The organism is Micromonospora tulbaghiae, from assembly GCF_900091605.1.
Taxonomy (GTDB): Bacteria; Actinomycetota; Actinomycetes; order Mycobacteriales; family Micromonosporaceae; genus Micromonospora; species Micromonospora tulbaghiae.
Genome location: NZ_FMCQ01000004.1, coordinates 1 through 113,366 on the forward strand (window position 1 = coordinate 1; position 113,366 = coordinate 113,366).

At 72.6% G+C, this 113,366-nt stretch carries 102 protein-coding genes and 1 pseudogene (1 of these 103 running past the window's edge); 39 read left to right on the forward strand and 64 right to left on the reverse strand.

The annotated features are described in order from the left end of the window. Positions 1–342 (forward strand): annotated as a pseudogene (locus GA0070562_RS12770) (hypothetical protein); the annotation flags it as partial. 71 nt (positions 343–413) lie between these two features. Here the strand turns inward: GA0070562_RS12770 and pulA are convergent. Both pulA and GA0070562_RS12780 read right to left on the reverse strand, forming a co-directional pair. Next, complete coding sequence (gene pulA, locus GA0070562_RS12775; RefSeq protein WP_091420293.1) at positions 414–5,909, reverse strand: pullulanase-type alpha-1,6-glucosidase; 5,496 nt, start codon at positions 5,907–5,909, stop codon at positions 414–416. 142 nt (positions 5,910–6,051) lie between these two features. Continuing rightward, positions 6,052–6,738, reverse strand: a complete 687-nt coding sequence (locus GA0070562_RS12780) for a cellulose binding domain-containing protein (RefSeq protein ID WP_091420295.1) — start codon at positions 6,736–6,738, stop codon at positions 6,052–6,054. A gap of 154 nt (positions 6,739–6,892) precedes the next feature. Here GA0070562_RS12780 and GA0070562_RS12785 point away from each other — a divergent pair, with 154 nt between their 5' ends. Further along, a complete protein-coding gene (locus GA0070562_RS12785) occupies positions 6,893–7,492 on the forward strand; it encodes a GNAT family N-acetyltransferase (protein WP_091420297.1) in 600 nt (199 codons plus the stop codon). A 39-nt stretch (positions 7,493–7,531) separates the two neighbouring features. Here GA0070562_RS12785 and GA0070562_RS12790 read toward each other — a convergent pair whose 3' ends face one another. Continuing rightward, positions 7,532–8,185, reverse strand: a complete 654-nt coding sequence (locus GA0070562_RS12790) for a GOLPH3/VPS74 family protein (protein WP_091420300.1) — start codon at positions 8,183–8,185, stop codon at positions 7,532–7,534. Positions 8,186–8,384: 199 nt separating this feature from the next. Between GA0070562_RS12790 and GA0070562_RS12795 the strand changes: the two genes are divergently transcribed. Continuing rightward, a complete protein-coding gene (locus GA0070562_RS12795) occupies positions 8,385–9,896 on the forward strand; it encodes an APC family permease (protein WP_091420302.1) in 1,512 nt (503 codons plus the stop codon). Positions 9,897–9,948: 52 nt separating this feature from the next. On the opposite strand, the gene GA0070562_RS12800 is transcribed toward GA0070562_RS12795, so the two are convergent. Together GA0070562_RS12800 and GA0070562_RS12805 are read right to left on the reverse strand one after the other, a co-directional pair. Then, on the reverse strand, positions 9,949–10,338 hold the full coding sequence (locus GA0070562_RS12800) for a hypothetical protein (protein WP_030274248.1): 390 nt from the start codon (positions 10,336–10,338) through the stop codon (positions 9,949–9,951). 41 nt (positions 10,339–10,379) lie between these two features. Continuing rightward, complete coding sequence (locus GA0070562_RS12805) at positions 10,380–11,132, reverse strand: hypothetical protein (RefSeq protein WP_091420304.1); 753 nt, start codon at positions 11,130–11,132, stop codon at positions 10,380–10,382. Between GA0070562_RS12805 and GA0070562_RS29930 the strand changes: the two genes are divergently transcribed. Both GA0070562_RS29930 and GA0070562_RS30655 read left to right on the forward strand, forming a co-directional pair. After that, on the forward strand, positions 11,131–11,322 hold the full coding sequence (locus tag GA0070562_RS29930) for a hypothetical protein (protein WP_139135452.1): 192 nt from the start codon (positions 11,131–11,133) through the stop codon (positions 11,320–11,322). The genes GA0070562_RS12805 and GA0070562_RS29930 overlap by 2 nt on opposite strands. 41 nt (positions 11,323–11,363) lie before the next feature. Beyond that, positions 11,364–12,260 (forward strand): hypothetical protein, encoded by an 897-nt coding sequence (locus GA0070562_RS30655; protein ID WP_254663788.1) that lies wholly within the window; start codon positions 11,364–11,366, stop codon positions 12,258–12,260. A 638-nt stretch (positions 12,261–12,898) separates the two neighbouring features. Here GA0070562_RS30655 and GA0070562_RS12820 read toward each other — a convergent pair. Then, the gene (locus tag GA0070562_RS12820) at positions 12,899–13,552 is read right to left on the reverse strand and encodes a DedA family protein (RefSeq protein WP_091420307.1); all 654 of its coding nucleotides are present in this window, start codon (positions 13,550–13,552) and stop codon (positions 12,899–12,901) included. 23 nt (positions 13,553–13,575) lie between these two features. After that, positions 13,576–13,932, reverse strand: a complete 357-nt coding sequence (locus GA0070562_RS12825; RefSeq protein WP_091420309.1) for a VOC family protein — start codon at positions 13,930–13,932, stop codon at positions 13,576–13,578. A gap of 155 nt (positions 13,933–14,087) precedes the next feature. Here GA0070562_RS12825 and GA0070562_RS12830 point away from each other — a divergent pair, with 155 nt between their 5' ends. The 3 genes from GA0070562_RS12830 (at position 14,088) to GA0070562_RS12840 (ending at position 18,513) form a co-directional block, all read left to right on the forward strand. Beyond that, the gene (locus tag GA0070562_RS12830) at positions 14,088–16,943 is read left to right on the forward strand and encodes an aconitate hydratase (protein WP_091420312.1); all 2,856 of its coding nucleotides are present in this window, start codon (positions 14,088–14,090) and stop codon (positions 16,941–16,943) included. A 326-nt stretch (positions 16,944–17,269) separates the two neighbouring features. Next, positions 17,270–18,235, forward strand: a complete 966-nt coding sequence (locus GA0070562_RS12835) for a trypsin-like serine peptidase (RefSeq protein ID WP_091420314.1) — start codon at positions 17,270–17,272, stop codon at positions 18,233–18,235. 74 nt (positions 18,236–18,309) lie between these two features. Then, positions 18,310–18,513 carry a hypothetical protein gene (locus GA0070562_RS12840; RefSeq protein WP_091420317.1) on the forward strand — a complete coding sequence of 68 codons (204 nt, stop codon included), beginning with the start codon at positions 18,310–18,312 and terminating at the stop codon, positions 18,511–18,513. A gap of 141 nt (positions 18,514–18,654) precedes the next feature. Here the strand turns inward: GA0070562_RS12840 and GA0070562_RS12845 are convergent, their stop codons facing one another. Next, positions 18,655–18,885, reverse strand: a complete 231-nt coding sequence (locus tag GA0070562_RS12845) for a hypothetical protein (protein ID WP_091420319.1) — start codon at positions 18,883–18,885, stop codon at positions 18,655–18,657. 96 nt (positions 18,886–18,981) lie between these two features. Here GA0070562_RS12845 and GA0070562_RS12850 point away from each other — a divergent pair, with 96 nt between their 5' ends. Then, the gene (locus tag GA0070562_RS12850) at positions 18,982–19,683 is read left to right on the forward strand and encodes a TetR/AcrR family transcriptional regulator (protein WP_091420322.1); all 702 of its coding nucleotides are present in this window, start codon (positions 18,982–18,984) and stop codon (positions 19,681–19,683) included. Positions 19,684–19,696: 13 nt separating this feature from the next. On the opposite strand, the gene GA0070562_RS12855 is transcribed toward GA0070562_RS12850, so the two are convergent. Continuing rightward, the gene (locus GA0070562_RS12855) at positions 19,697–20,101 is read right to left on the reverse strand and encodes an SRPBCC family protein (protein ID WP_091420324.1); all 405 of its coding nucleotides are present in this window, start codon (positions 20,099–20,101) and stop codon (positions 19,697–19,699) included. An 85-nt stretch (positions 20,102–20,186) separates the two neighbouring features. On the opposite strand from GA0070562_RS12855, the gene GA0070562_RS12860 reads away from it, so the two are divergent. Together GA0070562_RS12860 and GA0070562_RS12865 are read left to right on the forward strand one after the other, a co-directional pair. Next, positions 20,187–20,657 (forward strand): YfbM family protein, encoded by a 471-nt coding sequence (locus tag GA0070562_RS12860; protein WP_225853318.1) that lies wholly within the window; start codon positions 20,187–20,189, stop codon positions 20,655–20,657. Between the two features lie 65 nt (positions 20,658–20,722). Further along, positions 20,723–21,499: a hypothetical protein gene (locus GA0070562_RS12865; RefSeq protein WP_091420329.1), complete on the forward strand. Its 777-nt coding sequence runs from the start codon at positions 20,723–20,725 to the stop codon at positions 21,497–21,499. A 10-nt stretch (positions 21,500–21,509) separates the two neighbouring features. On the opposite strand, the gene GA0070562_RS12870 is transcribed toward GA0070562_RS12865, so the two are convergent. Next, a complete protein-coding gene (locus GA0070562_RS12870) occupies positions 21,510–22,241 on the reverse strand; it encodes an SDR family oxidoreductase (protein ID WP_091420331.1) in 732 nt (243 codons plus the stop codon). Positions 22,242–22,336: 95 nt separating this feature from the next. Between GA0070562_RS12870 and GA0070562_RS12875 the strand changes: the two genes are divergently transcribed. Continuing rightward, on the forward strand, positions 22,337–23,185 hold the full coding sequence (locus GA0070562_RS12875; protein ID WP_091420334.1) for a LysR family transcriptional regulator: 849 nt from the start codon (positions 22,337–22,339) through the stop codon (positions 23,183–23,185). A gap of 7 nt (positions 23,186–23,192) precedes the next feature. Here the strand turns inward: GA0070562_RS12875 and GA0070562_RS12880 are convergent, their stop codons facing one another. The 8 genes from GA0070562_RS12880 to GA0070562_RS12915 form a co-directional block, all read right to left on the reverse strand. Further along, positions 23,193–23,672, reverse strand: a complete 480-nt coding sequence (locus GA0070562_RS12880; RefSeq protein ID WP_091420336.1) for a GNAT family N-acetyltransferase — start codon at positions 23,670–23,672, stop codon at positions 23,193–23,195. 57 nt (positions 23,673–23,729) lie between these two features. Continuing rightward, positions 23,730–24,338: a GTP-binding protein gene (locus GA0070562_RS12885; protein WP_091420339.1), complete on the reverse strand. Its 609-nt coding sequence runs from the start codon at positions 24,336–24,338 to the stop codon at positions 23,730–23,732. After that, positions 24,319–24,708, reverse strand: a complete 390-nt coding sequence (locus tag GA0070562_RS12890) for a DUF742 domain-containing protein (RefSeq protein ID WP_013287416.1) — start codon at positions 24,706–24,708, stop codon at positions 24,319–24,321. The genes GA0070562_RS12885 and GA0070562_RS12890 overlap by 20 nt, the downstream gene beginning before the upstream one ends. Beyond that, complete coding sequence (locus GA0070562_RS12895) at positions 24,705–25,130, reverse strand: roadblock/LC7 domain-containing protein (RefSeq protein WP_091420341.1); 426 nt, start codon at positions 25,128–25,130, stop codon at positions 24,705–24,707. Before GA0070562_RS12895 ends, GA0070562_RS12890 begins: the two co-directional genes overlap by 4 nt. A gap of 66 nt (positions 25,131–25,196) precedes the next feature. Continuing rightward, a complete protein-coding gene (locus tag GA0070562_RS12900) occupies positions 25,197–27,659 on the reverse strand; it encodes a sensor histidine kinase (RefSeq protein ID WP_091420343.1) in 2,463 nt (820 codons plus the stop codon). A gap of 80 nt (positions 27,660–27,739) precedes the next feature. Next, positions 27,740–29,299 carry a prenyltransferase/squalene oxidase repeat-containing protein gene (locus GA0070562_RS12905; RefSeq protein ID WP_091420345.1) on the reverse strand — a complete coding sequence of 520 codons (1,560 nt, stop codon included), beginning with the start codon at positions 29,297–29,299 and terminating at the stop codon, positions 27,740–27,742. Then, the gene (locus GA0070562_RS12910; RefSeq protein ID WP_091420347.1) at positions 29,296–30,171 is read right to left on the reverse strand and encodes a terpene synthase family protein; all 876 of its coding nucleotides are present in this window, start codon (positions 30,169–30,171) and stop codon (positions 29,296–29,298) included. The genes GA0070562_RS12905 and GA0070562_RS12910 overlap by 4 nt, the downstream gene beginning before the upstream one ends. Next, positions 30,168–31,508, reverse strand: coding sequence for a cytochrome P450 (locus GA0070562_RS12915; RefSeq protein WP_175438747.1), 1,341 nt, complete (start codon positions 31,506–31,508; stop codon positions 30,168–30,170). Before GA0070562_RS12915 ends, GA0070562_RS12910 begins: the two co-directional genes overlap by 4 nt. Positions 31,509–31,820: 312 nt before the next feature. On the opposite strand from GA0070562_RS12915, the gene GA0070562_RS12920 reads away from it, so the two are divergent. After that, positions 31,821–32,069 carry a DUF2630 family protein gene (locus tag GA0070562_RS12920; RefSeq protein WP_091420352.1) on the forward strand — a complete coding sequence of 83 codons (249 nt, stop codon included), beginning with the start codon at positions 31,821–31,823 and terminating at the stop codon, positions 32,067–32,069. A gap of 51 nt (positions 32,070–32,120) precedes the next feature. On the opposite strand, the gene GA0070562_RS12925 is transcribed toward GA0070562_RS12920, so the two are convergent. The 3 genes from GA0070562_RS12925 to GA0070562_RS12935 all read right to left on the reverse strand — a co-directional run bounded on the left by GA0070562_RS12925 (position 32,121) and on the right by GA0070562_RS12935 (position 34,806). Then, a complete protein-coding gene (locus GA0070562_RS12925) occupies positions 32,121–33,050 on the reverse strand; it encodes a serine protein kinase RIO (RefSeq protein ID WP_091420355.1) in 930 nt (309 codons plus the stop codon). Positions 33,051–33,256: 206 nt separating this feature from the next. Next, the gene (locus GA0070562_RS12930) at positions 33,257–33,901 is read right to left on the reverse strand and encodes an HAD family hydrolase (RefSeq protein WP_091420357.1); all 645 of its coding nucleotides are present in this window, start codon (positions 33,899–33,901) and stop codon (positions 33,257–33,259) included. 59 nt (positions 33,902–33,960) lie between these two features. Next, complete coding sequence (locus GA0070562_RS12935) at positions 33,961–34,806, reverse strand: carbon-nitrogen hydrolase family protein (RefSeq protein ID WP_091420360.1); 846 nt, start codon at positions 34,804–34,806, stop codon at positions 33,961–33,963. A 104-nt stretch (positions 34,807–34,910) separates the two neighbouring features. Between GA0070562_RS12935 and GA0070562_RS12940 the strand changes: the two genes are divergently transcribed. The 6 genes from GA0070562_RS12940 to mug all read left to right on the forward strand — a co-directional run bounded on the left by GA0070562_RS12940 (position 34,911) and on the right by mug (position 39,340). Beyond that, on the forward strand, positions 34,911–35,483 hold the full coding sequence (locus GA0070562_RS12940) for a TetR/AcrR family transcriptional regulator (RefSeq protein WP_013287426.1): 573 nt from the start codon (positions 34,911–34,913) through the stop codon (positions 35,481–35,483). Between the two features lie 104 nt (positions 35,484–35,587). Next, on the forward strand, positions 35,588–36,505 hold the full coding sequence (locus GA0070562_RS12945; protein ID WP_091420363.1) for a TIGR04222 domain-containing membrane protein: 918 nt from the start codon (positions 35,588–35,590) through the stop codon (positions 36,503–36,505). Further along, a complete protein-coding gene (locus GA0070562_RS12950) occupies positions 36,502–37,320 on the forward strand; it encodes an MbnB/TglH/ChrH family RiPP precursor modification enzyme (RefSeq protein WP_091421911.1) in 819 nt (272 codons plus the stop codon). Before GA0070562_RS12945 ends, GA0070562_RS12950 begins: the two co-directional genes overlap by 4 nt. Then, entirely contained in the window at positions 37,317–37,763 is a 447-nt protein-coding gene (locus tag GA0070562_RS12955; RefSeq protein ID WP_091420366.1) for an SCO6045 C-terminal-like domain-containing protein, read from the forward strand. The genes GA0070562_RS12950 and GA0070562_RS12955 overlap by 4 nt, the downstream gene beginning before the upstream one ends. Before the next feature lie 31 nt (positions 37,764–37,794). Continuing rightward, positions 37,795–38,556 (forward strand): SDR family oxidoreductase, encoded by a 762-nt coding sequence (locus tag GA0070562_RS12960; RefSeq protein ID WP_091420369.1) that lies wholly within the window; start codon positions 37,795–37,797, stop codon positions 38,554–38,556. A 163-nt stretch (positions 38,557–38,719) separates the two neighbouring features. Further along, complete coding sequence (mug, locus tag GA0070562_RS12965; RefSeq protein WP_091420372.1) at positions 38,720–39,340, forward strand: G/U mismatch-specific DNA glycosylase; 621 nt, start codon at positions 38,720–38,722, stop codon at positions 39,338–39,340. A 123-nt stretch (positions 39,341–39,463) separates the two neighbouring features. On the opposite strand, the gene GA0070562_RS12970 is transcribed toward mug, so the two are convergent. From GA0070562_RS12970 to GA0070562_RS12980, 3 genes are all read right to left on the reverse strand, one after another. Continuing rightward, the gene (locus GA0070562_RS12970) at positions 39,464–41,446 is read right to left on the reverse strand and encodes an ABC transporter ATP-binding protein (protein WP_091420374.1); all 1,983 of its coding nucleotides are present in this window, start codon (positions 41,444–41,446) and stop codon (positions 39,464–39,466) included. A gap of 132 nt (positions 41,447–41,578) precedes the next feature. Next, entirely contained in the window at positions 41,579–42,346 is a 768-nt protein-coding gene (locus GA0070562_RS12975; protein ID WP_091420376.1) for an enoyl-CoA hydratase/isomerase family protein, read from the reverse strand. A gap of 43 nt (positions 42,347–42,389) precedes the next feature. Then, a complete protein-coding gene (locus GA0070562_RS12980) occupies positions 42,390–42,617 on the reverse strand; it encodes a helix-turn-helix domain-containing protein (protein ID WP_007072022.1) in 228 nt (75 codons plus the stop codon). A gap of 181 nt (positions 42,618–42,798) precedes the next feature. On the opposite strand from GA0070562_RS12980, the gene GA0070562_RS12985 reads away from it, so the two are divergent. After that, positions 42,799–43,401, forward strand: coding sequence for a cadmium resistance transporter (locus GA0070562_RS12985; RefSeq protein WP_091420379.1), 603 nt, complete (start codon positions 42,799–42,801; stop codon positions 43,399–43,401). A 135-nt stretch (positions 43,402–43,536) separates the two neighbouring features. Here GA0070562_RS12985 and GA0070562_RS12990 read toward each other — a convergent pair whose 3' ends face one another. Further along, the gene (locus tag GA0070562_RS12990) at positions 43,537–45,144 is read right to left on the reverse strand and encodes an ABC-F family ATP-binding cassette domain-containing protein (protein WP_091420381.1); all 1,608 of its coding nucleotides are present in this window, start codon (positions 45,142–45,144) and stop codon (positions 43,537–43,539) included. A gap of 247 nt (positions 45,145–45,391) precedes the next feature. On the opposite strand from GA0070562_RS12990, the gene ypfJ reads away from it, so the two are divergent. Continuing rightward, on the forward strand, positions 45,392–46,306 hold the full coding sequence (ypfJ, locus tag GA0070562_RS12995) for a KPN_02809 family neutral zinc metallopeptidase (RefSeq protein WP_091421915.1): 915 nt from the start codon (positions 45,392–45,394) through the stop codon (positions 46,304–46,306). Positions 46,307–46,376: 70 nt separating this feature from the next. Here ypfJ and GA0070562_RS13000 read toward each other — a convergent pair whose 3' ends face one another. Continuing rightward, entirely contained in the window at positions 46,377–47,594 is a 1,218-nt protein-coding gene (locus GA0070562_RS13000) for an RCC1 domain-containing protein (protein ID WP_091420384.1), read from the reverse strand. 165 nt (positions 47,595–47,759) lie between these two features. Then, positions 47,760–48,398, reverse strand: a complete 639-nt coding sequence (locus GA0070562_RS13005) for an acVLRF1 family peptidyl-tRNA hydrolase (RefSeq protein WP_091420387.1) — start codon at positions 48,396–48,398, stop codon at positions 47,760–47,762. 174 nt (positions 48,399–48,572) lie between these two features. On the opposite strand from GA0070562_RS13005, the gene GA0070562_RS29935 reads away from it, so the two are divergent. After that, the gene (locus GA0070562_RS29935; RefSeq protein ID WP_139135453.1) at positions 48,573–48,968 is read left to right on the forward strand and encodes a hypothetical protein; all 396 of its coding nucleotides are present in this window, start codon (positions 48,573–48,575) and stop codon (positions 48,966–48,968) included. Positions 48,969–49,086: 118 nt separating this feature from the next. Here the strand turns inward: GA0070562_RS29935 and GA0070562_RS13010 are convergent, their stop codons facing one another. From GA0070562_RS13010 to GA0070562_RS13055, 10 genes are all read right to left on the reverse strand, one after another. Beyond that, the gene (locus tag GA0070562_RS13010; RefSeq protein WP_254663789.1) at positions 49,087–52,791 is read right to left on the reverse strand and encodes a reprolysin-like metallopeptidase; all 3,705 of its coding nucleotides are present in this window, start codon (positions 52,789–52,791) and stop codon (positions 49,087–49,089) included. A 354-nt stretch (positions 52,792–53,145) separates the two neighbouring features. Next, complete coding sequence (locus tag GA0070562_RS13015) at positions 53,146–53,826, reverse strand: LysE family transporter (protein WP_091420391.1); 681 nt, start codon at positions 53,824–53,826, stop codon at positions 53,146–53,148. Positions 53,827–54,375: 549 nt separating this feature from the next. Further along, positions 54,376–54,813, reverse strand: coding sequence for a metal-sulfur cluster assembly factor (locus tag GA0070562_RS13020; RefSeq protein WP_172967963.1), 438 nt, complete (start codon positions 54,811–54,813; stop codon positions 54,376–54,378). Beyond that, positions 54,810–55,283 (reverse strand): Fe-S cluster assembly sulfur transfer protein SufU, encoded by a 474-nt coding sequence (sufU, locus tag GA0070562_RS13025; RefSeq protein ID WP_091420393.1) that lies wholly within the window; start codon positions 55,281–55,283, stop codon positions 54,810–54,812. The genes GA0070562_RS13020 and sufU overlap by 4 nt, the downstream gene beginning before the upstream one ends. 42 nt (positions 55,284–55,325) lie before the next feature. Beyond that, the gene (locus GA0070562_RS13030) at positions 55,326–56,630 is read right to left on the reverse strand and encodes a cysteine desulfurase (RefSeq protein ID WP_091420395.1); all 1,305 of its coding nucleotides are present in this window, start codon (positions 56,628–56,630) and stop codon (positions 55,326–55,328) included. A gap of 8 nt (positions 56,631–56,638) precedes the next feature. After that, positions 56,639–57,412 (reverse strand): Fe-S cluster assembly ATPase SufC, encoded by a 774-nt coding sequence (gene sufC / locus GA0070562_RS13035; protein WP_013287444.1) that lies wholly within the window; start codon positions 57,410–57,412, stop codon positions 56,639–56,641. Next, complete coding sequence (locus GA0070562_RS13040) at positions 57,412–57,756, reverse strand: non-heme iron oxygenase ferredoxin subunit (RefSeq protein ID WP_091420398.1); 345 nt, start codon at positions 57,754–57,756, stop codon at positions 57,412–57,414. Before GA0070562_RS13040 ends, sufC begins: the two co-directional genes overlap by 1 nt. Next, a complete protein-coding gene (sufD, locus tag GA0070562_RS13045) occupies positions 57,756–58,898 on the reverse strand; it encodes a Fe-S cluster assembly protein SufD (RefSeq protein WP_091420400.1) in 1,143 nt (380 codons plus the stop codon). Before sufD ends, GA0070562_RS13040 begins: the two co-directional genes overlap by 1 nt. 58 nt (positions 58,899–58,956) lie before the next feature. Further along, positions 58,957–60,387: a Fe-S cluster assembly protein SufB gene (gene sufB / locus GA0070562_RS13050; protein WP_073831403.1), complete on the reverse strand. Its 1,431-nt coding sequence runs from the start codon at positions 60,385–60,387 to the stop codon at positions 58,957–58,959. Further along, a complete protein-coding gene (locus GA0070562_RS13055; RefSeq protein WP_091420402.1) occupies positions 60,384–61,160 on the reverse strand; it encodes a helix-turn-helix transcriptional regulator in 777 nt (258 codons plus the stop codon). Before GA0070562_RS13055 ends, sufB begins: the two co-directional genes overlap by 4 nt. A 98-nt stretch (positions 61,161–61,258) precedes the next feature. Between GA0070562_RS13055 and GA0070562_RS13060 the strand changes: the two genes are divergently transcribed. Together GA0070562_RS13060 and GA0070562_RS13065 are read left to right on the forward strand one after the other, a co-directional pair. Beyond that, complete coding sequence (locus tag GA0070562_RS13060; protein ID WP_175438731.1) at positions 61,259–62,221, forward strand: COX15/CtaA family protein; 963 nt, start codon at positions 61,259–61,261, stop codon at positions 62,219–62,221. Positions 62,222–62,294: 73 nt separating this feature from the next. Beyond that, the gene (locus tag GA0070562_RS13065) at positions 62,295–63,962 is read left to right on the forward strand and encodes a right-handed parallel beta-helix repeat-containing protein (RefSeq protein ID WP_091420407.1); all 1,668 of its coding nucleotides are present in this window, start codon (positions 62,295–62,297) and stop codon (positions 63,960–63,962) included. Between the two features lie 53 nt (positions 63,963–64,015). Here the strand turns inward: GA0070562_RS13065 and GA0070562_RS13070 are convergent, their stop codons facing one another. The 3 genes from GA0070562_RS13070 to GA0070562_RS13080 all read right to left on the reverse strand — a co-directional run bounded on the left by GA0070562_RS13070 (position 64,016) and on the right by GA0070562_RS13080 (position 66,451). Next, a complete protein-coding gene (locus GA0070562_RS13070; RefSeq protein ID WP_091420409.1) occupies positions 64,016–64,930 on the reverse strand; it encodes an ATP-grasp domain-containing protein in 915 nt (304 codons plus the stop codon). Between the two features lie 10 nt (positions 64,931–64,940). Continuing rightward, on the reverse strand, positions 64,941–65,273 hold the full coding sequence (locus GA0070562_RS13075) for a hypothetical protein (protein ID WP_013287454.1): 333 nt from the start codon (positions 65,271–65,273) through the stop codon (positions 64,941–64,943). 218 nt (positions 65,274–65,491) lie between these two features. Continuing rightward, the gene (locus GA0070562_RS13080) at positions 65,492–66,451 is read right to left on the reverse strand and encodes a heme o synthase (protein WP_091420411.1); all 960 of its coding nucleotides are present in this window, start codon (positions 66,449–66,451) and stop codon (positions 65,492–65,494) included. 263 nt (positions 66,452–66,714) lie between these two features. Here GA0070562_RS13080 and tkt point away from each other — a divergent pair, with 263 nt between their 5' ends. The 6 genes from tkt to pgl all read left to right on the forward strand — a co-directional run bounded on the left by tkt (position 66,715) and on the right by pgl (position 75,124). Beyond that, a complete protein-coding gene (gene tkt / locus GA0070562_RS13085) occupies positions 66,715–68,853 on the forward strand; it encodes a transketolase (protein WP_091420413.1) in 2,139 nt (712 codons plus the stop codon). Positions 68,854–68,869: 16 nt separating this feature from the next. After that, the gene (tal, locus tag GA0070562_RS13090; RefSeq protein WP_091421924.1) at positions 68,870–70,048 is read left to right on the forward strand and encodes a transaldolase; all 1,179 of its coding nucleotides are present in this window, start codon (positions 68,870–68,872) and stop codon (positions 70,046–70,048) included. A gap of 86 nt (positions 70,049–70,134) precedes the next feature. Continuing rightward, entirely contained in the window at positions 70,135–71,706 is a 1,572-nt protein-coding gene (locus tag GA0070562_RS13095) for a glucose-6-phosphate isomerase (protein WP_091420415.1), read from the forward strand. Positions 71,707–71,708: 2 nt separating this feature from the next. After that, positions 71,709–73,271 carry a glucose-6-phosphate dehydrogenase gene (zwf, locus tag GA0070562_RS13100; RefSeq protein WP_091420418.1) on the forward strand — a complete coding sequence of 521 codons (1,563 nt, stop codon included), beginning with the start codon at positions 71,709–71,711 and terminating at the stop codon, positions 73,269–73,271. Further along, positions 73,268–74,284 (forward strand): glucose-6-phosphate dehydrogenase assembly protein OpcA, encoded by a 1,017-nt coding sequence (locus tag GA0070562_RS13105; protein WP_091420420.1) that lies wholly within the window; start codon positions 73,268–73,270, stop codon positions 74,282–74,284. The genes zwf and GA0070562_RS13105 overlap by 4 nt, the downstream gene beginning before the upstream one ends. A gap of 69 nt (positions 74,285–74,353) precedes the next feature. Next, the gene (pgl, locus tag GA0070562_RS13110; RefSeq protein ID WP_091420423.1) at positions 74,354–75,124 is read left to right on the forward strand and encodes a 6-phosphogluconolactonase; all 771 of its coding nucleotides are present in this window, start codon (positions 74,354–74,356) and stop codon (positions 75,122–75,124) included. A 40-nt stretch (positions 75,125–75,164) separates the two neighbouring features. On the opposite strand, the gene GA0070562_RS13115 is transcribed toward pgl, so the two are convergent. From GA0070562_RS13115 to rapZ, 8 genes are all read right to left on the reverse strand, one after another. Beyond that, positions 75,165–75,509 (reverse strand): RNA polymerase-binding protein RbpA, encoded by a 345-nt coding sequence (locus GA0070562_RS13115; RefSeq protein ID WP_091420426.1) that lies wholly within the window; start codon positions 75,507–75,509, stop codon positions 75,165–75,167. A gap of 130 nt (positions 75,510–75,639) precedes the next feature. Then, positions 75,640–75,900, reverse strand: a complete 261-nt coding sequence (gene secG / locus GA0070562_RS13120) for a preprotein translocase subunit SecG (protein ID WP_091420428.1) — start codon at positions 75,898–75,900, stop codon at positions 75,640–75,642. 95 nt (positions 75,901–75,995) lie between these two features. Next, positions 75,996–76,787, reverse strand: a complete 792-nt coding sequence (gene tpiA, locus GA0070562_RS13125) for a triose-phosphate isomerase (protein ID WP_091420430.1) — start codon at positions 76,785–76,787, stop codon at positions 75,996–75,998. Next, positions 76,788–77,987 carry a phosphoglycerate kinase gene (locus tag GA0070562_RS13130; RefSeq protein ID WP_091420433.1) on the reverse strand — a complete coding sequence of 400 codons (1,200 nt, stop codon included), beginning with the start codon at positions 77,985–77,987 and terminating at the stop codon, positions 76,788–76,790. 52 nt (positions 77,988–78,039) lie between these two features. Next, on the reverse strand, positions 78,040–79,044 hold the full coding sequence (gap, locus tag GA0070562_RS13135; RefSeq protein ID WP_091420436.1) for a type I glyceraldehyde-3-phosphate dehydrogenase: 1,005 nt from the start codon (positions 79,042–79,044) through the stop codon (positions 78,040–78,042). 265 nt (positions 79,045–79,309) lie between these two features. After that, on the reverse strand, positions 79,310–80,290 hold the full coding sequence (whiA, locus tag GA0070562_RS13140; protein WP_018788213.1) for a DNA-binding protein WhiA: 981 nt from the start codon (positions 80,288–80,290) through the stop codon (positions 79,310–79,312). Positions 80,291–80,344: 54 nt separating this feature from the next. Then, positions 80,345–81,349: a gluconeogenesis factor YvcK family protein gene (locus GA0070562_RS13145; protein WP_091420438.1), complete on the reverse strand. Its 1,005-nt coding sequence runs from the start codon at positions 81,347–81,349 to the stop codon at positions 80,345–80,347. Then, positions 81,346–82,269 (reverse strand): RNase adapter RapZ, encoded by a 924-nt coding sequence (gene rapZ, locus GA0070562_RS13150; protein ID WP_372443347.1) that lies wholly within the window; start codon positions 82,267–82,269, stop codon positions 81,346–81,348. The genes GA0070562_RS13145 and rapZ overlap by 4 nt, the downstream gene beginning before the upstream one ends. Positions 82,270–82,441: 172 nt before the next feature. Here rapZ and recQ point away from each other — a divergent pair, with 172 nt between their 5' ends. Beyond that, positions 82,442–84,295, forward strand: a complete 1,854-nt coding sequence (gene recQ / locus GA0070562_RS13155) for a DNA helicase RecQ (RefSeq protein WP_091420440.1) — start codon at positions 82,442–82,444, stop codon at positions 84,293–84,295. Positions 84,296–84,388: 93 nt separating this feature from the next. Here the strand turns inward: recQ and GA0070562_RS13160 are convergent, their stop codons facing one another. From GA0070562_RS13160 to rsgA, 5 genes are all read right to left on the reverse strand, one after another. Further along, positions 84,389–85,048 (reverse strand): C39 family peptidase, encoded by a 660-nt coding sequence (locus tag GA0070562_RS13160; protein WP_091420442.1) that lies wholly within the window; start codon positions 85,046–85,048, stop codon positions 84,389–84,391. A gap of 1,083 nt (positions 85,049–86,131) precedes the next feature. After that, positions 86,132–88,075 carry an excinuclease ABC subunit UvrC gene (gene uvrC, locus GA0070562_RS13165; protein ID WP_091420445.1) on the reverse strand — a complete coding sequence of 648 codons (1,944 nt, stop codon included), beginning with the start codon at positions 88,073–88,075 and terminating at the stop codon, positions 86,132–86,134. A gap of 83 nt (positions 88,076–88,158) precedes the next feature. Continuing rightward, positions 88,159–88,647, reverse strand: a complete 489-nt coding sequence (locus tag GA0070562_RS13170) for a Rieske (2Fe-2S) protein (RefSeq protein ID WP_091420448.1) — start codon at positions 88,645–88,647, stop codon at positions 88,159–88,161. Between the two features lie 118 nt (positions 88,648–88,765). After that, entirely contained in the window at positions 88,766–91,711 is a 2,946-nt protein-coding gene (gene uvrA, locus GA0070562_RS13175) for an excinuclease ABC subunit UvrA (RefSeq protein WP_091420451.1), read from the reverse strand. Between the two features lie 208 nt (positions 91,712–91,919). Then, positions 91,920–92,999: a ribosome small subunit-dependent GTPase A gene (gene rsgA, locus GA0070562_RS13180; protein ID WP_091420453.1), complete on the reverse strand. Its 1,080-nt coding sequence runs from the start codon at positions 92,997–92,999 to the stop codon at positions 91,920–91,922. Between the two features lie 239 nt (positions 93,000–93,238). Between rsgA and GA0070562_RS13185 the strand changes: the two genes are divergently transcribed. Continuing rightward, the gene (locus GA0070562_RS13185; protein WP_091420456.1) at positions 93,239–93,955 is read left to right on the forward strand and encodes a maleylpyruvate isomerase family mycothiol-dependent enzyme; all 717 of its coding nucleotides are present in this window, start codon (positions 93,239–93,241) and stop codon (positions 93,953–93,955) included. 8 nt (positions 93,956–93,963) lie between these two features. Then, positions 93,964–94,617 carry an MBL fold metallo-hydrolase gene (locus GA0070562_RS13190; RefSeq protein WP_091421932.1) on the forward strand — a complete coding sequence of 218 codons (654 nt, stop codon included), beginning with the start codon at positions 93,964–93,966 and terminating at the stop codon, positions 94,615–94,617. Between the two features lie 45 nt (positions 94,618–94,662). On the opposite strand, the gene GA0070562_RS13195 is transcribed toward GA0070562_RS13190, so the two are convergent. After that, positions 94,663–95,271: a DedA family protein gene (locus tag GA0070562_RS13195; protein ID WP_091421937.1), complete on the reverse strand. Its 609-nt coding sequence runs from the start codon at positions 95,269–95,271 to the stop codon at positions 94,663–94,665. Between the two features lie 98 nt (positions 95,272–95,369). After that, the gene (locus tag GA0070562_RS13200) at positions 95,370–96,044 is read right to left on the reverse strand and encodes a class I SAM-dependent methyltransferase (RefSeq protein ID WP_091420459.1); all 675 of its coding nucleotides are present in this window, start codon (positions 96,042–96,044) and stop codon (positions 95,370–95,372) included. Positions 96,045–96,226: 182 nt separating this feature from the next. Between GA0070562_RS13200 and GA0070562_RS13205 the strand changes: the two genes are divergently transcribed. After that, positions 96,227–96,430, forward strand: a complete 204-nt coding sequence (locus GA0070562_RS13205) for a cold-shock protein (RefSeq protein ID WP_091059998.1) — start codon at positions 96,227–96,229, stop codon at positions 96,428–96,430. A 49-nt stretch (positions 96,431–96,479) separates the two neighbouring features. Here GA0070562_RS13205 and GA0070562_RS13210 read toward each other — a convergent pair whose 3' ends face one another. From GA0070562_RS13210 to GA0070562_RS13230, 5 genes are all read right to left on the reverse strand, one after another. Next, positions 96,480–97,754, reverse strand: coding sequence for an MFS transporter (locus GA0070562_RS13210; RefSeq protein WP_091420462.1), 1,275 nt, complete (start codon positions 97,752–97,754; stop codon positions 96,480–96,482). Between the two features lie 52 nt (positions 97,755–97,806). Next, the gene (locus tag GA0070562_RS13215; protein ID WP_091420464.1) at positions 97,807–98,382 is read right to left on the reverse strand and encodes an ArsR/SmtB family transcription factor; all 576 of its coding nucleotides are present in this window, start codon (positions 98,380–98,382) and stop codon (positions 97,807–97,809) included. 96 nt (positions 98,383–98,478) lie between these two features. Beyond that, a complete protein-coding gene (locus tag GA0070562_RS13220) occupies positions 98,479–99,387 on the reverse strand; it encodes a hypothetical protein (protein WP_091420467.1) in 909 nt (302 codons plus the stop codon). Positions 99,388–99,557: 170 nt separating this feature from the next. Then, complete coding sequence (locus GA0070562_RS13225) at positions 99,558–101,207, reverse strand: CocE/NonD family hydrolase (protein ID WP_091420469.1); 1,650 nt, start codon at positions 101,205–101,207, stop codon at positions 99,558–99,560. 2 nt (positions 101,208–101,209) lie between these two features. Beyond that, on the reverse strand, positions 101,210–101,728 hold the full coding sequence (locus tag GA0070562_RS13230) for a MarR family winged helix-turn-helix transcriptional regulator (RefSeq protein WP_091420471.1): 519 nt from the start codon (positions 101,726–101,728) through the stop codon (positions 101,210–101,212). Between the two features lie 136 nt (positions 101,729–101,864). Here GA0070562_RS13230 and GA0070562_RS13235 point away from each other — a divergent pair, with 136 nt between their 5' ends. Further along, positions 101,865–103,991, forward strand: coding sequence for an MMPL family transporter (locus tag GA0070562_RS13235; protein WP_091420473.1), 2,127 nt, complete (start codon positions 101,865–101,867; stop codon positions 103,989–103,991). 54 nt (positions 103,992–104,045) lie between these two features. On the opposite strand, the gene GA0070562_RS13240 is transcribed toward GA0070562_RS13235, so the two are convergent. Both GA0070562_RS13240 and GA0070562_RS13245 read right to left on the reverse strand, forming a co-directional pair. After that, complete coding sequence (locus GA0070562_RS13240) at positions 104,046–104,915, reverse strand: lytic transglycosylase domain-containing protein (protein WP_091420475.1); 870 nt, start codon at positions 104,913–104,915, stop codon at positions 104,046–104,048. Positions 104,916–104,947: 32 nt separating this feature from the next. Continuing rightward, positions 104,948–106,420, reverse strand: a complete 1,473-nt coding sequence (locus tag GA0070562_RS13245; RefSeq protein ID WP_091420478.1) for a DedA family protein — start codon at positions 106,418–106,420, stop codon at positions 104,948–104,950. A gap of 131 nt (positions 106,421–106,551) precedes the next feature. Here GA0070562_RS13245 and typA point away from each other — a divergent pair, with 131 nt between their 5' ends. Next, the gene (typA, locus tag GA0070562_RS13250; RefSeq protein ID WP_091420480.1) at positions 106,552–108,420 is read left to right on the forward strand and encodes a translational GTPase TypA; all 1,869 of its coding nucleotides are present in this window, start codon (positions 106,552–106,554) and stop codon (positions 108,418–108,420) included. A 613-nt stretch (positions 108,421–109,033) separates the two neighbouring features. Here typA and GA0070562_RS13255 read toward each other — a convergent pair. Next, entirely contained in the window at positions 109,034–109,699 is a 666-nt protein-coding gene (locus GA0070562_RS13255; RefSeq protein ID WP_091420483.1) for a class I SAM-dependent methyltransferase, read from the reverse strand. A gap of 61 nt (positions 109,700–109,760) precedes the next feature. On the opposite strand from GA0070562_RS13255, the gene GA0070562_RS13260 reads away from it, so the two are divergent. Then, positions 109,761–110,627 (forward strand): serine hydrolase, encoded by an 867-nt coding sequence (locus GA0070562_RS13260; RefSeq protein WP_091420486.1) that lies wholly within the window; start codon positions 109,761–109,763, stop codon positions 110,625–110,627. 5 nt (positions 110,628–110,632) lie between these two features. Here the strand turns inward: GA0070562_RS13260 and GA0070562_RS13265 are convergent, their stop codons facing one another. Further along, positions 110,633–111,430, reverse strand: coding sequence for a tyrosine-protein phosphatase (locus tag GA0070562_RS13265; protein ID WP_091420488.1), 798 nt, complete (start codon positions 111,428–111,430; stop codon positions 110,633–110,635). 44 nt (positions 111,431–111,474) lie between these two features. On the opposite strand from GA0070562_RS13265, the gene GA0070562_RS13270 reads away from it, so the two are divergent. Continuing rightward, positions 111,475–112,572 carry a mandelate racemase/muconate lactonizing enzyme family protein gene (locus GA0070562_RS13270; RefSeq protein WP_091420490.1) on the forward strand — a complete coding sequence of 366 codons (1,098 nt, stop codon included), beginning with the start codon at positions 111,475–111,477 and terminating at the stop codon, positions 112,570–112,572. Between the two features lie 57 nt (positions 112,573–112,629). Then, on the forward strand, positions 112,630–113,366 hold the 5' portion of the coding sequence (locus tag GA0070562_RS13275; protein WP_091420492.1) for a C40 family peptidase. The gene runs 334 nt beyond the window's last position; 737 of the gene's 1,071 nt are visible here — the first part of the coding sequence; the start codon lies at positions 112,630–112,632; its stop codon lies beyond the right edge, outside the window.

Sequence of the window (113,366 nt, forward strand, 5' to 3'; positions counted from 1 at the left end):
TTCGGCGGCGGCATCTACAACGGCGAGTGGCTCATCAAGATCGAGGACGGCTTCCTCGCCCGCGACCACGACAAGGACGACAACGCCACCCTCACCATCCGCGACACCGACATCAAGGGCAACACCGCCCTCAACGGCGGCGGCATCTTCAACAACAAGGCGAAGATCACCCTGACCAAGACCCACGTCACCAAGAACACCGCCACCGACTCCAGCAAGCTCCACCGGGTCGCCGGCGGCGTCCTCAACAACGAAGGACGCGTCAAGCTCGACGACAAGTCCCTCATCAGCAACAACGACCCCACCAACTGCGCCAACACCGTCGAGGACTGCTTCAACTGACCTGACGGTCCGCCGGTACGCGACCGGCCCCCTGCCACGTGACGTGGCAGGGGGCCGGTCGGCCGTGTCGGTCAGCTCTGGACGAACACCGCCACGCTGCGCGCGGGCACGGTGAACGTGCCGGCGCTGCGGTCGAACGACGCGGTACGCAGCGCCGGGTCGGCCGAGTTCCGCAGCACCGGATGCAGCGTCACGTCCGCGCCGCGCAGCTCGGTGACGGTCTGCTCCGCCGTCTCCGGCGTGGCGTTGAAGACGACGGTCACCGACTTCCACTTCCCGTCCAGCCCTCGCGCGTCGAGGGTCATGGTGAGCACGCCCGGGGTCTCCTTCGTCCCGGACAGCGGGAACGCCACCCGCTCCTGCACCTGCTCGGCGGTGTCGAGCCCGAACACCGGCGAGGACCGGCGGACACGCAGCAGCTCCGCGTACCGGGCGTCGGCCAACTCGATCGCCGCGCAGTCCGGCACCAGCGACGGATCGGCCAGCAGCGGCTTCGCGTACGACCACTTGTCCTTGTTGTCGGCCTCCGGCGGCAGGCCGGCGCCGAACCCGTTGCCCTGGGCGCAGTCCCACCGGATCTGGTTGAACCAGTCACCGGAGTTGTACGAGTTGCGGTCCAGCGACTTCGAGCGCAGCCGCTCCGAGCCGGTGGTGACGAACCCGGCGCCCTGACCGAGCGCCGTGGTCGCCAGCGCGAGCACCTGCATCCGGGCCCGGTCCTGCGCCGAGGTCCCCTGCGGCAGCTTGTACGCCAGCGCGTCGTACAGGATCTCGTTGTCGTGCGCGTCGACGTAGGTGACCGCCTCGCCCGGCGCGGCGGTGTACCCGGCCGGCGCGCCGTTGTAGTCGACCTGGGCCCCGGTGACCCGCTTGCCGGTGGAGTCGGTGAACCGGTAGCCGCGCAGGTTCCCGGTCAGGCCCACCTTGATCAGGTCGTGCTGGTGCAGCAGCCGGGCCCGCTGCTCGGCAGCCGAGCCGTTCACCTCGTCGCCGTTGGGGTCGGTGTAGAGGCCGGAGGCGAAGCCCTGCACCCGCGGGTTGGCGTCGAACGGACCGCCGCCGCGCACCGCGTCCCGGAGCCGGTCGTTGAACGTGCCGATGCCGGTGCCGGCCATGTTGGCCTGGGTGGCCTGCGTGAACCGGGCGTCGTCGGCGACCTCGCCGAAGTTCCAGCCCTCGCCGTAGAGCAGGATCTTCCGGCCGTCCACGCCGTCGCGGGCGAGCGTGAGCTTGTCCAGCGCGGCCCGTACGGCCAGGATGTTCGCCTTCGGGTGGTGGCCCATCAGGTCGAACCGGAAACCGTCGACCTTGTACGCCTTGGCCCAGGTGACGAGCGAGTCCACCACGAGCTTGCCCATCATGGCGTGCTCCGGGGCGGTGTTGGCGCAGCAGGTCGAGTTGGCCACGGAACCGTCGTCCAGGAGTCGGTGGTAGTAGCCCGGCACCACCTGGTCGAGCACCGACTTCGGGTCCGTGCCGGCGGCCGAGGTGTGGTTGTAGACCACGTCCATGACCACCCGCAGGCCGGCCTTGTTCACCCCGGCGACCATCTGCCGGAACTCGGTGGTGCGCTTCGCGCCGTTCGAGTCGGTGGCGTACCCACCCTCCGGCACGGTGTAGTGCAGCGGGTCGTACCCCCAGTTGTAGCCGTCGGTGTCGGCGACCGCCGCGACGCACTTCTGCTGCTGGTCGGAGTCCGGCGGCAGCGCGGCCAGGTCGCAGGCCGGCCGGGCCTGGTCGGCCCGCTTCTCCGGGATGGTGGCGAAGTCGAAGGCCGGCAGCAGGTGCAGGTGGTTGACCCCGGCGTCGCCGAGCGCCCGCAGGTGCTTCATGCCGGCCGTGTTCGGATCGGTGAACGCCAGGTAGGTACCCCGCCGTTCGGCCGGAACCGTGGTGTCGGCGACGGAGAAGTCCCGTACCGACAGCTCGGAGATCTGGACCTTCGACGCCGGCGGGGCGGCCGGCTTGCGCAGGTTCGCCCAGCCGGCCGGCGCGAGCGCCGGGTCGGTCAGGTCGACGATCTGGCTGTGCGTGGAGTTCGGCGCGAGCGCCACCGAGTACGGGTCGGTCACCGACGCGGTGACCATCTTCTGCGCGGCCGGCTGCCACGCCTGCACCTGGTAGCGGTAGTAGCGGCCGGTCCACGCCTTCGTGCCGCGTACCGACCAGACGCCGGTGCGGTCGTCGCGGCGCATCGCCACAGTGGTCGGCTGGGCCGTGGGCGAGTCGAACAGCTCCAGCGAGACGGTCCGCGCGGTCGGCGCCCACACCGCCAGGGTGGGCACCCGGCCGGCGAACGTCGGGCCGAGCTTCGCGCCGGTCGCGGCCGCGTAGACGTCGTCGAGCACGCCGGGGATCTGCACGCCGGTGGCGGCGAGCAGGGTGCCCTCGGCGTCCCGCTCGGTCACCACGAGCTGGCCGCGCAGCGCCGCCGGCACCTTGGCCAGGTCGCCGCGCGCGAGCGTGAAGGCGTGCGAGGCCCAGAGATGGGGGTACGCCTGCCGTTGCGCCTCGGTCAGCCCGTTGCGCTGCGCCCGCAGCGGAATGGTGGTGTACGTGCCGGTCAGCTCACCGTCGGCGAGGCCGATCCCACCGGCCGGGGCGACGGCCAGCGCGTACCGCCTGCCGTCGGTCGGCCCGGTCGCCCAGGCCACTGTCGACCTGTCGATCCACTGCGCCTTCTGCTTGGTCAGGTCGAGATCCTTCGCGGCGCCGGAGGTGGTGGTCGGCAGCAACCGGCCCTTGACGCCGGCGAGCAGCCACACCTCCCGCCCGGCGGAGGCGAAGTCGAGCCGCTGGTCCTCGGGCTGATCCTTCTCGTCGCCCGAGTGAATGATGTAGCTCAGCCCGCTCGCCCCGGCCGCGAGCGGAACCCGGAACACCGCGCCGTACGCGTCGATCTTCTCCGGCTTGAGCGGGGTGGCCCAGTCGGTCGGGTTCGCCGCGCCGTCCCACAGGTGCAGGCCCCAGCCGTCGTAGTTCCCGTCGGCCTTGCGCCAGTGGATCAGCGCCGTGTTCTGGTCCACCGGTGGGTCGGGTTCGCCGGTGGCGGCCTGCCGCGTCGGGTGGACCGCCGGGTCGCCCTGCTTGACCCAGACCTCGCCGGTGGCCGTCACGTCGATGGTGCGGTCGTTCGCCACGTCCTTGTTGCCGTCGCCGTCGATCACGAGGAAGCCGACCGTCTTCGCGCCGGGCTTGAGCTTGACCCAGGCGAACCGGCCGTACGAGTCCTCACCGGCGAACGGCTGCCCGGCGGGCCATTCGGTCACGTACGCCGGGTCGATGTCGCCCCAGGCGTACAGCCGCCAGTCGTCGTACCCGCCGGCCGGGCGCTGGTAGTGCACGATCGCCCAGTCGCGCGACGCGCCCTGCGCGGGGGTGCCGACGGTGCCGGTGGCGCGGGCGGTGGCGGTGCGGCCCTTGCCGTCGCGAACCACCGCCTTGTACTCCACGCGGGTCCCGCCGGGCAGGCCGGTCAGGTCGTGGTGCACGGTGTACGGCGCGCGCTGCGCGCTGCCCAGCAGCGTCCACTTGCCACCTGCGACCCGGGCGGCGAACGTGACGGTGGCGAGCGGGTCGCCGGTCACCTGGGCGGTGACGGCGGCCCTGCCGGGGACCGGGGTGTCGCCCGGCTCGGTGATCGTGATCTTCGGTGCCCCGGCCTGCGGGATCGCCCGGTCGGCCTTCAGCACCAGCGCCGACATCGCCGGCACCGTGACGCTCAGCTTGCCGTCCGCACCGGCGGTCGCGCCGATGGCGCCGCCGTACACGCCGGTGAAGCGGGCGCCGGCCGACCAGGTGTCCACACTGACAGTCTGCGGCGTCGCGGCGTTGTTCACCGCCGCCACGTACTCGATCCGCTCGGACGGCAGGACGCGGGAGAACGCGAAGACGCCCGGCCCGTCGGCCGCGTGCCGGGTCACCTGCACGCCGTCGCGCAGCGCCGGGTGCGCCGACCGCAGCTCGCCCAGCCCGGCGATGGTCCGGTAGAGCGGGTGGCGGGTGTCGTACTGGTCCGCGGCGTGGGTACGGGTGGTGCCGATCAGGTCGTCGTCGAGGTAGTCGGCGGTCCGGGAGGCGAACATGTCCTGCCGGGCGTCCTTGTCGCCGCCCGGGCCGGTGAAGCCCTGCTCGTCGCCGGAGTAGACGACCGGCTGGCCCCGGGTGAGGAACATGAGCTGGTGGGCGAGCCGGCTGCGGTTCAGCTGGGTGGTGTCGTCACCACCGGCGGCGGCGACGAACGAGCCGATCCGGCCCATGTCGTGGTTGCCCAGGAACGTGGTGAGCCGGTTGGCGTCGGTGTCCCGCGCCGAGTACAGGTCGTCCTTGGCGTAGACGTCGGCGAGCGCCTTGGCCGAGCCGTCGGCGGCGGCGTAACCGCGTGCCGCCTCCTGGAACGAGAAGTCGAGCGTCGCGGGCAGCCCGCCCTGCCGCACGTAGGTGGACTGGATCTCCTGCTCGGCGCTGTAGACCTCGCCGAACATGAAGAAGTCCTTCTTGCCGGCCTTGGCCGCGGCGGCCTCGACGCCCCGGGCGAACTGCGGCCAGAAGTCGAGGTTCGTGTGCTTGACGGTGTCGAGGCGGAACCCGTCCACACCGGCCTTGCCGATCCACTGGGCGTAGATGTCGGTCATGCCGCGAACCACCTCGGGACGCTCGGTCCACAGGTCGTCGAGGCCGAAGAAGTCGCCGTACTCGCTGTTCTCCCCGGCGAAGGTGGAGTCACCGCGGTTGTGGTACATGGTCGGGTCGTTCAGCCACGCCGGGACCTTGACCTTCGCGTCGGCAGGGGTGGCGAACACCGGTGTGTACGGGAACGACTTCTCGTTCACCGCCGGGAACTTCCGGGTGCCGTCGGCGTAGTTGCGGTCCTCGAAGGGGCGTCCCTGCGCGTCGCGGTAGGGGGCGGTCTTCTTGTCCACGTAGCCGTACTTGTCCTCGGCGTACCGGATGACGTCGGCGGTGTGGTTGACGATGATGTCGAGGTAGACCTTGATGCCCCGCCGGTGGGCCAGGTCGACCAGCTTCTTCAGCTCGGCGTTGGTGCCGAAGTGCGGATCGACCTGGGTGAAGTCGGTGATCCAGTAGCCGTGGTAGCCGGCCGAGACGTCCGCGCCGGTGCCCTGCACCGGACGGTTCTTGAAGATCGGCGCGAGCCAGATGGCTGTGGTGCCGAGGCCCTGGATGTAGTCCATCCGGTCGATCAGGCCCTTGAGGTCGCCACCGTGGTAGAAGCCCTTGTCCGTCGGGTCGAGGCCGGTGGTGAGCCGGCCGCCGGTCAGGCCGCCGGTGTCGTTGCGCTTGTCGCCGTTGGCGAACCGGTCCGGCAGGACGAAGTAGAACTGCTCCGCCTTCTTGGTGTTGGTGGCGGCCTTGAGCAGCGCGTCGGGGGACGGCTCGCGGTTCCACTGCGGAGCGTTGCCGGCGGCCAGGACGTCGGGGGTGGCGGCCGGACGGGTGGCGTCGGCGCCGAGCTGGTGGAGGGCCACCGGCACGCCGACGAGAGTGAGTACGAGGGAGGTGACCAGGGCGAGCAGCGCCTTGGGGGATATCGGCGGCGGTTTCATCGACGGCCTTTCTCTGGTCGCTGATTCGCCCGCACGCTAGCCCTTGCCGAAACATTCTGCAATACCTTGCAAACACTGCCGCAACAAAGCAGTCACCTTGCAAGAGGAGGCATCCAACGCCGGCCCTACCGGGCCGCGCGACCTACCGTTCGGCGCAGGGCGTGCCGTCGACGGTGCAGCTCACCGGCCGGGTGCCGGCCCGCTCGATGTGGAACCGCACCGGCAGCGACTGCCCCGGGGCCAGGTCGAACCCGCTGCGATAGGTGAACACGCCGTCGTCGAAGCGGAACACTCCCTGCTCGGCGCCCTCGACCCAGGCGGTGACCAGCCGGCCAGCCGGGAACACCGCGCGCAGCGTCCAGCCCCGCGCCGTACGCGCGGTGTTGACCAGCAGCACCTCACCGATGAAGCCGCCGTCGAAGACGCTCGGCACGCTGTACCGGCCGGTCACCGCCGACGGCGGCGTCGGAGGAGGATTCGGAGGCAGCACCGGCCGGGCCACACCCCGGGGGCTGGGAGTCGGCGCGGCCGGAGTCGGCCGGGCGGGCAGCACCGTGGACCGGGGAGACAGGCCCGGCACCACCGCAGCGGTGGCGGAGACCGGCGACGGGCCGGTGGGGGTGACCGCCGTGGGCGTCAGCGGAACGTGCGGCAACGACATCACCGGATCCGCCGGACCGGCCGCCGGGAACGTACTGCGGCCCCGCACCGAACCGAGCGCCACCACCAGCAGGACCACCATCACGACCACGCCCGCGGCGACGAGGATCCAGGGGGACGAGGCCATGGCGGCCCCGGGCTGCCGGCCGGGACGACGCGTGCGGGACATGGTCCTCCTGTCGGGGTCCGGGCCAGAGTAGCCACCCGGACCGGGTCGCGGCGAGCATTGCGCCCGAGCCCTGCCGTCCGGCGCCTCGCACCTGATACCTTGCACGCCGATCAATGACCACAATGGCTCGTCGAGCCGGTAGGACGGATAGCCAGTGACTGAGTGGCAGAACAGTATCCGGCGGGCGTCCGCGACGGACGCCGCCGTCGTGACGGCGATTCTCGCCGAGGCTTTCATGCGGGATCCGGTGAGCGGCTGGGTCTTCCCCGACGACGACCATCGTGCGCGGGTCCACCGCGCCTTCTTCGCACCGTTCGTCGCGTTCGCGCTGCGCACCGGTGAGGTGCACATCGCCGGCGACGGGCTGGGCGCCACGCTGTGGCTGCCCACCGGCGAGGGCCACGACGCCGAGGACGGCGACGAGTTCGACGAGATGGAGGCCGCGATCGGCGCGGAGGCCATGAAGCGATTCGCCGTGCTGGACCAGATGATGAGCGCGCGGCACCCGGGTGAGCCGCACTTGTACCTGCCCTTCATCGGGGTGCACCCGGACCATCACGGCAAGGGCGTCGGGTCGGCGCTGCTGCGTAACAAGCTGGCCGAGCTGGATCAGGCCGGCACCGCTGCGTACCTGGAGGCCAGTTCGCCGCGCAACGCCGCGCTCTACGAGCGGCTCGGATTCCGGCGCCGTCCGGTCACGCTGGACCTGCCGGAGGGCCCCAGCCTCTACCCGATGTGGCGCGACCCGGCCTGACCGGTGCCGTCCCGCCCCGGCTCGGCCCGGGGCGGGACGTCATCGCCGTACCGTCGTGGTGGTGACGTCGAGCGCGCCCACGACGGCGGCGAGCAGCCCTTCGAGCTGAGCCGGCAGGAACCGGCGGCAGTCGCGCATCCGCGCGGCCACCTGCGGGTCGAAGATGTGCGCGGCCAGCCCGACCGCCTCGGCGAGCGTCGCCAGCAGCAGCGTCCCCGGGTCCAGCTCGGACGGGGACGAGTGCATCAGCATCGCGGTCAGCCGCACCCGAGGCGAGGCCGCCTGGTTCGGGTCGATGGCCGGCCAGCGCACCGCCCGGCCGATCAGCTTGCCCTGCTCGCGGCGGAGCACGCCGGCGGTGACCAGCCGGGTGCCCACCCGCTCGTTGATGTTGAGCTGGGTCCGCAGGTAGCGGATCCACAGCCGGGCCGGATGCGCCCCCTCGCGGCGCAGGATCTCGGTGATCAGCAGGTCGGTGAGCGGCTCCTGCCACAGCCGCGGATCGACAGCGGCGATCCCCCCTCCGTCGAGGGCGATCCGGCCCTCGAACATCAGCTCGGCGAGCGCGGCGCCGGCCAGCCCGCACTCCAGCCGGTCAACAGCGACGTGCGGCTTGCCGGTGAACTCGTCGTGTCCGATAAGGAACAGCGCATCCGCAAGCCGGTAAGTGGCCTGCGCCCCGGGGTAGGTCATGGTCCATCCTCGAACGGTGGCCGTGATCGTCGACACGGGACGGTACGGCATGACCACGCACAGCTCAATTCCGGCCGTTCAGGCCGCACCCCAATCGATATCGAAGCGGGGTTGTCACGATACGTGATCACCAATACCCTGCTTCAGGTTGTTCCGAAGTAGACACCTCAATCCCCTCACCCCCTCCCCTGGAGAAGCCTTGTCCTCCGATCCGTTCTTCTCCGACGGTGGGCTGCGCCGCGGTCGTCTCGGCACCGCTCACCTCGTCTTCTTCACCGTCGCCGCGTCCGCCCCGCTGACCGTTCTCGGCGGCGGCGTCACCACCATGTACGCGGTCAGCGGCAACATCGGCGCCGCGCTCGGATACGTGCTCCTCGCAGCCGTGCTCGCCGTCTTCGCCACCGGCTACGCCGCGATGAGCCGATACGTCGCCAACGCGGGCGCGTTCTACGCGTACATCGCCAACGGCCTCGGCCGGGCCGGCGGGGTGGCCGGCTCGGCGGTCGCGCTCGCGGCGTACAACGCGATCCAGATCGGTCTGTACGGCCTGCTCGGCGCGATCCTGGGCGACTTCATGGACGCCAAGACCGGGATCACGCTCGACTGGTGGGTCTGGGCGCTGCTGGCGTGGGTCTTCATCGGCGCGCTCGGCGTCCTGCGCATCGACCTCAACGCCACTGTGCTCGCGGTGCTGCTCATCCTCGAGTGCGTGGCCGTGCTGATCTTCGACCTCGTCGCCTTCGCCAACCCCGACGGCGGCACCGTCACCACCGCCGGCATCAGCCCCGGCCACCTGTTCGGCGCCGGCTTCGGCGCGGTGCTCGCGTTCACCATCGCCTCCTTCACCGGCTTCGAGAGCGGCGCCATCTACAGCGAGGAGGTCAAGGACCCGCGGCGCACCGTGGCCCGGGCCACCTACATCGCTGTGGCGTTCACCGGCCTGTTCTACGCCTTCTCGGCCTGGGCGCTGACCGTGCTCACCGGTCCGGAGAACGCCCCGGCGGCCAGTGCCGAGGCGGGGCCCGGCATCATCTTCGGCGCGCTCGACCAGTACACCGGCGCCGTCGTCGCCGACATCGCCAACGTCCTGTTCATCACCAGCGTCCTGGCCGCCCTGCTGTCGTTCCACAACGGCGTGGCGCGTTACCTGTTCGCGCTGGGCCGGGAGCGGGTGCTGCCGGGCTTCCTCGGCGTCACCTCCAGCCGCAGCGGCGCGCCGGTCGCGGGCTCGCTGGTGCAGAGCATCCTCGCCGTGGTGGTGTTCCTGGCGTTCGCGATGACCGGCCGTGACCCGGTCATCGACCTGTTCACCTGGCTGTCCGGCGCGGCCGCGGTCGGCGTCGTGCTGCTGATGACGCTCACCTCGGCCTCCGTGGTGGGCTTCTTCCGGGGCCGTCAGGGTCCGGAGAGCGCGTGGCAGCGGGCGATCGCCCCGGCGCTCGGCACGATCCTGCTCACCGCCGTGCTGCTGGTGCTGCTGTTCAACTTCGACGCGCTGCTCGCCCCCGACACCGCGAGCTACCTGAAGTGGCTGCTGCCGGCGATCCCGGTGGCGGCGGGCGTGGTCGGCCTGATCTGGGGCGCGATCCTGCGTACCAGCCGGCCGGAGACGTACCGCCGGATCGGCCAGGTCACCGAGGAGGGCCTGCACGAGCCCGGCCTGCACCCGGCCCCCGAGGCCGACCGCTGGGCCGGCGCCCACCACCGCTGACGCCCGTCGGCGCGGCGGCCGGCCCGCGTGGCCGGCCGCCGCGCCAGCACGATCAGGCGGTACGGATGACTGTGCAGATCACCGGGCCGTCCTCGGTGGTACGCAGCAGATAGCGGTAGCGCTCGCCGGGCACCGCGCCGCCCTGGCTGTCCAGGAACTCCCAGCGCACCGCCACCTCGGTGAGCAGCGCCGAGATCTGCTGCACGTCCTCGATCTGCGCGTTCGCGGCGACGAGTTCCCGCTCCTGGTAGTCCGGCGCGGCGCCGACGAAGCTGAGCGCCACCGCCGCGGGCGAGGTGAACGAGAAGCTGTAGGTGTCGGCGACCACCAGCCCGGGCAGGGCGTAGCAGCCGGCGATGGCCGGCACGTCGGCAGTGGTCAGCGCCACGCCGTACCGGTCGAAGAAGTCGGTGAGCGTGTCGAGGTCGGTGGAAGCCGTCACGACGCTCCTCATTACCGGCCCGCCCCGGCGGCAAACCTTCCTCAGCGCGGCGGGATCCGCACCTCGATCTCGGCGCCGAGGCGCGCGCCGCCGCTGAGGGCCAGGTCGTCGCCGCTCCAGAACCGCCCGGGGTCGTACCAGTTGGGCCGTCGCCCTTCGGGTAGCAGGCCCATCGCCTCATAGGTCACCGCCACCACCTCGGCGCAGTACGCCGTCTCCAGCGCCGCGGCGTTCTCGCTGCTCGCGCCGCCGGTCCTGCTCGTGTCGCCGCTGTCGCCGGTCTTGTCCTGGTTGCCGATCGCACCCCTGTCGCCGGTCCCGCCCCGGTTGCCGATCTCGCCCAGGAGGCCGCCGAGGCTCAGGCGGCGCGGGTGCGGCAGCCGGCCCCGCGCCCACCGCCAGGCCAGCTGCGCGGTGGACGGGAACGGCGTCCCGTCCAGGCGAGCCACGGTACGCAGGACCGCCTCCTCCATCGCCGTGTCGGCCGACGGTTCGAGCTGGCGCAGCCAGCCCCGCTGGCCGTACCGGTTCGCCCAGACGCAGACCGCGTCCCGCAGGTCGTGCAACTGCACGCCACGCTGGTGGGTGCCGGTCCACATGTCCGGCAGCGAACGCCCCAGTTCGGCGTGCCACATCAGCGGCGGCATGTCGTCGAGCACCACGGCCATGCCGACGTGGTTCACCGGGCTGTTCGTGGTGAGCTGGATGGCCCGGTCGGGCACACTGCGGCCGCGGAACACCCACAGATCGCCGGTGCGGGTCAGCTCCACGGCCTCGTCCAGGCTGATGCTCATGGAGGACTACCCTATGCGGATGCGGCAACGAATGCGGTGGTGGAAGGTACTCGGTCTCGCGGGTCTCGCCGGCGTCGCGGCGACCGGAGTAGTGGTGGCCCGGGCCGAACGGCGGCGCCGGGCGTACACCCCGGAGGAGATCCGGGACCGGCTGCGCGAGCGGCACGCCAAGGCCTCGTCGTCGTCCTGACCGGACAGCCGGGGGCGGCGGATTCTCCTACCATCGCAACGATGGGAACCGTTTTCTGGGAGAGCCCGTTCGTCCTCGATCCCCCGCCGGCCGCCGTGGAGCGGCACGGCGACGTCGACCTGCACGTGCCCACCGGTGACGGCCGGCATCCCGCGGTCGTCGTCGTGCACGGCGTACCGGGGCCGCCCGAGGCTCCCGACGCGCGGGACTGGCCGCTCTACCAGGGCTACGGCGCGCTGCTCGCCGAGGCGGGCGTGCTGGCCGCGATCCCCCGGCTCACCGTGGCGAGCCCGGACGACCTGTACACAGTCGCCGCCCGGGTGAACGCCGCCGCCGAACTGCTCCGCGCCGACCCGCGCGTCGACCCCGACCGGCTCGGCCTCTGGTTCTTCTCCGGCGCCGGCCTGCTGCTCGGCGACTGGCTCCGCGACCCGCCCGCTTGGCTGCGCGGCGTGGCCGCAACCTATCCGCTGCTTGCCCCGCTGCCCGGATGGCCCCCGGTGGACCCGCGTTTCCGCCCGATGGACGCCCTCGACCTGCCCACGGAACAGGAGGCCACCACTGCCTCGGGCACGGCCTCCCCCGACGACGCCGGTGTCGACGTCCCGCGCCCGGAGGCGGCATCTGCCGACAGCGAGCGCGTCAACGCCCCGCAGCCGGACGCGACCTCTCCCGACGGCGCGAACGTCGACGGCGCGCAGGCGGAGGGCGCGGCGGGGCCGACGCTCGTGCTGACCCGGGCGGGACGGGAACGGCCCGACGTCGCCCCCACCATCGAGGCGTTCACGGTGGTCGCGCGGCGGCGCGGCATCCCGCTGCGCGTGGTGGACGTGCCGAACGGGCAGCACGGATTCGACGCGCTGGACCACAGCGAGGAGTCCCGGGCCGCGGTCCGCACCGCCCGCGACGCATTGGTCAACCTGCTCACCGCCCCCTGACCCCTGCCGCCGGCCCCGCCGAGATCCCGACGCATCCCACCCGCGCCGCCCACTTCCCAGGATCGCCGTCCCGCAGATCTTGGTAGGAAACGGCCCTCAGAGCGGCCTTCTCCTACCAAGATCTCGACCAACCCAGGGGTGACCGCGAGCAAGGCGTCCCAGAACCACCACAGCACCCAACCCACCGCCCCCACCGCGCGCCGATCATGAAGTTGGCGGCGACAAACCGGGCAACAACCACCGCCAACTTCATGATCAACGGGGAGGGTGGCCCTCGTTCACTCGGCTCAGCTGGCCCAGCGGTCCACCGCGCCCTGCCCCCGCGGTCGGCCGCCCGCCCGCGGCCCCAGTCCGCCCGAAATGCCCAGCCTGCCGGCCTACTCCGGTCCGCCATGCCCCACCCCGCCGACCTGGCCCACTCCGGTCCGCCACGCCCGGCCCGCCCCGATCCGCGCCGATGATCAAGGAGTTTGTGCCACTGCGGGAGCCCTCACAGCACACAAACTCCTTGATCATCGGACTGCGGGGAGCCCGGGGGGGCGGGCCGGGGCGGGAGGCAGGCGCTGTGTGCCCTGGACGGTGAGGCCCGGGAGGCGCTGGATCCGGCCGTCCGCCCTCAGTCGCGTACGGGGAAGCCGTCAGCGGTCGGCTGCGGGAACCGGGTCGGGCTGGTCGGAGGGCTCGGACACGTGCAGGCGCTTGGCACGGCGGCGCAGCCACGCGGTGCTGACCACGCCGGCCAGCACGGCCAGCACGAGCCCGGCCCAGGAGATGTCCTTGAGCCAGTGCTCGGCGGCCTGCCCGAGATAGAACAGCAGGTAGGTGGTGCCGAACGCCCACACCAGCCCGCCTGCGGCGTTCGCGACCAGGAACCGGCGGTACGGCACGCGCAGCGCCCCGGCCAGCGGCCCGGCGAGGATGCGCAGCAGCGCGACGAACCGCCCGAAGAACACCGCCCACACGCCGTGCCGGGCGAAGCTCAGCTCGGCGCGGGCCAGGTGTGCCGGGCCGAGGTGTTTCGGGAAGCGCCGGCCGAGCCGTTCCAGCAGGGGGCGGCCACCACGGCGGCCCACGGCGTACCCGATGGAGTCCCCGACGATGGCTCCGGTCGCCGCGGCGGCGGCCACCCATTCGGGCCCGACGGCGCCGGTGGCGGCGAGCAGCGCGGCGCTGACCAGCACGATCTCGCCGGGCAGCGGGATGCCCATGCTCTCCACACCGATCACCCCGCCCACGAGCAGGCAGATCAGGGCCGGCGGGAGCGCGGCGAGCCAGTGCTGTACGTCGACCACCCGCCGACCCTACCCGCGCCCGGTCACCCGGCGGGGGCCAAGAACTCCAGGCGGTTGCCGTGCGGGTCGTACGTGTGGAACCGCCGCATGCCGGGAATCTCGTCGTCGCCCCAGGTCACGGCGTGTCCGGCGGCGTCCAGGCGGGCGGCCAGCTCGTCCAGGTCGGGGCGCAGCAGTGCCGGGTGGGCCTTGCGAGCCGGGCGGAAGTCGTCCTCGACGCCCAGGTGCAGTTCCGCGTCGTACCCGGTGAACCAGCAACCACCGCGGGCGGCGAGGGCCGGGGGTTTGGGCTTCTCGGTGAGGCCGAGCAGGCCGGCGTAGAAGGAGCGGGACGCGTCCTCGGAGCCGCGGGGGCAGGCGAGCAGGACGTGATGGATCATGTGGCACCTCCTCGTCCCGCAGCGTGGCACGAGGTTGCACGAATAGCAAGACGGACGTACGGTTTTGTAGGGACCGACGCAGGTAAGTGTTGCCTAAGCACGGCAGCGCCCCGGTCGGTGCGACAAACTGCTCAGGACTACTCACGGTCGCTGGTGTGAAGGAGTACGACGTGGCGAGCCTCGACACCTTCGGTGCGAAGACCCAGCTACGCGTCGGAGACGCGAGCTACGAGATTTTCAGGATCGACAAGGTGGAGGGCCACGAGCGGCTGCCCTACAGCTTGAAGATCCTGCTGGAGAACCTGCTGCGGACCGAGGACGGCGCGAACATCACCGCCGACCACATCCAGCAGCTCGGCGCGTGGGACGCCACCGCCGACCCGAGCGTGGAGATCCAGTTCACCCCGGCCCGGGTGCTGATGCAGGACTTCACCGGCGTGCCCTGCGTGGTCGACCTGGCCACCATGCGCGAGGCCGTCCGTGACCTCGGCGGCGACGCCACCAAGGTCAACCCGCTGGCCCCGGCCGAGCTGGTCATCGACCACTCGGTCATCGCCGACCTGTTCGGCCGCGAGGACGCGTTCGAGCGCAACGTCGAGCTGGAGTACGAGCGCAACAAGGAGCGCTACCAGTTCCTGCGCTGGGGCCAGACCGCGTTCAACGAGTTCAAGGTCGTCCCGCCGGGCACCGGCATCGTGCACCAGGTCAACATCGAATACCTGGCTCGCACGATCATGGAGCGCAACGGCCAGGCGTACCCGGACACCGTCGTCGGCACCGACTCGCACACCACCATGGTCAACGGCCTGGGCGTGCTGGGCTGGGGCGTCGGCGGCATCGAGGCCGAGGCCGCGATGCTCGGCCAGCCGGTCAGCATGCTGATCCCCCGCGTGGTCGGCTTCAAGCTCTCCGGCGAGATGCCGGCCGGCACCACCGCCACCGACCTGGTGCTGACCATCACCGAGATGCTGCGCAAGCACGGCGTGGTCGGCAAGTTCGTCGAGTTCTACGGCCCCGGCGTCAGCGCGGTGCCGCTGGCCAACCGCGCCACCATCGGCAACATGTCGCCGGAGTACGGCTCGACCGTGGCGATCTTCCCGATCGACGCCGAGACCGTCCGCTACCTGGAGCTGACCGGCCGCGACGCGTCTCAGGTGGCGCTGGTCGAGGCGTACGCCAAGGAGCAGGGCCTCTGGCACGACCCGGAGCGCGAGCCGGAGTACTCCGAGCGCCTGGAGCTGGATCTCAGCACCATCGAGCCGTCGCTGGCCGGCCCGAAGCGCCCGCAGGACCGGGTGCCGCTCGGTAGCGCCAAGACGCTGTTCCGCTCCGCGCTCAGCGACTACGTGGCCGCCGACGAGACCGGTGGCGACCCGGGCCGCAAGCCGGGCGTGCCGCAGCAGGAGAAGCCGTTCGGCGCCGACGGCCCGGCCGACGAGGCGTCCGCCGAGTCCTTCCCGGCCAGCGACTCCCCCGCCAACGGCGTGAACGACCCGGCCGACGCGCCGCGCGACCTGGAGACCGCCGCGGTGGGCGCGGGCGGCCGGGCCAGCAATCCGGTACGCGTGACCGGCGCCGACGGCGTCGAGTACGAGCTGGACCACGGCGCCGTGGTGATCGCCGCGATCACCTCCTGCACCAACACCTCGAACCCGCAGGTGATGATCGGCGCCGCGCTGCTGGCCCGCAACGCGGTGGAGAAGGGCCTGGCCCGCAAGCCGTGGGTGAAGACCACCCTCGCACCGGGCTCCAAGGTCGTCATGGACTACTACGACCGCGCCGGCCTGACCCCGTACCTGGACAAGCTCGGCTTCAACCTGGTCGGCTACGGCTGCACCACCTGCATCGGCAACTCCGGCCCGCTGCCGGAGGAGGTCTCGGCCGCCGTCAACGACGGTGACCTGGCTGTCGTGTCGGTGCTGTCCGGCAACCGCAACTTCGAGGGCCGGATCAACCCGGACGTCAAGATGAACTACCTGGCGTCCCCGCCGCTGGTGGTCGCGTACGCGCTCGCCGGCACCATGGACATCGACCTGGCCAACGAGCCGATCGGCGAGGACGCCCAGGGCAACCCGGTGTACCTGCGGGAGATCTGGCCGAACAGCGCCGAGATCCAGGACGTCATCGCCTCCGCGATCGGCGCGACCGGCTTCAGCGCCGCGTACGCCGACGTGTTCGCCGGTGACGAGCGCTGGCAGTCGCTGCCGACCCCGACCGGTGACACGTTCTCCTGGGACGGCGAGTCGACCTACGTGCGCAAGCCCCCGTACTTCGAGGGCATGCAGCAGGAGCCGACCCCGGTGCAGGACATCGCCGACGCGCGGGTGCTGGCCAAGCTGGGCGACTCGGTGACCACCGACCACATCTCCCCGGCCGGCTCGATCAAGGCGGACTCCCCCGCCGGCAAGTACCTGGCCGAGCACGGCGTGGCCCGGCACGAGTTCAACTCGTACGGCTCCCGCCGGGGCAACCACGAGGTGATGATCCGGGGCACGTTCGCCAACATCCGGCTGCGCAACCAGCTCGTCCCGGGCGTGGAGGGCGGTTTCACCGTCAACCACCTGACCGGCGAGCAGTCCTCGATCTACGACGCCTCGATGGCCTACCAGGAGGCGGGCGTCCCGCTGGTCATCCTGGCCGGCAAGGAGTACGGCTCCGGCTCGTCGCGTGACTGGGCGGCAAAGGGCACCATGCTGCTCGGGGTCAAGGCGGTCATCGCCGAGTCGTACGAGCGGATCCACCGCTCGAACCTGATCGGCATGGGCGTGCTGCCGCTGCAGTTCCCGGGCGGCGAGACCGCCGAGTCGCTGGGCCTGACCGGCACCGAGACGTTCTCGATCAGCGGCGTCACCGCGCTCAACGACGGCGACACCCCGCGCACGGTGAAGGTCACCACCGACACCGGCGTGGAGTTCGACGCCGTGGTCCGCATCGACACCCCGGGTGAGGCGGACTACTACCGGCACGGCGGCATCCTGCAGTACGTGCTGCGCCGCATGATCGCGAGCTGATTCGCGTACGGCTGACACAGGGCCGCTTCCCGCTCCGGCGGGGAGCGGCCCTCGCCGTACCGTGGTCGTGCGGCCCGTTCGGTCATCGTCGCACTGCGAGGGCGTGTCGTCGGGCTGAAAGGGCCGCCCTTTCGCCCGTCCCACGCATTGAGAAAATTGCTATTCGATGAATTCCATCGCCCCCGATCGCACATCCGACACTGCAAACAATCGACGTCCATGATTCGTTGACACGCTCCGAACGCCGTCGATACGTTGCCGATATCGCGATGAACAACGGGGGCGCTCCAGTTTCGATCCGGGAATCGAACACTGGGAAGGATTTCATGAAGACGACGATCAGACTTCTGGCCCTGCCGGCCCTGATCCTGCCGGCGATCCTCGCCGGCACTCCGGCACTGGCCGACAACGGCACCACCGCAGGCACTGCTGCTCCGGCCGCGGTGACCTCGATCGAGCGCAAGGCGGGGTCGTCCTCGCAGGCCAGGGCCTACTGGACGGCCGAGCGCATGGCGGCGGCCACCCCGGCCGACGAGGTGGAGAAGTCCGCCGGCCCGGTCACCCAGAGCCCCACGGCGGAGCGGGTGCGACGCTTCGCCGAGGCGGTGGCGCCGAAGGACGGCAGCGGCTTCGGCACCCAGCTGAACGAGTCGATCACGGTCGGGAAGATCTTCTACACCAGTTCGACCGACGGCCTGGGCCACTACTGCTCCGCGAGCGTGGTGAACAGCCCGGCACGCAACATGGTCTTCACGGCCGCGCACTGCGTGCACGACGGGCCGGGCCGGGACTGGCACACCGCGAACTGGATGTTCGTGCCGTCGTACCGCAACGGCGCGCAGCCGTACGGCACCTGGGACTGGTCCACGCTCGCGGTGCCGAGCGGCTGGATCAGCACCCGCGAGCGGCAGTACGACGTGGCGGTCGCGCTCGTCTACGGCAGCCGGTCGATCGTGGACGCGGTCGGCGCCAACGGGCTGCTCACCGGTGGTGGGCGCGCGTACCACTACGACATCTTCGGCTACCCGAGCAACAAGGACAGCGGTGAGATCCAGTGGGTCTGCTCGGGCACGTCGCGGGACGCGGGCAGCAACCGGATCGAGATGAACTGCGGCTTCGGGGGCGGTTCGAGCGGCGGTCCGTGGTACTACAGCTACGACAACACCACCAGGCGTGGTGACGTGCACGGGGTGATGAGTTACTCGAGCGGCTCGAACACGAACGGCTCGCCGTACTTCTCCGCCGCGGTGGTGGGGACGCTCTACAACACGTACGCGAACGACACCTGGTGAACGACGGTCCGCCTGGTGTGCCACCCGGCGCACCAGGCGGACCGGCACCGGCCCCACGGCCCGGAGGAGGCGACATGTCACACCGTGTGCTGCTCGGCGCGGCCGCCGTCGCGGCGCTCGCCGTGGCCGCGGCCGTCGTGGTCGTCGCGACCCGCGACGGCGGCTCGGCGCGGCCCGCGCCCGGCCCGGTGGTCGCGACGCACAACCCGAGCCCCGGCGCCACCGATCCGTCCGAATACTGGACGAGGGAACGAATGCGGGACGCGATCGGCGACTGAATCACCGAATTGCGTTCGCCGGATTGCGTTGCCTGGAATCGAACGCTCGCGCACAGGTGCGCCGAATTCCTTCCGCTCACGACCACCGGCCGGGCTCGGGCGCAATTCCCATTCCCGTGGGGCGCGAGCGCCGGCGAGTGCTCACGGAACGGTGTCGGAGTAGACCTCGACGTCGTAGAGCAGTTGCACGTTGCGGCGGCCGTCGGTGATGCCGACGAAGACCGGGTCACCGGCCGGAGTGCGACCCTGGCGCCACACCTGTTCCCGGGCCGCTTCCCGCGACTCGTGATGGACACCGCCCTCGCGATGCGTCTGCAGGACGCGGCGGGCGGTGGTGGGGTCGCTGTCGAGGTGGATCCGCAGCAGGGGCACGGCGCGTCCTCCTTGCCCACTGTCGAGACCGGACTTTGGTCTGTTCAATCAGCTTACCGTTGTTAAGCTACCTGTCCAGTGAACTAGAGTGGCTCCATGACCACGACCGAGCCCGGTGCGGCGACGACACCGGTGTGGCTGCGGGCAGAGCCGCCGCGGGCGCGGCGCAAGCCGCCACTGACCCTCGGACGCATCGTGGAACTCGCGGTGACAGCGCTGGACGAGCACGGCGTCGAGGGCCTGACGATGCGCCTCCTCGCCCAGCGGCTCGACGTGACAGCCACCGCGCTCTACTGGCACGTGAAGACGAAGGACGACGTCCTGGATCTGGCCGTCGACCGCATCTTCGGCGACGTGCCGATTCCGGACGCCGGCGACGACTGGATGGAGGACATCCGCGTCCTCGTCCGGGCATGGCGCGACGCGATGCTGCGCCATCCCTGGGCACCCGGGCTCATCGGTCGTCCGATGCTCGGGCCCAACGTCCTGGCCCGTACCGAGTTCCTGCAGTCGGCGCTCGTGCGGGGCGGCTGCCGCGGTCTGCACCTCGCGGTCGCCACGAGAATGCTGGCCAACTACGTCATCGGGGCCTCGCTCACGGAGGCCACGTGGCGCCGGACCGCGGACCCGGGCGCGAGAGCCGCAGCCCGCGACCACATCGCCGCGAGCGCCGACACCTACCCGACCCTCAGCGCCTCCGGCCATCTCGACGACACCCGATGGGACGACGACCTGCTGTTCGAGGAGGGCCTCGACGCCGTTGTCCGGGCGGCAGCACAGACGGGGACGCCGGACTGAGCACGGGTATCGGTCAACCGGCGGCGCTCTCCAACACGGCCTTGAGCCGGGCCAGATCCGCCTCCACGAGCACGGTGTCCCGGTCGAAGTCCGCGTCGCTCATGCCCGGCATCCGCCGCAGGCTGAACACCACCTCGGTGGCGTCGCCGTCGGCGATCGCGCGCAGCGGCACGTACACCGTCTCGCCCGACGGCGTCAGCACCTCGTGGTCGAGCACGCCGTACTCGTTGGCCGGGGCGAAGGTCAGCCGCGCCCGCCCTTCGGGTGTGTCCACGAACCACTGGCCGTCGACCCGGGCCACCGAGCCGCCGAGGCCCGGCGCCCAGCGGGACAGGTTCCCCGGATCGGCGGCGAAGGCGTAGACCTCCGACACCGGCCGGTCGATGTGGACAGCGAGGTGCCGGGTGTCAGTGGCCATGCGCCGATGGTGCCATGCCTGTCGCACGCGCACGCTACGCTGCCGCCGATTCCGCCAGGCACCCCCGAGAGGCAACCCCATGGGCATGATCTTCAACGCACGCCGGCTGTCCGCCGAGGATCTGGCGGCGGTCCTCACCGACCCGGAGAAGGTCGGCACCCTGTTCCAGGGTGGCCCGGACGAGCTCGACCTCGACAAGGCGTGGCACGGGCTGCACTACCTGCTGAACGGCACCACGTACGAGGTCCGGGGCGACGCCGGCCCGGCGATCATCGGGGGCGACCCGATCGGGCCGGACCTCGGCATGGGCCCGGCCCGGCTGCTCATGCCCGACGCCGTGCGCGCCGTGGCCACCGGGCTCGACGCGGTGGACGAGACGACGCTGCGGGCCCGCTTCGACCCGGCGGCCATGTCGGAGGCCGAGATCTACCCGCACATCTGGGACGACGGCGACGACGAGTTCGACAACTACCTGCTGCCGAACTTCACCGCCCTGCGCGACTTCTACCGCGCCGCGGCCGAGCACGGGGACGGCGTGCTGCTCGCCATCACCTGAGCCGCCGGCAACGAGCCGCCGGAAACGGGTGCGCGCCGACGGCCGGGCGCCGGTAGCGTGCCGGCGTGGGACTCGACGCGTTCGTGTACTGCCGGTGCTGGCAGGACGGCCTCACCACGCCCTGCCCGGTCGAACCGGTCGGCATCGACGAGGAGGGCTGTCTCGCGCTGTTGCGGCCGTGGGAGGGCAACAAGGCCGCGCACCGCATGTTCGACGCCTGGCAGGCGGAGGCGTGCCCGCACAAGGCCATGGAGCAGGCGAGCGAGCACGTGTCCAACTGGGCCGGTGTGCGGCTGTTCCAGCAGGCGCTACGCGCCGCCGGCCCGGAGCGCTTCCCGACGCTCGCCACCGCGCTGCCGAACCTCAACGGCGGCTCGCTGCCGGCCGACCGGGCGGCGGTGGCGCTCGCCGAGCTGGACGCGTTCGTGCGCACCGACCGGATCAGCGACGAGGTCGAACTGATCGACGAGGCGACCGGCCGGGTGCTGATGCAGTACGTCGAGAGCTACCACGGGGTGTTCATGTTCGGCCCGGACTTCCAGGCCGGGGTCGATCCGAACGGCTTCTTCGTCCTCGACCGCGCCGACCCGCCCGCCACTCTGTTCCGGGCCGTCCGGTTCGGCCAGCGGCCGCTGCCCGGTGACCGGGTGGAGCTCACCGTCGGCGGGACGCGGACGGTGGTGACGATGCGGCCGGTGGGCGAGCACGGCGAGCCGCCGCCCGAACGGCTCGCGGTACGGACCCGGAGCCGGTCGGGCGAGGACTTCGCCTACATGGTGGAGCCGCTGCGCCGGCTGTGCGCGGCGTCGGTGGCGACCGGCAACCCGGTCATGTGGTGCTGACGAGCGGCGCTCACCACGGGATCACGCCGGCGTCCTCGAAGTAGCCGCCGGTCGGCCCGTCGTCCGGCAGCGTCGCCAGCCGGATTCCGATCGCCGCGCCCTGCTGCGGGGTTCGCACGCCCCGGAAGCCGTTCAGGTCGGTCGCGGTGAAGCCGGGGCAGCCGGCGTTGATCAGGATGTTCGTGCCTGCGAGCGCCCGCGCGTACTGGATCGTCACCGCGTTGAGCATGGTCTTCGACGGCGAGTACGCCACCGACAGCGGGCCGGTCTGGTCCTCGCCGGTTGACGCGCTCTGCCGGGTCAGCGAGCCGACGCCACTGGACATGTTGACGATCCGCGGCGAGGCTGAGCGGCGCAGCAACGGCAGCATCGCCTCGGTCACCCGGACCACCCCGATCACGTTCACCTCGACCGCGGTCCGGATGGTCGCGAGGTCGACGTCACCCGGGTGCTGGGGCATGCCACCGGTCACGCCCGCGTTGTTGACGAGCACGTCGAGGCCGCCGGCCTCCGTCTCCACCAGCCGGGCGGCGGCGGTCACGCTCGCGTCGTCGGTCACGTCCAGCGGTACGCCGAACGCGTCCACGCCACCCGCGCGCAGCTTCGCGACCGCTTCCGCGAGCCGTTGCTCGTCCCGGGCGCCGACGCCCACCCGCCAGCCCAGCGCGCCCAGGCCCGCCGCGATCTCGTACCCGATTCCCTTGTTCGCGCCCGTCACCAGCGCGATCGTCCGTTCGCTCATGCTCTCGATCCTGTCCGCGCGGCGCGCGGGCCTCCAACACCAGCTCGGTAGCGGGCGATACCCGACGGGTATCGATCCGGCGGTACGGTGGCGGGATGGAGACGCGGGAGCTTCGCTACTTCGTCGCGGTCGCCGAGGAACTGCACTTCGGTCGCGCCGCGCGCCGTCTGGGCATCGCCCAGCCGCCGCTGTCGCGCGCGATCCGGCAACTCGAACGGCGTCTCGGCGTGACCCTGCTGGAACGGGACAGCCGCAGCGTCGCGCTCACCGCGGCCGGGTCGGTGCTGCTACGGGAGGGCCGGGCCGCCCTGGACGCCGTGGATGCCGCCGACCGCCGTACCCGCCGCGCCGGTCAGGCCGTGAACGGCGGCCCCGGGCTGGTGCTGGCGACGAAGGCGGGCGCGTCGAGCGAGCTGCTGCCGAAACTGCTCGACGCGTACGCGGCCGAGCCGGACGCGGTCCCCGTCGAGGTGCTGTTGTGCGGCATCGGCGAACAGGAACGGCTGCTGCGCGACGGGCGGGCCGACGTGGCGCTGCTGCACCTGCCGTTCGACTCGACCACCGGCCTGGACACCGAGGAACTGGTCACCGAGCAGCAGGTGGCGGTCCTGCCGGCCGGCCATCCCCTGGCCCGGCGGCCGCACCTGCTGATGGCCGAGGTGGAGACGCTGTCCGGCCTGCCGATGCCGCGCTGGCCCCGGGCCGACGGGTCGTATCCGGAGGGCCTGGGCCCCGAGGTCCGCGACCACGCCCAGTTGTTCCAGCTCATCGCGCTCGGCCGTACCGCTGTGGTGCTGCCGGAGTCGGTGCGGACGCTGCTGCTCGCCGACCTGGCCGCCGTGCCGGTGCCGGACGCGCCGGCGGTGACCACCGTGATCGCCTGGCCGCCGCACAGCCGGTCCCGGCCCCTCGCCGCCCTGATCCGGACCGCCACCCGCCTGTAGGACGGCCCTACGACAGGTCCTTGCGCATCTGCTGGGTGACCACCCGGTAGCCGGAGGTCTCGTACAGCTTGCGCGCCGTCTCGTTGGCGCCGAAGACGTTCAGCTCGAGCGCCTGGGCGCCGTGCTCCCGGGCCGCCCGCTCCCCCGCCGCGAGCAGCGCCCGCCCCAGGCCCCGGCCCCGGTGCCCGGCGGCCACCTCGATGTCGTAGAGGAACGCGCAGCCGGCGAGCCCACGCGGATGGGTGAGGCCGATCCACAGGCGCCCTACCGGCGAGCCGTCGGCCAGCACGCCGAGCAGGAAGAGCATGCCGGGCGTCGCCATGCCCTCCGGCAGGAAGGCGGCACTTTCCTGCCGGGCCCGGTCGAGCGCCTCCTCCGGAGTCCAGTTGCCGGCGGCCACGTGCTCCTGCGCGTAGCCGGCGGCGAGTTCGTCCTGCCAGCGATCGAACTCCTCCGCCGACATCGCCCGCGCGCTCACCTCGGTCATGGCGCCCAGACTGCCATGGTCGACCGGCTCGCGCCGCCCCGCCGACGGCGCCGCGGATCAGTCCTCGGCGGCGCGGCGGCGCGCCTCCCGCAGCTTCATGGCGTGCTCCAGCAGCGTGATCAGCACCTCCTTGGCCGACTCCCGCTCGCGCGCGTCGCACAGCACCACGGGTACGTCCGGGTCCAGGTCGAGCGCGGCCTGCACCTCGTCGAGGCGGAACTGCTTGGCGCCCTCGAAGCAGTTCACCGCCACCACGAAGGGCGTGCCGCGTCCCTCGAAGTAGTCGATCGACGGGAAGCAGTCGGCGAGCCGGCGGGTGTCCGCGAGCACCACCGCACCGAGCGCGCCCAGCGCCAGCTCGTCCCAGACGAACCAGAACCGGTCCTGCCCGGGGGTGCCGAACAGGTAGAGCACCAGGTCGTCGCTGATGGTGATGCGGCCGAAGTCCATCGCCACCGTGGTGGTCGACTTCTCCTCGATGCCGGACAGGTCGTCGATGCCGATCCCGGTCTCGGTCAGCACCTCCTCGGTGCGCAGCGGCCGGGTCTCGCTGACCGCGCCGACCATCGTGGTCTTGCCGACGCCGAACCCGCCCGCGATCAGGATCTTGATCGCGGTGGGCAGCGGTGCGGCGCCCGCCGGCCGCTCAGAGCGCCCGTAGTCCATTGATTACCGCCTCGAAAACGTGCTCGTCGGGAAGGCCGGCGGTGGTCGCGCGCGGCTCGCGTACCTGTACCAGGCTGCGGGCGGCCAGGTCTCCGAGGAGTACCCGGACCGTGCCCACCGGCAGGTCGAGATGGGCGGCGATCTCGGCCACGGAGAGGATCCGCTGGCAGAGGCCGACGATCGCCACGTGCTCCGGGCCGAGCCCGGACTCCGACCCGACATCCGTGCGGGTCGAGGTGACCAGCGAGATCAGGTCGAACGTACCGGTGACCGGGCGTGCCCGGCCTCCGGTCACCGCGTACGGGCGCACCACCGGGCCGGCGTGGTCGTCCACCCACTCCTGCTCCGCGGAGTCCCCCCGGCCGGTCATCGTGCCGTGTTCTCGCCGAGGGGCTGTTCCCGGGTCGGTGACGCGACGAACCGGCCGACCCGGGTGACGAGCATGGCCATCTCGTACGCGATCAGGCCGACGTCCGCGTCCTCCGAGGCCAGCACCGCCAGGCAGGCGTTACGCCCGGCCGCGGTGACGAACAGGAAGGAGGACTGCATCTCGATGATGGTCTGCTGTACGTGTCCGCCACCGAACCGCTTGCCCGCGCCGCGGGCCAGGCTCTGGATGCCCGCCGCCATGGCCGCCAGGTGCTCGCCGTCGTCCCGGCTCAATCCGCGGGACGAGGCCATCAACAGTCCGTCGGTGGAGAGCGCCACGGCGTGCTCCGCCTGCTTGACCCGGCCGACCAGGTCATCCAGCAGCCACGTCAGATCCGCGCTCGAAGCCGTCTTCTGCGCCACTCGTCGTCCTCATCTTCCCGGCTGGTGTGCCGTCAACATCCGGTTTCCGTCGCGTCGACGTCCCGGTCAGGTAACCTGCTCGTCCGCGTCGGCCGGCCCGCCGCCGGACCCCTGCGCTCCGCCGAGCAGGCGCGCGGCATCGGTACGGCCGCGTCGCGTACCGCTCTGGTAGGAGCTCATCATCCGGCGCACCTGCTCCGGTGCACGCGCCGTGTCGTCGTCGGCGGCGTCGTCGTCCGCCCCGGTCTGGTCGTGCCGCAGCTCCGGCACGAGGCTGGCCTGGCGTACCCGGACCGGCAGTCCCGCGTCGGTGACCGTCTCCGGCTCCGTCGCCGGCGACGCCTCTGCTTCTTCCGTCGTGGCGGCAGGCCGACGCTCCACCACTGTCAGCTCCGTGGTGGGCGCCGCCACCGCGGGCTGCCGCTTGCGGGTACGCGCGGGCAGCCCGGAGGGGGTCAGCCGGGGCGCCCGCGTCACCGGCTCCGGCGGGGCGGACTCGGCCGGCTGGTCCGGTTCGGCGCCGCCGTCCGGGCCGGACGGGGTCGCCGGCCCGTCGCCGTCGCCGTCCGGCGTGCTCCGCGCCGGATCCGGTGCGGGCGCCGCCGGCAGGGCCGTCCCGGGGGCGGGCAGGGCGTCGGACGCGTCGGCGCCGTCGGCGGTGATCAGTTCCCGCGGGATCAGCACCACCGCCGTCGTCCCGCCGTACGCGGACTCCTTGAGCTGCACCTTGACGCCGTGCCGCTCGGTGAGCCGGCTGACCACGAACAGGCCGAGCCGGGCGGCGTCGGCCAGGTTCAGCTCGGACCGGTCGACGATGCGCGCGTTGGCGGCGGCCAGCTCGTCGGCGCTCATGCCGAGGCCGCGGTCCTCGATCTCGATGGCGAAGCCGTTGGCCACGAGCTGACCGCGGACCTCCACTATGGTCTGCGGCGGCGAGAAGGAGAGTCCGTTCTCGATCAGCTCGGCCAGCAGGTGGATCACGTCACCCACGGCGCGGCCGGTGAGCGACACCTCGCCGAGCGGGCGCACGGTGACCCGGGTGTAGTCCTCGACCTCGGCGACCGCGCCGCGGACCACGTCGACCATGGGAACGTTGCGCCGCCAGGCCCGGCCCGGCGTCGAGCCGGAGAGCACGATCAGGTTCTCCGCGTTGCGCCGCATCCGGGTGGCCAGGTGGTCGACCCGGAACAGGTCCTCCAGCTCCTCGGCGTCGTGTTCCCGCCGTTCCATCGCGTCCAGCAGCGTGAGCTGCCGGTGCACGAGCGCCTGGGTGCGCCGGGCCAGGCTGAGGAACACGTCGCGTACGCTTCGGCGCAGTTCGGCCTGCTCGACGGCGGTACGGACGGCGGTCTCCTGGACGACGTTGAACGCCTTGCCCACCTGGCCGATCTCGTCGTCGCCGAACTGCAACGGTGGCGCCTCGCGGGCGACGTCCACCTCCTCGCCGCGGCCCAGCCGTTCCACCACGCTCGGCAGGCGTTCGTGCGCCAGCTTGAAGGCGGCCTCGCGCAGCCGTTCGAGCTGGCGGACGAGCGCACGTGTCGTGGTGATCGAGACGACCACGGAGGCGATGACGGCGATCAGGCCGAGACCGGCGGCGAGCACCAGCCGCACGATGACGCCGATCGCGACCGGCATGGCCCGGGACACGATGTCCTCACCACCGGCGAGGATCACCTCGCGCAGGTCGGCCATCGCCTTCTCGGCGGCGGCCTGCCACGCCGCGGTGGTCACCGGCGGGCGCACCTCGGCGCCCTTGGCCGCGAGCACCTGGTCCTGGAGCGTGCGGAGCTGCTGGAACGCGTCGCCCTGGACCATCCGGTCGAAGCGGGCGCGGTCGCTCGGGGCGAGTTCCCGGGCGGTGCGGTCGGCGAGGAACCACTGCGCGCCGACCAGGCGGGCGAAAGCGGTCTGCTCGCCGACGGTGATCCGGTTGGCCGCGATCGCGCCGGTGAGCAGCGCGTCCTGTTGGGACAGCAGCTCCCGGGACCGGTTGAGGTCGATGAGCGCGGCGGTGTCCTGGGCGATCTCGTCGTCGTCGAGGCCGCCGAGGGCGTCGAAGACCGCGAAGATCCCGTCGACCGCCTCGTCGTACGCGATCAGCGTGGTGGTCCGGTCGATGGTCTTACGGCTGACGTCGGCGCGTACCTGGCCGAGCTGGTTCAGCTCGATCTTCAGCTCGTCGAGCCGGCTCATCAGTTCTTCGCTGGCCGGGATCTCGGTGCGCCAGTCCCGCACCGAGCGCCACAGCGCGCCGGCGGTCTCGTCGGTACGCGCCCGCTGGGCCTCCAGTTCCTGCAGCCGGCCCGGGTCGGACTCGCCGAGGTAGCGCAGCGACAGCCGGCGCTCGGCCTGCAGCTCCTGCAGCAGCGGGTCGCTCGGTTCGAAGACGCGCGCGTTGAGCGTCTGCACGCCGAGCAGGTTGAATCCGTCCCGTACGGTCACCCACGCGGCGAACGCCCAGAGCGCGGTCAGCGACGCCAGCAGCGCGATGATCTTCGTACGGAGATTCGTACTGCGGGAACCCATCACACCGTCCTGGCCCGGTCTTCGGTCGGTCCGAAATCCGATCGACTCCGGCGCACGCTAGCAGCCGTCGTGAACCTCATTCAAGCGATCCTGATCATGGTAGGTGCGACCCTGGTCCGGGTCGCCCGGGCGCGGCCGGAGGCCGCCAGCACCGCGGCCCGCACGATCCGCGTCGGGCGGTAGAGGTCCTTGTCGTGCCATAGTGCCGGTTCGGCGTCGCATCCGTCCAGCTCGGACAGTCGACGGCGGCCCCGCGCCAGCGCCGACGTGATCCGGGCGTCGCCGGGCCGGCCCGCGTCGGCCAGGGCGAGCACCGCGTACGCGGTCTCCTCGGCGGTGCCGTCCCACCGTCCCCAGGAGCCGTCCGGGCGCTGCGTGTCCAGCAACCAGGCCACTCCCCGCTCGACCGCGGCGCGCGCCGCGCCGTCCGGGGCGTGGTCGGCCAGCGCCAGCAGCACCGCGTAGGTGGCGTAGTACGGCGAGGCGTGCCAGCGGTCCTCCCACCGCCCGTCCGGCTCCTGCCGGTCCAGCAGCCACTCGGTGACCCGGCGCCGGGCGCCGGTGACGCCGGGCGCGCTCGGTTGCTCGCCGAGCGCGTCGAGCACGTGCGCGTTCGTGGTCAGCGACGCCCCGTCCTCCCCCGGCCAGGTGCAGAAGTGCGCTCCGGTGTCGAACCCGGCCAGCGGCGCGACGCCCGGCGCGCGGCCCAGCCGGGCCAGCGCGTAGAGCGTGACCGCTGTGGTGTCGGCGTCGGCGGGCAGGCCGGGCGCGGTGGCCGCGCCGGACGGTCCGGCCGCGGCGCGCAGCTCGGTCAGCACCGGCTCGGGCGCGCCGACCGGCACGCCGGCCCGGACCAGGATGCCGAGCACCCAGGCGCGTTCGAAGACGGTGATCGGGCTCGCGCAGGGCACCGGACCGGGCCGGGCGACAGCGTTCAGGTAGTCGAGCGCGGGTCCGGGCTCCGGCCCGCCCAGCCAGGCGGCGGTCGCGGCGGGTGAGGCGCCGACCGCGCCGCTGGCCGAGGGACGCACCCCGGGCGCGCGGTACGCCAGCTGGCCCGCCACCTCCAGCGCGTGCGTCAGCTTCTCCGGTACGGGTCCTCCGGTGGCGAGCAGTCCGCGTACCCGGGTCAGCCGGGCCGGGTCGAGACCGGCCGGCAGCGGCAGGCGGGGCCGGCCGGCCCACTCGGCCAGGCCGGGTGGCGGACCGGACGGCCCGTCGAGGTGCCGGTCCACCGCCGTCAGCAGCGCCGGCACGATCAGGTCGGTGGCCGGCAGGTCCGGCGGGGCGCCGGCACGCAGCGCGTCGGCCAGGTACGCCAGTCCCCGGCGCGCGGCGGCTGCGGGCGCGGCGGCCGGTCCGTCGCGGTGCAGCACGGTCAACAGCGCCTCGACCGCGCTCAGCGTCGGCACCAGGGCGTACCCGGCGGGGCCACCCCAGCCGCCGTCCGGACGCTGCCGGTCAAGCAGCCAGGCCACGCGCCGGTCGTGGCCGTCGAGCCAGGGCGCGAGCGCGACCAGCCGCCCGGTCTCGTAGACCGACGGCGACGTCTGTCCCTCCGGTTCGCCACCGAGCGCGGTGATCAGGTCGTGCGCGGTACCGGACCGGGTGGCGGGCACCGGTCGGGCGGTGAGCGTCACCGCACGCCCCAGAAGTCGGTGTTCCGGTAGAAGCCGGTGGTGAAGCCGAGCTGCCGGGACAGGAAGTCGGCCTCCCGGGGCACCTCGCCGGCCAGCTTCGCCAGCAGGACGCGGCAGTGGTCGACCTGCTCGACGAAACGCCGTTCGACCTCGGCCGGGTCGTTCACCAGCAGCAGCGCGTTGAGGTCGCCGGACTCGGCGTCGCGGCGGTGGGTGCCGAGGTCGTTGACCAGGCGCAGGGCCCGCTGGACCTCGTCGCTGACCTCGACGAGCCGTGCCAGCGTGGCCGCGTCGGACACCGATCCGGTGTGGATCCAGTGCGCCACGTTCACCACTGTCGCGGCGAGGTTGTCGGCGTTTGCGAGGTAGTCGGCGAGCGTGGGGCGGCCGGTACGCCGCCAGTCCCACTCGCGGGCCATCGCGCCGAGCATGCGTGCCATCGTGTCGCGCCAGTGGCCGCGCAGTACCGGGTAGGCGGGCGCGGCGGCGACGTCGTCGCGCAGCTCGGCGAGGAACCGGCCCAGCGGGTCGCCGGACTCGCTGCCGTCGAGCACGTCCAGGCAGACGCCGGTGATGCGGTCGACCTCGGCCCGGCTGGTCGCCTGGTGGTCGACCAGCCAGTCCACCGCGAAGCCCCAGAGCACCGCGCGGTTGGTCACGGCCAGCTCGGCGGCACTGTGCCAGGGGGCGCTGAACGCCATCGCCTGCGCGATGCTGCTGAACAGCGTCGCGTCGAACGGGTCGCCGGGGAACAACTCGGGGTGCGCAGCGGCGGCCCTGCGCAGGCCGCGCTGGCCCTGTGCGGCGAGCGCGCAGACCCGGCCCTGCTCCGCGGCGACGGCAAGCGGATCGGGTGTCGGCCCGTCGGTCATGCCCGCTCCGCCCGCCCGGCGGCGGCGACAAGCGTCAGCTCGACCCGCTCGCGCGGCCGCAGCGCCGCAGCCAGCCGCAACCCGGGTACGCCGGGGCGGTGCAGCCGGAACCGGTAGCGGCTGAGCATGGTGGCGAGGATGAGCTGGGCCTCCAGGTAGAACAGGTACATGCCGAGGCACTGGTGCGGCCCGCCGCCGAACGGGAAGTGGGCGTACCGGTGCCGGGCGCGGACCCGCTCGGGGCGGAACCTCTCCGGGTCGAACTCGTCCGGGCGGTCCCAGAACTGCCGCATCCGCTGGGTGATCAGCGGGCTGACCGCCATCGTGGCGCCGGGCTCGATCGGCACGCCGTCGATGACGTCCCCGGCAACCGCGCGGCGCGGGATGATCCACCCGATCGGGTAGAGCCGCAGCAGCTCGTCCAGCACCATCCGGGTGTAGGTGAGCCGGCTCAGGTGCTCGCGGCGTACCGGCTCGCCGCCGACCACCTCGTCGATCTCGGCGTAGAGCCGCTCGGCCACCTCGGGGTGCTGGTCCAGATGCGGCCACGCCCAGGTCAGCACGTTGATGGTGGTTTCCGTGGTGGCGGCGAACATCGCCACCGTGTCGTTGCGGACCTGCCGCTCGTCGAGTTGCCGCCCGTCGTCGGTGCGGGCCTGCCAGAGCGTCGAGATGACGTCGTCGCCCTGGTCGGCGGACTCCCGCGTCTCGCGGACCACCGGCACCAGCACGTCGTCGACGATGCGTACGGCGCGGGCGAACGTGCGGTCGCCGGGCATCGGCAGGGACAGCGGCGCGAACGGCACGATGATCCGGGGGATGACGGCGGTGGCGATCCGGTCCTGCGCCTCGATCACGCGCATCGCGTCCGGCACCGAGATCCGGTCGGCGAAGAGCACCTTCATGATCGCCCGGCTGACGATGCGCGCCTGCTCCACGCCGATGTCGACCGGCTGCCCGGCGCGGGCCGGCTCGTCCAGTTCCCCGACGGCGTCGCGGATCGCGTCGGCCATGCCGTCGACGAGCGCGTCGACCCGCTTGGCGGTGAACATCGGCTGGAGCATCCGCCGGCTGGCCGACCAGATCTGCCCCTCGCCGAGGATCCCCTCGCCGAACAGCCGCTTGACCGGGCGCCAGAACAGCCCGTCACCGGCCCGTTCGTAGTTGTCCGCCCGGTCACGCAGGACGTGCTGCACGTGCCTGGGGTGGGTGACCAGGTACGGCCGGAACGAGCCGAGGTTGAGCCGGACCAGTTCGCCTTCGGTACGGTTACCGATGTCGATGAGTGCCCGGGCGGGGTCGCGGAGCGCCGCCGGCAGGATCTGCCGCAGCGGCACGGTTCGGGGTCGGCCGGTGGGCCTCGATGTGTCCGCTGGTTCGGGCACCTGAACGCTCCCTCGGTTGACTCAGGGTCGCGACTCCGTATCGACCCGTGACGTTGCCCGCGAGCATGCCATCCTGAGCCGCAGATCAAAAGGCAGCTCGGAGGATATTTCACGTAACAACAATCCCTATGTCGAGATTGGAGCCCGTGGGATATGCGTCACTGACGTACACAGTGGCCGTTGCGGAGCGCGAGCGACGCTCACCTATCCGCGGACGGCGGCAGAACGCGGGCGCGGACCCGTCCGCTGTGCCAAGCTTCGGGCATGGACGACAAGACCATCCTCAGCCGGATCTCGGAACTCGTCGACGAGGAGCACCGGCTGCGCTCCGACGCGCAGCAGCACGAGGCCGCCACCGACGACGAGGCGCGGGAGCGGCTGCGCGCGCTGGAGGAGTCCCTGGACCAGTGCTGGGACCTGCTGCGCCGCCGCCGGGCCGCCCGCCAGGCGCACGGCGACCCGGACGCCCAGGGCGAGCGTCCGGTGCCGGAGGTCGAGCGCTACCTCCAGTGACCCGGACCGGACCTGCGTCCCGGGCGGTCTCCCGCCCGGGACGCCGGTCGGTCAGCGGATGCCCGCCTCCCGCAGCAGCGCCTCGGTCAGCGCCGCCGGATCGGTCACCGTCGCCGGCATCCCGCGGACGGTGAACCAGGCGGCCACCACCCGCACGTCGCGGGCCAGGAAGTCGGCCCCCTGCGGGTTGGCCACCACGTCGACCACCTGCGGCAGGTCGATCATCACCAGCCGGCCCGCGTGCACCAGGAGGTTGTACGGGGACAGGTCGCCGTGTGCGTACCCGGCCCGGGCGAGCACTGTGAGCGCCTCCACGAGCTGGTCCCACAGGTCGCGCAGCTCGTCGTCGTCGGGCCGGACCTGGGCCAGCCGCGGCGCGGCCTCCCCCGCCTCGGCGTCGCCGACGAACTCCAGCATCAACTCGGTGCCGAGCAGCTGCACCGGATAGGGCACCGCGATCCGCCCGGAGGCGGCCCCGATCTCCCAGAGCTGGGACAACGCGGCGAACTCGGCCGCCGCCCACTGCCCGGCGATCATCTGCCGGCCGAACGCGGTGCGGCCGGTCATCGCCCGCATCTCCCGGGACCGGCGTACCCGGCGGCCCTCCAGGTAACCGGCGTCGCGGTGGAAGAGCCGGTGCTGGGCGTCGCGGTAACGCTTCACCGCGAGCAGGCAACCGCGGTCGGTGCCCGGCACGGCGCGGCGGACCAGGTGGACGTCCGCCTCCTTGCCGGTCTTGAGCACCCCGAGCTCGGTGTCCCGGGCGGCCAGTTCGGTGACCAGCCAGTCCGGGTGCGGCTCGGGGCCGTGGACGGCCTGGTCCCAGGAGGACCAGGCGTCCTCCGCCTCGGGCTCGGCGTCCGGGTCGGTGCGGGTCGGCGGGGTGTGCCGCCCCCGCTTCAGGAAGTCGGGTTCGTCGTCGTCGAAGCGGCTCTTGCCGCGGCCACGGCGCTGCGGCGCCGGGAAGTCGTGATCGCGCACGGGTGGATCTGTCCTTCGATCGAGGCTGGTGGAGGCAGGTGGAACGACCCTGCGAAGACGGCCATGACCGACCTCCTCTCCTCGACCGGGCACACCCCGGCTGCGCACTCGCGCGGCACCATGCTCGTACCCCGCCCGGGGCAGGTCAACGGATTTTCCGGGCGGTCGCCGCGTCGCCACCTTGTCGCTGCGCCGCCGTCGCGCGGTCAGCCGGCCAGTACGGCCGCGACGGCCGCGATCAGCCCGTCCTCGATGCGGGTGGGCGCGAACCGCGGGTCGGACCAGCGGCGTCCCCGGTGCAGCCAGACGCTGGGCAGGCCCACCGCTGTCGCGCCGCCGATGTCCGCCTCCGGGCTGTCGCCGACCACCCACGCGCCGCGCAGCGGCATCCGGGCCCGCTGGGCGGCGAGCGCGAAGATCCTCGGGTTGGGCTTGCTGACGCCCGCCTCCTCGGAGATCACCCAGTCGGCGACGTAGCGGTCGAGGCCGGTTTTGCGGATCTTGGCGTCCTGTTGACGGGACGCGCCGTTGGTGACCACCACCGGCACCCAGCCGGCGTCGGCCGCGATCCGCAGCGCGCAGGCCACCAGCGGGTCGAGCCGCATGTGGGACACCACCCCGTCGTGCAGCTCGTCGACCAGGTCGATCGAGGGGATGCGCAGCGCGTACCGGTCGCGGATCGCATCCGCCACGTCCCACCTGTTGGTCAGCCCGTCCGCGTCCACGGACACCAACCAGTCGAGGTCGGCCGGCGGCGCGCCGATGCCGTCCAGGAAACGTTCTCCCCAGGCGCGGAACGGCCCGTCGCGGTCCAGCAGGGTGTTGTCCAGATCGAGCAGGAGCAACGGCACCTGGGCACCCTACGGGACGGGCCGGAGCACCGACAGGGCCGAGGGCCCCGCCACGGCGATCAGGCGACGAGGACGGCGCGATCCGCCCCGGCGTCGAGCGGACGGTCCAGCAGCATCGTCTGCGCCGCGCGGGTGGCGGCCAGCGCGTCCGGGTCCAGCGTGGCCACCAGCACGTCCTCGCCGGTGTCGGCGCCCCGGGTCAGCGGCCGGCCCTCCGGGTCGTACACCGCCGCGGCGCCGTTGAAGCGCCAGGGATCGGTGCCGCCGACCGAGTTGGCGAAAACCACGTACATCGTGTTGTCCAGCGCCCGGGCGGCGTAGTAGAGATCGCGGCGGTGCGCCGAGCCGGCCAGGTAGCCACCCGGGCAGAGGTAGCCGTGCGCGCCGTCGCCGGCGGCGGCCCGCGCGTGCTCCGGGAAGCAGCCGTCGTAGCAGACGCCCAGTCCCAGCCGCCACGTGTCGACCACGAGCGTGGCGCCCCGGCGTCCGGCGTCGAACAGCTCCCGCTCGCCGCTCCAGAGCTGCTGCTTGTCGTACGCGGCGGTGACCGTGCCGGCCGGATCCACGACGAGCAGGGAGATGGTGCGACGCCGGTCGGGGTGGCGGACGGCGGCGCCGATCACCACGGCGGCGCCCGCCTCGACGGCGGCGGAGCGCAGCGGGTCCAGCCGGGTGTCGGTCACCCGGCCGTCGGCGTCGGCGGCCACGTCGGTGGCGTCCGGATCGGCGCCGAGCGTCGGCGGGTGGTACGCCGGCAGGAACAGCTCGGGCAGCACCACGACGCGGGCGCCCTCGGCCCGGGCGACGAGGCGGGCCGCGGCACCGGCGTTGCCGGCGACGTCGCCGGGGGCGGGCTGGGCCTGGACGGCGGCGACGGTGAGCGGGCGCGCGGGAAGGGCGGTCACGCGCCGATCCTAACCACCCGACGGCGGCAGATGATCATCCGGAATCGCATCTCAAGCCGTACGTACGGTTTGCATCGGCCGGTTCCACCTGCAACGATCCGTTCGTGCCCAGAGTAAGTCAGGACCAGCTCGACGCGCGCCGGCAGGAGATCCTCGCGGCGGCGCGGGCGTGTTTCGCCCGGCACGGCTACGAGGGCGCCACCGTGCGGCGGCTGGAGGAGGCCACCGGCCTGTCCCGTGGCGCGATCTTCCACCACTTCCGGGACAAGGACTCCCTCTTCCTCGCCGTGGCCGAGGACGACGCCGCCGCCATGGTGGAGACGGTGGCCCGCAACGGTCTCGTGCAGGTGATGCGCGACCTGCTGGCCCGGGCCGTCTCGCCGGACACCACCGGCTGGCTCGGCAGTCAGCTGGAGGTGTCCCGCCGGCTGCGCACCGACCCCGCCTTCGCCAAGCGCTGGGCGGAGCGTTCCGAGGCCATCGCCGGGGCCACCCGGGAGCGCCTGCTGCGCCAGCGCGAAGCCGGCGTGCTCCGCGACGACGTACCGATCGACGTGCTGGCCCAGTTCCTGGAGCTGGCCTACGACGGGCTGGTGCTGCACCTGGCGATGGGCCGGCCCGCCGGCGACCTGGCCCGGGTGCTCGACCTGGTCGAGGAGGCCGTCCGCCGGCACTGAACCGCCGCCGGTCTCGGTCCGGTAACTACACCGCTCCAGGAGATCGACTCTGGCGCGCCTGCTCCACAATGAGCCGCGACCCCTCCTCGCGACAGGAGCAGACGATGACCCCCTCCGACACCTGGGGCATCCCCGGCCCCGTCTTCCTGCGCTGGTACCTCCTGCTCGCCGTCGTCCTGGTCATCGGTGCGATCGTGTACCGGCGGCGCATGCTGGCGGGCACACCCGTGACCGCGTACGGCGACCTGGGTCCGCAGCAGGTCGCGTACCTCAACGGCGGTGACCAGCTCGCCGTCTGGGCGGCGCTCGGCGGGTTGCGGCACACGGGCGCGGTCGGGGTACGGCCGGACCGGCGGCTCACCACGGGCGGTCCGCTGCCGGCCGGGGCCACCCCGCTCGACCAGGCGGTGCACCACGCGGCCAGCCGCGGTCTGCGTACCCGGGACCTGGCCGCCGACGAGTGGGTCCGGCGGGCGCTCGACGAGCTGCGCGACGGCCTGGTACGGCGGGGCCTGGCCCTGGACCAGGAGCGGCGCCGGACGCTGCGGCGCGGCGCGCTGCTGGTCGGAGCCCTGCTGGTCATCGGCATCGTGCGCGCGGTCTCCGGGCTGCTCAACGACCGGCCCACCGGCTGGCTGCTGCTCAGCCTGTTCCCGCTCGGCCTCGCGTTCGTGCTGCTCAACCGCGTGCCCTGGCGTACCCGGGCGGCCACCGCCGCGCTCGACGACATGCGCCGCCGGCACACGTGGCTGCGGCCGGCGGCCGGGCCCGCGTACACGACGTACGGCCCGACGGAGGTGGCGCTGGGCGTGGCGCTGTTCGGCACCGCCACGCTCTGGACCATGGATCCGGGCTTCGCGGAGCAGGCCGAGATCCAGCGGCAGGCGATGGGCAACACGGGCGGCGCCAGCTCCGGCACCTCCTGCGGCGGCGGAGCGACCGCCGGCGGCGGCAGCTCCTGCGGCGGCGGCAGTTCGTGCGGCGGAGGCGGTGGCTGCGGCGGAGGCGGGTGCGGCGGATGAGCGGCCCGTCCGGCGTCGGCATCGGCTGGCGCCCCGAGATCGCCGGGTTCGTCGCCGGGCTGCCAGGGCTGCGCTTCGTCGAGGTGGTCGCGGAGGCGGTCGCCCCGGCCGGGCCGCTCCCGGACGGGCTCGCCGAGCTGCGCGAACGCGGCGTCGACGTCGTACCCCACGGGGTGCGGCTGTCCCTCGGCGGCGCGGAGCCGGTCGACCCGGCCCGGGTCGCGCACCTGGCCGGGGTGGTCGCGGCCCTGGACGCGCCGCTGGTGAGCGAGCACATCGCGTTCGTGCGGGCCGGCGGTCTGGAGGCCGGTCACCTGCTGCCGCTGCCGCGCAGCCGCGAGGCGGTCGCAACGGTGGTGGCGAACGTACGGCGGACGCAGGCGGAGCTGCCGGTGCCGCTGGCCCTGGAACCGATCGCGGCACTGTTCGACTGGCCCGACGACGAGCTGGACGAGGCGGACTTCCTCGCCGAGATCCTCGACGCCACCGACGCGCTGCTACTGCTCGACGTGGCGAACGTGCACGCCAACGCCCGCAACCGGGGCGGCGACCCGGCCGCGCTGCTGGACCGGCTGCCGCTGGAGCGCATCGCCTACGTGCACGTCGCGGGCGGCGCCGAACACGGCGGCTTCTACCACGACACGCACACCGACCCCGTGCCCGCCGCCGTGCTGGACCTGGTCCGCGAGCTGTGCGCCCGGCGCCGGCCGCCCGCGCTGCTGCTGGAACGCGACGGGCACTACCCGCCCGCCGCCGAGCTGCGCGGCGAACTCGACGCGCTGGCCGCCGCGTCCGGCCACCCGGTGGTCACGTGAGCGGCGACCTGGCGGCCCGGCAGGCCGAGCTGGTCGCCGCGCTCGTCGCCGGTGGACCGCTGCCGCCCGGCTTCACCCCGGGCCCGGTCGAGGCGGCCCGCCGGGCGCTGCTGCGCAAACGGGCCGGTGACGTGGCCCGGCACTGGCCGCTGCTCGCCGCCGGGCTCGGCTCCGCCTGGCCGGCCACGTTCACCACGTGGGCCGACGGCCGTCCCACGAACGGTTCGCTGCGCGACGGCTGGGACCTGGCCCGCGACCTGCGCGACCGGGACGCGCTGCCGCCGCTGGGCGCGGAGGAGCTGGCCGCGCGCGAGGCCGCGAGCCGTTACGACGGCCGCCGCCCGCCCCGGCCACGCCGGCTGCCGGCCCTCGCCCGGGCCGGCGGCGCCGTCGCGGTTCAGGTCGCCGGCCGGGTACGCCTGCTGCGACCCGCCCCGCGCTGACAGGCACCCGCCGGTACGGCAGGATCGGTGTATGGATCTCGGACTCGCCGACCGGGTGTACGTGCTCACCGGCGCCTCCGGCGGCCTCGGCTTCGCCACCGCCGAACAACTCGTCGCCGACGGCGCCCGGGTGGTCGTCTCCGCGCGTACCCCGGAACGGGTGGCCGCCGCCGTCGAGGCGCTCGGTGACCCGCTGCGGGCGATCGGGCTGACCGCCGACCTCACCGACCCCGCCACGCCGGAGCGGCTCGTCGCCGCCGCCCGGGAACACTTCGGCCGCCTCGACGGCGCGCTGATCTCGGTCGGCGGCCCCCCGCCCGGCACCGCCGCCACAGTCACCGACGAGCAGTGGCGCGAGTCGTTCGAGACGGTCTTCCTGGGCAGTGTCCGGCTCGCCCGCACGGTGGCCGGGGCGCTCACCGACGGCGGCGCGATCGGGCTGGTGCTGTCCACCTCGGTACGCGGACCGCTGCCCGGCCTCGGCATCTCCAACGGGCTGCGGCCGGGCCTGGCCGGCGTCGCCAAGGACATGGCCGACGAGTTCGGCCCGCGCGGCGTACGCGTGGTCAGTCTGCTGCCGGGACGGATCATGACCGACCGCAACCGGGAGCTGCTGGCCGGCTCCGGCGACCCCGAGCGGGCCCGCGCGCAGGCCGAGGCGGCGATTCCGCTCGGGCGCATCGGCGACCCGGCGGAGTTCGGCAAGGTGGCCACGTTCCTGCTCTCCCCCGCCGCCGGGTACGTCACCGGGATCACCGTCCCGGTCGACGGCGGCGCGCTGCGCGGGCTGTGACGGTGGGTGCGGTGGACGGCTCTCCCGCGGCGACGGTTCCGGTGAGCCGGGTGCGGGTGGCCACGCCCGCGCCGGGCCGGTCACACGAGACGCCGGGCCGGTCACACGAGACGCCGGGCCGGTCACACGAGACGCCGGGCCGGTCACGCGAGACGGCGGGTCGGTGAGCGATCGACGGCGACCGGCCGGTGGGCGGCCCGAGGCCGCGCCCGGACCGGGCACGCCCGCCCGCCGTCACCCCCGGCCCAGCCGGGAGCAGCTCGCCGCGGCCGCCGACCGGCTGCTGCCCGACGTGATCACGCCCGGCCTGGACGTGCTGTTCGTCGGCATCAACCCGGGCCTGTGGTCGGCGGCCACCGGCTGGCACTTCGCCCGCCCGGGCAACCGGTTCTGGCCCGCCCTGCACCGGGGCGGCTTCACGCCGCGCCTGCTGCACCCCAGCGAACAGGACACGCTTCCGGCGCTGGGCCTCGGCATCACCAACATGGTGGCCCGGGCCAGTGCCCGCGCCGACGAGCTCACCGCCGGCGAACTCGTCGACGGAGCGGCCACGCTCACCGCGAAGGTCGAGCGCTACCGGCCGCGCTGGGTGGCGGTGGTCGGGGTGACCGCGTACCGGATCGGGTTCGCCCGGCCGAAGGCCGGTTTCGGGCCGCAGCCGGAGACGCTCGCGACGGCCCGGCTCTGGGTGCTGCCCAACCCGAGCGGCCTGAACGCCCACTTCACCCCGGAGACGCTCGGCGCCGCGTTCGCCGAGCTGCGCGCCGCGGTCGTCGCGGGTTAGGGCTTCTGTCCTCGCGGGTCAGAGCTTCGGTCGTCGCGGCTTGGAGCTTCGGTCGTCGCGGCTTGGGGCTTCGGTCGTCCGGTGCCACCGGTCCGGCGCCGGGGGTGTGGCCACGCCGCTGGGCTAGTTGGCCGTTGCCGGGGGCATGGCCTCGTGGGCGACGTAGGTGCCCATCGGCACTGTGGTCACCACCGGCTCGGGCTGCTCGGCCTCGGCGTGGGGCGCGGCCGAGTCGGTGACCGCGAACTGGGTGCGGTACAGCTCGGCGTACAGGCCGCCGACGGCCACCAGCTCGTCGTGCCGGCCCCGCTCCACGATCCGGCCCTCGTCGAGCACGAGGATCTGGTCGGCGTCGCGCACTGTGGAGAGCCGGTGCGCGATGACCAGCGCGGTACGCCCGGTCAACGCCACCGACAACGCCCGCTGCACCGCCGCCTCGCTCTCCGAGTCCAGGTGCGCGGTGGCCTCGTCGAGGATCACGATCGACGGGGCCTTGAGCAGCAGCCGGGCGATGGCGATGCGCTGCTTCTCGCCGCCGGAGAAGCGGTAGCCCCGCTCGCCGACTGTCGTGTCGAGCCCGTCGGGCAGCGCCCGAACCAGGTCGGCGACCTGCGCGCCGGCCAGCGCCGCCCAGATCTCGTCGTCGGTGGCGTCCGGCTTCGCGTAGCGCAGGTTCTCCCGGATGGTCTCGTGGAACAGGTGCGAGTCCTGGGTGACGACGCCGATCTCGTCGCGGAGGGAGGCGAGCGTCGCGTCCCGTACGTCGACGCCACCGACCAGCACCTGGCCGTCGCTGACGTCGTAGATCCGGGAGATCAGCATGGACAGCGTCGACTTGCCCGCGCCGGAGGGGCCGACCAGGGCCACCATCTGCCCCGGCTCGACGGCGAACGAGACGCCCCTGAGCACCGGCTCGTTGACCGTCCGGTCGAGGGTCGAGACCTCCTCCAGGGAGGCGAGCGACACCTCGGCGGCGCTCGGGTAACGGAAGCGCACGTCGCGGAACTCGACCCGGCCGTTGCCGCGCGGCACCGGCATCGCGTCGGGCTTCTCGGTGATGGACGGGCGCAGGTCGAGCACCTCGAAGACGCGGTCGAACGAGACGAGCGCGCTCATCACGTCGACCCGGACGTTGGACAGCGCGGTCAGCGGACCGTAGAGACGGGTCAGCAGCAGCGCCAGCTTGACGACGGTGCCGGCGCTGACCGCCCCGGTGACCGCCAGCCAGCCGCCGACGCCGTACGTCAGCGCCTGGGCCAGCGACGCGACGAGCAGCATCGCGACGAAGAACGTCCGCGAGTACATCGCGGACTGGATGCCGATGTCGCGTACGCGCTCGGCCCGGCGGGCGAACCGGTCGGCCTCCACCTCCGGCGCGCCGAACAACTTGACCAGGAGCGCGCCCGCCACACCGAACCGCTCGGTCATGGTCGCGTTCATCTTGGCGTCGAGGTTGTACGACTCGCGAGTGATCTCGGCCAGCCGCCGGCCGACCCGGCGCGCCGGGATGATGAAGATCGGCAGCAGCACCAGCGCCAGCACGGTGATCTGCCAGGACAGCACGAGCATCGCCGCGGCGGTGAGCACGAGCTGGATGACGTTGCTGACCACGCCCGACAGCGTCGAGGTGAACGCTCGCTGGGCGCCGAGCACGTCGTTGTTGAGCCGGCTGACCAGGGCGCCGGTCTGGGTGCGGGTGAAGAACTGCAACGGCATCCGCTGGACGTGGTCGTACACCCGGGTGCGCAGGTCGAGGATGATGCCCTCGCCGATGCGGGCCGAATACCACCGCTGGACCAGGGAGAACAGCGCGTCGGCCACGGCGAGCGCGGCGATGATCAGGGCGAGCCGGACCACTGTCGAGCGGGCGTCGGCGCCGCCCTCGGCGATCGCGTCGATGACGTCGCCGGCGAGCAGCGGCGTGGCCACGCCGATCACCGCGGCGACGATGACGGTGATCAGGAAGACGACGATGTCGCGCCGGTAGGGCCGGGCGAACGCGACGATCCGCCGGGCGGTGCCGCGCTTGAGCTCGTGGGCGGAGACCTCGTCGCGGTTACGCAGCGACCGGAGCATGCTCCAGCCGCCCATGCCGCCGCCGGCCATGGGGTGGGACACTCGTCACCTCCGGGTCGTCAGGGCAGCATGAACCGTCGGAGTCCATTCTCCCGACGCCTGTGACAACCTCGCGAGTAACCCAGATCTTCCCGGGCGGTCCTTACGAAATCGCCGTCCCGGCTATTCGCCCCGCCCGGCCAGGTCCCGGATCCGCCGGGTCTGCGCCTCCCGCTCGGCGCGCTGCTGCTCGGCGTGCGAGCGGCCGGCCGCGCCCGCGAGCAGCGCCTTGATCTCGATGATCGCGTCCCGGTTGTTCGCGAGCAGCCCGGCGGAGAGGTCACGCACGGCACCGTCCAGCTCGTCGTTGGGCACCACGAGCGTGGCCAGACCGATCCGGTCCGCCTCGGTGGCGTCCATCCGACGGCCGGTGGCGCAGATCTCCAGCGCCCGGGAGTAGCCGACCAGCTCGACCAGGCGGCGCGTGCCGGCCAGGTCGGGAACCAGACCGAGGGTCACCTCGGCCATCGAGAGCTTGGCGTCGGCGGCGAGCACCCGCATGTCGCAGGCCAGCGCGAGCTGGAAGCCGGCGCCGATGGCGTGGCCCTGCACGGCGGCGATCGACACCACGTCCGGCCGGTGCAGCCAGGTGAATCCGCCCTGGTACTCGGCGATCCGGTCGGCGCACTCCGCCTCCGGCATCGCGGCCAGCTCGGCGAAGGAGCCCGGCCCGGTCGCACCGGCGACCGCCAGGTCCAGGCCCGCGGAGAAGGCTCGCCCCTCTCCGCGTACGACGACGACGCGGACGTCGCCGGGCAGGTCGCGGGAGAAGTCGCTCATCGCGCGCCACATCGCCGGGGTCTGCGCGTTGAGCACGTCGGGCCGGCACAACGTCACCGTCGCAACCGGCCCGTCGCAGTCGAAGCGCACTCCGGTCGTCTCGGCGGTCACCGGACGCCCCGGAACGCGCTGGTGGACGACGCTGGGGGGCGGGTCACGCCTTCTTCCGGCGCCGGGCGCCGCCGCGCTGCCGCAGCTGCACCCCGGACTCGGTGAGCACACGGTGGATGAACCCGTAGGAACGGCCCGTCGAGGCCGCCAGAGCACGGATGCTCTCACCCCCGGTGTACCGCTTTACCAGGTCTTTGGCGAGCGTCTGGCGCTCGGCCCCGACGATCCGGCGACCCTTCTCAGTGCTGGTGGCTGTGCCGGTGGCTGCCATGCTGATTCCTCACGTCCCAGACTGTGCGGTTCGGATACGGTCCCACCTATTAGACCGCCTCGGACGATCATGCGCCAGATATCAACTATTCGCCAACCGACACGCTACGCAATGTCAGCTTCCCGATAGAGTGATCCTTTCGACCGGCTGATCCGTACCGCCCGGCCCGTACCCTGCCGGGGTGACCGAACCGATCACCGCCGCGGCCGCCGCGGCCGGCGTGTTCGCCGCCACCAACCTCGACGACGTCGTCGTGCTCACCGTGCTGTTCGTGGCGTCCCGGCACAGCGGCCGGCCCCGGCCCTGGCAGATCGTCGCCGGTCAGTACGCGGGCATCGGCGCGCTCGTCGCGGTCGCGGTGGTGGCCGCCGCCGGGCTGCTCGTGGTGCCGGACCCGTGGCCCGGGCTGCTGGGGCTGCTGCCGATCGCGCTCGGCGTACGCGCGCTGCTGACCCGGCGCGACGACGACGAGCCGGCGGCGGTGGTCGGCAGCCTGCTCGGCGTCGCCGGGGTGACGATCGCGAACGGCGCGGACAACATCGCCGTCTACGTGCCGGTGTTCCGCGCCCTCGACCCGATCACCGGCCTGATCTGGCTGCTGGTGTTCGCCGTGCTGGTGGCGGTCTGGTGCGCGGTCGCCGCCGCGCTCGGCGGTCACCCCCGGGTGGTGGCGCTGGTCGGCCGCGCCGGCCACTGGCTGGTCCCGGCGATCTTCATCGCCATCGGCGCGACCATCCTGCTCACCTCCGGCGCCCTCCCCCACCTGGCCGCCCTCTTGACCTGACCGCCCCACCCCGCCCGGCTCACCCCGCTGTCCTCACCCGGTCGATCATGAAGTTGGCGGCGGTGTGGATCTCCAAAAGTGCCGCCAACTTCATGATCGACGGGGACAAGGGGGGTGGGAGCGCGGGGACGGGGGTCAGGCCAGCTCTACCAGCTCCAGGAGGTCGTCGGACCAGGCGTCCTCGTCGCCGTCGGGCAGCAGGATGGCGCGGTCCGGCTTGAGCGCGGAGACCGCGCCCGGGTCGTGCGTGACCAGCACGATCGCGCCCGGGTAGCGGGCGATCGCGTCCAGCACCTGCTCGCGGCTGACCGGGTCGAGGTTGTTCGTCGGCTCGTCCAGCAGCAGCACGTTGGCGCCGGAACACACCAGCGTGGCCAGCGCCAGCCGGGTCTTCTCGCCACCGGAGAGCACACCGGCCGGCTTGTCCACGTCCTCGCCGGAGAACAGGAACGCGCCGAGGATCTTGCGCAGGTCGGTGTCGGTCTGGTCGGACGCGGCGCTGCGCATGTGCTCCAGGATCGTCCGGTCCACGTCGAGCGTCTCGTGCTCCTGGGCGTAGTAGCCCAGCCGCAGCCCGTGCCCGGGGTGCACCTCGCCGGTGTCCGGCTCCAGCAGCCCGCCGAGCATCCGCAGCAGCGTGGTCTTGCCGGCGCCGTTGAGGCCGAGGATGGCCACCCGGGAACCCCGGTCCACCGCCACGCTGACGTCGGTGAAGATCTCCAGCGACCCGTACGACTTGGACAGGCCGGTCGCGGTCAGCGGCGTCTTGCCGCACGGCGCGGGGTTCGGGAACCGTACCTTCGCGACCCTGTCCGCGACGCGGACCTCGTCGAGACCGGAGAGCAGGCGCTCGGCGCGCCGGGCCATGTTCTGGGCGGCGACGGTCTTGGTGGCCTTGGCCCGCATCTTGTCCGCCTGCGCCATCAGCGCGCCGGCCTTCTTCTCGGCGTTGGCCCGCTCCCGGCGGCGGCGCCGCTCGTCGGTCTCCCGCGCCTCCAGGTACGCCTTCCAGCCCAGGTTGTACGTGTCGACCACGGACCGGGTGGCGTCCAGGAACCAGACCTTGTTGACCACGGCCTCCAGCAGCGAGGCGTCGTGGGAGATCACGATCAGGCCGCCCTTGTGGTTGGCGAGGAAGCCGCGCAGCCAGGTGATCGAGTCGGCGTCGAGGTGGTTCGTGGGCTCGTCGAGCAGCAGGATGCCGCCGCCGTTCTCGCCGGCGTCGCGGAACAGGATCCGGGCCAGCTCGATGCGGCGGCGCTGACCGCCGGAGAGCGTGCCGATGGTCTGCGCCAGGGCGCGGTCGGGCAGGCCGAGGTTGGCGCAGATCCGGGCCGCCTCGGCCTCGGCCGCGTAGCCGCCGAGCGAGGCGAACTGGTCCTCCAGCGCGCCGTAGCGGCGGACCAGCCGCTCGTCGTCGGCGCCCTCGGCGAGCTTGTCCTCCAGCTCCTTCATCTGCGCCATGAGCACGTCCAGGCCGCGGGCGGAGAGCACCCGGTCCCGGCCGGTGACGTCCAGGTCACCGGTGCGCGGGTCCTGCGGCAGGTAGCCGATGGCGCTGCGCCGGTCGATCTGGCCGCCGTACGGCTGGCCCTCCCCGGCGAGCACCTTGAGTGTGGTGGTCTTGCCGGCGCCGTTACGGCCGACCAGGCCGATCCGGTCCCCCGGCTGCACCCGCAGGGTGGTGTCGGACAGCAGGATCCGGGAACCGGCACGCAGTTCCAGGCCGGTGGCAGTGATCATTTCGGAGTACTCGCTCTCGGGTCCGGAAAGGCTGATTCAGGGCACGCGAAAGCGCCGGCGGGTGGTGATTTCCCGTCGGCGCGGGGCCGTTCAGCCTTCGCAGCGCAGCACGGGAACAAGTGTACCGGGCTCCGCCGACCCCTTCCGCCGGATTACCGTGCAAGATCATCGGGTACGAAACCCGCCGTCCGGACCCGGTCCGGTACCGCAACCACCACATACGGACACATCGGTGATCGGGGTCAACATGGAGCTGAACGAGAACGCGCGGGTCGACACCAGCCAGGTGGACGACCGGCGAGGGTCCGGCGGAGGCGGCGGGATGGGTATTCCGATCCCGATCGGCGGCGGCCGCGGCGGGATCGTGGGCATCATCATCGCCGTGCTCGTCGCCCTGGTGGGCGGCGGGTTCGGCCTCAACGCCGCCACCAACGGCGGCGGTTCCGAGCAGGGCGACAACACGTCGCTGGAGCAGAAGTGCTCGGCGGAGGACGGGCTGAAGCAGCTCGACTGCCGCAACGCGCTCTACGTCAACTCGATCCAGGCGTACTGGCGTACCGCCATGCCGGAGGCGTTCGGCGAGCAGTACCGGCCGTCGAAGACGGTGTTCTTCAGCCAGAACGTGAGCACGGCCTGCGGCGCGGCCGACTCGGGCGTGGGCCCGTTCTACTGCCCGGCCGACGACCTGGTCTACATCGACCTCAGCTTCTACAAGCTGCTCGCCGACCAGCTCGGCGCCGAGGGCGAGTTCGCCCAGCCGTACGTGCTGGCCCACGAGTACGGCCACCACGTGCAGGACCTGCTCGGCACCGAGGCGCAGATGCGCCGTCAGCAGCAGCGCGACCCGCAGAGCGCCAACGCGCTCTCGGTCAAGCTGGAGCTCCAGGCCGACTGCTACGCCGGGGCCTGGGCGAAGAACGCCACCGGCACGGCCGACGACAAGGGCCAGAAGATCTTCAAGAGCATCACCGAGCAGGACATCTCGCAGGCCATCGACACCGCCGAGAAGATCGGCGACGACGCGATCCAGCAGCGGTCCGGCCGGCCGGTGAACCCGGACGAGTTCACCCACGGCAGCTCGGAGCAGCGCAAGCAGTGGTTCACCAAGGGCTTCACCACCGGCGACCCGAAGTCCTGCGACACCTTCGGTTCGGGGGCCTGAGCCGCTCCGCGCATCGGCCCGCACCGCTGACCTCGTCAGCGGTGCGGGCCGATGTCGTTCGTCCGGCCGGTCAGGCCGGCAGGGTCACCTGCCCCGGGGTGGACCGGTTGACTGTCGTCCCGTCGCCCAGCTGACCACCGCTGTTGTCACCCCAGCACCACAGGCCGCCGTCGGTACGGATCCCGCAGCCGTGGTCGGTGACCGCGAGGCCGCCGGTCCAGGTGGTGGCCGTGCCGGCCTGGGCGGGCGCGGACCGGTGGGTGGTGCTGCCGTCGCCCACCTGCCCGGCCGAGTTCTTCCCCCAGCACCACAGGCTGCCGTCGGTACGCGACGCGCAGGACGTGTCGCTGCTCGCGGCGATCCGGCTCCAGGTGGTGACGGTGCCGATCTGCACCGGCGCGGTCCGGTAGGTGCCGCTCACGCCGAGCTGCCCGTATCCGTTCTCGCCCCAGCACCACAGCGTGCCGGACCGGACCCCGCAGGTGTGCGCGTACCCGGCCGCGACGCCCGTCCACCCGGTCGCGGTACCGACCTGCGCGGGTGCCGTCTGGGGAGCCAGGTTGCCCAGTCCGAGCTGGCCGTCCGAGCTGGACCCCCAGCACCAGAGCGTGCCGCCGGTCCGGATACCGCAGGTGTGCCCGTAGCCGGTCGAGACGCTCACCCAGTCGGTGGCCGTGCCGACCTGCAGCGGGGTGTTCGCGACGTACGGCGAGACGCCGACGCCCAGCTGGGTGGTCCGGTTGAATCCCCAGCACCAGAGCGTGCCGTCGGTGCGTATCGCGCAGGTGTGCTGAGGGCCGGCGTCGACCCGGGCCCAGGTGGTCGCGGTGCCGACCTGCACCGGGGTGCTGCGGCTGGCGGTGGTCCCGTCGCCGAGCTGACCCCGGAAGTTCGAGCCCCAGCACCACAGCGTCCCGTCCGTGCGGACCGCGCAGGTGTGCCCGGAGCCGGCGTCGACGTTCGTCCAGGTGGCGGTGCCGACCTGCGCCGGGGCGCTGCGGTTCGTGGTGGTCCTGTCGCCGAGCTGACCGCCGTAGTTCGAGCCCCAGCACCACAGTCCCCCGTCGGTGCTGATCGCGCACGTGTGCGCGCCGCCCGCAGTGACGCTGGCGAGGGTGGGCGCGGCGAGCGCGGCGCGCTCGACCGGGCCGGTGGCCGCGTTCGCCGTGCCGGCCGTCAGTGTCGCGGTGAGCACGAGGGTTCCGGCGCTCATCGCCGCCGCTACGACGAGGAGTCTCGTCGCACGGCGCCACCGGGCCCGCAGGCGGCCGTCCTGATATCCGCTCATGAAGTTGTTCTCTCCCAACGATGTCGGCGCGTGATGGCGGAGGCGAAGCTGGCCCTGCGGGTCGCCCGGAGACCCGCCGCTTCGTGACACCGACCTTATGCATCGAGTCGATTCGATGCATCATCGAGGAGCGGGATTGAGCCGTCTTGAGGTGATCTTTCCTGTTCAGCGGACCAGGATGTGGACCGCCCGGGCGGCGGCGACGGCGGCCACCAGCACCGCGTGCCGGGGCTCCGGCACGTCGAGCAGGCGCGGCGCGCGCAGCTCCGCGAGCGGGGCCAGCCGCCGGTCGGCCAGCACCGTGTCCACCGCGCGCCGGTCGCCGCCGCACACCAGCGCCGCCAGCGTGCCCGCCTCCGGCAACAGCAGGCGCACGGCCAGCTCGGCCGCGTCGCCCAGCGCGGCCTTCGCCTGGTTGTCGCGCCGCCGGGCGAACCGCTGCTGGGACCAGCCGCCCGCCGCGGTACGCCCCTGCACGTACCGGGTGTCCACCTTGGAGACCACCAGATCGGTACCGTCGGCGATGCCGACCGCGACCGCGCCCTTGCGGGCCAGGAGCAGACCGAACCGGCGGGCCGCGCCGGCGGCGGCGACGAATCCGGGTACGTCGGCCGACGCGCTCGCGCCGGGCGGAGTGTGCAGCTCGGCGGTGGCGCCGTCCGGGGCGGTGAGCAGCAGTCCGTACTCGTGGACGGTGGTGGTCGGCGGGCCGTGCCGGCCGGTGAAGCCCTCGACCCAGCGGGTCACGCGGCCGGGGTCGACCTCGACCCACCGGCCGCCCCCGGCGGCGGGTCGGCTGCTCATGCCACCGACCCTACCCAAGCGGCCCGGGTTGCCCGGCGAACCACCCGCCCTGAATTCCGCGGCGAACCTGAGTGCGGATTAGCGATCTGGGCCGAAAAACGCAAGTACTTGACCAGTCAAATTTTGACTGATAACGTCGCTTGTCAATCGACAATTGTTTCGGAGGGTGCCCCCGTGCTGCTGAAATCCATCACACTCGCCGCAAGCCTGGCTGGCCTGCTCGCCACTGCCACCCCCGCCTCGGCAGCGGCGCCGGAAAGCTCCGACGAGGCATGGCCACCCGGAAACTGTCAGCCGGGAACGTTCTGCGTCTGGCCCAACTGGGCCTTCCCGGCGCCCGCACCCGTCGAGACTCCATCCCTGGTGACCAGCAGTGAATGGTCCGGCAGCGTCCCGGCCCTGACCTACTACAACTACACGTCCCGAAACGTCGACATGGAGTATGTCTATACCTGGCCGGACGGATCGACGAGCACCCGCACCACCTGCGTACCGAAGGGCGGAAACATCTTCTATCTGCCGATGGCCGTCACAAAACTGAATTGGCACGAAGGTTCCTGCCCGGCCTGAATCGAACTCAATCCGTTCACCGCCGGCCCACGGCTCCAATTCTGAAAAGCCGCCGGCCGGAAAAACGGAACGCGGGAGGACACCCGGTCCCGGTGTCCTCCCGCGTTTTCCGTGCGCGTCAGTGGACGGTGAGGTTGCCGCCCTTCAGCTTGACCTCGGCGGTCGCGCCGCCCGTCCAGTCGGACGACAGGAGCAGGGAGCCGCCCCGCCACAGGGTCACCCCGACGGTGTCGTTCCTGCCGGGGGCGCCCCGGTCGGTCACCGTCACGGCCAGGGTCAGGCCGGAGGCCACCAGCTTGCCCTTGTTGTCGTACAGGGCGGCCTGGTAGCGCACCTGGGCGACCTTGCCCGCCGAGGTGATGCCGAGCGCGTCGACGGTGCCTGCCTTGATCGTGTACGACTTCCCGCCGGAGCGGAACTCGACCTCGGCCTTGCCCGTGGCGGGCTTGTTCGCCTTGCCCGGCTTCGCGTTCAGCTCCACCTCGACGGTGGAGTTCACGTCGGCCGGGTAGGTCCCCGCCGAGCGGGTGGCGGTGAACTCGCCGCCGCCGGTGAGGAACCCGCCGTCGGAGACGGCGACAGTCACCTGGGTGGTGGTGCTGCCCGTGTAGTTGCCGTCCACGGTTGCGGTGACCGTGTGCGTGCCCGTCGGCAGGGTGGCCGTGCACGCCGCGGACGCGGTGGTGGTGGCCGTGCCGAGCAGGTCGAGCACACCGGTGCAGAGCGTCACGCCACCCTTGGTGAAGGTGACGGTGGCGGTACGGACGTCACCGGCTGTGGTGTCCGTCGCCCCGGGCAGCACCGAGCTGTCCCGGACCACGGCGCGCAGCAGAGCCTGGCCGGACGCGCCGCCGGTCGCGGTGTTGACGAGCGTGTCACCGGCCCAGCTGACGGCCGCGTCCTCGGCGGCGACGGTGACTGTGAACGACGTGCTGCCGGTCAGCCCGGAGCCGTCGGACACGGTCACGGTGACCGGGTAGTCACCCGGGGCCGCCGTGGTGGTGCCGGCGACCGTCCAGGTGCGCGACCCGGGCCGGGCGTCCGTCGTCGAGGTGCTCTCGACGGCCAGGGACAGGCCGGCGGGCAGCCCGGTGGCCGCAGCGGTCAGGTCCGCGCCGGCGGTGTCGCCGTCGGTCGCGGTGACCGTCACGGCCGGCGAGAGCGCGTCGCTGTACTGCACCCGTACGCCGCCGTCCGGGGCGGTGGTGGTGACGACCGGGGCGGACCGGATGGTGAAGTCGGCGTCGTTGACGTCGAAGAAGACGTTGCCGACCGCCTCGATCTTGATCCGGGCCTTCTCGGTCGCCACGTTCGGCAGCGTCACCGTCGCGGTGCCGGTGTTCGCGGTCTGCTCGGCCAGCACGTACGGGAAGGTCTGCCCGCCGTCGGCGGACAGCGAGATCTTCACCTGGGCGGCGTTCACCGGCGCCACGTCGGTGCCGGCGACGTCCCACGTCACGGTCTGGGTCGAGCCGCCGTCCAGAACGGCCGCGGTGTCCTGCGAGGTCACCAGGAACGGACCGGCGTCCGGCGCCAGCACCACGGCGACGTCGGCGCTGCCGATGCCGCCGCCACCCAGCCGCCCGTCCCGGGCGGTGAGCTTGAAGTGCAGCGTCCGGTCACCGGCCATGCCGACCCAGTCGCGGGTGGGCAGGAACTCCGAGTAGCAGTCGACCAGCTCGGCGGGCACGTTCGAGGCGCCACCGGTGGCCGGCGGCGCAGGCGGGGCCGGGCAGGTGCCGGTGGCGGCGTTGGTGTTGCCCGCCAGGATCTGCGCCATGTCCGGGAAGACCCGGGTCGAGTCGGTGGTGACCGAGTTCAGACCCGGCGAGTGGTACCTCAGCGTGTCGGTCGGCGACACGATCGCCGCCTCGCCGAACACCCGGAACAGCGGACCGTTGACCTTCGTGTTGTTCGTCAGCGCGGTGCCGGTCGTGGCGCCCCTGTCGTTCTGCTCCCACAGGTACGTGACCGTGTCGCCGTCGGCGTCGGTGGCGCTGCCGGTCAGCGCGAACGGCGTACGCACCGGAATGGTGACGGCCTCCGGGACGGTGACCACCGGGGCGTGGTTGGTGGTCTCCTCGACCAGCCAGCCGCCGTTGTCGATGGCGCCGCCCTTGGCCGTCTCGCCGACGAAACCGGAGGCGCCGGAGACGCCGGTAAGCTCCAGCGACGCCACGTTCGTGGTCGCCAGCGTGCCGCCGAAGGTCACCTGGAAGCCGTTGTCGTTGAGCGTGCCGCTGCCACCGAAGGCGGCCACGGTGACGGTCGCGCCGGCCGGCCAGCCGGCGATGCCCTCGATGGCGGCCTTGATGCCGGCGGTGGTGTAGTTGACGCCCCGAACGATCGGCGCCGAGCCGGTGCCCGCGTAGCTGATGGTGAACGAGTCACCGTCGGCGTCGAACCCGTACAGCGAGACGTTCTGCACCTCGTTGATCGCCGGACGGTTCGAGGTGACGTAGTTGGTGATCTCGGTGTAGCTGCGGTGCGACCAGTACGGGTCGCTGTGCGGCTGGAGGTTGTCCTGCTGGCAGATGCCCGCGTACGCCATGATCGACGAACCGCTGCCCGGCTCGTACGAGTTGGCCGCGCTGCGGTTGCCGCCCGAGCAGTTGTACTGGGTGCCGTTGAAGGTGTGGTTGCCGGCGAACTGGTGACCCATCTCGTGCGAGACGTAGTCGACCGCGTAGAAGTCGCCGACCGGCGTCGGCAGGCCGGTGCAGCCCTGCGCCTTGCCGTTGCCGCCGATCACGCCGAGGCTCGCCACGCCGCCGCCGTTGACGCCCAGGCCGACGTGGCCCACGTCGTAGTTGCTCGCGCCGACCAGCTGGCCGAGCACGATCCGGTTACGGCTGAGCGTGCCGCTGCCGCAGGAGGTGAGCTGCGCCGGCGTGAAGCAGGCCGCCGCGCCGCACGGGCCGTTCGGCTCGGTGGCCAGGGCCGGCGTGTTCAGGTTGGTCTTGTCGGTGTCGTTGATCAGGACGAGCCGGATCGCGGTCTCGTCCTCGTAGATCTGGGTGACCCGGTTCATCAGCGTCACCTTGGCGGCGGTGACGTTCTCCGCGCCGAAGTAGGTGGCGTACGACGGGTCGGTCACCAGCGCCACCCGGTAGGTGCGCAGCTTCACCAGCGGCCCGGCCGGGACCTCCGCCTCGGCGATCTCCTCGGCCAGGGCGTGCGCCTCCTGCGTGACGTCCTCACGCTCGACGAACTCACCCTCGGGGTGCTCCAGGTCGCGGGCGAAGTAGCTCGCGTACAGACTCTGGTCGCGCTGGTAGTACGGGTCGATGTACCAGTTGCCCTCGGTCGAACGGACCGAGGCGTGGAACCCGAGCGGGGTGAGGTCCGCGCGGATGGTCGCGGTCGGGTCGTCCAGGCCCTTGCCGGCGTACGTGGTGATCTCCGGATGCCTGGCGGCCAGGCCGGCCTCCATGACCGGCGAGTCGACCAGCTCGAAACGCTGGAACGTGCCGTCCGGAGCGGGCAGCGACACCACCTGCTTCGGCACGCGGGCCACCGCCACGCGCTTCTCGGCCGGCGCGTTGTCCAGCAGCCCCTTCATGGTGCCGCGGTCCAGCTTGTACGCGGCCAGCCGCTTGGCCTTGACAGCGGCCTTGCGGCCCGCCTTGGTGGTCGCCGGCTTGCCGTCCACCTTCTGCCACGGTCCGTGGACAGCGGGTGCGGCGGAGACGGGCGCGGGCGCCGCGAGAACGGGAAGCGTCGCCGCGGCCAGCGCGGCGACGAGGAGGGCAGCGGTCCGTCCGCGCCGCGGCAGGCCGGCGGGTTGCCGGTCGCGCGGCGGACGCCCCAGGGTGATCCTCAAGTCTTCCCCCTGTGCGGTCGGGTGTGGACCGACGCATGACCGGCGGAGATGACCGGACGTACGTGAACGGTCCACAGATTGTTCCGTGACCCTAGGACCACTCGCGACTCCGGACATCACCCGGAAAGGTGATGCGGTTCTACCTGGACGGTGATCTACTCCGTCCCGGCCTGCGGGATCCGCGCTTCGCAAGGGCGCGCCGGCCGGCCTGACGGGCGAGGGCACCTGTGGCCGGACGCGGGACCGGGAATGGATCTTTCCGCCGACCGGAGCTGCCGTCTCGGCCGATCCCCCGGTAACGGATCATGAACGGCCCGGTAATCGGGCCGACACAAACGTGGCCGCCCTCTTCGATCAGACACCGAGCACTGTGGCGACCGCGAGGGCCGCGATGATGACGCTGGACAGCAGCGCGGTGACCCGCCGCCCACGGGGACCGGTGAGGGCCCGGCCGATCAGCGTGCCACCCCCGGCGATCAGCAACTGCCAGCTGGCCGAGGCGACGAACACCCCGAGGGTGAAGGCGGCCGCGCCCGACGGGCCGGAGCCGAGCACGTCACCCCGGCCGAGGACGAGCGCCACGAAGTAGACCACAGTGGCCGGGTTGAGCAGGGTCAGGGCGAGAACCGCGGCGAACGCCCGTACCGGCGTGTCCAGGCCACCCCGCGCGCTCGGCTGTTGCGAGGTGGGCGGCGTGCCCGGCTGTTGCGTCGTGGGCGGCGCGCCCGGCTGTTGCGTCGTGGGTGGTGGGCGCAGCGCGCGCCAGGCGGTGAGGACGGCGAGGGCCAGCAGCACCCCCGCGGCGAGCAGCCGCAGCGGACCCGCGAACGGCGCGAGCCCACTCGCCACCGCGGCGCCACCGAGCGCCGCCACTGCCGCGTAGAGACCGTCGGCGGTGGCCACGCCGAGCGCCGCCGCCGACCCGACCCGGAACGAGGTACGCGCACTGAGCCCGAGGATGAGGATCGCGATCGCGCCGACCGGGATGGCGACGCCGTAGCCGGCGACCAGGCCGGCGAGGAACGCCCCGGTCACGACGACGGGTGGTGGGGCGAGGCGGCCGGCGGCAGGGTGCGCTGTCGGCGTGCGGCCATGGCCGCACGGACAGAAACCTGCTTCGGGTACGCCTCGATCACGCCCTCATCCTGCGACCCCCTCCCCCACCCCGCCACCCATTTCCACCCCGCCGCCGTCCCCCTCCCCCACCCGCCCCCTCTTCCCCGGCGATCTTGCACTTACGGCCCTGGAGACAGTCGGAATGTCCGATCCGCCCGGGCAGGATGTGCAAGATCGCCGGGGAGCTCCGGCCCGGACTGGAGATCTTGGTAGGAAAGGGCCCTCATAGGGGCCGTTTCGTACCAAGATCTTCGGGGTCCTGACGAGTGGACGCGGGCGCTCGGCAGCTGGGACGCGGTCTTGAAGGTGGGATGGCGGACCTGGTGGGACGGCGGAACGAAGTAGTGCCGAGGGATTCAGAAAGGAGACGGGACGGGGAGTCGGGGGGCGAGGGCGAGGGCGGGAAGCAGTGCGGGCGCGGCACCCCTTGGTAGGGGTGCCGCGCCCGCAGCGGTGACCGGGGAACGGTCAGACGTTGAAGCCGAGCGAGCGGAGCTGATCGCGCCCCTCGTCGGTGATCTTGTCGGGGCCCCACGGCGGCAGCCACACCCAGTTGATCCGGATGTCGTTGACGAGGCCGCCGCCGGGACCGGTGGTCAGCGCCTGCCGGGCCTGGTCCTCGATCACGTCGGTCAGCGGGCAGGCCGCCGAGGTCAGCGTCATGTCCAGGGTGGCGACGTTCTCGTCGTCGACGTGGACGCCGTACACCAGGCCCAGGTCGACCACGTTGATGCCCAACTCCGGGTCGACGACGTCCTTCATCGCCTCCTCGATGTCACCGATCGCGGCCTTGCCGCCGGCCGGCGCCGCCGCACCCGCGGCCGCGCCGTCAGCAACAGCCCCGTTGACGGCCGTGCCGTCCGTTGCCACCGCGCCGGCCTCGGGGGTCATGTTCTCGTCGCTCATGCCTTCACCTCCGGGCTCACGCCCACCCCGGCGCGTGCCGCGGCGTCCTTGAACGCCATCCACGACAACAGCGCGCACTTGACCCGGGCCGGAAAGCGCGCGACACCCGCGAACGCCACCCCGTCTCCGAGCACGTCCTCGTCCGGCGTGACCTGGCCCCGTCCGGACATCAACTCCACGAACGCCTCGTGCACCACAGCGGCGTCGCTCGCGGCCCTGCCGCGCAGCAGCTCGTGCAGGATGCTCGCCGACGCCTGGCTGATCGAGCAGCCCATCCCGTCGTACGAGATGTCGGTGAACACGCTGCCGTCGGTCGCCACCCGTACGGTGATCTCGTCGCCGCAGGTCGGGTTGACGTGGTGCGCCTCGCCGACCCGGGCGGCCGGGTCCGCCGCGTCCCGCAGGCCGCGGCCGTGCGGGTGCTTGTAGTGGTCCAGGATGATCTCCTGATAAAGAGAATCAAGTTGCATCAGGCTGAGCTCCTGTCGACTCGCGGACTCCTGCGTCGCCGCTCACTCGAACACCTTCCGCACCTGCTCCAGACCCGCCACCAGGGCGTCGATCTCCGCGGTGGTGTTGTACAGGTAGAACGACGCCCGCGTCGTCGCCGGCACCCCGAACCGGGTGCACACCGGCCGGGCGCAGTGGTGGCCCACCCGCACCTGCACGCCGAGCGAGTCGAGCACCTGCCCGACGTCGTGCGGGTGCACGTCACCGAGCGCGAAGGAGATCGTCCCGCCCCGGCCGACCGGCACCGTCGGACCGAAGATCCGCAGGCCGGGCACTGTGGCGAGGGCGTCCAGCGCGTACGCCGTCAGCTCCTTCTCATGCCACTGGATGGCCGGCATGCCGATCGCGGTGAGGTAGTCCACCGCCGCGCCGAGCGCCACCGCCTCGGCGATCGGCGGGGTGCCCGCCTCGAACCGGGCCGGCGGCGCGGCGAACGTCGAGCCCGCCATCGTGACCGTCTCGATCATCGAGCCGCCACCCATCACCGGGGGCATCGCGGCGAGCAGCTCGCCCCGGCCCCAGAGCACGCCGATGCCGGTCGGCCCGCACATCTTGTGCCCGGTGAAGACGATGAAGTCGGCGTCGTAGTCGACCACGTCCATCGGCAGGTGCGGCACCGACTGCGAGCAGTCGAGCAGCAGCAGCGCGCCGACCTCACGCACCCGCGCGGTGATCCGCGAGGTGGCGTTGACGGTGCCGAGGATGTTCGACATGTGCACCAGCGAGACGATCTTCGTCCGCTCGGTGACCAGGTCGTCCAGGCCGGACTCGTCGAGCCGGCCCTGGTCGGTGACCGGGAACCAGCGCAGGGTCGCGCCGGTACGCTCCGCCAGCAGCTGCCACGGGACGATGTTCGAGTGGTGCTCCATCTCGGAGATCACGATCTCGTCGCCGGGGCCCAGCCGGAACCGCGGGTCGCCGTCCGGGCGCAGCGAGGCGTTGGAGAACGCGTACGCCACGAGGTTGATCGCCTCGGTGGAGTTCTTGGTGAACACCACCTCGTCCACGCTCGGCGCGTTGATGAACGCGGCGATCTTCGCCCGCGCGCCCTCGTACGCCTCGGTCGCCTCGGTGCCCAGCGTGTGCACCGAGCGCGACACGTTGGCGTTGTGCATCGCGTAGTGCTCGGCGAGCACGTCGAGCACCTGCCGCGGCTTGTGCGAGGTGTTCGCGCTGTCCAGGTAGACGAGCGGGTGACCGTTGACCTCCCGGTCGAGGATCGGGAAGTCGGCCCGCACCTTCGCCACGTCGAAGCGCGGCACGTCGTCGTACTGCGGCATGCCCGCCGGGATGGCCATCGAGGTCATGTCGAGTCTCAGGCCCGCGCCGCGCCGGCCCCGGCGACGTACCGCTCGTAGCCCTCTTCCTCGAGCTTGTCGGCCAGCTCCCGGCCGCCCTGCTCGACGATCCGGCCGGCCACGAAGACGTGCACGAAGTCCGGCTTGATGTAGCGCAGGATGCGGGTGTAGTGGGTGATCAGCAGCAGGCCGGTGTCGCCGGTGTCGCGTACCCGGTTCACGCCCTCGCTGACCACGCGCAGCGCGTCCACGTCCAGGCCGGAGTCGGTCTCGTCGAGGATGGCCATCTTCGGCTTGAGCAGCTCCAGCTGCACGATCTCGTGCCGCTTCTTCTCGCCGCCGGAGAAGCCCTCGTTGACGTTGCGCTGGGCGAACGCCGGGTCCATCTGGAGCTTCTCCATGGCGCCGCGCAGCTCGCCGGCCCAGGTGCGCAGCTTCGGCGCCTCGCCGTCGATGGCGGTCTTGGCGGTACGCAGGAAGTTGGCCACGGACACGCCGGGAACCTCGACCGGGTACTGCATGGCCAGGAAGAGGCCGGCGCGGGCCCGCTCGTCGACGGACATGGACAGCACGTCCTCGCCGTCGAGGGTCACCTCGCCGCCGGTGATCTCGTACTTCGGGTGACCGGCGATCGAGTACGCCAGCGTGGACTTGCCGGAGCCGTTCGGGCCCATGATGGCGTGCGTCTCGCCGGAGCGCACGGTCAGGTCGACCCCGTGCAGGATCGGCTTGAGCTCACCCTCGGGCAGCTTGACCGACACCTTCAGGTCGCGGATCTCCAGGGTGCTCATCAGCGGGTCACTCCATTGCTCGGCAGCGGACGGCCGTCGCCGTCCACGGAAAGGTAGATGTCGCCGTCGCGGACTTCGACGGAATAGACGGGTACGGGTTCGGTCGCGGGCAGCCCGGTCGGCTCACCGGTACGCAGGTCGAAACGGGATCCGTGCAGCCAGCATTCCAGCGTGCAGCCCTCGACCTCGCCCTCGGACAGCGCCACGGCGGCGTGCGAGCACTCGTCGCGCACCGCGTAGAACACGTCGTCCTCGCCGTGCACGATCGCGACCTGCACGCCGTCCACGTCGGCGCTGATCGCGGTGCCCTTCGGCACGTCCTCGGTGGAGCAGATCTTGAGCATCAGGCGCCGGCCTTCGCCAGCCGGGCCTCGATGGCGTCGCCCAGGCGCTCGCGCAGGTCCTCGACCGGGATCTTGTTGATCAGCTCGGCGAAGAAGCCGCGCACCACCAGGCGCCGCGCCTCGGCCTCCGGGATGCCCCGGGCCATCAGGTAGAACAGCTGCTCGTCGTCGAACCGGCCGGTCGCGCTGGCGTGCCCGGCGCCGGCGATCTCGCCGGTCTCGATCTCCAGGTTGGGTACGGAGTCGGCCCGCGCGCCGTCGGTGAGCAGCAGGTTCCGGTTGATCTCGTACGTGTCGGTGCCCGTCGCCTCGGCCCGGATCAGCACGTCGCCGACCCAGACCGTGTGCGCGTCGTCGCCCTGCAGCGCGCCCCGGTAGCCGACGTTGCTGCGGCAGTCCGGCACGGTGTGGTCGACCAGCTGCCGGTGCTCCAGGTGCTGGCCGGAGTCGGCGAAGTAGACGCCGTACAGCTCGGCCTCGCCGCCGCGCTGGGTGTACTCCACCGACGTGTACTGCCGGACCAGGTCGCCGCCGAGGCTGACCTGCACGTGCAGGATCCGGGCGTCGCGGCCCAGCCGCACCTTGAGGTGCTGCGCCTGCACCGCGTCGTCGGCCCAGTCGGCGACCGTGACCAGGGTCAGCTTTGCCCCGTCGCCCACCGACACCTCGACGTTGTCGGCCAGCGTGGCCGAGCCGACGTGCTCGATCACCACTGTGGCCTCGGCGAACCGGTCCACCTCGACGAACGTGTGGCCGAAGGCGAGGGCCTCGGCGTTCTCGCCGACCACCCGCAGGCGCACCGGCTGCTCCACCACCGCGTCGCGGTCGACCCGCACCAGCAGCGCGCCGTCGGCACCGCCGTACGCGAGCGCGCTGACCCGGTCGAACGGGGTGAGCACGCTGCCGACCCGGGGGTCGTCCCGGCCGATCCGGTCGACGGTGACGCCCTCGGGCAGGTCACCGTACTCGTGCCGGACCGCGCCGGTCGCGCCCTGCGCCGACGCGGTCAGGCCGCGCAGGCGCTTGAGCGGGGTGAAGCGCCACTCCTCCTCCAGGCCGGTCAGGGCCGGGAAGTCGGCGACGTCGTACGAGCGGAGCGCCTGCGACTTGGTCGTGGGCGGCGCGGAAGCCTGGGTAGTCATCTCTTCCTTGGTCTGTTCTGAGACGAGGTGTCAGTGGGGCGGAGGGCGGCGGCCGGCGTCAGCCGACCGCGCCCTCCATCTGCAGCTCGATCAGGCGGTTGAGCTCCAGCGCGTACTCCATCGGGAGCTCCTTGGCGATCGGCTCGATGAAGCCGCGCACGATCATCGCCATCGCCTCGTCCTCGCTCAGGCCCCGGCTCATCAGGTAGAAGAGCTGGTCCTCGCTGACCTTGGAGACGGTCGCCTCGTGCCCCATCGACACGTCGTCCTCGCGGATGTCGACGTACGGGTAGGTGTCGGAGCGGGAGATCGTGTCGACCAGGAGCGCGTCGCACTTGACGGTGCTCTTGCTGCTGGTCGAGCCCTCCAGCACCTGCACCAGACCGCGGTACGAGGTGCGGCCGCCGCCCCGGGCGATCGACTTCGACACGATGGTCGAGGAGGTGTGCGGCGCGGCGTGCACCATCTTGGCGCCGGCGTCCTGGTGCTGGCCCTCACCGGCCATGGCCACCGAGAGCACCTCGCCCTTGGCGTGCTCGCCGGTCATGTAGACCGCCGGGTACTTCATGGTGACCTTGGAGCCGATGTTGCCGTCGACCCACTCCATGGTCGCGCCCTCGTGGCACACGGCGCGCTTGGTGACCAGGTTGTAGACGTTGTTCGACCAGTTCTGGATGGTCGTGTACCGGCACCGGGCGTTCTTCTTGACGATGATCTCCACGACCGCGCTGTGCAGCGAGTCGGAGGAGTAGATGGGCGCGGTGCAGCCCTCGACGTAGTGCACGTACGCGCCCTCGTCGACGATGATCAGCGTCCGCTCGAACTGGCCCATGTTCTCCGTGTTGATCCGGAAGTAGGCCTGCAGCGGGATGTCCACGTGCACGCCCTTCGGCACGTAGATGAACGAGCCACCGGACCAGACGGAGGTGTTCAGCGCGGCGAACTTGTTGTCGCCGACCGGGATGACCGTGCCGAAGTACTCCTTGAACAGGTCCTCGTGCTCCTTGAGCGCGGTGTCAGTGTCGAGGAAGACCACGCCCTGCTCCTCCAGATCCTCGCGGATCTGGTGGTAGACGACCTCGGACTCGTACTGCGCCGCGACACCGGCGACCAGGCGCTGCTTCTCCGCCTCCGGGATGCCGAGCTTGTCGTAGGTGTTCTTGATGTCCTCGGGCAGCTCCTCCCAGGAGGTGGCCTGCTTCTCGGTGGACCGCACGAAGTACTTGATGTTGTCGAAGTCGATCCCGGTGAGGTCGGCGCCCCAGTTCGGCATCGGCTTGCGGCCGAACAGGCGCAGGCCCTTGAGCCGCAGGTCGAGCATCCAGGCCGGCTCGTTCTTCTTGGCCGAGATGTCCCGCACCACCGCCTCGCTGAGGCCGCGCTGGGCGGACGCCCCGGCGACGTCGGGGTCGGCCCAGCCGTACTCGTAACGGCCGAGGGCCGCGAGCTGCTCCTCCTGGGTCAGGGGCTGGACGATCTGCTCGGTCATCTATCTGTCCTCACAGTGGTGACGGTGGAACCGGACTGGGCGGGAATGTGCGTGGTGCACACGCCGTCGCCGTGCGCGATGGTGGCCAGGCGCTGTACGTGAGTGCCGACCAGACGGGAGATCACTTCGGTCTCGGCCTCGCACAGCTGAGGGAACTCGGCGGCCACGTGCGCCACCGGGCAGTGGTGCTGGCAGAGCTGGCCGCCGGAGGCGATCGTGGACGCGTTGGCAGCGTAACCCTCGGCGGTCAGCGCGCCGGCGAGTGCCTCCGCCCGCGCGAGCGGGGCGTCTCCGGCGTCCTCCATGGCCGCCCGGCAGCGGGTCTCCAGCGCGGAGACCTGCTCGGCCGCGAACGCCGCGACCGCCTCGGTGCCGCCGGTGCGGGCGATCCACCGCAGCGCGGCGGTGGCCATGTTGTCGTAGTGGTGAGTGCCGCAGCGACCGCGGCCCGCCTCGGTGAGCGCGAAGACCTTGGCCGGGCGACCGCGCCCGCGACTGCCGCGGACGGTCTGGTCGCGGGCGACCACGTCACCGTCGGCCAGCATCGCGTCGAGGTGGCGGCGGATCGCGGCCGGGCTCAGGCCGAGCGCCGTGCCGAGCTGCGCGGCGGTGGTGGGACCACGCTCCAGCAGCAGCTGGGTGACCCGGTCGCGGGTCGACAGGTCGGCCGGAGCGGTCTCCCGCTCGCCGGGCCGTACGCCGCGACGTGCGCGCGAACCACCGGCGACCGGACCGGTCACCGGCGTTCGGGAGAGCGCCGCCGCGTTTTTCACAACGCCAACGTTACGTAATTCGCGGAGGGCCCGCAAACCCGGGGTCCGGTGATTCCGACCACCGGGGTGCCGGAGTCACCCGATCGGGATCAACTACGGTGCGTAGGATTCGCTCCGTGAAGCGATCCGTCCGGTTTCCGGTCTCCGCCACGCTGCTGCGCCGCCTCGCGCTCGCCTCGATCATCGCGAACGTCGCGATCGTGGTCACCGGCGGGGCCGTCCGGCTCACCGCCTCCGGCCTCGGCTGCCCCACCTGGCCCCGGTGCACCGAGGACTCCTACACCACGACGCCCGAGATGGGCGTGTACGGGGTGATCGAGTTCGGCAACCGGCTGCTCACCTTCGCGGTCGGGATCATCGCGCTCGCCGTGGTGCTGGCCGTGCTGGCGCACCGCCCGCGCCGCCGCGGGACGCTGCCGCTAGCCGTGGGCGTGCTGTTCGGCATCCCCGCCCAGGCGGTCATCGGCGGCATCACGGTGCTCACCGACCTCAACCCGTGGGTGGTCGGGCTGCACTTCCTCGCCTCGATGGCGGTGATCGCGGTCGCGTACGCGCTCTGGCGGCGCATCAAGGACCCGGACGGGCCGGTGTCCCCGACCGTGCCGGCACCGCTGCGTACGCTCGCCTGGATCACCACCGCGGTGAGCGCGTCGGTGCTGGTGGTCGGCACGTGGGTGACCGGCAGCGGACCGCACGCCGGCGACCACGGCGCGGCCCGCAACGGCCTGGACCCGGCGGCGATCTCGCAGGTGCACGCCGACGGCGTCTTCCTGCTGATCGGCCTCTCGGTGGCGCTGTACTTCGCGTTCCGGGCGGTCGGCGCGGCGCGGGCGGCGCGGGCCGCGGCGGTGCTGATCGCGGTCGAGCTGGGCCAGGGCGTGATCGGCTTCGTCCAGTACTTCACCCACCTGCCCGCCGTGCTGGTCGGCGCGCACATGCTCGGCTCCTGCCTGGTGCTGCTGGCCACGCTGGGCGTGCTCTGGGCGACCCGGGAGCGGCTGCCGGCCACCCCGGCCGCGCCGGCCGCGCCCGCCGTCGAACGGGTGGGCGCCGCCGCCTGAGCGGGGCGTTACCCCGCGGCGGGAGCGGGAAAGCGGCACGGGCCACCGACCGTCCGCCCGAGGGGAGCTCCCCGTGTCGCACAAGAGCCTCTCCACCACCACCCCGCAACGGCTGACCCCGGTCGCCGGCGCGCCGCTGTGGTGCGACGCCCGCGAGTACGGCCTCACCGGCGACGGGGTCACCAACGACCAGCCCGCCCTGGCGGCGCTGGTGGACCGCCTCGGCGCCGGGTACGACGCCGACGGCCGGGCCCGGGTGATCTACTGCCCGCCCGGCCTCTACTCGATCCGCGACGCCGGGACCGTCTGGCGCAGCGGCGTCTCGCTGCTCGGCGCCGGGCCGGCCGCGACCCGCTTCCTGCTCAGCAACGAGGGCAACCGCAGCGCACCGGTCCCGCTCGCCTACTGGACGACTGTGCAGCACGGCGCGGACCGGGACCGGCACATCGCCGACTGCTCGTTCGCCGACTTCGAGATCGACGGCTCCGGCGTGGCCCAGACCGCCTACGACTACCTGGCCAAGGGGCTGGGCCTGCAGTACGTGGTACGCGGAGTCTTCCGCAACCTCTACATCCACCACACCGGTGCGACCGGCCTGGGCTGCGACTTCCTCCAGGACAGCCTGATCGACGGGGTGGTCGCGGTCGGGTGCGGCCGGCTGGACAACGGCGACCAGATGGGCGGCGCGGGGATCGGCGTCGGCATCGGCGGCTGGGGCGACGTGGAGCGACTCACCATCGCCAACTGCACCACCATCGGCAACGGCACCAACGGCATCTTCCTGGAGCTGCAGAAGGACTACTGGACCCCGCCCCGCGGCATCCGGATCATCGGCTGCCACAGCCAGGCCAACCGGTTCGGCATCTCCGACTGGGGCGCGGACGGGCTGATCGTCTCCGGCTGCACCATGACCAACAACCTGGAGGCCGGGTTCGACGTGTCGGGCAACGGCACCGCCGGCGTGGCCGGGCGCGGCGGCCTGGTCACCGGCTGCGTGATCGACTACAACGTCGGCGACGGCATCAGCATGGGCAACACCCCCGGCCCGTACGCGGTCCAGGCCAACCGGATCAGCCGCAACGGCGGTTTCGGCTACCACGAGCACGACCTGGGCCACGGCTACCGGGGCGCGGCGGCCGACGTGGTGATCCAGGACAACGACATCCGGGACAACGCGCTGGACGGCATCCGGATCGACCGGCCGATGCTCGACACGTCGATCGTCGGGAACCGGATCCGGGACAACGGCCGCCGCTCCGCCCCGGCCGAATCCGGCTCCGGCGAGGCGGTGCGGTACGGCCCGCGCGAGGTCACCGACGGCAACGCCGACTGGCCGGCCGGCGGGCACCGGGGCAAGGTGGTGCGGGTCGGCTCCCGCGACGCCGTGGTGTCCGACAACAGCGCCGACCGGCTCTCCCTGGCCGAGGTGCGCCCGGACGGCTCCACCGGGTGGAGCGCGGCCACGCCGGGGCCCGGCACGGCGTACGAGCTGCCGGACGCACCATCGGCCTGCGGCGGAATCACGATCGCCGCGCCGTTCGACTCGGCCACCGTGCGCGGCAACCGGATCTGGCACCGGGACGCCGACACCCAGGCGTACGGCATCTGGGTCACCGAGGCGGGCAGTTGCGTGTCGTGCGCGTTCGAGGACAACGACCTGGCCGGCACGGAGGCCGCGCTGCGGCTGGACACGCCGCCGATCGGTGGCCGCTGGGCGCGCAACCACAGCGACCGCGACTGAGCGTCGCGCCGGTGCCGGTGCGGGCCGCCGCGGCGCTCATCCGGCCGCTGGCCTCAGCGGCGAGCCAGGTGGGCGAGCACCGCGTCGGCGAGACGATCCGGTGCGCCGTCGGCGTACCCCACGAACAGGCTCGGCTCGGTCAGCTCCAGCTCGACCAGCACGGGCTCGCCGTCCGGGCCGGGGATCAGGTCGACGCGGGCGTAGAGCAGGCGGTCCGGGCCGCCGGGCACCACCGCGAGCACCTTCTCGGCCAGGGCCCGCTGCTCCGCCGTGGCGGCGCGGGCGTCGATCCGCTCCTCCTTGTAGAGGGCGGCCTCGCCCAGGTCCGGCCCGGTCAGCATCGGGCCCTTGCGGATGGCGTGGCTGAACGCCAGGCCGCCGGGGCCGGCCAGGAACAGCAGCGCGGTCTCCCCGGCGGTGTCCACCGCGCCGAGGTACGGCTGGACCATGGCGACCCGCCCGGCGCCGGAGAGCCGCCGTACGTGGGCCAGCGCCAGCTCGCGGTGCTCCGGGTCGGTCAGGTCGTAGCGGCCGGTGTCCTGGCTGCCCGCGCTGACCGCCGGCTTGATCACGTACTCGCCGCCGGCCGGTGGCGTCCACGCCTGCCCCGGCTCGACCCATTCCGTCGGGACGGTGGGCACTCCGGCGGCGGCGAGCTCGGACAGGTAGCGCTTGTCGGTGTTCCAGGCGACCACGTCGGCCGGGTTGACCAGGGCCGGCACGGTACGCGCCCAGGCCACGAACTCGTCCCGGCGCAGCGCGTAGTCCCACGGGGAGCGGAGCACGACCAGGTCGTACCCGGGCCAGTCGACGGCCGGGTCGTCCCAGATCGCGATCTCGGCGGTGACGCCGCGGTCCGCGAGCGGGCCGAGTGCGAGCCGGTCGTCCGGGTCGAGGTCGGGCAGCTCGGCGCAGGTGACGAAAGCGACCCGGGGTCTCCCCCGGGTCGACTGGTGGTGGTTGGTCATTCGGTATATGTCAACGGGCCATCGTGCGCCGGGCCATCGACCGCCACAGGTCGTTGCTCGGACGCATCTGGTCCATCAGTTCACGCTCCCAGGCGTTCTCGACGTCGACCCCGGCCTTCGCGCAGGCCTGCCGCGCGACGTCCGTGCCGTCGGCGAACTGGTCTGCCCATACCCCGTCGGAACCCACGAGGACGATCCGTGCGCCGCGCTTGCCGACGTACTCGATGACCGCCTTCGCGCCGCCGTGCCCGGCGGCGAACGACTTGATGCCCGCGACCAGGCCGTTGGGGGCCTGCTCGGCGGTCTTGTCAGCCGTCAGCGTCGTATCGGAACCATCTGCCATGACGCGAAGCCTAAGCAGAGTTCCACCCGGATGTGCGAGAACCATGAACTGAATGTGATGCCAATTACCCATCGGTTTAAGACGAACCACAGGTAATTCGCCCGTACATGTCGCTTAAACCTGGGCGAAGCGGACGGGCAGGATCGTCACAATCTGTCCGGGTTGAACCCGTCCGGGGAAGCCCGAAAAAAATTTCTGATGAACCGCCGGACGGCGGGTCAGATGAGCGCGTCGAGTGCGACGGCCGCGAAGAGGATCGTGAGGTACGTGGTGGACCAGTGGAACAGCCGCATCGGCTTGACCGCCTCGCCACGCGTCGCGCGCCGGCACAGCTTGTGCGCCTCGACGAGGAAGATGCCGCCGACCACGAGCGCCGTCACCCCGTAGATCGGGCTCATCCCGAGCGGCCAGACCGCCAGCGAGGAGAGCACCGTCAACCAGGAGAAGCCGATGATCTCGGCGTTGACCCGCCGGACCGAGGCCACTACCGGCAGCATCGGCACACCGGCGCGGGCGTAGTCGGCCTTGTACTTGATGGCCAGCGCGTAGAAGTGCGGCATCTGCCAGAAGAAGACCACAGCGAACAGACCCCACGCGGCCGGCGCCAGCGAGCCGGTGACAGCGGCCCAGCCGATCAGCACCGGCGCGGCGCCGCAGATGCCGCCCCAGAACGTGTTGGCGGCCGTGGTCCGCTTCAGCCACAGCGTGTAGACCAGGTCGTAGTAGGCGATCGCGGCGACCGTCAGCACCGTCGCCAGCCAGTTCGTCGTCGCCGCCATCAGCGCCACCGAGACGGCCGCCAGCACCAGGCCGAAGACCAGGGCGCTGCGCGGCGACACGGTGTGCGCGGGCAGCGGGCGGCGCTTGGTGCGCCGCATGAGCTGGTCGATGTCGCGGTCGATGTAGCAGTTGAGGACGCTCGCCGCGCCGGCCGCGAGCGAGCCGCCGACCAGCACCACGGCGACCAGCCACAGCGACGGCATCCCGCCGTGGGCGAGCATCATCGCCGGGACGGTGGTCACCAGCAGCAGCTCGACGATCCGTGGCTTGGTCAGCGTCACGTACGCCGCCACCACGGCGCGTACGTCCCGCCGGCCGCTCGCCGGCGCCTCCGCCACCGTGCCCACCGGCGACTGCCCGGCAGGGTTGCTGACGGGGCGCTCGGTGATCATGCTCACGGATTGCCACCTTCCGGCATTCGGCGGGGGAGGTCGTTCGGCCCGGACCCCTGGGGTCCACACACCGCCCCACACACTACGCGGCGTCGTTTTCGCTGCCCCGCGGACCCGGCAACGGTGCGAGCCGTCACACCTGGGGTTGAACGACCGAACGTCCGCGATCCGTACAGAACAGCATGCTGAGATCCGCGGGCGGACGTTTAGGACCGCTCGATAGGGTCATCAGTGAGGGTTCCGCCCATCTGCCGAGGAGCACAACCATCGTGGCTGCCAACCGACCCGAGCTTCCCGCTCTCAACTGGTCCGACCTCGACCGCAGGGCCGTCGACACGGTCCGCGTGCTGGCCATGGACGCCGTGGAGAAATCCGGCAACGGCCACCCGGGGACGGCGATGAGCCTCGCCCCGGTGGCGTACCTGCTCTTCAACCGGGTCATGCGGCACAACCCGGCCGACCCGAACTGGGCCGGACGCGACCGGTTCGTGCTCTCCGCCGGGCACTCCAGCCTGACGCTCTACATCCAGCTCTTCCTCTCCGGCTACCCGCTGGCGCTGGACGACCTCAAGGCGCTGCGCCAGTGGGGCTCGCTCACCCCGGGCCACCCGGAGCACGGCCACACCCCGGGCGTGGAGACCACCACCGGCCCGCTCGGCCAGGGCCTCGGCAACGCGGTCGGCATGGCCATGGCGGCCCGCCGTGAGCGCGGCCTGTTCGACCCGGAGCCGGACCGCGCCGACTCGCCGTTCCGGCACGACATCTGGTGCATCGCCTCCGACGGTGACATCGAGGAGGGCATCACCCACGAGGCCAGCGCGCTCGCCGGTCACCAGCAGCTCGGCAACCTCTGCGTGATCTACGACGACAACGAGATCTCGATCGAGGACGACACCCGTATCGCCAAGAGCGAGGACGTGGCGGCCCGCTACGAGGCATACGGCTGGCACGTGCAGACCGTCGACTGGCGCCGGGGCGACGCCGACCAGGGCGACTACCACGAGGACATCGAGGCGCTGTACCAGGCGCTGCTGGCCGCCAAGGCGGAGACCGGCCGGCCGTCGTTCATCGCGCTGCGCACGATCATCGGCTGGCCCGCGCCGAACAAGAAGAACACCGGCAAGATCCACGGCTCGGCGCTCGGCGCGGACGAGGTCAAGGCCACCAAGGAGATCCTCGGCTTCGACCCGCAGCGCACCTTCGAGATCGACGAGGAGGTGCTCGGGCACGCCCGTCAGGTGCTGGAGCGCGGCGCGCAGGAGCAGGCGGAGTGGACCACCGGATTCGACGCGTGGGCGCAGGCCAACCCGGAGCGCAAGGCGCTGTGGGACCGGATGGCCACCCGTACGCTGCCGACCGGCTGGACCGACGCGCTGCCGACCTTCGACGCGGACGCCAAGGGCGTCGCCACCCGCGCCGCCTCCGGCAAGATCCTGGAGGCCCTGGCGCCGGTGCTGCCCGAGCTGTGGGGCGGCTCGGCCGACCTGGCCGAGAGCAACAACACCACCATGAAGGGCGAGCCGTCGTTCGTCCCGGCCGCGCACGCCACCAAGGACTTCCCTGGCGACGAGTACGGCCGCACGCTCCACTTCGGCATCCGCGAGCACGCCATGGGCTCGATCCTCAACGGCATCGCCCTGCACGGCGGCACCCGCCCGTACGGCGGCACGTTCCTGGTGTTCAGCGACTACATGCGCCCGGCGGTGCGGCTGGCCGCGCTGATGAAGCTGCCGGTGACGTACGTCTGGACGCACGACTCGATCGGCCTCGGCGAGGACGGCCCGACGCACCAGCCGATCGAGCACCTGACCGCGCTGCGGGCCATCCCCGGCCTGGACGTGGTCCGCCCGGCCGACGCCAACGAGACGGTCTGGGCGTGGCGGCAGGCGCTGGAGCACACCGACCGGCCGACCGCGCTGGCGCTCAGCCGCCAGGCACTGCCGACGTTCGACCGCACCGACCTGGGCGGCGCCGAGGGCGTCGCCAAGGGCGGGTACGTGCTGGCCGAGGCGTCGAACGGCAAGCCGCAGGTGATCCTGGTCGGCACCGGCTCCGAGGTGCAGCTCTGCCTCACCGCGCGGGAGCGGCTGGAGGCCGACGGCACCCCCACCCGGGTCGTCTCCATGCCCTGCCAGGAGTGGTTCTTCGCCCAGGACGAGGCGTACCGGGAGTCGGTGCTGCCTCGCGGGGTAAAGGCACGGGTGAGCGTGGAGGCGGGCATCGCGATGTCCTGGCGGGCGATCGTCGGCGACAGCGGCGAGTGCGTGAGCATCGAGCACTACGGCGCCAGCGCGCCGCACACCGTGCTCTTCGAGCAGTTCGGGTTCACCCCCGACCGGATCGTGGCCGCCGCGCACGCGGCGCTGGCCCGGGTGGGCGACATCACCGGTTTCACGACCGGCAACTGAGGGGAGCGTGGACGGCATGACGGACAGGCTGAAGGAACTCCAGGGCGCCGGGGTGGCGATCTGGCTCGACGATCTTTCCCGGGTACGGCTGAGCTCCGGCGGGCTGGACAAGCTGCGCCGGGAGAGCCACGTCGCCGGGGTGACCACCAACCCGACGATCTTCGCGAAGGCGCTGAGCGACGCCGACGAGTACGACTGGCAGCTTCGTGACCTCGCCGCTCGCGGCGTGGACGTCGAGGAGGCGGTCCGCATGCTCACCACGTACGACGTGCGGTGGGCCTGCGACGTGATGCGCCCGTCGTACGACGCCAGCGGCGGCGTGGACGGCCGGGTGTCGATCGAGGTGGACCCCCGCTCGGCGCACGACGCGTCGAAGACCGTCGCCGAGGCCAAGGCGCTGTGGTGGCTGGTCGACCGGCCGAACCTGTTCATCAAGATCCCGGCCACCGAGGAGGGCCTGCCCGCGATCACCGCGACGCTGGCCGAGGGGATCAGCGTCAACGTCACGCTGATCTTCGGCCTGGACCGGTACTCGCAGGTGATGGACGCCTTCCTGGCCGGCCTGGAGCAGGCACAGGCGAACGGGCACGACCTGTCGAAGATCGGCTCGGTCGCCTCGTTCTTCGTCTCCCGGGTCGACAGCGAGGTGGACAAGCGGCTGGAGAAGATCGGCTCGGACCAGGCCAAGGCGCTGCGCGGCAAGGCCGCCGTCGCCAACGCCCGGCTGGCGTACGAGCGCTACGGCGAGGTCTTCTCCTCGGCACGCTGGCAGAAGCTGGCCGACGCGGGCGCCCACCCGCAGCGCCCGCTCTGGGCCTCCACGTCGACGAAGAACCCGGACTACCGGGACGTCATCTACGTCGAGGAGCTGATCGCGCCCGGCACCGTGAACACCATGCCGGAACCGGTCATCCACGCCTACGCCGAGCACGGCGAGACGAAGCCGGACACCGTCACCGTCGCGTACGACGACGCCCGCCAGGTCTTCGCCGACCTCCAGTCGGTGGGCGTGGACCTGTCCGACGTGATCGCCACGCTGGAGCGCGAGGGCGTGGAGAAGTTCGAGGCCAGCTGGGTGGAGCTGCTGGAGGGGGTCAAGAAGTCCCTCGCCGAGGCGGCCAAGGGTTCGGGCAGCCCGCACCGGGCCGCCGAGGGCAACGCGCAGGCGGCCCAGCAGGCCGGCGGCAACGCGTGACCGACGGCGTCCGACGCGTCCCGGGGCCGGGCCCCGGGACGCGTCGCGCCGTACCGTGGAAGCGGTGACACGGGTGAGGGGATGCCGTGAGTGACCTGCTGGCCGGGCGGGCGGACATCGCCGCCGGTCTGGCCGTGCGCGGCGCGGACGCGGTCGGCGCGTCCGTGCGGGCCACGCTCGTCTCCCACGACGTCCCGGCCCGGCTCGCCGCCGCGGACCCGGCCCTCTGGGGGCCCGCCGCCGAGCCGGCGGCCCTCACCCGGCTGGGCTGGCTGCACGCCCACCGGCACAGCCGGGATCTGCTCCCCCAGCTCGCCGAACTGGCCGCCGAGCTGGACGACCTGGACCACGTGGTGCTGGCCGGCGCCGGCGGCGACACGCTCGCCGCCGAGGTGCTGGCCGAGTGCCTGGGCCGGCCGCTCACAGTGCTCGACACCGCCGATCCGGGGCCGGTGCGGGCCGCGCTCGCCGACCGCCCGGCACGTACCCTCCTGGTGCTCGCCGCCCGGCACGGCCTCGACCGGACCACCGACGCCCACCTGCGGGCCTACCGGCAGGCGTGGGCGGACGAGGGCCCGGACGCCGCCCGGCACGTCGTGGTGGTCACCGAGCCCGGCTCGGAACTCGCGGCACGCGCCGACGAGCTGGGCGCGGTGGTGATCCCGGCGGAGCCCGGCGTGGCCGGGCCGTGGGCCGCGCTCACCGCGTTCGGCCTGGTCCCGGCCGCGCTGGCCGGCGCGCCGGTGGCCGAGGTGCTGGACGAGGCCGAGGCGCTCACCGGCGCGCTCGACCGGGACCGGGACAACCCGGCCCTGGCGCTCGGCGCGGCCCTGGGCGCGGCGCCCGGAACCGGCCGGGACACGATCGCGCTGGTCCCCGACGGCACCGGCCTCGACGGTCTGGGCCGCTGGGCCGGCGCGCTGCTCGCCGACGCGACGGGCGGACGGGTGCTGCCGGTGGTCTCGGAGTCCCCGGACTCCCCCGGCGCCACCGGTCCGGGCGTGCTCACAGTCGGTCTCGGCGGTGCCCTCGGCGCCGGTGTCGGACCGGGCGTGGCCGCCGACGTCGCGGTCAACGGTCCGCTCGGCGCGCACCTGCTCACCTGGGCCTATGCCGCCGCAGCCGCCGCGGTGACGCTGCGGGCCGACCCGTTCGCCGCGCCGCCCGAGCCGGTGGACGACGACGCGGCGCCGGAGAGCGGGCCGCCGTCGTCGGTCGAGGGCCCGATCGAGGTGTACGCCCCGAGCGGCGCCCCGGCCGACCTGACCGGCGCGCTGCGCTGGCTGCTCGACGGGCTGGGCGAACGGGAACACCTCGTGGTGACCGCGTACCTCGACCGGCACGCCGACGCGGCGGTCACCGGGCTGCGCCCGCTGCTGGCGCGGGCCGCCGGACGCCCGGTCACCTTCGGCTGGGGGCCGCGCCGGCCGCAACACACCGACCCGCACGGCCGCCACCTCCAGATCACCGGTGCGGTCACCGATGATCTGGAGGTGCCCGGCCGTCCGTACACCTTCGCGCAGCTCCAGGCGGCCCAGGCCGCCGGCGACCGGCGGGCCCTGGCCGGCCGGGAGCGACCGGTGCTGCGACTGCACCTGACCGAGCGGGCGGCGGGTGTCGCCCAGCTCCTGGAAACGGCCGGACGGACACGCACGTGACGATGAATGACCTGGAATCAGCGGACCGAGACGCAGGAGGAGGTGGCCCGGTGAACCCGCTGCGCGATCCGCAGGACCGGCGGCTGCCCCGGATCCCCGAGCCGTGTGCCCTGGTGATCTTCGGGGTGACGGGCGACCTGGCCCGCAAGAAGCTGCTGCCGGCGGTCTACGACCTGGCCAACCGAGGGCTCCTGCCGCCCGGCTTCGTGGTCCTGGGCTTCGCCCGCCGGGACTGGGGCGACGGCGACTTCGAGTCGGTGGCGCACGACGCGGCCAAGAAGCACGCCCGTACCCCGTGGCGGGAGGAGGTGTGGGCCCGGCTCGCCGGCAACATCAAGTTCGTCGGCGGCTCGTTCGACGACGACGCCGCGTTCGACCAGCTCGCCGCCACGCTCGACGAGCTGCGCGACTCGCACGGCATCCCCGGCAACGCGGCCTTCTACTTCTCCATCCCCCCGGCGGCCTTCCCGGTGGTGCTCAAGCAGCTCGCCCGCACCGGCATGGCGGACAACGCCAAGTCCGGCGGCTGGCGGCGGGTCGTGGTGGAGAAGCCGTTCGGCAACGACCTGCCGTCGGCCAAGGCGCTCAACGACCTGGTCGACGACGTCTTCACCCGCCAGGACGTGTTCCGGATCGACCACTACCTGGGCAAGGAGACGGTCCAGAACATCCTGGCGCTGCGGTTCGCGAACAACCTGTTCGAGCCGCTGTGGAACTCCAAGTACGTCGACTCGGTGCAGATCACCATGGCCGAGGACGTCGGTATCGGCACCCGCGCTGCCTTCTACGACTCGGTCGGCACCGCCCGCGACGTGCTCCAGAACCACCTGCTCCAACTGCTCGCCCTGGTCGCCATGGAGGAGCCGACGAGCTTCGACGCCGACGAGATCCGGGCCGAGAAGCTCAAGGTGCTCAAGGCGATCACCGTTCCGCACGACGTCTCCGAGGACACCGTGCGCGGCCAGTACCTGCCCGGCTGGGTGGGCGGCGAGCGCGCCAAGGGCTACCTGGAGGAGGAGGGCGTCCCGGAGGGCTCCACCACCGAGACGTACGTGGCGGTGAAGCTGGGCATCCAGAACCGCCGCTGGGCCGGGGTGCCGTTCTACATCCGGGCCGGCAAGCGGCTGCCCCGGCGGGTCACCGAGGTGGCCATCATGTTCAAGAAGGCTCCGCACCTGCCGTTCAACGCCGCCGACATGGAGTCCCTCGGCCCCAACCAGCTCGTCATCCGGGTGCAGCCGGACGAGGGCGTGGTGCTGAAGTTCGGCTCCAAGGTGCCGGGCACGACGATGGAGGTCCGCGACATCGCGATGGACTTCCAGTACGGCGAGGCGTTCACCGAGTCCAGCCCCGAGGCGTACGAGCGGCTGGTGCTGGACGTGCTGATCGGCGACCGGACGCTGTTCCCGGACGCCGCCGAGGTGGAGCAGAGCTGGCAGGTCGTCGACCCGCTGGAGCACGCCTGGGAGGGCACGACCCCGGAGCCGTACCGGGCCGGTGAGTGGGGGCCCCGGGCCGCCGACGAGATGCTGGCCCGCGAGGGCCGGGCTTGGAGAAGAGCATGATCGGGCTGTGGGACACCACCGGCAACGAGGTGGTCAAGGCGCTGGCCGCGGAGCGGCGTAGCGCGGGCGGGGTGGCCAGTGGCATGGCGCTCACGCTGATCGTGGTGGTGGACGAGAAGCGGGTACGCGAGGCGGAGGCGGCGGCCACCATCGCCGCGGCGGCGCATCCGTGCCGGCTGCTCGTGGTGGTCCGCTCCGACGTGGAGCGCGACCGCAACCGGCTGGACGCGGAGATCGTCGTGGGTGGCCGGCTCGGGCCGTGCGAGGCGGTGGTGACCCGGATGTACGGGCGGCTCGCGCTGCACGCCGAGTCGGTGGTGATGCCGCTGCTGGTGCCGGACGTGCCGGTGGTGACGTGGTGGCACGGCGAGCCGCCCGCGGAGATCTCCACCGACTTCCTCGGCGTGGTCGCGGACCGGCGGATCACCGACTCGGCGCAGGCCGCCGACCCGATCGCCGCGCTGAGGCAGCGGGCCCACGACTACGCTCCGGGCGACACCGACCTGGCGTGGACCCGGATCACCCCGTGGCGCACGCTCGTGGCGGGCGCGTTCGACACCACTCAGGCCCGGGTCACCGAGGCCAGCGTGGTGGCTCCCCCGTCGGACCCGACGGCGGCGCTGATGCGCGGCTGGCTGAAGGCCCGGCTCGGCATCGACCCGGTCCTGACCGCCACCGACGAGTTCCCCCGGATGCGCCAGGTGCAGTTGCGCTGCGCCAACGGCGACGAGCTGACGCTCACGCGGGACGACAGCATCGCGGTGTTCCGGCGTACCGGGCAGGAGGACCGCACGCTGCCGCTGGTGCGCCGGCCGCTCGGTGACGAGCTGGCCGAGGAGCTGCGCCGCCTCGACGCCGACCAGGTGTACGCGGAGGCGCTCGGCGCTGCGGCCGGGATCACCGGGCTCGACGAGCGCCCGGTCCAGCGGGTGCACGTGTGGAAGGATCCGGCGACCGCCCAGCGGGCCGAGGCCGGCGTGACCGCGCACGCGGGCGCGACCGCGAACGAGTGACCGCCCGGATCGGGCGGTCGGAGGCACAGGTGACCGCCGGTGGGCGGTCGGAACACGAGGGCACGACGGATGACTGAGGCGAGTGTCGCCGTACACGCCGACCCCGACCTGCTGGCGCAGGCGGTGGCGGCCCGGCTGGTGGTGAAGCTGCTCGACGCGCAGGCCGAGCGCGGTCAGGCGTCTGTGGTCCTGACCGGCGGGCGGATCGCCGCGGCCGTGTACCGGGCGGTCGGGCAGCTGCCCGCCCGGGACGCGGTCGACTGGTCCCGGGTCGACGTGTGGTGGGGCGACGAGCGGTTCCTGCCCGCCGGCGACCTGGAACGCAACGAGACGCAGGCGCGGGCGGCGCTGCTGGACACGGTGCCGCTCGACCCGGCCCGGGTGCATCCGATGCCGGCGTCGGACGGCCCTGCGGGTGACGACCCGGAGGCGGCCGCCGCCGGGTACGCGCGGGAGCTGGCCGCCGCCGCCCGGCCCGGGAACGCGATCGTGCCGCACTTCGACGTGCTGATGCTCGGCGTCGGCGAGGACGGGCACGTGGCGTCGGTGTTCCCGGAGCACCCGGTGCACCACGACAACCGACCGGTCAGCGCGGTGCGGGGCAGCCCGAAGCCGCCGCCGGTGCGGACCACGCTGACCCTGCCGACGATCAACACGGCCGAGGAGGTCTGGCTGATCGCCGCCGGCGCGGACAAGGCCCGGGCGGTGGGCATGGCGCTGGCCGGGGCCGGGCCGGTGCAGCTGCCGGCCGCCGGGGTGCAGGGGGTCTCCCGTACCCTCTGGCTCCTCGACCGGGCCGCGGCGGCGAACGTGCCGCCACGCCTGCGTAGCCTCCGCTGAGCCGGCCGTGGAGGGCCCGGACGGGCCCTCCACGGCCGGCTCAGGCGCGGCCGCGGCGTCGGCGCAGCGCGTCGAGGGCCTCGGCGAGCAGCGCCTCACCCTCCTCCGGCGTACGCCGCTCCTGCACGTACGCCAGGTGGGTCTTGTACGGCTCGGCGCGCTGGCGGCCCGGCGGGTCGCCCGGGTCGGGGCCGGCCGGCTCGCCGCAGCGGGGGCACTCCCAGGAGGCGGGCGTCTCCGCCTCGGCGGCGATCAGGAACTCGACCCGGTGCCCGTGGCGGCACCAGTAGACGACCGGTCGGCGCGGCGCGGGCTCGACCCGCTGGTCGAACCGCTCGGGGGCGGACCCGACCCGGGTGCCGCGGATGACGTTGTTGCTGGGCACGGTTGCTCGCTCCCTGTCGTCGGAGGGGACCGCCGCCGGAGGGGGTGGGCGACGGGCGACGCGCGGAGAAACAAAACTGCGCGCGGTCCGTGACGGACCGCGCGCAGATTGTACGCTTCGCAGCGCCGGCTCAGGTGCCGCTGGCCATCTGCAGCCGCAGCCAGAGCCCGAGCCCGACGATGCACGCGAACCAGACGATTCCCACCAGAACGGTGTAGCGGTCGAGGTTCTTCTCGGCCACCGACGAACCGGCCAGGCTGGAGCTGACGCCGCCGCCGAACATGCTCGACAACCCGCCGCCCTTACCGCGGTGCAGGAGGATCAGCAGAGTGAGCAGGACGCTCGTGATGACCAGCAACGTGATCATCGTGTAGGCGAACCAGATCGGCATGGCGGGGGTCAGTCCTCTCGTTGCGATCACTGCCCGGACCTGTCGGGCACTGCGGCACCGACCGGTGGACGGGCAGCGTCAAGGATAGCGAGCGATCAGCGGGCGATGTGCTCCGGGAACCGGCAGATCTGCGCGAACTCCTCCGCGTCCAGGCTGGCGCCCCCGACCAGGGCCCCGTCCACGTCCGGCTGCGCCATGATCGCGGCGACGTTCGACGCCTTGACCGATCCGCCGTACAGGATCCTGACCTGCTCGGCGGTGCCCTCGTCGTAGGTCTCGGCGATGCGCTTGCGCACCGCGCCGCAGACCTCCTGGGCGTCGTCCGGAGTCGCCGTCTTGCCGGTGCCGATCGCCCAGACCGGCTCGTACGCCACGACGACCTTGGCGACCTGCTCGGCGGTGAGCCCCTTCAGCGCGCCGTCGAGCTGGTCGCAGCAGTGCCGCACCTGACCCGACTGCTCCCGGACCTCCAGGCCCTCGCCGATGCAGAGGATCGGGGTGAGCCCGTTCGCCAGCGCCGCCGACACCTTCGCGTTGACCAGCGCGTCGTCCTCGTGGTGGTACTGCCGCCGCTCGGAGTGGCCGACCACCACGTAACCGCAGCCCAGCTTGGCCAGCATCGGACCGGCGATGTCACCGGTGTACGCGCCGGACGGGTGCGGCGACAGGTCCTGCGCGCCGTAGCCGATCAGCAGCTTGTCGCCGTCCACAGCCGTCTGCACGGTACGCAGATCGGTGAAGGGCGGCAGCACCACGCACTCGACGTCGGTGAGCTGCTTCTCGTTCAGGCTCGCGGCCAGCTTCTGCACCAGCAGGTTGGCCTCGAGGTGGTTCAGGTTCATCTTCCAGTTGCCGGCCATCAGCGGCCGGCGGGTCGTGCTCGCCATTCAGTTCTCCAGGGCCGCGATGCCGGGGAGGGTCTTGCCCTCCAGGTATTCCAGGGAGGCGCCACCGCCGGTGGAGATGTGCCCGAACGAGGACTCGTCCAGGCCCAGCGCACGCACCGCCGCGGCCGAGTCGCCGCCGCCGACCACGCTGAACGCGTCGGCCTTGGTGATCGCCTCGGCCACGCCCCGGGTGCCGTTCGCGAACGCCGCCATCTCGAACACGCCCATCGGTCCGTTCCAGAAGACGGTCTTCGCCTGCGACAGCACGGCGGCGAAACCGGCCACCGTCTCCGGGCCGATGTCCAGGCCCAGCCGGTGGCTCGGAATGCCGTCGGCCGGCACGGTGTCGTGCGCGGCGTCCGGCGCGAACGCGTCGGCGGCCACCACGTCGACCGGGAGCATGATCTTGCCCGGCGCGCGCTCCATGAGGTTGCGGCAGGTCTCGACCATGTCCTTCTCCAGCAGCGAGGTGCCCACCTCGTGGCCCTGGGCCTTGAGGAAGGTGAAGCACATCCCGCCGCCGATGAGCAGCCGGTCGACGGTCGGCAGCAGCGCCTCGATCACGGCCAGCTTGTCGGAGACCTTCGAGCCGCCCAGCACCACCACGTACGGCCGCTCCGGCTCACCGGTGAGGCGGCTGAGCACCTCGACCTCGCGCAGCACCAGGCGGCCCGCGAAGTGCGGCAGCCGGGCCGGCACGTCGTGCACGCTGGCGTGCTTGCGGTGCACCGCGCCGAACGCGTCGTCGACGTAGGAGTCGCCGAGCGCGGCGAGCTGGTCGGCGAACGCGCCCCGCTCCGCGTCGTCCTTGCTGGTCTCGCCCTTGTTGAACCGCAGGTTCTCCAGCAGCGCGACCTGGCCGTCGGCCAGAGCGGCCACCGTGGACCGCGCCGAGTCGCCGACGGTGTCCTCGGCGAAGTGCACCGGGGCGCCGAGCAGCTCGCCGAGCCGCCCGGCGACCGGGCGGAGGCTGAACTGCGGGTCCGGCGCGCCCTTCGGGCGGCCCAGGTGCGAGCAGACGACCACCTTCGCGCCGGCCTGCACCAGCGCGCTCAGCGTCGGCAGGACGGCCCGGATCCGGCCGTCGTCGGTGATCTCCCCGGTCTGCTTGTCGAGCGGGACGTTCAGGTCGGCGCGTACCAGCACGCGCCGACCCGACACCCCCTCGGCGAGCAGGTCGTCGAGGTTACGGATCGTCACAGAGCCAGCCCTCCGTTCGTGACTGCGGGGCTCGCAAGCTCGCTCCACGCACTCACAGGGACTGACCCACCAGCTTGACCAGGTCCACCAGGCGGTTCGAGTAGCCCCACTCGTTGTCGTACCAGCCGACGACCTTGACCTGGTTGCCGATCACCTTGGTCAGCGGCGCGTCGAAGATGCACGACGCCGGGTCGGTCACGATGTCGGCGGAGACGATCGGGTCCTCGTTGTAGGTCAGGATGCCCCGCAGCGGGCCCTCGGCGGCGGCCTTGAGCGCGGCATTGACCTCGTCCACGGTGGTCTCCCGGCCGACCTCCACGGTCAGGTCGGTGGCCGAGCCGGTCGGGATCGGCACGCGCAGCGCGTAGCCGTCCAGCTTGCCCTTGAGCTCCGGCAGGACCAGGCCGATGGCCTTCGCGGCGCCGGTCGAGGTCGGCACGATGTTCAGCGCGGCGGCCCGGGCCCGGCGCAGGTCCTTGTGCGGCGCGTCCTGCAGGTTCTGGTCCTGCGTGTACGCGTGGATGGTGGTCATCAGACCCTGCTTGATGCCGAACGTGTCGTGCAGGACCTTCGCCATCGGCGCGAGGCAGTTGGTCGTGCAGGAGGCGTTCGAGATGATGTTGTGCTTGGCCGGGTCGTACTGGTCCTGGTTGACGCCCATGACCACGGTGACGTCCTCGTTCTTCGCCGGAGCGGAGATGATGACCTTCTTGGCCCCGCCGTCGAGGTGCGCCTTCGCCTTGGTGCCGTCGGTGAAGAAGCCGGTGGACTCGATGACCACGTCGGCGCCGACCTCGCCCCACGGCAGCGCGGCCGGGTCCTTCTCGGCGTACGCCTTGATGGTCTTGCCGCCCACGGTGATCTCGTCGGCGGTGGCCTTCACCTCGTGCGGGAGGCGGCCCAGGATGCTGTCGTACTTGACAAGGTGGGCGAGCGTCGCGTTGTCGGTCAGGTCGTTGACCGCCACGACCTCGATGTCAGCGCCGGACGCCAGCACTGCCCGGAAGAAGTTGCGGCCGATCCGGCCGAAGCCGTTGATGCCAACCCGGATGGTCACAGGTCCCATCTCCTCGCGTTCTGGTCCGCCGGCGTCAGAACGCGGCCGGCGGAGGTGTGTGCGCCGACCGTTGGAGCCGGCCGTCGACATGTCATCTCGGCCACCCCGCCGCGGTCACGGAGACCTGACCGCCCGAGGCGGTGAGCACGGCGAGGGATGCCTGTGCGCGGCCCCCTTGCCGTACGCAGCGACCATATCCGAGCGCACGGCGTCGCGCTGCGGCGGGTGGTGATCCCGCTCGCGGTGCGCCGCCGCCTGAGTCCTATCAGACCACGAGCATGTCCGGCGTGACTGCCGCTTCCGTATCCGGGATGCCCAGGTCGCGGGCGCGCTTGTCGGCCAGTGCGAGCAGCCGGCGGATCCGGCCGGCGATGGCGTCCTTGGTCAGCGGCGGCTCCGCGAGCGCACCCAGCTCCTCCAGCGAGGCCTGACGGTGCTCCAGGCGCAGCCGCCCGGCCGAGGTCAGGTGGTTCGGGGCGTCGTCGGCGAGGATCTCCAGCGCGCGGGTCACCCGGGCGGCGGCGGCGACCGCGGCGCGGGCGGAGCGGCGCAGGTTGGCGTCGTCGAAGTTGGCCAGCCGGTTCGCGGTCGCGCGCACCTCCCGGCGTACCCGTCGCTCCTCCCAGGCCAGCACGCTGGAGTGCGCGCCGATGCGGGTGAGCAGCGCGGCGATCGCGTCACCGTCCTTGACCACCACCCGGTCCACGCCACGCACCTCGCGGTTCTTGGCGGTGATGCCGATGCGCCGGGCGGCGCCGACGAGCGCCAGCGCCGACTCCGGGCCGGGGCAGGTGATCTCCAGCGCGCTGGAGCGGCCCGGCTCGGTGAGCGAGCCGTGCGCCATGAACGCGCCCCGCCAGGCCGACACGGCACAGCAGACGTTCGCGGCCACCACGTGCGGCGGCAGGCCGCGCACCGGGCGGCCCCGCACGTCGAGCAGGCCGGTCTGCCGGGCGAGCGCCTCGCCGTCCTTGACCACCCGCACGATGAAGTGGCTGCCCTTGCGCAGCCCGCCGGAGGCCAGCACGTGGATCTCGCTCGGGTAGCCGTACACCTCGGCGATCTCCCGCCGCAGCCGGCGCGCCACCGCGCCGGTGTCCAGCTCCGCCTCGACCACGACGCGGCCCGACACGATGTGCAGGCCGCCGGCGAAACGCAGCAGGGCGGCCATCTCCGCCCGGCGACAGCAGGGCTTGGGCACGTCGACCCGACTCAGCTCGTCCTTGACCGCAGCCGTCATCGCCATAGTGCGCCCCCTCACGGACCGGTTCCGGCGTGTCGCCGGTGATTACGTACGTGTCTAACGATCGGCGCGCAGGACAGGCACCAGCGCGGCGCCCAAGGCGGCTGGATCATGACGGGGCGTGCCGTCGAGGACGGCGACGGGAGCGAGGACCAGCCGGGCACCCAGCGATTCTGCCGCACGTTCGACCGCCACGGGATCAGCCACCGCCGTGGAGTCGGCGAGCACCCGGTCCACCTTCAGCTCGGGCAGATAGCGCCGCAGTGTGTCCAGATGGTCGGGCAGGGAGAGCCCCGAGGTCTCCTTCTCGGCCACCAGGTTGAGCGTCACCAGCCGCCGCGCCGGGCTGGACACGATCGCGTCGGCCAGGCCCGGCACCAGCAGGTGCGGCAGCACGCTCGTGTACCAGCTGCCCGGCCCGAAGATCAGCCAGTCCGCGGCGCGTACCGCAGTCACCGCCTCGGCGCACGCGGCCGGCGCGGACGGGTTGAGCCGCAGCGACTCGACGGTGCCCGGGGTGACCGCGACCTGGTGCTGGCCACGCACCGTGGACACCTCGTCCGGATGCTCCGGGTCGGCGCCGCGGACCCGGGCCTCGATGCCCACCGGCTGGCGGGACATCGGCAGCACCCGCCCCACCGCGCCGAGCATCGCCCCGGCGTGGTCGAGCGCGGCCACCGGGTCGCCGAGCAGATCGGTGAGCCCGTGCAGCAGCAGGTTGCCGACCGCGTGGCCGGCGAGCGAGTCGCCGACCGCGACCGGGACCGGCGTGGCGATCGTCGGCGCCGGCGGCACGGCGGCGGCGAAGCGGTGCTGGAACAACGCCGCGCTACGCCGGGTGGCCGGATGGTCGCCGGCCAGCGCGACGAGCGCCTGACGCAGGTCGCCGGGCGGCAGGCCGCCGCGCTCGGCACGCAACCGGCCACTGGAGCCACCGTCGTCACCGACGGTGACCACCGCGGTGATGTCCAGGTCCAGTTCGGGTACGCAGTGACGCAGCGCCCGCAGCGACGCCGAGAGCCCGTGCCCGCCGCCGAAGGCGACCACCCTGGTCGGGGTCACTCCCGCCCCAGGTCCCGGTGCTGGGCGTTGGCGGCGATGCCGGAGTGGCGCAGCCGGGAGGCCAGCTCCTCGGCGATGGCCACGCTGCGGTGCTTGCCGCCGGTGCAGCCGACCGCCACGGTCAGGTAGCGCTTGCCCTCCCGCTCGAACCCGGCGGTGGTGGCGTTGACCAGGTCGGCGTAGCCGGCCACGAACGCGTCCGCGCCCTCCTGGCCCAGCACGTACGCGCTCACCGCCTCCTCCCGGCCGGTGTGCTCCCGCAGCTCCGGCACCCAGTACGGGTTCGGCAGGAAGCGGGCGTCCATCACGAAGTCGGCATCCGGCGGCAGGCCGTACTTGAAGCCGAACGAGATCACGGTGATCCGCAGCCGGCGGGCGTCCTCGCCGCCGAACAGCTCCTCGACCCGGCGGCGCAGCTGGTTCACGTTCAGGTGGCTGGTGTCGATGATCACGTCGGCCTGCTCGCGGGCCTCCTCCAGCAGCGTCCGCTCGACCGCGATGCCGTCGGCCAGCCGCCCGTCGCCCTGCAACGGGTGCGAGCGGCGCACGCTCTCGAACCGGCGGATCAGCACCTCGTCGTCGGCGTCGACGAAGACCACCCGGGGCTGGAAGCCGCGCTCACGCAGCTCCCGGATCGCCCCGGCCAGGTCGGTGGAGAACGCGCGAGAGCGCACGTCCAGCACCATCGCCGTACGCCGGGCCGCGCCGCCGGCCTTGAACGCCAGCTCGGCCATGTCCAGCAGCAGCGCCTGGGGCAGGTTGTCGACGACGTAGTAGCCGACGTTCTCCAGCGCCCGGGCCACGGTGCTGCGCCCGCCGCCGGACAGGCCGGTCACCACCACCAGGGAGGTGTCCGACTCGGCCGACGCCGTCTCCCCCTCGGTCGGCCCCAGGTCACCCGCTGTACGCGCCTCGCTCACCCGCTACCCCCAGCCGTGGCGCCGCGGCCGGTCGGCCGCGCATGGTCAATCAGCGACTCTAACGGCTGCGACCCGGTCCGGGATTCCACGGGGTGACGACCGGAACAGTTCGCCGCGTTCGTGACGGCTCGCCGGGACGGGCGGTGTCGGGGGACGCTCGTAGACTGCGCGGATGGTCTCCCCCACCGACGAGCGGACCAACGCCCCGCAGACCGACGACGCGCTTCAGGTGCTGCGCCGGGTCTTCGGGTACGACGCCTTCCGCGGCTTCCAGCAGGAAATCGTCGAGCACGTGGTGGCCGGCGGCGACGCGCTGGTGCTCATGCCCACCGGCGGCGGCAAGTCGCTGTGCTACCAGATCCCCGCGCTGGTCCGCGACGGCGTGGCGGTGGTGGTCTCCCCGCTGATCGCGCTCATGCAGGACCAGGTCGACGCGCTCACCGCGGTCGGCGTCCGGGCCGGGTTCCTCAACTCGACCCAGGATCCCGCGCAGCGGCGCCGGGTCGAGGCGGCCTACCTCGCCGGTGAGCTGGACCTGCTCTACCTCGCCCCGGAAGGGCTCGCCGTGCGCTCCACGCTCGGCCTGCTGGAACGCGGCCGGATCGCGCTGTTCGCGATCGACGAGGCGCACTGCGTCTCGCAGTGGGGGCACGACTTCCGCCCCGACTACCTCAACCTGTCGATGCTGCACGAGCGCTGGCCGGACGTACCGCGGATCGCACTGACCGCCACCGCGACCCGGGCGACGCGCACCGAGATCGCCACCCGGCTGCGGCTCACCGAGGCCCGGCACTTCGTGGCCAGCTTCGACCGGCCCAACATCCAGTACCGCATCGTCCCCAAGCGGGAGCCCCGCCGTCAGCTGCTGAGCCTGCTGCGCGACGAGCACCCGGGCGACGCCGGCATCGTCTACTGCCTGTCCCGGGCCTCGGTGGAGAAGACAGCCGAGTTCCTGGTCGCCAACGGCATCCCCGCGCTGCCGTACCACGCCGGGCTGGACGCCTCGACCCGCGCCGCCAACCAGCAGCGCTTCCTGCGCGAGGACGGCCTGGTCATGGTCGCCACCATCGCGTTCGGCATGGGCATCGACAAGCCCGACGTACGCTTCGTCGCCCACCTGGACCTGCCGAAGTCGGTCGAGGGCTACTACCAGGAGACCGGCCGCGCCGGGCGCGACGGGCTGCCGTCCACGGCCTGGCTGGCGTACGGGCTCCAGGACGTGGTGCAGCAACGCAAAATGATCGAGACGTCGGAGGGCGACCTGGCGCACCGGCGCAACCTCGCCGCCCACCTGGACGCGATGCTGGCGCTCTGCGAGACGGTCCGCTGCCGCCGCGCCCAACTGCTCGAATACTTCGGCGAGACCGAGGTGGCCGACTGCGGCAACTGCGACACCTGCCTCGAACCGCCGGAGTCCTGGGACGGCACCGTCGCCGCGCAGAAGCTGCTCTCCACCGTCTACCGGCTCGACCGCGAGCGCAACCAGCGATTCGGCGCCGGGCACAGCATCGACATCCTGCTCGGCAAGCACACCGACAAGATCGATCAGCACGGCCACGACGCGCTGAGCACCTTCGGCATCGGCACCGAGTTGCGCGAGGCCGAGTGGCGTGGCGTGGTGCGGCAACTGCTCGCCGAGGGTCTGCTCGCCGTCGAGGGCGACTACGGCACGCTGGCGCTGACCGAGGCCAGCGCGGACGTGCTCGGCCGCCGCCGTACGGTCACCCTGCGCAAGGAGCCGGAGCGCCCGGCCGGCCGGTCCGCCAAGCCGCGGGGCGCGGCCACCGTCGTCGCCGACCTCTCCCCCGCCGCCGCGCCCGTCTTCGAGCGGCTCCGCGGGTGGCGCGCGGCCACCGCCAAGGAACAGGGCGTCCCGGCGTACGTCATCTTCCACGACGCGACGCTGCGGCAGATCGCCGCCGAACCGCCCACCTCGCTGGCTGAGCTGTCCCGGGTCAACGGGGTCGGCGAGAACAAGCTCGCCAAGTACGGCGAGGGGATCCTGGCCGTCCTCGCCGAGTCCTGACACAACACACGCACGACAGGGCCCGGCCCCTGTGGTGGGGTCGGGCCCTGTCGCGTGTTCTTGCTGTGCAGCTGTGTGCGCGGTGGGTGGTGGTCAGCTGGTGCTGTAGCCGCGGGTGGCGATCCAGTCGGCGAGGTTGTCGATGTTCATGCGGTAGGTGGCGGTGTTGGGGTTGGCGCTGTCGGCGATGGTGACGGTGTGGCCGTCGTCGCGGTAGCCGATGACGCTGATGTAGTGGCCGCCTTCGAAGGAGTGGGTGGTGCCGTCGGTGTCGGTGGCGGTGCCGGCGATGTTGGCGACCACGGCCCGGCCGGCGTCGACGGTCTTGACGACGTCGGCGCGCAGGGTGTCGGTCTGCTTGTCGTCGGCCTTGGGGGTGCTGATCTCGACGGACTTGTAGGCGTTGCTGGTGCCGGTTTCCTTGTTCAGTACGGGGGTGATGTCGTTGATGCTGTTGGTGCCGGCTTCGGTGGTGCCCATTTCGCGGGCCATGGCGTGGACGTCGATGTTCTTGCCCTGTACGGACAGGGCGTTGCGGGCGGCGGCGGGGCCGCAGAAGTAGAAGTTGGGCTGGGCCTCGTAGCGCACGTCGAGTTCCCGCTCGCCGTGGCTGCCCTTGCGGTCGGCCACCACGGGGGTGGTGCCGGTGGTGGGGGTGGCGTGGGCGGCGATGGCGGGGCCGGCGATGCCTGCGGTGGTGGCGGCGATACCGGCAGCGGTCAGAACGGTCTTGCGCAGCAGAGTGGTAGCCATGATGGTTGCCTCCCTGTTGGGGGATGACCGCGGCGGGGGCGCCGCGGAGGGGGAAAGTCTTCGGGGGTGCCCGTCGAAGAGGGGCTGTGGTGGCGCGGGCGGCCCGGCGGGGGCCTGCTCCGCGGCTCGGGGGTGTAACGACGTGCGGGCCGGGGCCATTCCCGCCGGTGGTGGCTCACCGGTTGGGGCGATACGGCCTGGGGGCTTGACCTCGCGGCTCGGCCTGGGGGTGTAACGGCGTCCGGGCCGGGCCGATTCCCTGAGCCAAGCGATCCGCTCGGGTGCCCGGCGAGCCGGTGTTCGGCACCGGAGCCCTGGTGCCTCGGCGGTCAGCCATGTACAACGCCCCGCGCCCGCCGCCGATTCCACCCTCACGATGGCACCGACCACACCCACGCCCCCGCACCGAACCGGACACCGCTCACCAAACCCGACGCGCCGTCGCCCGGGCTGGTTGCACCACCGCGATCTTGCACCTTGGTCCCTGGTGAACCCCCGCAAAGCGGACATTTGACGGGCATCAAGTGCAAGATCGCGTGAGTGTCGGATGCCGCCTGCGGGGCTAGAGGGGGCGCCTTTCCGCGACATGAGATCGGCAGGCCGCATGATGGGAGCCGGGAGAGATCTTGGTACGAAAGGGCCCTCATAGGGGCCGTTTCCTACCAAGATCTCCGAGGGCCTTGGAGCGAGGGGGTCGCGGCGTAGCGGCCTGCCGCCCCGGGGGCGGTAAGTGCAAGATCGCGTGGGCGTGGGCGCAGCTCGGGCGTGAGCGTCGGCGGCCACCCCTGTGCGGGAGCCCTGCATCCAGGAAGCGGCATGACGGATCGGCCCACCGACACAAGCCCCGCGCGGTGAGCGAGATCTTGGTACCGAATGGCCCCTATGGGGGCACTTCCGTACCAAGATCTGGCACGGGTCTCCGAGTGGGACAGAGTTCGCACCAAATGGGAAGCTCGACCATCAGTGGCACCTGATGGGTGTCAAACGGGGGCGGAGACACCCACGGGGTTCCACTCGGGCGTGACGGTGACGTCCGGCAAGCCGGACAGCGAGCAAAGCCGGACGGCGGACGAGCAGCGAAAGTCAGGAACGGGGGGCTGCGTCGGCTGGGGAGCCGTCCAGCGCGGCCAGGATCGCCTCGGCCGTACGCCTGCCCACCCCGGGCACCTCGGTGATCTCCTCCACCGTGGCGGCGGACAGCCGCTTCAGCGAGCCGAAGTGCCGCAGCAGCGCCCTACGGCGTACCTCGCCGAGACCGGGGACGTTGTCCAGCGCCGATTCGGTCATCCGCTTCGAGCGCCGCTGGCGGTGGAACGTGATGGCGAAGCGGTGGGCCTCGTCGCGTACGCGTTGCAGCAGGTAGAGCGCCTCGGAGGTGCGCGGCAGGATCACCGGGAACTCGTCGTCGGGCAGCCAGACCTCCTCCAGCCGCTTGGCCAGCCCACACAGCGCCACGTCGTCGATGCCCAGCTCGGCGAGCGCCTTCGCGGCGGCGGCGACCTGGGGCGGGCCGCCGTCGACCACGACGAGCTGCGGTGGGTACGCGAACTTGCGCGGCCGCCCTGTGGTCGGGTCGATGCCGGGCCGGTCGGGGTCGGAGGCGGTCTCCTCACCCAGCTCACCGGTCTCGGCACGGGCGTCGAGGTAGCGGGCGAAGCGCCGCCGCAGCACCTCGGACATGGCCGACAGGTCGTCGGTGGCGCCGCGCACGATGAACCGGCGGTACTCGCTCTTGCGGGGCAGCCCGTCCTCGAACACGACCATGCTGGCGACCACGTCGGTGCCCTGGATCTGCGACACGTCGAAGCACTCGATGCGCAGCGGCGACGTGTTCATGGCCAAGGCGTCGGCGATCTCGTCGAGCGCCTGGCTGCGGGTGGTCAGGTCACCGGCCCGCTTGAGCTTGTGCCGGGCCAGCGCGTCCTTGGCGTTGCGTTCGACGGTCTCCAGCAGCGACCGCTTGTCGCCGCGCTGCGGCACCCGCAGCGACACCCGGCTGCCCCGGCGGGCGGTGAGCCAGTCGGCGAGTGCGTCGGCGTCGCCGGGCAGCTCGGGGACGAGCAGCTCGCGGGGCACGTCGGCCTCGCCCTGCTCGCCGCCGTACACCTGGGTGCAGAAGTGGTGCACGAGGTCGCCGGTGGTCAGCTCCTCGGTCTTCTCCACCACCCAGCCACGCTGGCCGCGCACCCGGCCGCCGCGGACGTGGAACACCTGCACGGCGGCTTCGAGCGGGTCGTCGGCGAAGGCGACCACGTCGGCGTCGGTGCCGTCGCCGAGCACCACCGTCTGCTTCTCCATCGCCCGGCGCAGCGCCGCGACGTCGTCGCGCAGCCGGGCGGCCCGCTCGAACTCCAGCTGCTCGCTGGCGTCGAGCATCTCCTTCTCCAGCCGCCGGACCATGGTGTCGGTGCGGCCGGCCATGAAGTCGCAGAAGCCGTCGACGATCTCGCGGTGCTGCTGCGCGGTGACGCTGCCGACGCACGGCGCGGAGCACTTGCCGATGTAACCGAGCAGGCAGGGCCGGCCGACCTGCCCGGCCCGCTTGAACACCCCGGAGGAGCAGGTCCGCGCCGGGAAGACCCGCAGCAGCAGGTCGAGCGTCTCGCGGATCGCCCAGGCGTGCGAGTACGGCCCGAAGTAGCGCACGCCCTTGCGCTTCACGCCGCGCATGACCTGCAACCGGGGGTATTCCTCGTCGAGCGTGACCGCGAGATAGGGGTACGACTTGTCGTCTCGGTAGCGGACGTTGAACCGGGGGTCGTACTGCTTGATCCAGGTGTATTCCTGCTGGAGCGCCTCGACCTCGGTGGCGACGGTGATCCAGTCGACCGACTCGGCGGTGAACACCATCTGCCGGGTGCGCTGGTGCAGGCCGACCGGGTCGGCGAAGTAGGAGTTGAGCCGGCTGCGCAGGTTGCGCGCCTTGCCGACGTAGATCACCCGGCCGGTGCCGTCGCGGAAGCGGTAGACCCCTGGCGACTCCGGGATGGTGCCGGGCGCGGGACGGTAGGTCGAGGGGTCAGCCACGGCATCAAGCCTAGTCCGCACCCCTGACACCCGACCGTAGCCGCGCCCCCGCCGACCACCGGCCGACGGGGGCGCGGAACGGGTCAGGCCAGCTTGATCTGGTCGCCGTCGACCTTGATCTCCTTCGCCGCGAGCGGCTTGGTGGCCGGGCCGCCCTTCACCGAGCCGTCGACGATCGAGAACCGGCTGTTGTGGCAGGTGCAGTTGATCGTGCCGCCGTCGACGTTCGACACCGGGCAGCGCTGGTGGGTGCAGATCGGGTCGAACGCCTTGAACTGGCCGGCCTCGGGCTGGGTGATCACCACGCCCTGGCTGGCGAAGACGGCGCCGCCGCCGACCGGGATGTCCGAGGTGCGCGCCAGTGCGCTGCCGCCGTCCCGGTCGCCGCCGCCGGCGTCACCGGTCGCGGTGGCGCCGGGCGGGCCGCCGCTGGTCGGGGCGAGCCCGGGGGACGCGTCGTCGTCGCTGCCGCAGCCCGCGAGCACCACGGCCGCGCCGATCGCTCCGGCTCCGGCGAGCAGGGTACGGCGGCTCTGGGTGACCGGTCGGGTCAGCGCCTGATCATCACTCATGTCCGGCCTTTCTCTCGGCTTACTGCGGAAACACGCACCAGCGTGGGGCACGGTTCATACTGGCGCGTCACAGGCCGGGCATTCGCTGCCCGGCCTGCGAAAACGCGTACCGGACGGGTCAGCGCGCCCCGGCGGGGACGACCTTGCGGGCCCGCGACTTGGCGCTGCCGTTGGCCTTGGCCGCCCGGGTGGTGGCCGCCTTGGCGCCCTTGGCCTCGCCGTCGAGCTTGAGGATCGGGCGCAGGAACTCCCCGGTGTGGCTGTCCGGCACCTCGGCGACCTCCTCCGGTGTGCCGGTGGCGATGACGGTGCCGCCCCGGTGACCGCCCTCGGGGCCCATGTCGATGAGCCAGTCGGCCGTCTTGATCACGTCGAGGTTGTGCTCGATGGTGATGACCGTGTTGCCCTTGTCGACCAGGCCCTCCAGCACCATCAGCAGCTTGCGGATGTCCTCGAAGTGCAGGCCGGTGGTGGGCTCGTCGAGCACGTAGACGGTGCGGCCGGTGGAGCGCTTCTGGAGTTCGGAGGCGAGCTTGACGCGCTGCGCCTCGCCGCCGGACAGCGTCGGCGCGGGCTGGCCGAGGCGGACGTAGCCAAGGCCGACGTCGACGAGCGTCTTGAGGTGCCGGTGGATGGCCGGGATGGCGGAGAAGAAGTCGGCCGCCTCCTCGATCGGCATGTCCAGCACCTCGGCGACCGTCTTGCCCTTGTAGTGCACCTCGAGCGTCTCGCGGTTGTAGCGCGCGCCCTTGCACACCTCGCAGGGGACGTAGACGTCCGGCAGGAAGTTCATCTCGATCTTGATGGTGCCGTCGCCGGAGCACGCCTCGCAGCGCCCGCCCTTGACGTTGAACGAGAACCGGCCCGGGCCGTACCCCCGGACCTTGGCCTCGGTCGTCTCCGCGAAGAGCTTGCGGACATGGTCCCAGACGCCGGTGTAGGTGGCCGGGTTGGAGCGCGGCGTCCGCCCGATCGGCGACTGGTCCACGCCGACGACCTTGTCCACGTGCTCCAGGCCGGTGACCCGGGTGTGCCGGCCGGGCACCAGCCGGGCGCCGTTGATCTGGTTCGCCAGCACGGCGTAGAGGATGTCGTTGACGAGCGTCGACTTGCCCGAGCCGCTGACGCCGGTGACCGCGATGAGCTGGCCCAGCGGGAAGCCCACGGTGAGGTTGCGCAGGTTGTGCTCGCGGGCGCCGTGCACCACCAGCTCGCGGCCCGGGGTCTGCGGCCGGCGGGCGGCCGGCGTCGGGATCGACTTTCGCCCGGCCAGGTACGCCCCGGTGACCGACTCGGCGTTGTCCAGCAGCGCCGGCACCGACCCGCTGTGCACGATCTCGCCGCCGTGCTCGCCCGCGCCCGGGCCGATGTCGACGATCCAGTCCGCCACCCGGATGGTGTCCTCGTCGTGCTCGACCACGATCAGCGTGTTGCCCAGGCCGCGCAACCGCAGCAGCGTCTCGATGAGGCGGTGGTTGTCGCGCTGGTGCAGGCCGATCGAGGGCTCGTCGAGCACGTAGAGCACGCCGACCAGGCCGGAGCCGATCTGGGTGGCCAGCCGGATGCGCTGGGCCTCGCCGCCGGAGAGCGTGCCGGCCGGGCGGTCCAGCGAGAGGTAGTCCAGGCCGACGTCGAGCAGGAACTTCAGCCGGGCGTTGATCTCCTTGAGCACCCGCTCGGCGATCATCTTTTGCCGGTCGGTCAGCTCGATGCCGGCGAGCAGGTCGGCCGCCTCGCCGACGGAGAGGTTGCAGACCTCGGCGATGCTCTTGCCGGCCAGGGTGACCGCGAGCACCTCCGGCTTGAGCCGGGTGCCGCCGCAGGCCGCGCAGGGCACGTCCCGCATGTAGCCCTCGTACTTGTCCCGGGACCACTCCGACTCGGTGTCGGTGTGCCGGCGCTCGATCCACTGCACCACGCCCTCGAACCCGGTGTAGTAGGAGCGCTCACGGCCGTACTTGTTGCGGTAACGCACGTGCACCTGGTCGTCGGAGCCGTGCAGGATCGTCTTCTGCGCCCGCGACGGCAGCGCCCGCCACGGCGTGTCGATGTCGAAGTGCTCGGCCTCGCCGAGCGCCTCCAGCAGCCGCAGGAAGTATTCGAGGTTGTGCCCGGTGGCCCAGGGCTGGATCGCGCCGTCGCGCAGCGTGCGTTCCGGGTCGGGGATGACCAGCTCGGGGTCCACCTCCTTCTTGGTGCCGAGGCCGGTGCACTCCGGGCAGGCGCCGTAGGGGGCGTTGAAGGAGAAGACGCGGGGTTCCAGGTCCTCGATGGCGAGCGGGTGGTCGTTCGGGCAGGCCAGGTGCTCGGAGTAGCGGCGCTCCCGGGCCGGGTCGTCCTCCGGCAGGTCGACGAAGTCGAGCAGCACCAGGCCGCCGGAGAGGCCGAGCGCGGCCTCGACCGAGTCGGTCAGCCGCTGCTTGGCGCTCGGCTTGACGCTGAGCCGGTCGATCACCACCTCGATGGTGTGCTTCTCCTGCTTCTTGAGCTTCGGCGGCTCGGTGAGCGGGTGCACCACGCCGTCGACCCGGGCACGGGCGTAGCCCTTGGCCTGGAGCTCGGCGAACAGGTCGACGTACTCGCCCTTGCGGCCGCGCACCACCGGCGCGAGCACCATGAACCGGGTGCCCTCGGCCATCGCCAGGACCCGGTCGACGATCTGCTGCGGGCTCTGCTTGGAGATCCGCTCGCCGCAGATCGGGCAGTGCGGCTCGCCGATGCGGGCGAACAGCAGGCGGAGGTAGTCGTAGACCTCGGTGATCGTGCCGACGGTGGAGCGCGGGTTGCGCGAGGTGGACTTCTGGTCGATGGAGACGGCGGGACTGAGGCCCTCGATGAAGTCGACGTCGGGCTTGTCCATCTGGCCGAGGAACTGCCGGGCGTACGACGACAGCGACTCGACGTAGCGGCGCTGCCCCTCGGCGAAGATGGTGTCGAACGCCAGGCTCGACTTGCCCGAACCGGAGAGCCCGGTGAAGACGATCAGGGCGTCCCGGGGCAGGTCGAGACTGACGTCACGCAGGTTGTGCTCGCGCGCGCCACGGATGATCAGTCGGTCGGCCACGGTGCGTGTGCTCCCGGAAGAAGAATATGAGGCGGATCTGTGCACCAGACGCCGGGTCTGGGTGGTTTTCACAGGTTGTCGGGGCGCAGAAAAGACGCCTCGGCAACTCTAGCCCCGACGTATGACAACTTCCGTCGCGCGAACATTCCCCCAGCTCAGGCCGGTCGGGCGGGAACCACGCAGGTCCACCCGACCGGCCCGTGCGGGCTCAGAATGCCCCGGGAGCGGGCGGGGTCGCCGGACGTCCGGTGCGTCGCCGCCCGCCCCGCCGGCCGCCCCGCCGTTCGGCCGCCAGCCGGGCCGCGCGGCGACCGCCCTCGTACTCGATCTCCCGCTGGAGCCGGCGCCAGCTCTCCCAGCGGCGCACCGGCAGCGCGCCGTCGTCCAGCGCGGCCCGCACCGCGCAGCCCGGCTCGGCGTCGTGGGCGCAGTCGGCGTACCGGCAGCCGGCGGCCAGCTCGGTGATGTCGGCGAACGCCCGGTCCAGGCCGGACGCGCCGTCGAGCAGGCCGACCGCCCGTACGCCGGGGGTGTCCAGCACCGCTCCCCCACCCGGCAGCGGCACCAGCGACCGCCAGGTGGTGGTGTGCCGGCCCTTGCCGTCGACGCGGCGGATCGCCTGGGTGCGCATCACGTCCGCCCCGGCCAGCGCGTTGACCAGGCTCGACTTGCCGGCGCCGGAGGGGCCGAGCAGGCCGAGCGTGCGTCCCGGGGCGACGTGCCGGCGCAGCGGCGCCAGGCCGGTGCCCCGCTCGGCGCTGACCGCGAGCACCGGCACACCGGGCGCGAGGTCGGCCAGCTGCCGGGCCACCGCCGCCGGGTCGGCGGCCAGGTCGGCCTTGGTGAGCACGACGAGCGGCTCCGCCCCTGATTCGTGGACCAGGGAGAGCAGCCGTTCGATCCGCGCGGCGTCCGGTTCCGGGTGCACCGGCTCGACCACCGCGGCGGCGTCGAGGTTGGCGGCCAGCACCTGGCCGCTGGCGTCCTTGCCCGCGGTACGCCGCACCAGGGCGGTACGCCGCGGCAGCACCGCCTCCACCGTGACCGGGCCGTCCGGCCAGGTGGACAGCAGTACCCAGTCGCCCGCGCAGGGCAGCGCGGTGAGGTCGCGGGCGGCGGCGGACAGCACGCCGCCGCCGAGGCTGGCCCGCACCGGCCCCTGCGGGCACAGCACGGTGCAGACGCCCCGGTCCACCCGGGCGACCCGCCCGTGACGGTGGCCGGCGCGCCGGTCGAGATGGGCCGCCCAGCCGGCGTCCCAGCCGAGGGCGGTCAGATCGAGAGTCATGGTGTCCTCATCGGTGTCGAGGGGGAGGTACGGCGGAACACACGGGCTGCGACCGGCATGCGCACCACCTCCCCTCCGACTCCCGGTGCCGCGTTCGCGACGACGTGGACCCCGGCGCGTCCGGCGCCGGCGGCGATGTCGTCGGCCCCGACGGTAGGTGGCACGCCGACGCGCCGAAAGCGATTTCCCCCCGGGCACGGCCCGGTCCGGCCAGCTAGGGTCGGACGCGTGAGAACGAGATGACGAGCGACCCCCTGCTGCTGACCGGCGCGCTGGCCGAGGCGAACGACCGGCTGCTGCGTACCGTGTCCGGCCTGACCGCCGCGGACGTCGCGGCGCCCTCGCTGCTGCCGGGCTGGACCCGCGCGCACGTGCTCACCCACCTGGCCCGCAACGCCGACGGGTTCGTCAACCTGCTCACCTCGGCGCGCACCGGCGAGGAGATCCCGATGTACGCCTCGGCGCAGGCCCGCGCCGACGACATCGACGCCGGCGCCGGGCGCGGCCCGGCCGACCTGCTGGACGACGTACGCCGCAGCGGCCAGCGCTTCGACGCGGCGGTCGCGGCGATGCCCGTGGAGGCCTGGGGCGCCACCGTGCAGACCCGGCGCGGCCCGTGGCCGGCGGCGATGCTGGTCTGGGGCCGGCTGCGCGAGGTCGAGGTGCACCACGTCGACCTGGCGGCCGGGTACCGGCCGGCGGACTGGCCGGAGGCGTTCGCCCAGCGGCTGCTGCACGAGGTAGTGACCGGGCTGGCCGGCAACCCGGCCGCGCCCGCCATGGTGCTGCGTTTCGACGGCGCGGCGTCCGAACTCGTCGTGGGTGACCCCGAGGGGGCGCCCACGGTCACCGGCCCCGCGCCGGAACTCGCCGCCTGGCTGACCGGCCGGGGCGCGGGCGAGCTGCTCACCGTCGAACCCGACGGCCCTCTGCCGAACCCACCGGAATGGATCTGAACATCGTCATGACCTACACCGGAGACGTCACGCCCGGCGGTCCGCCGGCCGTGCGCGAGCTCGACCGGCTCACCGTCACCAAGTTGTCGGTGGGCCCGATGGACAACAACGCCTATCTGCTGCGCTGCCACGCCACCGGCGAGCAGGTGCTGATCGACGCCGCGAACGAGGCGCCGCGCCTGCTGGAGCTGGTCGGCGACGGCGGGCTGGCGGCTGTGGTGACCACCCACCAGCACATGGACCACTGGGTCGCGCTGGAGGAGGTGGTGGCCAAGACCGGGGCGCGCGCGCTGGTGCACGCCGACGACGCCGAGGGCCTGCCGATCGAGGCCGAGCGGCTCGGCGACGGCGACACGGTGCCGGTCGGTGACTGCGCGCTGGAGGTCATCCACCTGCGCGGGCACACGCCGGGCTCGATCGCGCTGCTCTACCGCGACCCGGCCGGCACCCCGCACCTGTTCACCGGCGACTCGCTCTTCCCCGGTGGCGTGGGCAACACGGACCAGGACCCGGAGCGTTTCGGCCGGCTCATCGACGACGTCGAGGCCAAGCTCTTCGACCGGCTGCCGGACGACACCTGGTTCTACCCGGGCCACGGCAAGGACAGCACCATCGGCGCCGAGCGGCCCGCGGTGCCGCAGTGGCGCGCCCGCGGCTGGTGAGCACGTCCGGCCCGGCCTCCCCCGTGACGGCCGGGCCGGGCGCGGTCAGCCGGTGACCGCCCGCAGCCGGCGCCGGGTGGCGAGCAGCACCGGGCCGGCCAGCAGCAGCCCGACCGCCATGGTCAGCACCGTGGGGTTGACCGCGCCGGGCAGCAGGCCGGTCAGCGTCCGCGCGGCGAGCCCCAGCGCCACGTAGAGCCCGGCCCACGCGGTGGCCCCCAACGCCGCGCAGGCCAGGAACCGCCGGTACGACATCCGCAGCCCGCCCGCGGCCAGCGGCAGCAACGCGTTGAACACCGGCAGGAACGGCGCCACCAGCACGATCCGTCCGCCGCCGCGGTGCAGCAGCGTCTCGGCGGCGGCCCAGCGGGACTCGCCGATCCAGCCGCCCACCCGGCTGTCCCGCAGCCGCCCGCCCCAGCGCCGGCCGGCGAAGAAGCTCAGCGACCAGCCGGCCAGGCAGCCGGCGACCACAGTCGCGACGGCCAGCGCCCCGCCGGCCGGACGACCCGCGCCGACCGCCGCGAGGACCGCGGCGTCGCCGGGCACCAGCACCCCGATCAGGGGTACGGCGTCGGCGAGCATGACCACGCCGAGCAGCCCCATCAGCAGGGTGGTGGGCAGCTCACCGGCGGCGGCCACGAATTCGGTCATGAGCTGCACGCTATGCGGCGGCTGCCCGCCGTCACATCGGGCATGATCCCCCAGTGGTCCCCGACACCCGTCCGGGCGGACCCCTGGGGTCGGCCGGGTCACCGGGGCCGGAGCACCTGCACCCGGCGCACCGGGGTGTCGACCGAGGGTTCGGTGGTCGGCACCGGATAGCTCGCCACCAGTTCCAGCCCGTCCGGTGGCAGGTGGCCCCGGTCCGGGTCGCCGACCAGCACCTGCACACCGTGTGCGGCGCAGCGCCGCAGGTAAGGCAGAACCCGGGCGGCCAGGCCGGCGTCGTAGAGCGCGTCCCCGGCCACCAGCAGGTCGGCGCCCGCCACCCCGTCGAGCAGGTCGGCACCGTCGACGGTCACCCGGACCCGGTTGGCCCGGGCGTTGAGGGTGACCGCCGCCACCGCGTACGGGTCGATGTCGTTGGCGACCACCTGGTCGGCCCCGGCGAGCGCGGCGGCGATGGCGACCAGCCCCGATCCGGCGCCCAGGTCGAGCACCCGCCGCCCGGCGGCCAGCTCGGGGTGGTCCAGCAGGTGCCGGGCGAGCGCCTGGCCACCGGCCCAGACCGACGCCCAGTACGGCGGCGGCAACGACCGCCCGGCGGCGGCCTCCATCCGCGCCCACCACAGGATGGCGTCCTCGGCCAGGTGCAGGCGTACCTCCGGCACGAACGGCGTACCGACCAGGCGCAGGCGGTCCGGGCCCGCGCCGGGCGCCGCGATCTCCTGCTCCAGGTCGGCCAGAGCCGTCTGCCTGCTCATCGGGGCAAGCATGCCGCGCCGCGCCGGACGCCGGGGTCATTTTGCCCGGCGCGGCACGTATTCACGGGCGCGCCGCGCGCTTCCGGCAGCGAATTCCGGTCCGGACGGTTACTGTCAGGGTGGTACAGGGCGATCACCGGCCGCGGAGCCGGTGCTCGCTCGCATTGAACAGGGAGAGACGCATGGCAACCGGCACGGTCAAGTGGTTCAACTCGGAAAAGGGCTTCGGGTTCATCGAGCAGGACGGCGGAGGCCCGGACGTGTTCGTCCACTACTCGGCCATCCAGAGCGGTGGCTACCGCGAGCTGAACGAGGGTCAGAAGGTCGAGTTCGAGGTGACCCAGGGGCAGAAGGGCCCGCAGGCGGACAACGTTCGTCCGATGTAACGCGTGCCGGTGGCGGCGGTCGGGCTCCGACCGCCGCCGCAGTACATCATCAGGACGGCGCGGTCGGCAGGTCGCGCCGTCTCCGTAGTGGCCCGGCGAGCAGGATCAGCGGGGTCAGCGCCAGCCAGGCGGTCATCGCCCGGATCGCGCCGTGCGGCCCCCAGGCCGCGCCCAGCGCCCCGGCGAGCAGGGCGGCCAGCGGAATCGTCCCGTAGTTGAGCAGGTGCATGCTCACCGTGACGCGGCCGAGCAGCCGGTGCGGCGTGTACGTCTGCCGGAAGCTGCCCTTTACGACGTTGCCGATCGCGACGCCCAGGCTCACCAGCATGCCGCCGAGCACCAGCCAGGCTGTCCGCGCGCCGGCACCGGCGAGTGGGATCAGCAGCGCGGGCGGCCCGGTCAGGGCGCCGGCGAACAGCAGCGTGCGGGCGGTTCCGAGCCGGCGGGCCAGGCGCGCGGCCAGCGCGGCCCCGACCACTCCGCCGAGGCTGGCCAGTCCGATCAGGAGGCCGACCAGCCCGGCGGGCAGCTCGGCCGAGCGGACCAGGAACACCACGAGCACGGCCTGGTAGCCGGTGAGCCCGATGTTGCTCGCCGCCCCGAAGACCGTCAGCACCCGCAGGTACGGGTCGCGGACGACGAACCGCAGCCCGGCGGCGACCTCCCGGCGCAGTGACGTCGTCCCGGCGCCCCGGTGCGGCCGCGCCTCGACCGCGCTGATGCGGCGCAGGCAGAGCGCGGAGAGCAGGAAGGTCAGCGCGTCCAGCGCCACCGCTGTCACCGCGCCGACGAGCTGGGCGATCAGGCCCGCCAGTCCCGGGCCGACGAGGTAGCTCGCGGTCTGGGTGGCGTGCAGCCGGGCGTTTGCCTCGGGCACCTGCTCGGGACGCAGCAGCGTGGGCAGGTAGACCTGGTCGGCGGTCTCGAAGAAGACCCGGGCCAGCCCGGCGCCGAGCGCCACGACCAGCAGGTGCCCGACGGTGAGCAGCCCGAGCAGGGCGGCCGCCGGGACGCTCGCGAACAGCGCGGCGGCGACCAGGTCGGCGGCGATCATCACGGGGCGGCGGCGGACCCGGTCGACCCACGCCCCGACCGGAAGGCCGGCGAACAGCCAGGGCAGCCACGCCGCGGCGGTGAGCACCGCCACCTGGAAGGTGGTCGCGTCGAGCACCGCGACCGCGACCAGCGGCAGCGCCACGGCGGTCATGTTGCTGCCCACGGCGCTGACCGTGTGACCGGTCCAGAGCAGCCGGAAGTCGCGGTGCCGGAACAGCCGGCCGGGCGATGCTTCGACCGGCCCGGAGGTGCGCGCTGGGGCGGTCACAACGGGCGCCCCGGTAAGGCGTTCGCGGCCGGCGCCGGAACGCCGTGGACGGTCACGGCCGGCCCGGGACGCCGTGGGCGAACACGAAGACCGGCTCGCGCCGCTGCCCGTCGTCGGGGACGGGCCGGTCCGACCAGCGGGTGAGCAGGGCGATCACCTCACGGCCGAGCGCGTCCAGCTCGTCCGGGGTCAGGTGCAGCCAGTGGTCGGTGCTGAACGGGGCGTCGTTCCAGGCTGCGTGCGTCTCGTCCGACGCGGTGTGCCAGGCTCGCACCAGCTCGGTGTGCCGCTCCAGGTTGAGCGACCCTGCGGCCTCGACGACCACTCGGGTGGACGGGTCGTCGCCGAAGTCGGACTCGGACCAGCGCACGCCCCGGTTGCGGGGCTTCCACCAGCGTTCCCGGCGGTCGCGGGCCAGTTCGGGCGCCTCGACCAGCAGGTCGGCTGCGGCGAGCACCTTGAGGTGGTGGCTCACGTTCGCCGGGGCCTGGCCGGTGTGCTCGGCGAGCATGCCGACGGTGCACGGGCCGTACACCTTGAGCGCGTCCATGAGCCGGCGGCGCAGTGGGTGGGCGAGCGCGGCGAGCACCCGCGAGTCGGTGACCTGCCGGACGGTGGGCTGTTCCATGCGGCGAGTCTGGCATTCGCAAGAGCTGTTGCGCAACAGCTCTTGCGAAATGGGCCGGACCACGGCGCCGCGACGCGAGGCCGCGGCGCCGGACGGTCAGGCGGTCAGCCGGCGGGACAGTTCGTCGGCCACGTCGCGGGCGATCTGCGGCGGGATGGCCTCGGCGATCTTCTCCGGCGGCAGCCCGGCCAGCACCCCGGAGACGATCTGTTCCTCGTCGGTGAAGTCCTTGCCGGACAGTTCGTTCACCTGCGCCACCAGCGCCGGCCAGGCGCGCAGCATCGCCAGCATCTGCTGCAACGGCGAGTTCGCCATGGGCGGGTTGACCAGGCCGGTGGTGTTCGCCGGCGAGATGAGCCAGTTGCGCAGGTTCTGCAGGTCGGCCAGGACGTCGCCGACCGTACGGCCCTTCGAGCCGGTGTTCCCGATGAGTTTGTCGGTCTGTTCCATGTCGTCCTCCGGTTTCACGACGGCGATCATCCCGATCGCGGTGAGGTAGCGGCGGAACAGCGGGGTCTGGTCCCGTCCCGCCTTTGTGGAGTCGCGGAAGAAGCTGAAGTGGGTGTGGAACTGGTGGCTGCTGTCACCGCTGGTCCGCCGCCCCAGCCGGTCCCAGCGGCGCACCGTCCGCCCGTCCGGGGAGTAGATGATCTCCCGGATGTCCCGGGTGTCGGCCGCGTTCGCCGCGCACTGCGCCACCATCCAGGCGGAGAAGGTCCGCAGGTTGTGCGTACCGCCGCCGGAGCGGACGGAGAAGGTGCCGACGTCCAGCGCGGACGCGTGCAGCGTGAGCCCGGACCGGTCCCGGCTGGACTCCACCACCGAGTAGTCGTTCTTGACGACCCGGTCGGAGCCGCAGTGGTAGCCGCCGCGATGGTTGACGTCGCCGACGATGCCGACCTCCGCCGGCTCCAGGTCGTCGGCGCGTACGGCCTTCTTGTCCACGTTGAGGTAGGTGAGTAACAGGTTCCGGACGGCCAGCAGGTTCGCCGGGGCCGACGTCATGGCAGCTCCCCTTCCGATCGATGACCGGCGAGGGCACGAAAATCACACCGCGTGATGACGTGCGATCCGCGGACGCGCCCCGCCGGATAACTGCACGGCACCGGGCACTTGCTCCGAGCTTAACCACGGTTAGGCGAAAGCGCCCAGCTCAGAGGGGGTTTTTTGAACTATCAGCCCGCTGTGGACGGTGCCGGCACGAGCGGCAGCACCAACGCCGAGGGATGCTCACAATCGTGGAGGATCTCCCGCCAGCCAGCACGGAGGGTCACAGCGGTGCCGAGTGGCTCGCCAGTGCCAGGGTTGCGCGCGTAGCGGGGGTGGGCACCGCCGGAGACCTGCACCCGCAGCCGGTGCCCGGACGCGAAGCGGTACGCCGTCGGCCAGAGCGTCACCGGCACGGTGACCACTCCGGACGGATCGCGCGGGAACCGTCCGGGCTCGACGCGGACCAGGCCGTCGCAGACGTTCCAGGAGCGTCCGCGCCGGTCCACGTCGCACAGACGCACGAAGACGTCCAGGTACGACAGTTCACTGCGCAGGTGGATCTCGGCGCGTACCGGCCCGGCCACCTCGACCGGGTCACGCAACGGCTCGCTGGTGTAGGTGAGCACGTCGGGGCGGGCCTCGACCGGCCGGTTGTCCACCGCGCCGGCCCGCTGGGCGACCAGCAGCGGGCCACCGAGCGACGGGGTGGGGTCGGCCGGGTCGTACCAGATCCGGTCCGGCGCGCTGCGCTCCTGCGGCTCCGGGGCCAGCCCGCCGGCGGAGCGCAGGTGCCACCGGGCGGGCGTGGCCGGTGGCGGCCAGTCCGGCAGGTCACGCCAGCCGCCGCCTTCGCCGCCGACGTGCACCCGCACCGGCGCGCGTTCCGGCCCGGGCCGCCCGGCCAGGTGGGTGTCGAGCCAGTCCAGGCCCTCCCGCAGCGAGGCCAGGAGCAGTCCCGGGCTGCCGTGCGTCCACGGCCCGACGACCAGGCGGGTTCGTGCCCCGGAGGCCCGCAGGCGGGCGTAGTCGTCGAGCTGGGCCGGCAGGAAGATGTCCTGCCAGCCGCCGACCATGGCGACCGGCGCGCGGACCTCGGTGATCCGGTCGCCGAAGACCCGGGTACGCCAGTAGCCGGCGTCGGGGGTGTGGTGGCGCAGCCACTCCTGGAAGAACGGCACCGTCACGCCGGTGGCGACCCGGTCGGCCTCGGCCAGCGGGAGGTGTGCCAGGGCGCGGGCGAGCCGGGGCTGGCCGCGCTTGAGTTCCCACTGCCGGGCCAGCCAGGGCACTGTCTGCGCCTGCAGCAGCTCGGCCCAGGTGAGCACCGTGTCCAGTGCGAACGACTCCCCCGCGTACGTGGAGTCGCGGGTGGCCGACGCGGTCACCACGGCGACCATCGCGCGCAGCTCGTCGCCCGCCTCGGCGGCGAGCGCCCACTGCACGAAGCCCTGGTAGCTGGCGCCGAACATGCCGAACGCGCCGGTCCACCAGGGCTGGCGGCGCAGCCAGTCCAGCGTGTCCAGGCCGTCGTCACGCTCGTGCACGAGCGGGGCGAACTCGCCGTCGGAGCCGAACGTGCCGCGGCACGACTGGATCACCACGTGGAAGCCCCGCTCGGCGATCAGGCGGCCCAGCAGGCGGATCGGCCCACCCCGCCCGTACGGGGTGCGGATCAGCACACACGGCGCGGCGGGCAGGCCGGGCGCGTAGTGGTCGGTGCGCAGCGTCACGCCGTCGCGTACCCGGACCGGGATGTCCCGGGTGACGGCGACCCGCCCGGTGCGGGCGGCGGGCAGTCGCAGCGCCGCGGTGGCGGCCCGGGTGACCAGCCGCATGATCAGTCGGCCGGGCCGGACGCGGCGCCGCGACGGGGGGCCGCGCGGATCTCGTCCCGGTGGGTCCGCATGGAGTGCACCATCTCGGCCATGAACCGGTGCACCACCGCCAGCTCGTCGTCGCTGAAGCGCTCCATCACCTCGTCGGTACGGCGGCCCAGCGGCCCGAAGAAGCTCTGCGCGAGCGTGGCGCCGCGGTCGGCGTAGTGCAGGAGGATCTTGCGGCGGTCGGCGGTGTCCCGGTCGCGCCGGATGTGGCCGCCGCGTTCCAGCCGGTCGACGAGCGCGGTCACCGAGCCGGAGGAGAGGTTGAGCGCCTCGCCGAGCCGGCCGGGGGTGATCGGGTCGCCCACCAGCTCGGCCTCCATGACCGCGATCAGGGCGTACAGGTCGGTGGCGTTGAGCCCGTGCAGCCCGGCGAACGCGTGCCCGATGTGCTGCGCGTCGACCGAGTAACGACGCAGGTCGTTGGTGATGTCGGCCACCATGCGACCGCGTGGGTCGTCGCGTCGCCGATACATCCTGTGCGCCGCCACCGCTTGCCGCCACCCCCTGTCGAACAGTTCCGGTTGCAGCATAGAACCACCCCGGATAATCTCGCTCATCAAGATACTCGTTAAGAGAGAATCCCCCGCGACCAATATGTGAGGGCATCAGATGTCTCTGTTCACCCGCGTCGTCCGGGGCCGGCTGGCCGCCTGGCTCACGCTGGCCGCCGCGCTCGTCGTCGGCGTGGTCGCCTTCGGGCTACCGAAGCCGGACAATCCGGCGCCCGTCTCCGACACCGGCCTGTCCGTGGAGTGGCAGTCGACACAGGTCGAGCGGCTCCAGGAGCAGTTGCCCTCCAAGGACGCCCAGACCGCCCTGGTCGTGGTCAGCCGCGCCGACGGGGGCCCACTCAGCGGCGCGGACCGCAGCACGCTCGACGGCATCTCCGGCGACCTCGGCTCGCTCGCCGCCGGTGGGCGGGTCTCCCCCGCCCAGGTCTCCCCGGACGGCACCGTGGCGCTGGTCGCGGTGCCGCTGTCCACCGAGGGCGGGCCGTCGGCGGTGGTCGACGAGGTGGAGAAGCTCCGCGAGGCCGTCGGCGACCTGCCCGGCGAGCTGACCGTCGAGGTCACCGGCGGGCCCGCGTTCACCGCCGACCTGGGCAAGGTGTTCCAGGGCGCCGACACCACGCTGCTGCTGGTCACCGCCGCCGTGGTGGCGGTGCTGCTGCTCGTCACCTACCGCAGCCCGTTCCTGTGGCTGGTGCCGCTGCTGGTGGTGGGCGCGACCGAGCAGATCACGCTGCGCGTGGTGGAGTCCCTCGTGCCGGCCTTCGGCATCTACCTGCCCAGCGGGCAGGTGACGGGCATCGCCAGCGTGCTGGTGTTCGGCGCCGCGACCAACTACGCGCTGCTGCTCATCGCCCGCTACCGGGAGGAACTGCGCCGCGAGGAGGACCGGTTCGCCGCCATGCGGTCCGCGCTGCGCCGCACCGCCGAGCCGATCCTGGCAAGCGGCAGCACGGTCGTCCTCGGCGTGCTCACGCTGCTGCTGTCCGAGCAGGAGACCAACCGGGCGCTCGCCCTGGCCTGCGCCACCGGTGTGATCCTCGCCATGCTCTCCGCCCTGTTCGTGCTCCCCGCCGCCCTGCTGCTGTTCGGCCGCGGCCTGTTCTGGCCGTTCGTCCCCCGCGTCGGCAGCGCCGCGCGCGAGGGCCGGATCTGGGGCCGCCTCGGCGAGCTGGTCGTCCGCCGGCCGCTGCCGGTCGCCGGGCTCGCCGTCCTGCTGCTCGCCGGCCTCGCCCTCGGCGGCCTGGGCATCCGCACCGGGCTGTCCGAGACCGAGCAGTTCAGCGAGAAGCCGGAGGCGGTCGCCGGAGCGGAGACGCTCGCCCGGGCGTTCCCGGCCGGCAGCACCCAGCCGGTGGCGGTGCTCACCACCCCGCAGGCCGCCCAGGCCGTCCTCGCCGCGGCCGGCGGCGTCGACGGGGTCGCCTCGGCCCGGCCCGGCGCCGCCGGGGACCGGGTCGCCCAGATCGACGTGGTGCTCACCGCCGAGCCGGGCAGCGCCGCCTCCGACCGGGCCGTGGTGGCGCTGCGCGACGCCGTGTCCGCCGTACCGGACTCGGCACCGCCCGCCGTGGATGGCGCGGACGCCCCCGACGGCGCCCTGGTCGGTGGTTCGGTCGCCGCCACGTACGACTCGAACGAGGCCAACACCAAGGACCTGCAGCTGATCCTGCCGCTCATCCTGCTGCTGGTCGGCGCGGTGCTGGTGCTGCTGCTGCGCGGGCTCCTGGCGCCGCTGCTGCTGGTGCTCACGGTCATCGGCTCGTTCTTCGCCAGCCTCGGCGCGGCCTGGCTGCTCTTCGACCACGTGCTGGACTTCCCGGCGCTGGACAGCGGGGTGCTGCTGCTCGCGTTCGTGTTCCTGGTGGCGCTCGGCGTCGACTACAACATCTTCCTGGTCACCCGGGCCCGGGAGGACGCCCGGCGCACCGGCACCCGCGAGGGCATGCTGTCGGCGCTGCGGGTCACCGGCGGCGTCATCACCAGCGCCGGCATCCTGCTGGCGGCGGTGTTCGCGGTGCTCGGCGTGCTGCCGCTGATCACGCTCACCCAGATCGGCATCATCGTCTGCATCGGCGTGCTGCTGGACACGCTGCTGGTCCGTACCGTCCTGGTGCCGGCGCTGGCGTTCCTGCTCGGCGACCGGTTCTGGTGGCCCGGCCGGATCACCCGGGACGCCGACGCGCCCACCGGGGCGCCGGCCGACCCGGTTCCCGCACGGGACTGAACCGGCGGGCGGGGGCCGGCGTACGCGCCGGCCCCCGCCCGATCGTCCGGTCGCTCAGAAGCTCAGGCACTCGCACTCGGTCATCAGCGCCCGCACGTTGCGCACGTACTGCGGGTTGGGGACGGCCAGCGGCTGGTCCTCCCGCGCCACCGCCCCGTGCCCGTAGTTGTAGGCGGCGATCACGGCGTTGAGCAGGCAGGAGTTCAGCTCGGCGGTGCACAGTGAGGCGTCGAGCCGGTAGTCGGACTCGAAGTACATGTCGCCGATGTACTTGGTCAGCCAGGCCAGGTAGGTGCCGCCCAGGTAGGCGTTGTCGCGGTAGGCGTCGATGTCGTACGACTGGCCGAACCGCTGGTTCATCCACTCCGCAGTGGCCGGCATGACCTGCATCAGCCCGACTCCGCCGTCACAGGCGACGATGTTGGACTGCCACCCGCTCTCCTGCCAGGCGGTGGCCTTCAGCAGCGCCGACGGGATGCGGATGTCCGGCGCCGAGGTCGGCCAGTAGGTGCGCGCCGCGGCGTCGGAGAGCGCCGCCTTGACCTGGCTCTGGGTGGCCTTGGTGCCCCGGTAGCTCGGCTTGCAGCCGTCGTCCACCGGCTTCGGCGGCGCCGGTGGCACCTGGGTCTCGGTCGGCGGCTTCGGCCGGGCCAGCGGCGCCGTGGTCTTGCGGGTCGGCTTCGCCCCCGGCTTCGGTTTCGCCGACGCGCTCGGACTGGGCCGCCCGCCCATCGCCGCAACCGCCGGTGGCTCCTCGCTCGGCGCGTCGGCCGGCCCCTCCTGCGGTTGCTCCGCCGGCGCCGCCGTGGGCAGTTCCACAGCGACCTCCCGGACCGGCCGTTCCTCCTCGCCGCACGCCGTCAGCGTGCCCGCCGCGAGCAGCGCCACCACTGCCACGGCCCACCGGCCGAGTCCTCGCCGCATCGGACCTCCCCGTAGTCCCCCGTCGGCGCACCCTAGCAAGGATCGACGGGTCCGGGGGGTACCCGAGACGCCGGCCGGCGGCGCCGGGGCCGGGGCGGCGACTCCGCCGGGACCGCGTCGGCCGGCCGATCGGCGCGTTCCACGTCGGCCGGTCGCTCGTCCGGGTCCGCCAGCCGGTCCCTAGTCGCCCACGCCACCACGAACACGGTCGTCCACGCGAGGCCGAGCAGGACCGCCGTGACGGTGCCGCTCGCCGTACTGAAGCCCAGGTAGAGCCGTGCGCCGGTGACAGTGACCACCCCCGCCGACGCGGCCGTCCACACCGCCGCGCCCACCGGCCAGCGGGCACCCCGCGACAGCAGCCAGGCGAGCGTGCCGAAGCTCGCGGTCACCACCGCGTTCTGGGTCGGGAACAGGTCACCCGACCGGTCCGGGCCGCCCGGACCGGTCAGGTCCGCGACGACGACGAGCAACACCAGCGGTACGGCGGCCCCGACAGTGCCGAGCACCCCGAGCGGGTCGGCCCGCCACGCCCGGCCCCGCCGCGCCACCACCGCGGCCACCACCGCCACCGCGGCGATCAGCACCCAGCCGCGCAGCACCGACACCGCGAGCAGCGCCGTGTCGACCACCCCCGGGGTACGCCGGGCGGCGAACCAGTCGGCGGCCAGCCCGTCGAGGACACCCAGCCCGCTGTGCGCGACGACCGCCTCCAGCAGCACCGCCACGGCCAGCCCGCCCGCGAACAGCAGCGCCAGCCCCAGCGCCAGGTTGATCAGCAGGCTCCAGGCCGGGCCCACCCGCATGGCGACCAGGAAGAACAGCACCCCGTACCGGGCCCGCAGCCAGCGCAGCGGCGGCAACGCGACGGCCCGCGCCGCCAGCGCGCGCACCGGGTCCGGGTTGCGCCCCAGCCAGCGGCCGGCGAGCACCACGGCGAGCAGGCACAGCAGCAGAGCCAGTACCGCGCCGGTGGCCTGGCCGAGCAGCTTCGACACCCGCTCGTACGACTCACCGGCCAGGTAGCCGGCCAGCACCGAGGCGCCGACCCAGCTCGCCACCCCGGCCAGGTTCCACGGCGCGAAACGCCGGTACGGCATCCCCGCCGACCCGGCCAGCCGGGGGGCCAGCGTGCGGGCGAACGCGATCCAGCGGGCGGCGAGCACGCCCCGGCCACCGAGGCGCTCCAGCAGCGAGTCGGCCCGCCGCCACCGGTGTGCGCCGATCCGGGCACCCACTCCCGAGGCGCGCAGCCGGGGGCCGTACCGGCGGCCCGCCCGCCACGCGAGTGTGTCTCCGATCACGGCGGCGGCGGTCATGGCCACCAGCACGGGCGCGAGGCGCAGCGTCCCCGCGTACGCTAGGAAGCCGACCAGAAGCAGGGTCGCCTCGCCGGGCATCAGCAGCCCGACGATCACCGCGGTCTCCGCCGCGACGATCGCCGCGGCGGCCACGTAGATCAGCAGGGGCGGCAGCTCCTGCAGCCAGCTCAGCAGGTCAGGCATCGGACACCCCGCACGGGTGTCAGCATGCCAGTCGCTGGAACGGTCGGCACAGCACTTTCGACGCAGATCCGGGCGATCTCGGGGTGACCCCGAGGCGTGCCCGGGCAACCGCAGACAGGAGTATGGAGGGTATGCAGCTACGCACCGACCTCCGCAACGTCGCCATCATCGCCCACGTCGACCACGGCAAGACGACCCTGGTCGACGCCATGTTGCGGCAGGCCGGCGCCTACGGCGCCCGTGGTGAGAACACCGAGCGGGTCATGGACTCGATGGACCTCGAGCGCGAGAAGGGCATCACCATCCTCGCCAAGAACACCGGCGTGCGGTACATGCCGGCGGACGGCTCGGAACCGGTCACCATCAACATCATCGACACCCCCGGTCACGCCGACTTCGGCGGCGAGGTCGAACGCGGCCTGACCATGGTCGACGGTGTGGTGCTGCTGGTCGACGCCAGCGAGGGCCCCCTGCCGCAGACCCGGTTCGTGCTCCGTAAGGCGCTGCGCGCGCGGCTGCCGATCATCCTGGTGATCAACAAGGTGGACCGTCCGGACGCCCGGATCAAGGAGGTCGTGGACGACACGTACGAGCTGTTCCTCGACCTGGACGCCGACGAGGAGCAGATCGACTTCCCGATCGTCTACGCCTGCGCCCGCGACGGCATCGCCTCGCTGACCCAGCCCGCCGACGGCGCGGTCCCGGACGACAGCAGCAACCTGGAGCCGCTGTTCCGCACCCTGCTGGACACCATCCCCGCGCCCGCGTACGACGATGGCGCGCCGCTCCAGGCGCACGTCACCAACCTCGACGCCTCGCCGTTCCTGGGCCGGCTCGCGCTGTGCCGGGTCCGCCAGGGCACCATCAGCAAGGGCCAGAGCGTGGCCTGGTGCCGCACCGACGGCAGCACCCAGCGGGTACGCATCTCCGAGCTGCTGATGACCGAGGGCCTGGAGCGCAAGCCGGCCGAGTCCGCCGGGCCGGGCGACATCATCGCCGTCGCCGGCATCCCGGAGATCATGATCGGTGAGACGCTCGCCGACGCCGAGAACCCGGTGCCGCTGCCGCTGATCACCGTGGACGAGCCGGCCATCTCGATGACCATCGGCACCAACACCTCGCCGCTGGTCGGCCGGGTCAAGGGCGCCAAGGTCACCGCCCGGATGGTCAAGGACCGGCTCGACAAGGAGCTGGTCGGCAACGTGTCGCTGCGGGTGCTGCCCACCGAACGGCCGGACGCCTGGGAGGTGCAGGGCCGTGGCGAGCTGGCCCTGGCGATCCTGGTCGAGCAGATGCGCCGCGAGTCCTTCGAGCTGACCGTCGGTAAGCCGCAGGTGGTCACCAAGGAGATCGACGGGAAGACCTGCGAGCCGGTCGAGCGGCTGACCATCGACGCCCCGGAGGAGTACCTGGGCGCCATCACCCAGCTCCTGGCCACCCGCAAGGGCCGGATGGAGCAGCTGGTCAACCACGGCACCGGCTGGATCCGGATGGAGTGGCTGGTCCCGGCGCGCGGCCTGATCGGCTTCCGCACCGAGTTCCTCACCGAGACCCGCGGCACCGGCATCCTGCACCACGTCTTCGAGTCGTACGAGCCGTGGTTCGGTGAGCTGCGTACCCGCAACAACGGGTCGCTGGTCGCCGACCGCGCCGGTTCGGTCACGGCCTTCGCCATGACCAACCTCCAGGAGCGCGGCCAGCTCTTCGTCGATCCGGGCACCGAGGTGTACGAGGGCATGATCGTCGGCGAGAACTCCCGCTCCGACGACATGGACGTCAACATCACCAAGGAGAAGAAGCTCACGAACATGCGCTCGTCGACCGCCGACGAGACGGAGAAGCTGATCCCGCCGCGCAAGCTGTCCCTGGAGCAGGCGCTGGAGTTCTGCCGCGAGGACGAGTGCGTCGAGGTCACCCCGGCCGCGGTGCGCATCCGCAAGGTGGTGCTGGACCAGACCCAGCGCGGCCGGATGGCCGCCCGCCGCAAGCACGCCGGCTGACCCACCCCACCCGCCCCACCCGGAGCCCGGCCCGCCCTGAGGCGGACCGGGCTCCCCCCTTCCCCCCGATCGCCGGTCGCCGGTCGCCGGTCGCCGGTCGATCATGAGGTTGACGGCAGTTCTGGAGATCAATTCCGCCGCCAACCTCATGATCGACGGGGGAGCGGAAGATCTTGGTACGAAATGGCCCCCATAGGGGCGCTTTTCTTCCAAGATCGCCGCGCGTCTCGTTGTGCGGACGCGGGATCCCGGTGCTCGGGACCGGGCGGCGACGAAGGGCGGCCGGTGTTGGCAGGGCGGGAGCGAGGTGAAGGGCGGGACTGGATCGCCGGGCTCAAGCGAGGGCATGGCGGCAGCGGAACCTCCACGCCCGACGGATGAGTCGGCGCCGGGCGTGGAGGTTCGACGCGACGGGTGCAAGGCTGCGCGACAGAGGCGAGACGCGCCACGAGCCACGAGCCCACACCGCGCGACCGGACGCGGGACGGCGTCACGGGCCCGCACCGCGCCATGGGCGCGAGACGCACCACGGGCCAGACCGTGCCTCGGACGCGAGACGCACCACCGGGCCGGTACCGCGCCTCGGACGCGAGGCGGCGTCACGGCAGCGGGGTCAGTGGGGCTTGGTGGCCTCCAGGGCCAGCACGTCGGGGACCGGACCGGAGCCGGACTCGACCACCCGCGTCACCACCAGACCGGCCGCGGCCACGGCGTTGAGCAGGTCGGCCAGGGGCAGGTGCCAGGCGCCGACACGCGCCCGCACCCCCACCGAGTTCCACGACCGCAGCGTGTGCTCCCGCGAGGCGTACCCGCCGTCGATCACGATCCGTTCCGGCTCGGACCGGTCCGCGAACGCGCCGACGTAACACGGGTGCACCCCGACGTGCACCAGCCGGCCACCGGGCGCCAGCACCCGCGCCGCCTCCGCGAGCGCGGCCGGATAGTCGGGCATGTCGGTGTGCGCGAGTACGCACACAGCGGCCGGCACCGCGCCGGTGGCCAGCGGCAGCGCTGTCGCGTCGGCCCGGGCCACCGGCAGCCGGGACCGGGCGTGGCGCAGTTGCCCGCCGGACAGGTCCACGCCCACCGGCGTCCATCCGAGACGGCGCAGCTCGGCCGCGTGCGCGCCGGTGCCGCAGCACAGGTCCAGGCAGCGGCCCGGGCCCTCGCCCAGCAGGCCGGCCAGCACCGACCGGATCCGGTCCATGTAGACCGACGAGGTCTCGCTGGCGTACTCCTCGTACCAGTCGGCGATGTCGTCGTACAACGGAGTCGTCATCTCCGCACGCTAGCCCCGCACCGGGCCCGCCGCTGCCCCGAAGATCGGCTACGGTGCCCCCATGACCTGGGAGGAGCTCGACGCGCACCTGGACAAGGTGCCCGGCACCGTCTCCGCCTACGTGGGCCGCCCCGGCGCGCGACCCACGTGGACGCGGCGGGCCGACGCCACCCACTACGCGGCGAGCACCATGAAGCTGGCCGTGCTGGTGGCGCTGTTCCGCGCCGCCGAGGCCGGCCGGCTCGACCTGGACGCCCCGGTGCCGGTGCGCAACTCGTTCGACTCCGCGCTGTCCGGCGCGCCCCGGTTCGCCAACGACCGCGACTACGACAACGACGAGGCGGTCTGGGACCGCGTCGGCGGCGAGGCGCCGCTGCGCTGGCTCGCCGAGCGGATGATCATCCGGTCCAGCAACCTCGCGACGAACATCTGCATCGGCCAGGTGGGGCTGCCCGCCGTGGCGCAGGCGTGGGCGCTCGCCGGGGCGCGGCACAGCGTCACCGGCCGCGGCATCGAGGACTTCGCCGCCCGCGACTCCGGCGTCGACAACCTGGTCACCGCCGCCGACCTGGCCGCCCTGCTCGGTGAGCTGGCGCTCGGCGCGACCCGGCCCGGCCCGCTCGCGTCGCCGGCCGGCTGCGCCGCCATGCTCGACGTGCTCGTCGCGCAGGAACACCGCGAGGACCTGGCCGCCGGGCTGCCCGACGACACCCGGATCGCGCACAAGAACGGCTGGGTGCGCGGTGTGCGCCACGGCGCGGGCGTGGTGTTCCCGGACGACGCGCCGCCGTACACGATCGTCGTCTGCACCACCACCGACCTGGCCGACGGCGGCGCGGACGGCGACGAGGTGGAGGACGACGCCTGCCGCCTGATCGCGCACGTCTCCGAGCGGGTCTGGGCCGCGCGGCACGACCTGGCCGGCTGACCCGGCTACTCCAGCAGCCGCTCGCGCAACGCGGCGCGGTCGGAGTCGGTCACCCCCAGACCGTCGCGGAGGTACGCCTCGAACGAGCCGTGCGCACGGCGCACCTCGTCGTAGGCGGCGTCCAGGTATTCCGGGCGCACCTCCAGCAGCGGCCGGGCCACCGCCGGGTCCAGGTCCGGCCGGCGCTGGATCATCGCCGACAGCAGCACCTCGCGCAGGCTCTCGGTCAGCTCGTTGTGCACCAGGTAGTCGGCGCGGATCGCCTCCTCCTCCACCCCCAGCGCGGTCAGCAGCACCACCGACAGCCAGCCGGTCCGGTCCTTGCCGGCCGAGCAGTGGAACAGCAGCGGCAGGTTCGCCTCCTCGACTGCCAGCCGCACCGCCGCGCCGAAACCGGCCCGCGCCGACTCCCCGGTGACGAACCAGCGGTAGATCGCCGTCATCGCCCCCGGCATGCCCTCGCGGGCCAGCGCCGCGTACGCGTTCAGGTCGTGGCCCTGCAACACCGCCGAGACGTACGTGAACACCGGGTGCGCCGCGTCGTAGACCGGCAGGTGCACCGTGCGGGGCTCCCCGGCCAGCCGGTCCGGCGGGGCCACCGCCTGCTCGTGGACGTCGCGCAGGTCCACCACGCACGCCGGGCCGAGCTTGCCCAGCACCGGCAGGTCCTCGTCGGTGAGCCGGCCCAGCGCGGGCGTGCGGATGAGCCGTCCCGCCCGTACCCGCCGCCCGTCGGTCGTCGGCAGTCCACCCAGGTCACGCGCGTTCGGCGCGCCCACCAGCTCCCAATCCCGCCCGGCCATCGGCCCTCCCCTGCTCGCCGCCAGTTGGCTATAGGGTGCCCCACATGACGATCGCCGCGGTACGCACCCACCGGCTCTCGGCCCCCTTACACACCCCGTTCGTCACCGCACTGCGCCGTACCACCACCGTGGAGACGCTGGTCGTGGAGGTGATCGACGGCGACGGGCGCCCGGGTTTCGGGGAGGCGCCGCAGGTCTGGCAGGTCACCGGCGCGTCGGTGGCGGGCGCCGAGGCGTGCGTACGCGAGATGCTCGCGCCGCTGCTCATCGGCCGCGACGCCGACGACCTCCAGGCGGCCTGCGCGCTGGTGCGCCGCGCGGTGGTGGGCAACGAGTCGGCGAAGGCGGCACTCGATGTGGCGCTGCACGACCTGGCCGCGCGGCGGCTCGGCGTACCCCTGGTGCGTCTGCTCGGCGGCACGGCGCTGCGCGTGCCGACCGACGTCACGCTGGCCGCCGGTGACGCGGTGGACCTGGCCGCGACGGCGGCGCGGCGCCGCGGCGAGGGGTTCACCGTGCTCAAGCTCAAGGTCGGCACGGACGCCCGCGGCGACCTGGACCGGGTCCGCGCGGTGCGGGCCGCGGTCGGGCCGGACGTGCGGATCCGGCTGGACGCCAACCAGGGCTGGACGCCCCGGGAGGCGGTCCGGGTGATCCGGGCGATCGAGGACGCGGGGCTCGACGTGGAGCTGGTCGAGCAGCCGGTGCACCGCCGTGACCTGGACGGGCTGGCCTGGGTCAGCGACCGGGTGGACCTGCCGATCCTGGCCGACGAGTCCGTCTTCGACGTGCGCGACCTGGTCGAGGTGATCCGACGGCGGGCCGCCGACATGGTGAATGTGAAGCTGGCCAAGTGCGGCGGCCTGCAACCGGCCCGCACGCTGCTCGACCTGGCCGCCGCGCACGGCATGGGAGCCATCGTCGGCTCGATGATGGAGGGCCCGGTGGGGGTCGGCGCCGCCGCCAGCCTGGTCGCCGCCCACGGCACCACGGCCGTGTCGGACCTCGACGCCGCCTGGTGGCTGGCCTGGTCGCCGGTCGCCGGAGGCATCCGGTACGAGGGCGCGAACGTGGTGCTGCCGGATGCGCCGGGGCTGGGAGTCACCGGGCTGCGTGAAGCTAAAATTCAGGCACATGCTTGAGCATCGTCAGAATTTTTCATATGGTCGCCCCGACGACCACCGCAGAGAGGGGTACGCGTGGCGCCTCAGCCCGGCCGCCGGGCCGTCGTACGGGTACCGGTGGCAACCCTCTGGACCGCGCCCGAGGCGGTACGCCCGATCGACTGTCCCGCCCTCGCCGGCTCCCCCGACGTCGCCGCCTGGATCGCCGGCATGGACCGCGACCAGCTCGTCGGTGACTGCGTCCTGACCCAGCTGCTGCTCGGCGAACCGGTGCGCGTCACCGAGACCCGGCCGGACGGCTGGGTACGGGTGGTGGCGCTGGGCCAGCCCGCGGCGAAGCTCGGGGCCGACGGCTACCCGGGCTGGCTACGGGCCGCCCACCTGGCCGATCCCGCCGACGCCGACCCGTCCTCCAGTCATCCGGCCGACGTCGACCCGCCCGGCCCCGCTCTGTCCGGCACCGCTCTGTCCGGCACCGCTTCGGCCGGACCGGCACCGGTCGGTACCGGCCCTTCCGGTCCTGGTCGTGCGAGTCCTGGTAAGACCGGTTCCGGCCCGGCCGCCGACCGGCCGCTGACCGTCGACGTCGCCCACACGGCGTTGCGCGCCGGGCCGGACGGCGACGCGGCGCTCACCGGCGTGGTCCTCGGCACCCGGCTCACCCCGGCCGGGCCGGCGGTGGACGGCAGGCTTCCGGTCCGCGTACCCGGGCGGCCCGACCCGCTCTGGGCCACGGCGGACGACCTGGTGCCGCTGCCCGCCGAGCGTCCCGAGGCCGAGAAGGTGCTCGCGGTCGCCGAGCGGCTGCGCGA

What these genes read in the sequence shown, in the direction of transcription:
- GA0070562_RS13225 (WP_091420469.1), bottom strand. Translation starts at nt 101,207, where the DNA reads ATGCGGCTGGTCACCCGGGCCGCCACCGCGGCGCTGCGACTGCCCGCC.
- GA0070562_RS13200 (WP_091420459.1), bottom strand. Translation starts at nt 96,044, where the DNA reads ATGAGCAGGCAGACGGCTCTGGCCGACCTGGAGCAGGAGATCGCGGCG.
- GA0070562_RS12855 (WP_091420324.1), bottom strand. Translation starts at nt 20,101, where the DNA reads ATGGCCACTGACACCCGGCACCTCGCTGTCCACATCGACCGGCCGGTG.
- GA0070562_RS12970 (WP_091420374.1), bottom strand. Translation starts at nt 41,446, where the DNA reads ATGGCCGGCGGCGGCATGGGCGGCTGGAGCATGCTCCGGTCGCTGCGT.
- GA0070562_RS12960 (WP_091420369.1), top strand. Translation starts at nt 37,795, where the DNA reads ATGGATCTCGGACTCGCCGACCGGGTGTACGTGCTCACCGGCGCCTCC.
- GA0070562_RS13220 (WP_091420467.1), bottom strand. Translation starts at nt 99,387, where the DNA reads ATGACGTCGGCCCCGGCGAACCTGCTGGCCGTCCGGAACCTGTTACTC.
- GA0070562_RS12870 (WP_091420331.1), bottom strand. Translation starts at nt 22,241, where the DNA reads ATGAGCGAACGGACGATCGCGCTGGTGACGGGCGCGAACAAGGGAATC.
- GA0070562_RS13195 (WP_091421937.1), bottom strand. Translation starts at nt 95,271, where the DNA reads ATGACCGAATTCGTGGCCGCCGCCGGTGAGCTGCCCACCACCCTGCTG.
- GA0070562_RS13040 (WP_091420398.1), bottom strand. Translation starts at nt 57,756, where the DNA reads ATGCTCAAGATCTGCTCCACCGAGGACGTGCCGAAGGGCACCGCGATC.
- GA0070562_RS30655 (WP_254663788.1), top strand. Translation starts at nt 11,364, where the DNA reads ATGGGAACCGTTTTCTGGGAGAGCCCGTTCGTCCTCGATCCCCCGCCG.
- GA0070562_RS13235 (WP_091420473.1), top strand. Translation starts at nt 101,865, where the DNA reads ATGTCTCTGTTCACCCGCGTCGTCCGGGGCCGGCTGGCCGCCTGGCTC.
- GA0070562_RS13230 (WP_091420471.1), bottom strand. Translation starts at nt 101,728, where the DNA reads ATGTATCGGCGACGCGACGACCCACGCGGTCGCATGGTGGCCGACATC.
- GA0070562_RS12805 (WP_091420304.1), bottom strand. Translation starts at nt 11,132, where the DNA reads ATGAGCATCAGCCTGGACGAGGCCGTGGAGCTGACCCGCACCGGCGAT.
- GA0070562_RS12880 (WP_091420336.1), bottom strand. Translation starts at nt 23,672, where the DNA reads ATGACCGAGGTGAGCGCGCGGGCGATGTCGGCGGAGGAGTTCGATCGC.
- GA0070562_RS13205 (WP_091059998.1), top strand. Translation starts at nt 96,227, where the DNA reads ATGGCAACCGGCACGGTCAAGTGGTTCAACTCGGAAAAGGGCTTCGGG.
- GA0070562_RS13260 (WP_091420486.1), top strand. Translation starts at nt 109,761, where the DNA reads ATGACCTGGGAGGAGCTCGACGCGCACCTGGACAAGGTGCCCGGCACC.
- GA0070562_RS13215 (WP_091420464.1), bottom strand. Translation starts at nt 98,382, where the DNA reads ATGGAACAGCCCACCGTCCGGCAGGTCACCGACTCGCGGGTGCTCGCC.
- GA0070562_RS13105 (WP_091420420.1), top strand. Translation starts at nt 73,268, where the DNA reads ATGATCGGGCTGTGGGACACCACCGGCAACGAGGTGGTCAAGGCGCTG.
- whiA (WP_018788213.1), bottom strand. Translation starts at nt 80,290, where the DNA reads ATGGCGATGACGGCTGCGGTCAAGGACGAGCTGAGTCGGGTCGACGTG.
- GA0070562_RS12860 (WP_225853318.1), top strand. Translation starts at nt 20,187, where the DNA reads ATGATCTTCAACGCACGCCGGCTGTCCGCCGAGGATCTGGCGGCGGTC.
- GA0070562_RS13240 (WP_091420475.1), bottom strand. Translation starts at nt 104,915, where the DNA reads ATGCGGCGAGGACTCGGCCGGTGGGCCGTGGCAGTGGTGGCGCTGCTC.
- pgl (WP_091420423.1), top strand. Translation starts at nt 74,354, where the DNA reads ATGACTGAGGCGAGTGTCGCCGTACACGCCGACCCCGACCTGCTGGCG.
- GA0070562_RS12990 (WP_091420381.1), bottom strand. Translation starts at nt 45,144, where the DNA reads ATGATCACTGCCACCGGCCTGGAACTGCGTGCCGGTTCCCGGATCCTG.
- sufU (WP_091420393.1), bottom strand. Translation starts at nt 55,283, where the DNA reads ATGCAACTTGATTCTCTTTATCAGGAGATCATCCTGGACCACTACAAG.
- GA0070562_RS13020 (WP_172967963.1), bottom strand. Translation starts at nt 54,813, where the DNA reads ATGAGCGACGAGAACATGACCCCCGAGGCCGGCGCGGTGGCAACGGAC.
- GA0070562_RS29930 (WP_139135452.1), top strand. Translation starts at nt 11,131, where the DNA reads ATGGAGGACTACCCTATGCGGATGCGGCAACGAATGCGGTGGTGGAAG.
- GA0070562_RS13255 (WP_091420483.1), bottom strand. Translation starts at nt 109,699, where the DNA reads ATGACGACTCCGTTGTACGACGACATCGCCGACTGGTACGAGGAGTAC.
- GA0070562_RS12890 (WP_013287416.1), bottom strand. Translation starts at nt 24,708, where the DNA reads ATGACCGGCCGGGGGGACTCCGCGGAGCAGGAGTGGGTGGACGACCAC.
- GA0070562_RS13030 (WP_091420395.1), bottom strand. Translation starts at nt 56,630, where the DNA reads ATGACCTCGATGGCCATCCCGGCGGGCATGCCGCAGTACGACGACGTG.
- sufB (WP_073831403.1), bottom strand. Translation starts at nt 60,387, where the DNA reads ATGACCGAGCAGATCGTCCAGCCCCTGACCCAGGAGGAGCAGCTCGCG.
- GA0070562_RS12825 (WP_091420309.1), bottom strand. Translation starts at nt 13,932, where the DNA reads ATGATCCATCACGTCCTGCTCGCCTGCCCCCGCGGCTCCGAGGACGCG.
- sufD (WP_091420400.1), bottom strand. Translation starts at nt 58,898, where the DNA reads ATGACTACCCAGGCTTCCGCGCCGCCCACGACCAAGTCGCAGGCGCTC.
- sufC (WP_013287444.1), bottom strand. Translation starts at nt 57,412, where the DNA reads ATGAGCACCCTGGAGATCCGCGACCTGAAGGTGTCGGTCAAGCTGCCC.
- GA0070562_RS13190 (WP_091421932.1), top strand. Translation starts at nt 93,964, where the DNA reads ATGACCTACACCGGAGACGTCACGCCCGGCGGTCCGCCGGCCGTGCGC.
- GA0070562_RS13245 (WP_091420478.1), bottom strand. Translation starts at nt 106,420, where the DNA reads ATGCCTGACCTGCTGAGCTGGCTGCAGGAGCTGCCGCCCCTGCTGATC.
- rsgA (WP_091420453.1), bottom strand. Translation starts at nt 92,999, where the DNA reads ATGACTCTCGATCTGACCGCCCTCGGCTGGGACGCCGGCTGGGCGGCC.
- zwf (WP_091420418.1), top strand. Translation starts at nt 71,709, where the DNA reads ATGAATGACCTGGAATCAGCGGACCGAGACGCAGGAGGAGGTGGCCCG.
- GA0070562_RS12840 (WP_091420317.1), top strand. Translation starts at nt 18,310, where the DNA reads ATGTCACACCGTGTGCTGCTCGGCGCGGCCGCCGTCGCGGCGCTCGCC.
- GA0070562_RS12920 (WP_091420352.1), top strand. Translation starts at nt 31,821, where the DNA reads ATGGACGACAAGACCATCCTCAGCCGGATCTCGGAACTCGTCGACGAG.
- recQ (WP_091420440.1), top strand. Translation starts at nt 82,442, where the DNA reads ATGGTCTCCCCCACCGACGAGCGGACCAACGCCCCGCAGACCGACGAC.
- ypfJ (WP_091421915.1), top strand. Translation starts at nt 45,392, where the DNA reads ATGGAGCTGAACGAGAACGCGCGGGTCGACACCAGCCAGGTGGACGAC.
- GA0070562_RS13265 (WP_091420488.1), bottom strand. Translation starts at nt 111,430, where the DNA reads ATGGCCGGGCGGGATTGGGAGCTGGTGGGCGCGCCGAACGCGCGTGAC.
- GA0070562_RS13270 (WP_091420490.1), top strand. Translation starts at nt 111,475, where the DNA reads ATGACGATCGCCGCGGTACGCACCCACCGGCTCTCGGCCCCCTTACAC.
- GA0070562_RS13170 (WP_091420448.1), bottom strand. Translation starts at nt 88,647, where the DNA reads ATGAGTGATGATCAGGCGCTGACCCGACCGGTCACCCAGAGCCGCCGT.
- GA0070562_RS12780 (WP_091420295.1), bottom strand. Translation starts at nt 6,738, where the DNA reads ATGTCCCGCACGCGTCGTCCCGGCCGGCAGCCCGGGGCCGCCATGGCC.
- GA0070562_RS12945 (WP_091420363.1), top strand. Translation starts at nt 35,588, where the DNA reads ATGACCCCCTCCGACACCTGGGGCATCCCCGGCCCCGTCTTCCTGCGC.
- GA0070562_RS13000 (WP_091420384.1), bottom strand. Translation starts at nt 47,594, where the DNA reads ATGAGCGGATATCAGGACGGCCGCCTGCGGGCCCGGTGGCGCCGTGCG.
- pulA (WP_091420293.1), bottom strand. Translation starts at nt 5,909, where the DNA reads ATGAAACCGCCGCCGATATCCCCCAAGGCGCTGCTCGCCCTGGTCACC.
- GA0070562_RS13160 (WP_091420442.1), bottom strand. Translation starts at nt 85,048, where the DNA reads ATGGCTACCACTCTGCTGCGCAAGACCGTTCTGACCGCTGCCGGTATC.
- GA0070562_RS12900 (WP_091420343.1), bottom strand. Translation starts at nt 27,659, where the DNA reads ATGGGTTCCCGCAGTACGAATCTCCGTACGAAGATCATCGCGCTGCTG.
- GA0070562_RS12835 (WP_091420314.1), top strand. Translation starts at nt 17,270, where the DNA reads ATGAAGACGACGATCAGACTTCTGGCCCTGCCGGCCCTGATCCTGCCG.
- typA (WP_091420480.1), top strand. Translation starts at nt 106,552, where the DNA reads ATGCAGCTACGCACCGACCTCCGCAACGTCGCCATCATCGCCCACGTC.
- tpiA (WP_091420430.1), bottom strand. Translation starts at nt 76,787, where the DNA reads ATGGCGAGCACGACCCGCCGGCCGCTGATGGCCGGCAACTGGAAGATG.
- GA0070562_RS12910 (WP_091420347.1), bottom strand. Translation starts at nt 30,171, where the DNA reads ATGACCGACGGGCCGACACCCGATCCGCTTGCCGTCGCCGCGGAGCAG.
- GA0070562_RS13075 (WP_013287454.1), bottom strand. Translation starts at nt 65,273, where the DNA reads ATGGCAGATGGTTCCGATACGACGCTGACGGCTGACAAGACCGCCGAG.
- GA0070562_RS13070 (WP_091420409.1), bottom strand. Translation starts at nt 64,930, where the DNA reads ATGACCAACCACCACCAGTCGACCCGGGGGAGACCCCGGGTCGCTTTC.
- secG (WP_091420428.1), bottom strand. Translation starts at nt 75,900, where the DNA reads ATGCCGATCTGGTTCGCCTACACGATGATCACGTTGCTGGTCATCACG.
- GA0070562_RS12885 (WP_091420339.1), bottom strand. Translation starts at nt 24,338, where the DNA reads ATGGACTACGGGCGCTCTGAGCGGCCGGCGGGCGCCGCACCGCTGCCC.
- GA0070562_RS12875 (WP_091420334.1), top strand. Translation starts at nt 22,337, where the DNA reads ATGGAGACGCGGGAGCTTCGCTACTTCGTCGCGGTCGCCGAGGAACTG.
- GA0070562_RS12980 (WP_007072022.1), bottom strand. Translation starts at nt 42,617, where the DNA reads ATGGCAGCCACCGGCACAGCCACCAGCACTGAGAAGGGTCGCCGGATC.
- GA0070562_RS13005 (WP_091420387.1), bottom strand. Translation starts at nt 48,398, where the DNA reads ATGAGCAGCCGACCCGCCGCCGGGGGCGGCCGGTGGGTCGAGGTCGAC.
- GA0070562_RS12790 (WP_091420300.1), bottom strand. Translation starts at nt 8,185, where the DNA reads ATGACCTACCCCGGGGCGCAGGCCACTTACCGGCTTGCGGATGCGCTG.
- GA0070562_RS12850 (WP_091420322.1), top strand. Translation starts at nt 18,982, where the DNA reads ATGACCACGACCGAGCCCGGTGCGGCGACGACACCGGTGTGGCTGCGG.
- GA0070562_RS13185 (WP_091420456.1), top strand. Translation starts at nt 93,239, where the DNA reads ATGACGAGCGACCCCCTGCTGCTGACCGGCGCGCTGGCCGAGGCGAAC.
- GA0070562_RS12950 (WP_091421911.1), top strand. Translation starts at nt 36,502, where the DNA reads ATGAGCGGCCCGTCCGGCGTCGGCATCGGCTGGCGCCCCGAGATCGCC.
- tal (WP_091421924.1), top strand. Translation starts at nt 68,870, where the DNA reads ATGACGGACAGGCTGAAGGAACTCCAGGGCGCCGGGGTGGCGATCTGG.